Consider the following 109,600-nt stretch of genomic DNA (forward strand, 5'->3'; position numbering starts at 1 on the left):
CTTTTCTGTACCAGTTGATAAACGTATGATGCGCGATCGTATACAGCCATGTTTTGATCGAGGAATGGCCTCTGAAAGACTCCAGGCCCGCAAAAGCTTTCAGAAACGTATCCTGTGCCAGGTCTTTCGCCGTCTCAAGCTGATGGGTTCGCCTGTACAAATAGTACATAATGTCATGATAATATTCCCTGTACAGTTCTTCAATCGTCTGTTTTTTATTGGAAGCCATTTAGAAAAAAAACCACACCGTCATCCAAATCGAAAGGAGCAGGAAAGCACCATACAACGAGTAAACAAAAACCATGATATGACGGAGCTGCTGACGATCATCTGCCTTTTGTATGCCGGGAAGCGTTCTATTCTCGACTGCTGCCTCTTCAGCCTGGCCTTGAAAAAGCTGCTCATGCTCTTTCATCCAGATCACGGTTTCCTCTTCCAGTTCACCTTCTTGATAGAGCTCATACAAATCAAGAAACACCGCTTTTTTTTCTTCACTTGTCATCAAATTGTTTCACCTCATTTGTTAAGGCATCAACCAAGTATGCATCATGTTCGTTTGAGCCGAACGGCTGGATGATGACAAGCCACGCATACCGGCTCTTTTGATCCCCGTCTGAAACAATCACAAGCTTCGTCCGTTTATAATAAACCAACCCTTTTTGATAGTGTTCAGACACTTTCCGAAAAGCCTTTTCCCCGTCTGCATATGTGTAGGGGGGCTTTTCATCCGCTTTGCGAAAATATTTTCTCACCGTCAGATAAGCTCCCTCTTCATGCTTCGTCATGGTCCAGCTCGTATTTAATACAGCATCGCTTTCTTTTTTCTGAAATTCTATCAGATCCTTTTCTAACTCCACCCTTTTCAGCTGAGAAAGGTCTTGATCAAATAATGAAAGCAAGCGTTTTTCGAGCTCTTGTCCGCGATAAGGCAAGGCGCTTTCAGATGTGAACGTAATAGCCGTTAATGCACCTGTTACAGGATGGAACGCCATCTCCGTTCCGTCGCTTGTCTTCACGTTTATGGATGCCGAGTTGAGGCTGGATGGAAATAATAAATCAATATCTGTCAGCTGATAAGCTGAGACGGGTATACCCAGCTTACGATAGACCGCTTCAACACCCCGCTCGATATCCTGACCAGAAACGCGGGCTTGTTTCACGCTTTCTAAGTTGTAAACAGACGTGTCCTCGGAAAAACCTATCAGTGTTTCCTTCCTCCAAGTAAACCCCATTGTGCTTAATTCAGGATCCTGGCCTTCACGGTAAAATTCAACAGTAGCTTCGTCGTCATCACGGCTTACTTTTGCCTTGATTTGTTTGTCAAGTTCGCGGCCGTGTTCCCGCAGAAATTGCTTCGACCGCTTGATATACGCCTGATCGGACAGGATATTCCCGCTAGGCTCTTTTTGATTGTAATAATTGGTGATCACCCCCGTCCAGCCGTCAACGTACGCCTCGTAATCCTTCGTTTTAAAATGATAAACGTTGTGAAAATCCTGGTTGGTGGCTGACAAATAGATCAAGCTGTCCGTCGGAAAAAACGAGCTGACAGTCTGCTTCGCTTCTTTAACCGAAACAGGTTGAAAATTGGCATCAACCACGTCTGAAACCTCAGGGTGTGAGATTGTAAAAGCGGCATCTGCCAAATTGTAAAAAGGGTTAAGAAGTAGTGTGAAAAATACGGCGGTGCCCGCGGCTAAAACACGCTTCACCATCAAAAAAGGCTTTCTCGAGCCATTCAGCAAGTGATATGTCATAAGAAAACCGAGCATGGTCAGAAATACGTTCAGCGGAAAAAATTCGTAGCCGAGCTTTTTGATGAAGAAACCGCCGATCGTCACAATGTAAAAAATCAAAAGGAGAACGTAACGGTTTCTTTTCCAATAAAGCTGAAAAAACAAGCAGATCATCAGCCCCGGAACCCCGATGAGCAGCACCAATACAAGCAGCAATTGTTCGAGATCAGCCCCGTTTTCCTTTAAATAGACAGCAGAGCCGAACAGCGATTGGAAAAACGGCATCGTCATCACCGCAATGTCAAATGCAAAAAACAGCCCCTTGCCCCCTTTTTCTGCGAGTGTCATCATATAATGAAATGAGACAAGCAAAATATAGCCGAACAGCAAAAACTGCATAAAAGGCAGGAGCGCATCTTGTTCTTCTATGTACAGGTTTGAAAACTCAGCGGCTTTCATTTGGTGAGCCAATTCAAACGAAAGGGCGCCTACCAAAATCAGCCTGAGCGCGATGCCTGCGTAAAAAAAGAGGCGCCGCCTGCTCACTTTCGGATGAAATGACACGACATACAGAAGGGCAAGGCCTGTCAAACACCACTGAATGACAAGCATGCTCTGCCTGCTTAAAATAAAATAACGTTCAAAATGGAGCACATAATCACTGAATAGTTCAATCAATTTCCACCACAATTCCTTTACATCAAATTAAGGCCTCATCATCATAGACAAACGAAGTAGCATTATGTTTCAAAAAATCATAAAAAAATGAGACCTGTTGTCAAACAAGTCTCATTGAAGCATCAAGCAAGGGGCAACACCATAATCAAATATCGTTTTCCCTCTTTATCTTTTTCCGTTTTCAGCTGTTCAAATCCCGAACAGGCGAGCATGTTCAGCCACGCGTCCTTTTCATATGGCACCGCCGCAAACAACGCTTTATGTCCCTTTTCTTTCAAACGTTTGCCGATCGTTTCAATCACTTCTTTTGCCCGGCCTTTTTGGCGGAAATCGGGATGGACAAGAAGCGTTCCGAGCCAAGGCTTGCCGTTAGAAGGCGCCCATTCGAGATGAAAGCTCAGAGCCGCCGGCAGGCCCCTGTCTTCCCACACGAGCCATTCACCGTTATACATCGCATAAGCACTCATATAGCGTTCCAGGCTGTTTCCGTCAAGCTCTTCCTTCGCCCACCCGGGGCTTGCTTCGGCCAGCTCCTCAAAAAAGGCGAAATCGGAAGAAGAGAAAGACCTGCTATTCATGCGGCAAATATTCGTTGAAAATCGCCCGGTGAGCTGCCGGATTGCCGGCTACGATGCTGTGGTTTTCAAGAAAATTGAGCGGCTTCCCGTCAATTGTCGTATATGTTCCGCCGACTTCATCAAGCAGGATGCAGCCGGCGGCGTAATCCCAAGGAGCGAGTCTCATCGTCACATACACATCCATTCTGCCGGCTGCAACATAAGCAAGTTCCAAAGCCGCTGAACCGTATGACCGGGTCCCTCTGACGCGCTTGACAAGCGGAGATAATACGCTTGGATCGATCCGTCTGTTCTCGGTGATCCATGTCGCATTGATGGCCAGAATCGATTCTTCAAGCGGCACTTCTTTCATCTTGCCGAGCTTTGTATCATTCATGTAAGCACCTTCGCCTTGAAAAGCATGATAAAGCTCGTCGTGAGTCACATCATAAATCAAACCGATTTTGCCTTTTCCGTTTTCAAAAATGCCGATTGAAATCGCAAAATTGCGTTTTTGATGAATAAAGTTCATCGTGCCATCGATCGGATCGATGATCCAAACGATGCCATCCAAAGATGTAAGCTTGTCCCCCTGGCCTTCTTCGCCAAGAATATGATGATCCGGAAAAACCGATTGGATTTTTTCAATGAAAAAACGCTCTGTTTCCTTGTCAATGTTTGTGACAAGGTCATTTGGATTCGATTTCGTTTCGATTGTCATCTTTTCTTTCATTGACTGCTGAATTCTCTGACCAGCTTCTTTCACCCAGCTTTTCGCCAGGCGGTCGATTTCCTTCCAGTTTGTCATCACACTACCTCTTTTCTATGTATACCTGTTGATTTATTCATAGCATACTGATATTAGCCGGGAAAAATCAAGAAAAATGACAAATGATCAGGCGGCCCAGATAAAAACGAACCTCTCAAACGGTTCGTTTTTATTATGGTTTCAACCATATAATCTAATCCATTCTTTTCTGAGTCGTTCCAGTTTGCGCTTGCTCAACTCGATTTGGGTTTCATCCTTTTTTTCCATGGCTTCAAAAAGCGTTGCAAGTTCATAATCGACCTCAAGCCTCCAAACAGCGGCCCGATTGTCTTTTTCCTCTTTCAATCCTTGTTTCACAATTGGTTTCATGTGCCCTACGCCCCCTCCAGAGAAAATTGATGTCAAAGAGAATCCTTCTGGTTTTAGTCCTAAGCGTGATTTATATTAATTTCTTATTCATATCGTATGAAGTGCTCAAACATTCGCAACGTTATTCTAAAAATTGTGTGTTTACCTAACGATTCCCCAAAATCCGCGAAGCGAAACGTAATTTTTTGTTTGAAAAGCCGACTGTGATACAATATCTTTACTGATTGGACAAGGAGGAACACAATGAGCAGTCTGCGTTTTACTGAAGAGGATTTTCGTACATTTACAATAGAAGGTTTAGATGCGCGGATGAGCGTTCTGAAAGAAACCGTGCGCCCGAAACTTGAAGGGCTCGGCGATCATTTTGCGCCTGTACTGTCCGCATTGACAGGAGATGAAATGTTTGTCCACGTCGCAAAGCACGCGCGCCGCTCGGTCAATCCGCCGGACGACAGCTGGGTTGCTTTTGCAAACAATAAGCGCGGCTATAAAAAGCTGCCTCATTTCCAAATTGGTTTATGGGAAACCCACGTGTTCGTATGGTTTGCATTGATCTATGAGTCTCCTCTCAAGCAGGAATACGGCCAGCTGTTTAAAAAGCATCTGCCGGACATTGAAAGCAACATTCCAAGCCGTTTTGTCTGGTCGGCCGATCATACGAAACCGGGCGTCATAAGACAGTCTGAGATGGACGATAAAGAGCTGGAGAACCTGTTTGAACGGCTCGTCAACGTGAAGAAAGCAGAAGCGCTTTGCGGTATTCAGCTTGCAAAAGACGAAGTCCTGCAAATGAGTGAAGAGGCGTTTCTATCCGAAATCGAAGCGGCTTTTGAAAAGCTCGCCTTCCTTTACCGCCTGACGCAGAAAGTATCGGTTTAAACAAAAAGGGATGGCCTGTTGTGCCCATCCCTTTTTGTTTTGGATTTTCTCATTACATTTTAATTTTCGTATTTTCCGTTTGTTCCTTTGCTTTTTTGACTGCCTGATACGGAGAGTAATCGCTCGCTTCTTCAAACTGACTGCAGAGCTTTTTTTCCTCGGCTTTTCCCGGAACGATTTCTTTAAAGCGGCGGTAAGCACTCATTAGTACATCGCGCTCTACGCCTTTTTCATAAGCGAGCTCAACCGTCTGAAAAAACGATATGACGTCTATCGCTTCCTCTGTGCTCCAGTCTTCATTCATCGGATATTGGTATCCTTCTTCCATTTGGTTCATCTCCTTGTGCAGTTCGGCCTGACGGCTTGTTTGGCTTTAGTATTGGTTTTCTTTTTTGCGACTATCCAAAGGGACAGAGAAGCCTTAAAGATGATAAAATGTTCTTTACATTCTTTCAAGAACATAATATAATTCATTTGTTTTATGCCATCAAGCAAAAACGCAAAATAACTCAACGATTTTTGATAAAGAATAGTCTTTAAGGAAATAGCAGGTTTATCATGAAGGTGGGAAAACAATTGTTGCAGCACGAAACACCCCTATATACCGGATTAAAAAAACACGCCGGCAAAAACCCGATCCAGTTCCATATACCCGGGCACAAAAAAGGCTCCGGGATGGACCCTGAATTCAGGGCGTTTATCGGAGAAAACGCATTAAGCATAGATTTAATCAATATCGAGCCTCTCGACGATCTGCACGCACCGAAAGGAATTATCAAACAGGCGCAGGATCTGGCGGCTGAAGCATTCGGAGCCGACTACACGTTTTTTTCCGTTCAGGGAACGAGCGGCGCTATCATGACGATGGTCATGGCCGTATGCGGACCCGGAGACAAAATCATCGTGCCGAGAAATGTTCATAAATCGGTCATGTCAGCGATCGTCTTCTCAGGCGCAGTACCGATCTTCATCCATCCGGAAATTGACGATGAGTTGGGAATTTCACACGGAATCACCCCTGAATCAGCGAAAAAAGCGCTGCTTGAGCATCCTGACGCAAAGGGGCTTCTTGTCATCAACCCGACTTATTTCGGCATAGCTGCAGACTTAAGAAGCATCGTGGAGCTGGCTCATTCATTTCATATCCCTGTGCTTGTTGACGAAGCACACGGCGTTCACATCCATTTCCACGAAGATCTGCCTCTTTCTGCCATGCAGGCCGGAGCGGATATGGCGGCGACGAGCGTTCATAAGCTCGGAGGATCCCTTACACAGAGCTCGATTCTCAATATGAAAGAAGGTCTTGTTTCAAAAGAAAGAGTTCAATCGATTTTAAGCATGCTGACGACGACATCGACCTCCTATTTATTGCTCGCTTCACTTGATGTCGCAAGAAAACGCTTAGCCACAGAGGGACACGAACTGATCGAACAAACGATTAAGCTCGCTGATGAAACAAGGGATCGCATCAATGAAATCAACGGTATTTCATGCGTCGGGAGGGAAATCCTCGGCTCCAAAGCGGCTTTTAACTATGATCCGACCAAATTGATCATATCTGTGAAAGACCTCGGGCTGACCGGGCATGATGTGGAAAAATGGCTGCGCGAGTCATGTCAAATCGAAGTGGAGCTTTCTGACTTATACAACATCCTGTGCATTTTTACACCGGGAGACCGGAAAGAGGATGCGGATGCGCTGATCAAAGGCTTAGCCGACATCGCTCAGCAGGCCGCCTCTGCTGCGGAAAACAGACGCAAGCCTGAAGTGCTTCTGCCAAACATTCCAGCGCTTGCAATGACACCGCGTGACGCTTTTTATGCAAATACGGAAATTATTCCGTTTAAAAAAGCCGCCGGCAGAATCATTGCCGAATTTGTGATGGTTTATCCGCCAGGGATACCGATCTTCATTCCAGGCGAGATCATTACCGAGGATAATATCAACTACATCGAAAAGAACCTCGAAGCAGGGCTGCCTGTTCAGGGACCGGAAGATGACACCCTCCATATGATCCGCGTCATTAAAGAACAGCAAGCAATCCTGTAAAAAACAGAAAAGCATGCGGCACTGTAAATGGCCGCATGCTTTTTTCTATTCTTCCTCTCTAAGATGGCAGTTGCACTGTCCGCACGTTCCGTAAAGAATCGTCACTTTCTCATCTTCAAAATGCTGAATGGTTTCATTGCAGTCTTGACAAACGATCGTGCCCATCTTTCATTCCCCTTTTCTTTTCAAAATGGAAGCGTTTAAATTTGTTACCTTTATAATATTATGTCACATTAATATTGTCAACGGTTAATTGTATAACACATTTAAATCATTTTTGCTCTTTTTTTTAAAAAAAGGCCATTCATGTTATATATGTATTCCTGCTTAAAGCTTATGCAGAACGCTTCCCTGCTGATTCCGACTATGTACCCATTAAATCCGTTCAATCTGCAACGTCTCATAAATAAAACAGCAGTTATCAATTGTGTAACAAATGGGTAACAACGAAAGATTATTTCAATTATCATGATAAAATAGGAATTGTTTACTAATCGAACAGGAAAATCGGCTTGCATTATATAGAGAGGTGAGGAGACGTCATGTGGTTTCGAGCGATATTCACCGCCGCAATTTGTTTCCTTTTTTTGACGAGTGGATGTTCTTTATCTCACATCATGCCTGACCATGAGCAGCAGCAAAGCGCCAACCAACGCCACCTCAAGCTCATCTTTTTTTCCGATGACGAGCATATGGGGCAGGAAGTGGCTTACTATGATGCGCTTTTGGATTTAAAAAAAGAATTTCCCGAACAGGTTTCAAATATGGAAATTTCACATGAAAAAGGCCAGTGGAAAAAAGAGGTTAAAATCTTTCCAAGCTTGCTGCTTGTTCATGATAAAAAAGTACTGGTTAAAATTGAAGGAAAAATAAAAGATAAAGATAAAATTGTAAAGCTTCTTCAAAAAGAATTGAAGCATTAAAAATCCCCTGTGTATGTGCTAGGGGATTTTCTATCTTGAGCGATTGCTAAAATACATAAAAAAACCCCCTGATAGGGGGTTTTTTTATTTAATTATTTTACAACGTGAATCGGCATGCCAATGGCAACTTCTGCAGCTTCCATTGTGATTTCTCCCAATGTAGGGTGAGCATGGATTGTCATGGCGATATCTTCAGCAGTCATGCCTGCTTCGATTGCCAAGCTCAGCTCAGAAATCATGTCAGAAGCGCTTGCTCCGGCAATTTGTGCACCGATGACTAAACCGTCTTCTTTGCGTGTTACAAGTTTAAGGAAACCGTCAGTTTCGTTTAATGACAGCGCACGTCCGTTTGCAGCAAACGGGAATTTGGCTGCAGTCACTGCAAGACCTTCTTCTTTAGCCTGTGCTTCAGTGTAACCTACAGATGCAAGTTCAGGCTCAGAGAAGACGACCGCAGGAATTCCGAGATAGTCGATTTCCGCTGCTTCTCCGGCAATCGCTTCAGCAGCGATTTTACCTTCATAAGAAGCTTTATGTGCAAGCGGAGGACCTTCGATGATGTCACCGATCGCATAGATGTTCGGAATGTTTGTACGGCATTGTTTGTCCGTTTTGATGATGCCGCGGTCCGTCATTTCAACGCCTACTTGTTCAAGTCCAAGCTCGTCCGTGTTTGCAACGCGGCCGACAGTGACAAGTACGTAGTCCGCATCGATCGTTTGCTCTTCGCCTTTCACTTCGAACGTAACGGTTACGCCGTCAGCTTTTTCTTCTACGCCTTTAGCCATAGCTTTTGTATGGATTTCAACGTTGCCTTTTTTCTTCAGGTTGCGTTTAACAAGAGAGCTCATTTGCTTCTCAAAGCCTGGAAGGATTTCTTCTCCGCCTTCAAGAATGACAACTTCAGTGCCGAAGTTTGCATATGCAGTACCGAGCTCAGTTCCGATGTAGCCGCCGCCGATGACAACGAGCTTCTTAGGAATTTCTTTCAGTGCAAGCGCGCCTGTTGAATTCAGTACGCGGTCGCTATATTTGAAGTTTGGCAATTCGATAGGGCGAGAACCCGTTGCAATGATCGCATTTTTGAACGTGTATGTCTGAGCTGAATTCTCATCCATCACGCGTACAGAATTGCTGTCTACAAAGTACGCTTCGCCTTTTACGATGTCGACTTTGTTGCCTTTCAGAAGGCCTTCCACACCGCCGGTAAGCTTATTAACGACAGAGGCTTTCCATTCTTGAACTTTTGTAAAGTCAACTTTTACGTTTTCAGCAGTGATCCCCATCTCTTCAGAATGCTTTGCATTCTCATAGCGGTGGCCTGCATTGATCAGCGCTTTTGAAGGGATACATCCGACATTCAGACATACGCCTCCAAGATTGCCTTTTTCAACGATTGTTACTTTTTGTCCAAGCTGAGCAGCGCGGATGGCAGCTACATAGCCGCCAGGTCCCGCACCAATGACAAGAGTATCTGTTTCAATAGGGAAATCTCCTACTACCATTACATTACGCCTCCATTAAAATTAATTGTGGATCGTTCAGCAAACGCTTGATGTGATTTAATGCGTTTTGTGCAGTTGCGCCGTCGATCATACGGTGGTCGAAGCTTAGAGAAAGAGCCAGAACAGGTGCAGCGACGATTTCGCCGTCACGAACGACAGCTTTCTCAGCAATGCGGCCGATTCCAAGGATCGCAACTTCCGGATGGTTGATAACCGGTGTGAACCATTGCCCGCCGGCAGAGCCGATATTCGTAATTGTGCAAGAAGCGCCTTTCATTTCAGCAGGAGCAAGTTTGCCGTCGCGTGCTTTTGTCGCAAGTTCGTTGATTTCATTTGAAATCTCAAAAACAGCTTTGCGGTCCGCATTTTTAACGACCGGCACAAGCAGGCCTTTGTCAGTGTCTGCCGCAATACCGATGTTGTAGTAGTGCTTCTGAATCACTTCATCTGTATTGTCGTCAATTGATGTATTCAGGACTGGATATTTTTTCAGAGCTGATGTTAAAGCTTTTACCACGTAAGGCAGGTAAGTCAGCTTAATTCCTTGATCAGCCGCAACTTGTTTAAACTGCTTGCGGTGAGCGACAAGATTTGTCACATCGACTTCGTCCATTAGTGTAACGTGTGGAGCGGTATGTTTTGAGTTGACCATAGCTTTTGCGATGGCTTTGCGGATTCCGCTCATTTTCTCGCGTGTTTCAGGGAATTCGCCTTCAGGCACTTGAACCGCCGCTGCAGGTTTTTGTGCAGCAGGCTCTGCTTTTTCTTCAGCTTGAGCAGCCTGAGCGTTTCCGGCAGTTCCTGCGTTTAAGAAGCTGTCGATATCTTCTTTCAGAACGCGGCCATTTTTGCCCGAACCTGAAACATTCACGATATCAACGCCTTTTTCACGGGCATACTTGCGTACAGATGGCATTGCAATGACGCGCTTATTCGGATCTGCATCCGCTTGCTCGTTTGCTTCCGCTGCTTCTGCTGGTGCATCAGTTTCTTGTTTGTCAGCTTCTTCCGCTTTCGCTTCGCCTGATTCGTCGCCTTTGAATTGAAGATCTTCGTAACCTGGTGCATCAAATGTGATGATTGTCTGCCCAACGGTTGCGACTGTTCCCTCTTCAACTTTTAATTCTAATACTTTTCCTTTAACAGGTGAAGGAATTTCTACAACTGCTTTATCGTTTTGGACCTCTGCCAAAACGTCATCTTCGTTTACCTCGTCGTTTGGCTTGACGAACCATTTTACGATTTCGCCTTCGTGGATTCCTTCCCCGATATCCGGAAGTTTAAATTCAAATGCCACAGTTTTCGACCTCCTAAGATTATTACGTAGTTGATATAATGGTCAGCCTGCTTATTTAGGCTGACTGTCAGTAGACGGCTACAGTTTCTCCGACTGACTGTGGAAATGCATGAAGGGAAAAAGGCTGGTATCAGCTTTTCCCTTATTGTTCAGATCTTATTAGAATTCCAATACTTTTTTCGCAGTTTCAAGCACGTCTTTATGGTTTGGAAGCCATACGCTTTCAGCTTGAGAGAATGCGAATACCGTATCAGGAGCAGTGACGCGAAGCACCGGAGCTTCGAGGCTCAAAATCGCGCGGTCGTTGATTTCGGCAACAACGTTTGCAGCCACTCCAGCCTGTTTTTGCGCCTCTTGAACGACGATCGCGCGGCCTGTTTTTTCCACAGATGCGATGATCGTGTCGATGTCAAGCGGGCTGACTGTGCGAAGGTCGACAACCTCAGCAGATACGCCTTCTTTTTCAAGCTCTTCCGCAGCTTTTAATGACTCGTGAACCATCGCTCCGTATGTGATGATGGAAAGGTCTGTTCCTTCGCGTTTCACATCGGCTTTGCCGATTTCAATTGTGTATTCCTCTTCAGGAACTTCCTGACGGAATGAACGATAAAGTTTCATATGCTCAAGGAAGACAACCGGATCGTTATCGCGGATCGCGGAGATTAAAAGTCCTTTAGCATCGTACGGAGTTGAAGGAATGACGACTTTAAGTCCAGGCTGCTGTGCAACGAGTCCTTCCAAGCTGTCCGCGTGAAGTTCAGGCGTATGAACACCGCCGCCGAACGGAGAGCGGATTGTCACTGGTGAAGTCCAGCGGCCGCCGGAACGGTAGCGCATCCGTGCCATTTGTCCGGAAACTGAGTCCATCACTTCGTACACAAAGCCGAAAAATTGAATTTCCATTACAGGACGGAAGCCTTGTAAGCCTAAGCCGAGTGCAAGGCCGCCGATACCAGATTCAGCAAGAGGAGTGTCAAATACGCGATCCTCACCAAACTCTTTTTGCAATCCTTCAGTCGCACGGAACACGCCGCCGTTAACACCGACGTCTTCTCCGAAAACTAAGACATTTTCGTCATTTTTCAGTTCTGTGCGTAACGCATCAGTGATTGCTTGAATCATTGTCATTTGCGCCATGGCTTACTTCGACTCCTTCTCTTTATAAATTTCCTTTTGTTCTGCAAGGTTGTAAGGAAGCTCTTCATACATGATGTCGATCAGGTCGGTCACTTTTTGCTTCGGCTCTTCGTCAGCTTTTTTGATCGCCTGCTTGATTTCTTCTTTCGCTTCTTCAATTACCTTGCTTTCTTCTTCTTCAGACCAAAGGCCTTTGTTTTCCAAGAATTTGCGGAAACGGACAAGCGGATCTTTCTGCTCCCACTCATTCTCGATTTCTTTCGTACGGTATTTCGTCGGGTCGTCACCGGCCATAGTATGAGGACCGTAACGGAAGCAAAGCGTTTCGATCAGGGTAGGGCCTTCGCCGTTTACAGCGCGCTCGCGTGCTTCGCGTGTCGCAGCGTATACAGCAAGGGCATCCATGCCGTCTACTTGAACGCCGACGATACCTGCAGCCGCAGCTTTTTGTGCGATTGTTTGAGCTGCTGATTGCTTCTCAACAGGTGTAGAAATCGCATAGCGGTTGTTTTGAACAACGAAAATAGCTGGAGCTTTATACGCACCGGCAAAGTTGATGCCTTCGTAGAAGTCACCTTGGGAAGCACCGCCGTCTCCAGTATAAGTGATCGCCACAGCCTGTTTGCCGCGTTTTTTCAAGCCGAGTGCAACACCAGCCGTCTGGATGTATTGCGCACCGATAATAATTTGCGGCGACAGCGCATTGACATCATCCGGCATTTGGTTGCCGCGGAAATGTCCACGAGAGAACAAGAATGCTTGATAAAGCGGAAGTCCGTGCCAGATCAGCTGCGGAACATCACGGTAGCCCGGAAGAACAAAGTCTTCTTTTTCAAGCGCGAAATGCGTAGCAATTTGAGACGCTTCCTGACCGGCAGTCGGCGCGTAGAAGCCAAGGCGGCCTTGTCTGTTCAAAGAAATAGAACGCTGATCCAAAATGCGTGTATACACCATGCGGCGCATTAATTCTTTTAATTGATCATCAGATAGATCAGGCATTGCCGCTTCATTAACGACTTCGCCTTCTTCATTCAAAATTTGAAACGTTTCGAACTGCTTTTTAATGGCATCGAATTGCTTTTTGCTATCAACGATTGCTTTTTTCGTTTTTGCAGCCATATAAAGTCACCTCTTCCTTTCTTTTGACAGTCATAGACGTGTATCCCTTATACATACAGAATTAGGGTGTCCTAAATTGACGGGCGCAACTCATATTTATTTCTTATTAGCCGCTTTGATGGTTGTCGAAACTTTTATGTAAGGACAGCACAACGCGTTCTAAAACTGTATCATTTATAGTTTATGACAAACTAATACAACAAGTTCCACCAAGGCTAAGTTTACACCAGTCGATCATGCTCGTCAATCGATTTCATTCCTGAAATTCAATAAATGTATTCGCTTTACTGAATTTCTGTTTCAGCGCTGTTCAGACTGTTTCAAACTGTTCTAGTATAGACAGCATTCTGTATTACAATAGCAATACAGATTTTGTCGAAAAAAGAGGGCTGAATATTCAGCCCTCTTTCATCTCAAATCCCGCAGCCTTGTAAAAATCCTTTCTGGCTTTGTTGTAATCCTTTGTATACTCATTGAAATGTTTGCTTTCTTTCAGCACTTTGTCATACGATTGATTGATTTTTTTCAGCTGTGCCTCAAGGTCATCCAGTTTAAGACCTTTGTTTTTGAGCAGCTTGTACAGCTCTTTGTCAAGGCCGATTGCGTTCTGATAGGCGTCATAAAGCGAGTCGTAGGCTTTGTAGCGCTTTTCCATAAAAGAAGCAGCGTTCTCAGCTTTTTTCCTGACCTTCTGATCTTCGATTTTTTCCGCCGACGCTTTATTCGCTTCAAACTCCTGCTTTGCTTCGTCTATGCTTTCTTTCTCAGAATTCAAGTGCTTCTCGCGGTTTCCGGCTTTCTTGAGCGCTTTGTCGGAGAGCGCAGCGATTCGGTCAAAATCATCCATATTGAGCCTGATCATTTCCTCGTAAAGCTTAGATTCGGCCTTTTCCAGACTTTTAAGGGAACCCTGCTCTTGTTTAAAAGGCTCTTCCAATTCCACGATCTTCTCCAGCGAGCCGTGAAAAGACTCGACAGGATCTTTCCAGAGACAGCCTGATAGTACAAATGCTGCCGTGAAAAGAACAACGATGCCTGCTGGCACCCGCATGTTTGAAAATTTCACTTCGAACTTCCCCCAATCTCGACAAATTCCACTATAAAATGAATTCGTTTGTTTGACAACAGAAGTCTAAAGCGTATGGACAAGCCGATATCAGATCGGTATGCCGCCGCCTTCGCTTTTAGACCAAAACATTTAGGGAAAATTCCTTGAAGTTGGGCATTCGACTATACAACCGTTGGACTTTTACATAATTTATATTAGACGCCATGCCTACCAAAAAGAAAAGGCTGGCGTAAAATAACGGAGGAGGTCTTCATATGTACGGTTATTGCTGCCCTGGATACGGGTACGGCGGCGGTTATGGATACGGCTACGGCCGCACATTCGCTTTGATCGTCGTTCTCTTTATTTTGCTGATTATTGTAGGGGCCGCTTATTTAGGCTGCTAGCCCCTGATGAATCCGTCATGACCAGCCTCCTTCGGCTGGTCATTTTATCATGCACAGAGATTGCGCGAAAAGAGCAAGATCCGCTATACTTTACATAATGAATCGTTGGGAGTGAAGATGTTGATCACAATGGAAAACATTGTCCGCGACGGGCACCCCGCTTTAAGAACCGTCGCCGAAGAAGTTCAATTGCCAGCTAGCGAAGAAGAAATCAAACAGCTGAGCAACATGATCGAGTTTGTCAAAAACAGCCAGGACCCTGAAATCGCTCAAAAGTACAACCTTCGTCCTGGTGTCGGCCTAGCCGCTCCGCAAATTAATATCAATAAACGAATGATCGCAGTTCATGCCGAAAATGAAGACGGGACACTTTACAGCTATGCGCTTTTCAATCCGAAGATCGTCAGCCACTCTGTTCAAAAATGCTATTTGACAAGCGGCGAGGGCTGCCTGTCTGTCGACGAACCGATTCCCGGATATGTTCCGCGCTATGAACGGATCCGGGTCAAAGGAACGACACTTGATGGCGAAAACGTCGACATCCGCTTAAAAGGATTTCCGGCAATCGTATTCCAGCATGAAATCGATCATTTAAACGGCATTATGTTTTACGACCATATCGACAAAGAAAACCCTCTGAAACAACCCGAAAACGCAACGCCTGTCGGCAGATAATGCACATAAAAAAACGGATCAGACATGATCCGTTTTTTTATGGTTTCAAAAGCCCGAGGGCTTCTACCGCGTATTGAATGCCGTCTTCATCGACGGGCTTTGTGACAAAGTCGGCTATTTTTTTCAGCTCGGGCACAGCGTTGCCCATCGCCACTCCGGTTCCCGCAAACTCGATCATCTGCAGGTCGTTCAGACCGTCTCCAAACGCGTAAGTATCCTCTCTGTCGAACGGAAGCTTTTCAATGACTTTTTTGATTCCTTCCGCTTTCGAACCGCCAGAAGGCAGCACATCTGTGGAGCGCTCGTGCCAGCGGACGAGATCAAACTCCTGAAACCGGCTGTACCGCTCTTCCTCGTCTTGCGTACAGAACAAGAGGACCTGAAAAATGTCCCTACCTTTAAAATAGGCGCGGTCCTCTTCCGGCGGATTGACTTTTAAGCTGCCGATTCCTTCGTGGACGAACGGATGGCCGGCAGATGTAGTGCGCATCCCCTCTTCTCCCATGAAGACGAGGGGATGGCCGCAGCTGTCCGAATGCGCAAGCAGCGCTTCCAGTGACTGTTCGGCAATGGGGTTTTTATAAATGACCTCTCCTTCAAAAACGACATATTGTCCGTTATAAGAGACAAAAGAATCGATGCCCAATTCTTCAAGCACAGGCCTGACCATAAACGGCGCCCGGCCTGATGCGATGAAAACATGATGGCCTTGCGCTTTTAAATCGGAGACAGCCTGTTTCGCGGTGTCGGGAATCCGTTTATCATGATCATAAATCGTTCCGTCGATATCAAAGAAAATCAGCTTTTTATCCATGGCAGTGAATCCTTCTCCCTTAGCTAGTATGATTGATGGTTCTCCTGTACATCATACAAAAACTGCGTACGCGAGAAAACCTTTTCACTCCAAAATCAAAACAAAATCAACATGCCAATAATATCCATGTAACAATAGACGGATTCATCATATAATAGAACTAAAGAGATACGGTAGTGACCGGACAAGTCAGAGAAAGGAGGAATCCGTATGCTACGCCGACTGCGGAAAAAATTAAAAAAACAGCTGAATGGCATGATGCGCAGAAAGTCGATTGCCTAAAAGGACCTTCACTCATGTGGAAGAGTCCTTTTTTTCTCAAGCGCTTTTCTTATGAGGCAATTTCGAATATAATAGAAAGATGAGTCTAACAATCGGCAGTTAAGGAGAGATTTGGATGATCTATAAGGTATTTTATCAAGCAAGCAATGACGAAGTACCTGTTCGTGAAAAAACAGATTCAATTTTTGTGGAAGCTCAATCTGAACGTGAAGTCAGATCTAAATTAAAACAATACAACTACAATATTGAGTTTATACAGCAAGTTGAAGACGCTTTTTTAGAATATGAAAAGCAAAGCGAAAATTTTAAAGTATTGGAGTTATGAATGAATGAAATTTGTAAAAAATGATCAAACGGCTGTATTTGCCCTTGGAGGACTTGGGGAAATCGGCAAAAACACGTACGGGGTCCAGTTTCAGGACGAGATCGTGCTCATCGATGCGGGGATTAAGTTTCCGGAAGACGAGCTCCTCGGAATCGACTATGTCATCCCCGACTACACTTATTTAGTCAAAAACGAAGAAAAAATCAAAGGTCTTTTTATTACGCACGGCCACGAAGACCATATCGGCGGAATTCCGTACCTGCTCAAACAGGTGAACATTCCCGTTTACGGCGGACAGCTCGCCATCGGCCTTCTCAGAAAGAAGCTTGAAGAGCACGGTCTGCTGCGTCAAACAAAGCTTCATATCATTGAAGAAGACGATATCGTCAAATTCAGAAAAACGTCGGTTTCTTTTTTCAGGACGACCCACAGCATTCCGGACTCATACGGGATTGTCGTAAAAACACCGCAAGGAAACATCGTACATACCGGTGACTTTAAATTCGATTTTACACCGGTAGGCGAACCTGCCAACTTGACCAAGATGGCCGAAATCGGAAAAGAAGGCGTGCTTTGCCTGCTTTCTGACAGCACCAACAGTGAAATCCCTGATTTCACGATGTCAGAGCGCAAAGTCGGAGAAAGCATTGATGATATTTTCCGAAAAGTTGAAGGGCGGATCATCTTCGCAACCTTCGCGTCAAACATCCACCGCCTGCAGCAGGTGATCGAAGCAGCTGTTGCAAACGGACGGAAGGTTGCCGTATTTGGACGAAGCATGGAGTCGGCGATTGAAATCGGCCAAACGCTCGGGTATATTAAGTGTCCGAAAAATACGTTTGTTGAAGCGAATGAAATCAACAGGCTTCCTGCCGGCAAAGTGACGATTCTTTGTACCGGAAGCCAAGGTGAACCGATGGCTGCGCTATCCCGAATTGCTAACGGCACACACCGGCAAATTTCCATCATTCCCGGGGATACGGTCGTATTTTCATCATCTCCGATCCCGGGCAATACAATCAGCGTTAGTCGCACAATTAACCAGCTTTACCGGGCGGGCGCCGATGTCATCCACGGAGCTGTGACTAACATTCATACATCAGGACATGGCGGACAGGAAGAGCAAAAGCTGATGCTCCGCCTCATCAAGCCAAAGTTTTTCATGCCGATTCACGGTGAATACAGAATGCAGAAAATGCACGTCAAACTTGCGACAGACTGCGGAATTCCTGAGGAAAACTGCTTTATTATGGACAACGGCGAAGTGCTTGCTTTGACAAGCGAAGAAGCCTCAGTCGCAGGTAAAATCCCGTCAGGCAATGTCTATATTGACGGAAGCGGCATCGGCGACATCGGGAACATCGTGCTTCGCGACCGCCGGATTCTTTCTGAAGAAGGGCTTGTCATTGTCGTTGTCAGCATCAACATGAAAGAGTTCAAAGTGTCCGCAGGACCTGACTTAATTTCCAGAGGATTTGTCTACATGAGAGAATCCGGTGATTTAATCAACGATGCCCAGGACCTGATTGCAGGACACCTTAAAAAAGTGATGGAACGCAAAACGACGCAGTGGTCTGAAATTAAGAACGAGATCACAGACACGCTCGCTCCGTTCCTCTACGAAAAAACAAAACGCCGCCCGATGATCCTTCCGATTATTATGGAAGTCTAATCGCGGCTTGAACAAAAAACGGATGCACCGGTGTGCATCCGTTTTTTTATGGTTGAATCGGGATATGCCTAAACGCTTTAACATCAAACAAGCCTTCTGTCGTCATTTTAATGTCGGGGATAACAGGAAGCGCTAAAAAAGAAAGCGTCAGAAAAGGATTAAACGCTCCTGAAAATCCTGTCTCCGTTAATGCTACATGAAGAGATTTTAAGCTTTCGTTTACCGTCTCAAGCGGTTTGTCCGACAAGAGGCCGGCAATCGGCAGAGCGACGGATTGAAGCTCCTTCCCTCCTTTTGCAATGGTGAGGCCTCCCCCGATTTCTCCGAGACGTTCAACCGCTTTTAAGATGTCTTGATCATTTGTACCGACAGCGATTAAATTGTGGGAATCATGAGAAATCGTTGTCGCGATGGCGCCTTCTTTTAAACCGAAGCCCCTGACAACGCCGAGTCCGATTCCTTTAACGCCGCGATGGCGCTCAATCACTGCAATTTTCAACAGATCGCTTTCCAGATCCGGCTGAAAAAAAGCGCCGCTTTTCGGCTTGGTCAGGGACAGCTTTGTTTCAAGCTGATTGGGGATAATGTCAATGACCCTGATTTCACTCCCTTGAACGATCGGAATTTCCAGATCATCCTCATGTAAATCAGGGAGATGGACAGATTTGAGCAGAGCAGGTGCCGCTTTGCCGTCCGTCCATTCGCTTTGTTCTGCCCCGCTCCAGATCACGCCGTTGATCATCGTCTTTGAAATGCTGACGTTCTCAAAATCGCTGATGAAAAGGAGGTCTGCGTCATAACCCGGGGCAACCGCTCCCTTCGTCTTTAACCCGAAGCATTCCGCTGCATTGAGGCTGCCCATTTGATATGCGAGAAACGGGTCAAGTCCCTCTTGAATGGCAAGCTTGACCTGATGGTTAATGCTTCCTTCATCGACCAGTTCATCCAAATGCTTATCATCCGTACAGAAAAAGAAGCGTCTCGCATTTTTCTCATTAACCGCAGGCAAAACATGACGTGTATTCTTTGCCGCAGAGCCTTCTCTCAGCATGACGTACATTCCTCTTCTGACCCGTTCAAGCGCCTCTTCAGGTGTCGTGACCTCATGGTCTGTCAGCACGCCCGCCGCTCTGTAGACATTGACGAACCCAGCTGACAAGCCGGCCAGATGTCCGTCGATCCGCTTGTCCGCTTTATGGGCATCCATGAGTTTTTGCACCATATCCGGCTCTCCCGCTTCAACGGCCACATAGTCCATCACTTCCGCAAGCCCGAGCACCTCTTCGCGGCTGTAAAAAGGATGTAAATCCGCAGCGTTCAAAACCGCACCCGATTTTTCAAATGGTGCCGCAGGCACACAAGAAGGGAGCATAAAACGAATGTTCAGCCTTGTCATCTTAGCCTGCTCCAACATGAACTCAAGACCCCTCACTCCTGAGACATTCGCGATTTCATGGGGATCGGTGACAACGGTTGTTACACCGTGGGGAATCACCGCTTTGGCAAATTCGGGCGGCGTCACCATTGAAGACTCAATGTGGACATGACCGTCGATAAAGCCTGGAACGATCATTTGTCCTTCTGCGTCAATGGTATTCTCCCCCTCATAATCGCCCAAACCGACGATGGCCCCGTCTGTGATAGCTATGTCTGTCTTCAACCATTCCTGATTAAAAACATCCATGATCTTTCCGTTTTTAATTACAGTATCCGCTTTTTTGCGATGACTGGCGGCGCCAAGCCGGTGAATGAACATCTCATTGTCCAAAGATATATGTCCCCTCTCATTTTTATATGGATATGGTTCAATATCGTAGCCGAATCGTTTGAAACAGTCAATGAAAAGATCAAAAAAACCGCGGGCAGTGGGGTTCCCGCGGCTGATCGATGGCATTTTAATGTTGAAAAACTTTTTTTTCAAATCTCTCAATGTCAGGATTTGAGCCGATGACGATTAAAATATCGTCTTTTTGAATCTCTTCGGTGGCAAGCGGAGATACGATGACTTCTTTCCCCCGCTTGATCGCGACAATATTAATTCCGTATCTGGCCCGGATATCAAGATCAAGCAGCGTATTTCCGGCCAGTTTGCCGTTCGCTGCGATTTCGACAAGGCTGTGTTCATCAGAAAGTTCAAGATAATCAAGCACATTGTTGGAGACGATGTTGTGGGCGATTCTTTTTCCCATTTCACGCTCCGGATGAACGATCCGGTCCGCTCCGATTTTGGATAATACTTTTTCGTGATAATCGTTTTGAGCTTTGACGGTAATCATTTTCACACCAAGCTCTTTCAAAATCAGCGTTGTCAAAATGCTCGCTTGAATGTTCTCCCCGATCGCTACAATGACGTGGTCAAAATTGCGCAGTCCAAGGTTTTTCAGCACTGATTCGTCTGTAGTGTCTCCTATCACAGCATGTGAGGCAATTTTGGCGTATTCGTTTACGCGATCTTCATCTCTGTCGATCGCCATTACCTCAAGCCCTTCTTCACTCAATGCTTTACAAATGCTGCCGCCGAACCGGCCGAGTCCAATTACTGCAAATTCTTTTTTCATCGGTAATTCCTCCATGGGTCAATCTGAACAAATTCTATCATATGAAGTGGAATTTTTCCTCTTTTATTTTATCGTTGCGCGGCTGCAGCATCCTTGCTGAATATCGTTTTCTTCAGATGCCGCCCCTTTGTCGATCGGAAGCAGGATGTGGAATGTGCTTCCCTCGCCCAATTCGCTGTCGATTTTCATTTCTCCGTTGTGAGCGCCGATAATATTCAGGCAAATCGTCAGCCCAAGACCCGTCCCTTCTTCTTTCGTTGAGAAGAAAGGCTCCCCGAGCTTTGCCAAATCGGCTTGGGAAATGCCGCCCCCTTCGTCTTTGATGCTGATTTTCACATAGTCACCTTCAACCTCCGAGGAGATCGTGATTTTTCCACCGTCAGGCATCGCTTCTATCCCGTTTTTTATTAAATTGATGAATACCTGTTTGATTTGATTTTCATCGCCGTTTATTTCCCACTCCTCCCCGTGCTGAAACGCTTTTTCGATCTTAATGTGGGAAAGCACGGCGTTGGTCTCAAGAAGCGTTGCCACCTGCTGAAGAACCGAATTGATGTTGATCTTTTTAAATTGAACCTGGTGCGGTTTGGCCAGTACAAGCAGTTCGCCGAGCACGGAATCGATTCGTTTAATCTCTGAGAAAATAATGTCAAAGTAATCTTTCCGGTCGGGATATTCCGCTTTCATCAGCTGCAAAAATCCGTTTACCGATGTCAGCGGGTTCCTGACTTCGTGAGCGATTCCCGCGGCGAGCTGCCCGGCCATCGCCAGCTTCTGAGACTGCATAGCCAGCCGCTGATTCGACTTGAACAATTCCATCTCCGCTTTTTTCCGTTCCGTCACATCAGTCAGCGTCCCCAAGCTGCTCGTAAATTGACCGTTTTTATAATAAAGTTTATAGTGAACTTCGCCCCAGAACTTGCTTCCGTCTTTGCGATGGTAGAGCACCTCGATCCTGCCTTCAGGCTCCTTGTTCTTCAGCTGGGCGATCAGGTGATTCGAGATCCGTTCTTCATGGTCAAAGTAATCGTTGTACATCGTTCCAAGACTCTCTTCAACACTGTATCCGGTCAACGTTGTCCACGCCTGATTCAAAAATGTAATGTATCCTATCCGGTCCGTCTGAAAGACGATTTCCTGAAGGTTATCCATGATGCGGTTGGTTTCTGAAGAAAGCTCTTTATATTTCTTTTCGCTTTCCTTCAGTTTATAGACAAGCTGATTGGACTCATCGATATAAAGCGTGAGCCACCAAACGCTGATTAATGTCACCAGTGTAAACAGCAGATCAACCGTCCAATTGATTTTATTTCCCAACACCCCATAGAATAAAAAATTCCAAAACATGATAAAAGTCATTGCCAGCACGGTTGCAATGATTCGTCCTTGATATCTTTTCATACCCCCACCTGCCACTTGTATTTCTCAGTCAATTGTAACATTCTTTACACCACATTTGAGAGGATTGTTCGAAGTATTTATCGTCTCTATGGCTGAATTTTTCAGTGACGGCGGTTTTATCTTCTGCCGACGCAAGAAAAAGCCCTTCTGATGAAGGGCTTCAAATCTTATGCTTTCACTTCGTTTAAGGCAGCTTTTATTTCTTCCAAAAGCAATTCGGCCCCCTCAGGACTCAGCGTAATTTTCCCGTTTCCGTACTCGCGGTTTTCAGAAGTGATTTCACCGGTCATTAGGCACACACCGTGCGGTTTATATTTTTTCAGGACAATTTTATCTTGGTCGACAAAGAATTCGATGCTGTCCTTGATCGAAATATCCAAAGCTCTTCTCAATTCAATCGGCATCACGATCCGGCCGAGTTCGTCTACTTTTCTCACAACTCCAATTGCTTTCAAAACTTTCGCCTACTTCCTCTTTTGTTTCTATTTTTCTAAGATATTGTCTTAGCATAACGATAGACGAACGAAGACTGAAAAAGGTTTCCCTTATTGAACGTTTCTTTGACAAAAATTCGGTCATAAAAATGAATATTTTTCTCATCATGTCAATATGAGGACAGCATTTTACAGATTGGTTTCAAACTCGTCACAAACCCCCAAAAATCGCCGATCATTTGAGAAAATTTAAATGAAATTCATTTTTTCAGCACGAAGAAAATTTCGTTTTTCGGAAAAATTTTAAATAGAGATTGGGTGAAAACATGTTTCAAACAACCGAGATCGGAATTGATCTAGGCACAGCTAACATATTGGTTTACAGCAAAAACAAAGGAATCATTTTAAATGAGCCTTCCGTTGTCGCCGTGGATACGGAAACAAAGAGCGTATTGGCGGTCGGAACAGAAGCCAAAAACATGATCGGAAAGACACCGGGAAAAATCGTCGCGGTCAGACCGATGAAAGACGGAGTCATCGCCGATTATGACATGACGACAGACCTCTTGAAGCAGATTATGAAAAAAGCCGGAAAGAACATCGGCTTTACTTTCAGAAAGCCGAGCGTCGTCGTCTGCACGCCATCCGGTTCAACCGCGGTTGAACGGCGTGCGATCAGCGATGCTGTCAAAAACTGCGGAGCCAAGCAAGTCCATTTGATTGAGGAGCCTGTCGCTGCCGCCATCGGCGCAGACCTGCCTGTCGATGAACCTGTCGCAAACGTTGTCGTCGATATCGGCGGCGGCACGACAGAAGTGGCGATCATTTCATTCGGAGGCGTAGTCTCATGCCACTCGATCCGGATCGGCGGCGACCAGCTTGATGAAGACATCGTGTCATTCGTCAGAAAAAAATACAACCTGCTGATCGGTGAACGGACGGCCGAAGAAGTCAAGATTGAGATCGGCTACGCATTGATTGACCATGAGACGAAAACGATGGAAGTCAGAGGGCGCGACCTTGTCACAGGCCTGCCGAAAACGATTACCCTGGAATCAATAGAGATTCAGAAGGCGATGCGCGAATCGCTCCTTCATATTATCGAAGCCATCAGAGCGACGCTTGAAGACTGTCCTCCCGAGCTGAGCGGAGACATTGTCGACCGGGGCGTGATTTTAACCGGAGGAGGCGCGCTATTGAACGGCATCAAAGAATGGCTATCACAGGAAATCGTTGTGCCCGTGCATGTTGCTGCAAATCCGCTCGAGTCTGTCGCCATCGGAACGGGCCGCTCTCTTGAAGTGATCGATAAATTGCAAAAAGCGGCTAAATAATTTTTGTTTTCGCGTCTTTTTTCCCTGCTTCTTTCATATCGTGAGGAATGGAGAAACGATAAGGAGGAAGAACATGCTTAGAGATATGGGAAGACGCCTGGCCATCACCGTTATTTTAAGCGGTATTATTCTCGGGGGGATGAGCATCTCCCTTGCAAACATGCCAAGCTCGCCCCCCGGCCAAACGGCCAAAATCAACCGTTAAAAAAGATGCAGCCTTACCGGGCTGCGTCTTTTTTTCTTTTCAATCAAATATTTGATATGATGTTATGGACAATAAAGGAGGTTTTGCCAATGAATTCGTTTACTGATAAACTGAGCAAATATGCGAAGCTTGTAGCCGAAGTCGGTGTAAACGTTCAAAAAGGACAGAAAGTCGTTATCAACGCGTCAACAGAAGTACGCGATTTTGCACGGCTCCTCGTCAAAAGCGCCTATCAAAGAGGGGCAAAAAACGTAACGGTCCGCTGGCAGGATGATGAGGTGACAAGGCTGAAATATGAGCTGGCCCCAGCGGAAGCCTTTGAAGAATTCCCTGAGTGGGAAGCGAAAGGTCTGGAGACGCTCGCTAAGGAAGGCGCCGCTTTTATTTCCATTGTCTCTTCAAGCCCTGATCTTTTGAAAGGCATCGATTCCAAAAAAATCGCGGCCCAGCAAAAAGCCGCCGGAAAGGCGATGCATACATACAGGCAAATGATTCAATCGGATAAAGTCAGCTGGACTGTCGTCGCAGCACCTTCACCGGCCTGGGCCAAAAAAGTATTCCCTGACGCAGATGAAAAGACAGCGATGCAAAAGCTGTGGAATGAGATCTTCAAAACGACCCGCGTCGACCGTGAAGATCCTGTCCAGGCGTGGAAAGACCACGATCAAACTTTGCGCGATAAAGTAAGCGTCTTAAACGACAAGCATTACCAAGCCCTTCATTACCAAGCAAAAGGAACAGATTTGACGATCGAGCTTCCTGAGAAGCACCTGTGGGTCGGCGCCGGAAGCACTAACGAAAACGGCATCGAGTTCATGGCCAATATGCCGACAGAAGAAGTATTCACCGCTCCGAAAAAAGACGGAGTGAACGGCACTGTTTCAAGCACAAAGCCGTTAAGCTACGGCGGCAATCTGATCGACGGCTTTCAGCTGACATTTGAAAACGGACGGATCACCGATGTCAAAGCTGAACAAGGTGAAGAGATTTTAAAAGAGCTGATCGAAACGGATGAGGGTTCACACTACTTAGGCGAAATTGCGCTCGTTGCCCACGATTCGCCGATTTCCAAGTCCAATATTCTGTTTTACAACACGCTGTTTGACGAAAACGCCTCAAACCACCTCGCAATCGGCAGTGCGTACGCATTCAACATCGAAGGCGGAAAGCAGATGTCGCGCGAAGAGCTGGCGAAAGAAGGATTAAACGAAAGCATTACACATGTTGACTTCATGATCGGTTCAGGAGAAATGAATATAGACGGAATCACAGCAGACGGAAAAAGAGAGCCGATTTTCAGAAACGGCAACTGGGCGATCTAAAGCCTTCCGCACAAAAGGACCTCAGAAGTTTTCTGAGGTCCTTTTATATCATTTCCGCATGCTGCCAGCCTTTCTAACTTCCGTACATAGATGGAGCTATAAAGCCGTCCAATGCCCTGCCTCCTCATGATTTGGGCAAACTGCTTAAATGTTCATGCTTCAGCTTCCAGCTTCCTGACTCGTCCTTTACAAATACGTTTGTCGCACGGCCTGCCCCTTGAACCGGTTCACCCCTAAAAAACCCTTTCCATTCGTATGTATAAAGACAGACGGCCTGTTCGTCCGTTTCCGTGATCCAACTGATATGACTGGCGCTGTATACTTCGTTTTCGATTTGCTTCCAGGCGTTTTCAAAATAACGCTGAATTTCCTTAACGCCCGAGCACGTTTCATCCGAGAACCAGTACACAGCGTCGGGATGAAGGAGCTTTTTGACATTCTCAAACTCATGTGTGTTTGTTGCTTGAATATATTGCTCAAGAGCCTTGCGGCATGACACGGCAACCATCTCCCTTTTTATAAAAAAACCCGCTTTTTAAGGCGGGTTTTCTATCATTACGCGTAAAGTTCAGCAAGCTTGTCCTGAACCGCTTTGTCTTCCAAAAATTCATCATAGCTCATCTGTTTATCGACGATTCCGTTTGGCGTGATTTCGATGATCCGGTTGGCAATTGTTTGGACAAACTGATGGTCATGAGATGTAAACAGCATAGCGCCTTTAAAGCTGATTAAACCGTTATTCAGCGCTGTAATGGATTCGAGATCCAAATGGTTGGTCGGCTCATCAAGCATCAGCACATTGGCGCCGGACAGCATCATTTTGGACAGCATGCAGCGGACTTTCTCTCCCCCTGACAAAACGCTTGCTTTTTTCAGCACTTCTTCCCCGGAGAACAGCATCCGGCCCAAAAATCCGCGCAGGAAGCTTTCGCTTTGGTCATGCGGCGAAAATTGGCGGAGCCAGTCGACAAGGTTTAAATCGCTGTTTTCAAAATACTCGCTGTTGTCTTTCGGGAAAAACGCCTGGGATGTTGTGACGCCCCATTTAAACGATCCGCTGTCAGGCTCCATTTCCCCGGCAAGGATTTTAAAGAGCACAGTAGCGGCAAGCTCATTCCGGCCTGTAAAGGCGATTTTATCTTCTTTATTCATCATAAAGCTGACCGAGTCAAGCACCTTGACACCGTCAATCGTTTTCGACAGGTCTGTGACAACAAGCACATCGTTTCCAATTTCGCGTTCAGGTGTGAAATGTACGTACGGATACTTGCGCGATGACGGCTTAATATCGTCAAGCGTAATTTTTTCAAGCAGTTTTTTTCTTGATGTCGCCTGCTTCGATTTTGAGGCGTTGGCGCTGAATCTGGCAACGAACTCCTGGAGCTGTTTGATCTGCTCTTCTTTTTTCTTATTGGCTTCCTGATTCATTTTAAGCGCAAGCTGGCTTGATTCATACCAGAAATCATAGTTTCCGACATAAATTTGAATTTTGTTAAAATCCAGGTCGGCGATATGCGTACATACTTTATTCAAAAAGTGGCGGTCATGCGATACGACGATAACCGTATTCTCAAAATTGATTAAAAACTCTTCAAGCCACTGGATCGCCTGAATATCCAAGTGGTTGGTCGGCTCATCGAGAAGAAGGACGTCAGGCTTTCCGAACAGGGCCTGTGCAAGGAGGACCTTCACCTTTTCGGAACCGCCCAAATCCGCCATTTTCTTCGTATGCAGTTCTTCAGCAATGCCGAGGCCTTTTAACAAAATCGCAGCTTCCCCTTCGGCTTCCCAGCCGTTCAGCTCGGCGAATTCGCCCTCAAGCTCTGCGGCGCGGATTCCGTCTTCATCTGAAAAATCGGGTTTCATGTAAATCGCGTCTTTTTCCTGCATGACTTCATAAAGGCGTTTATGCCCCATGATCACGACTTTCAGCACTTCATGCTCTTCATACTCAAAGTGGTTCTGCTTCAGGACGGCAAGGCGTTCGCCCGGGCTCATATGAACCTCGCCCGTCTGAGGCTCGATTTCACCTGATAATATTTTCAAAAAAGTGGACTTTCCGGCGCCGTTTGCTCCGATCAATCCGTAGCAGTTACCCGGCGTAAACTTAATATTTACATCTTCAAACAGCTTCCGGTCCGCAAACCGCAAGCTGACATTTTGAACAGCTATCATTTAAAATCCTCCATCTATACTTCATTAAAAAGAGTATAACACGAAAATTCCGCAAGAGAAATGCTTTGCTTTTTTACGATAAAGTTTTAAAGAAAAATATATCAAAAAAACACTTGTTCACACTTTCTTTGTGACAATATGTTACAATTATTGAAGAATGGGGGAAGGAATAATGAAATTAAAAGATGATCCTGATATCATCAGGTGGATCAATTCAAGGCCGCGCCAAGCGCTTTTCGTGTCAGTGGCCATGGTGATTTCTACGATGTCTATCGGGCTTTTCAAAGGGTTTGATATGTGGACCTCGGACTTTTTGATATTTTCCTGTCTGCTGATCGGCTTCGGCCTCCTTGTGGGATGGCTGCAAAAGATATATTATAAAAAGGTGATATTTGAAGAAAACTCGGATCGTTAGACGGAGGAAGACATGAAGCTTATCACTTTGACGGAATACTGCATGTTTATTTTTTTCGCAGGGGTTTATCTTGCCGTAACCGGCTTTACAGCACGGGATGTGGGCCTTTACATCGGGATTGCCATGATTTACGTGTTCGTTCATATCGCGGCGAAACGAATGCTGTCAAAAAGGGGAAAAGAAGCCGCGGAAATCAGAATCTTATACAGCGTTCTTCTGATTATGGCCTCTGTGTTCGTTACCGTACTGTTTATCGCAGTACTGGCATCATTATCCGCATAAATCAAGCAAAAATGCCTGATTGTCCAAATGGACATCAGGCATTTTTCAGTCTGTTTTTCGGATTTCGTTGAACGGGAAAAACACAAATTGTGAAGTCCCGGCCACTCGTTTTTTATCGATCAGTCCGAGTCCGTTCCGGCTGTCCATCGATCTCTGGCGATTGTCTCCCATCACGAAATACTTGCCTTCCGGAACCTTCACAGGGCCGAAATCGCCCGTCAGTTTGACGCCGACTGCTTCCGCCTCTTTTCTGTTTTCCGAAAGATACGGCTCAGACACCTTTTTCCCGTTTATGTACAGCGTGTCGTCTTTCATTTGCACGGTATCTCCCGGCAGGCCGATCAAGCGCTTCACATAATGGACATTTTTTTCATCGCCGTCGATAATGACGATATCTCCCCGCTTAAATTCGCCTACGTATTTAACCGTTTTATAGACGAACAGCCGCTCTCCGTCGTGCAGCGTCGGATCCATTGATGTACCTTCGACTAAATACGGTTCGAATAAAAATGCCCTGATCAATAACGCCAGAACGACTGCGATAATAATGGCTTTTACCCATTCAAAGAGAGAGTTTTTATTTTGGGTGGATTTTTCTTCAGTCAAAACGCTTCCTCCTAAAAACAGTCTGTCACAGCATACATGCAAAATAAAGCTTTCCTATACTTTATCACAAGTTCCTGCCGAATACATAATTCCCGCGTTCACTTCCGGCAAAAACGGTAAAAAAGAAAGTGCCACACAGGGATTACTGTGGCACTTTCAGCACTTATTTTTCAGTTGGAACCGGCTTTTTCAAGATGCCGAGAATGAGAGCCGTCACAACCGCACCAATCAAGATACTGAGGAGATACAGCAGCGCATGGTTCGTCGTAAAGAAGAGAACGAATATTCCGCCATGCGGCGCTTGCAGTGTGACATGGAAAAATTGAGACAAACCTCCGGCAACTGCTGATCCGATGATAGAAGCAGGAATGACGCGCGCCGGATCGGCTGCCGCAAAAGGAATCGCACCTTCAGTAATAAATGACAAGCCCATCACGTAGTTGGTAATTCCGGCTTCGCGATCCCGTTTTGAAAATTTATTTTTAAAGAAAGTCGTTGCAAGGGCAATTCCAAGCGGAGGCACCATACCGCCCGCCATGATCGCTGCGTGAGGTCCAAAGTTTCCAGCTTCAATCATCGCGATACCGAATGTGAAGGCCGCTTTGTTGATCGGACCGCCCATATCAATCGCCATCATACCGCCTAAAACAATACCCATTACAACAAGGTTTCCTGTTCCAAGACCTTCAAGCCAATGTGTCATGCCATCCATAATATACTTGACAGGCGTATTGACAACATAATGCATGATGATTCCGGTCAAGAATATTCCAAACAACGGATAAAGAAGGACAGGTTTTAACCCGTCAAGCACTTGCGGCAGACCAGCGAACACTTTTTTCAATAGGACAACAATATAACCAGCCAAGAAACCGGCAATCAGTCCGCCTAAGAAACCGGCGCCGGCTTGCGTCGCCATGAAACCTCCGACCATACCAGGCGCAAACCCCGGACGATCCGCGATGCTCATCGCGATAAATCCTGCCAATACAGCGACAATTAATCCAAGTGCTTGAGTTCCGCCTATAGTATTTAATACAGCTGCAAACTCATTATAAGTGGGATCTCCCGGTTTGGTCGCGTTAATTCCCCAGAAGAATGAAACCGCAACTAAGATCCCGCCCCCGACGACGAATGGCAGCATGTTGCTGACACCGCTCATCAAGTGTTTGTAGAAACCGCCGCCTTTTCCTTTGGCAGCTCCGTCTTCAGAAGCAGATGCAGATGCACCTCCGCCTTTACCCTGATAGATAGGCGCGTCTTGTTTCAGCGCCTGCTCAATCAGCTCTTTCGGACGTCTGATTCCTGCTGTTACAGGTACTTCAATGACATGTTTGCCTTGAAAGCGATCCATTTCAACCTGCTTATCGGCGGCGACGATGATCGCAACCGCATCTTCGATTTCCTGCGCTGTCAGACCATTTTTAATACCGCTTGAACCGTTCGTTTCAACTTTGATATCAACGCCGAGCTCTTTCGCTTTTTCTTTCAAAGCATCGGCGGCCATGAACGTGTGGGCGATCCCTGTCGGACATGCTGTAACCGCAAGGATTTTTCCTTTTGCTGATGGTGCAGATGCTTCTTCGGCCTGCTCTTCTTCTTCATCATCTTTATCATGCTGATTGATGATGTCGATGATTTCGTCTTCGGATGAAGCTTCAAGCAGCTGTTTGCGAATCTCTTCCCTCATAAGCAAAGTCGACAGTCTTGACAATGCTTCCAAGTGAGTGTTATTCGCGCCGTCTGTAGCAGCGATCATGAAAACAAGATGGCTTGGCTGGCCGTCAAGGGATTCATAATCGACGCCGTCTTTTGAACGGCCGAACGCGATCGCAGGCTCTTTAACGCTTGCCGTTTTCGCATGAGGGATGGCAATGCCTTCGCCGATACCGGTGGAACTTTGTTTCTCACGGTTGATCACGGCTTCTTTGTAGCCTTCTTTATCATTCAACTTGCCCGCCTGATCCAAAACGCTGACGAGTTCTTCGATAACGTTTTCTTTCTGGCTGCTCTCAAGGTTTAACTTGATCGTATGCTTCGTTAGTAGCTCTGTTATTTTCATAACCTTTCCTCCTTTAAATCGCTTTGACTTGAACTTCCGGAAGCAGCTTGTGAACGAGCTCTTCCGTTCCCAGCTCCTCTGAAAAGGCGGTTGCGCTTCCTGACGCGACACCTAAGCGAAAAGCTTCTTTGATGTCGAGCTGTTTTTCAATGCCTGCGAGAAAGCCTGCAACCACTGAATCTCCGGCGCCGACTGAGTTCACGAGCTTTCCTTTAGGTACGTTGGCATGGTAGACGCCGTCTTTTGTAAATAAAAGTGCGCCTTCCCCAGCCATGGAAACGATCGCGTTTTCGGCCCCGCGTTCAACGAGTTTCTTACCGTAAGGCACCGCTTCTTCCGCTGAAGTGATGGTTGTTCCAAACATTTCACCGAGCTCGTGATGGTTCGGTTTCATTAAAAGCGGCTTCATTTCTGCTGCTTTTAGGAGTGCCTCACCCGAAATATCAACGACAACCCGGACATTTTGCTCTTCACACTTTTCTGCAATCTTTTCATAGGTGTCCTGCGGCAATGAAGAAGGAATGCTGCCAGCCAATACGACAATGTCCCCTTCTTTCATCGCTGAAAACTGGTCTAAAAAGGCCGCGAAATCTTCTTGGCTGATGACGGGCCCCTGCCCGTTGATTTCCGTCTCATCCCCGGTCTTCAATTTGACATTGATGCGCGTGTCTCCATTCACCTCATGAAAAGCCGTTTCAAGCTTTTCTTCTTCGAGAAATGATTTGATGTACCCCCCGGTAAAACCGCCGATAAAACCGAGAACTTTAGAAGGTACATGGTGTCTGTTCAGTACGCGTGAGACATTGATTCCTTTGCCTCCGGGATATTTCGTGTCATAGACTGAACGATTCAGCCCGCCTACGGAAAATTCTTCAACGTGAACAATATAGTCGACCGATGGGTTGAGAGTTACAGTGTATATCATGTTTTCACTACCTTTACGACAGTTTTTTCTTGATAGTTATCAAATGAATGTTTTGCAGATCCTGCTGTAATGATAGTTGCTTCGTCTAAACCGGCAAAGGCAGAAAATGAAATTTCCCCAAACTTGGAAACGTCAGCTAAAATAAATGCTTTTTTCGCCTGGTTGACAGCTTTTGTTTTCAAAAGCGCTTCTTCAGGATCCGGAGTCGTAAATCCCGCTTCTTTATGAATGCCATTGACGCCGATGAAGCTTTTGTCAAACCGGTATTGGCTGATGGCTGATAAAGCCGAACCGCCCACGATTGCTCCGGTTTTATACTTCACATACCCGCCTAATAAATAAAAAGTAATGCCTTTTTTACCTAATGCCTCAATGTGCATGACTCCATTTGTGACCACGATAATATCCATCTCCGGATCGATAAAATCGATCATTTGCAATGTGGTCGTTCCGGCATCAAGGTAGATACAATCGCCTTCTTCAAGAAGTGAGGCCGCTTCTTGAGCGATTTTTCTCTTTTCATGAAGGTTTTTGGATGATTTCTCTAGCATGTCAGGCTCTGTACGAATATCGGAAAGCCTCGATGCCCCTCCATGAACACGCTTTAAATATCCGCGGGCTTCCAGCGTCGACAAATCTCTTCTGATCGTTGACTCAGATGCGTTCGTTAAATTCATTAAGTACTGGATTTTCACGACATCATGCTTTTCAATCTCGTCAATAATCAACTGATGCCGTTCGGGAGTCAACACATTATCACCCCTTTTGGAAACGCCTTCATTTAGCTTACAATTACATTGTAAACGCTTTTTCGACATAACTCAACAAAAATCTTTCAAATTCATTCAATAACCATCAAAATCTTTCACATTTTAACATATTATCGTGATATGTACCGTTTGTAAACTGTATAAACTATAAAAATCCGCAAAAATATGTGACATTATTATTATCTATTCCTTCAAACACCATTCAGAAAAACCTCATGCTCGCCGCATGAGGTTTTACAATAATGCATCAGCCTAATGAACGTTCTAAAAATACTTGCCATAAGCCTAATAAATAAGACAACATCAGCATCATAATAAATATGACGAAAACGCCGATCCAAGCCGCCCGCTTTGAAGCGCCCGCTGCTTTTTGCAGTCCTACCGCCACCAGCACATACGCCCAGATTGTAAAAACATCAAACATCTCCAGGACGCTCAGAAGAGGCTCTTCGGCCGGAATATATCCATCAAGAGATGAGAACGAAAACGCGATCTCAGAATTCGAAGCATAATACACCAAACCGATGATGACGTCTCTGATAACAGGTACAAATGTGGCAAAGACAGACAGAGACACCATGCAGGCAAAATTGGTGTTTCCGCCGCCTATTTTAGCAATCAGCCACAATACTAAAGCGCTGAGCACGAAGAATATGACAGACTGAAAAACATTACGGGCGGCTTCTAGTCCAGGATCTATATCCAAACCAAGAAACTCACTTAGTTCCCAACAAACAAGATAAACGGAAAAGGCGGATAACGCCAGCACGATGATCATCGGCAGCCAAATTGCGGGCCTTTCTCTCATTCTTTCAAACTGACGGACAGGGCTCGTGATGATACCGAACAGTGACGGTTTTTTTACTTGAGTTGCTGTTTCTATATTGGCTTCCACTCTAAAATTCCTCCTGTAATACCTCTTTCATAACATAATGATCAATTTTTCAGCACTTTTAAGTCTATCATTAATGTAAGAAAAGTATTTTTAAATTTAGTTTAATTTTCGCATACAAAAAAACCGCCTCTAAAGGCGGTTTCAGCGTGTCGACAAACTCTCGCATTCGTTGTCAGGCCTGCTAAGTCGATGCTCATGAGTAGGAGCGGGTGTTTCAAAGTGACGCTTATCGGCTGACGACTATATGCCGCTTTACTCATACCTCAATGCATCAATCGGATGAAGGCGGGCCGCTTTATTGGCCGGGATGAGGCCAAAGATAACCCCGATCGCCATGCTGAACAGGACGCCTCCGAGGACCACCTGCCAGGAAACGAGCGGCGGCCAACCGGCAAAAAACGAAACTAGGGCGGCTCCGCCGTATCCGAGGCCGATGCCAAACACCCCGCCAATCAGCGTGATCAAAGACGATTCTATTAAAAATTGCATCAAAATCTGGCCTCTTGTTGCACCAAGCGATTTTCGAATCCCGATTTCCCTCGTCCGTTCCGTGACCGACACCAGCATAATATTCATGACGCCGATCCCGCCAACGAGTAAAGATATGCCTGCAATTGAGCCGATGAACATCGTCATAATTGTTGTAATCTGGCTGATCCCGGCCGCTATGGCCTCCATGTTCATCACTTCGTACGAGTCCGTGGTGCCGTGATTGTTGTTGACGGCCGCGGCAGCCTGCTTTCCGACGGCTTGCAGATGGTCGGCAGATTCAGCTTGAACGGAGACAGAGTCATAGTCGCTGATGCCGAAGGACGATTTTAACATTGAAAACGGAACATACATCTCATTCATCCCCAACGCAAGCAGCCCGGCTTCTTCTTTTAATACGCCGATGATTTCAACGGGCTGGCCATTGATCCATACGACGCGGCCGAGAGGCGACTGCTGAGAAAAAAGTTCCTCCGCAAGTTTCGGCGAAACGACGGCGACCCTGCTTCCGGCATTGTAATCCTCTTCTGAAAACTCTCTTCCCTTTTCGACTTCCATCGAGTTGATGCTGATATATCCGTCATTAATGCCGTTTACAGCGGCATCCGTTTTTTCATCCCGGAAACGGACATTCATAGACTCGGTAGTTTTCGCAACGACATGCTTCACGCCTTCGAGTGACTTTAAACTTCTGATGTCTTCTTCGGTGAAGCCGGCGTCTAAATAGGCGTTGGGATTGGACGTCAATTCTTCATTGCTGGGCTGATAATAGATTTCGACCGTGTTGCCGGGCCCGCTGATCGTCTGCTTGAGCATTTGCTCTCCTCCTTGCCCCGCTGCAACAACGACAATAACAGAGCCTACACCGATAATGATTCCGAGCATTGTTAAAATCGAGCGCAGTTTATGGGAAAGGATGGAACTTAACGCCATTCTCAAGTTTTCGATGAGATTCATTGCACCGTCCCCCTCCGCTCTGTTTCCGGCGAGACGATCACACCGTCCCTCACCATGATGATCCGGCTTGTATAATCTGCAATCTCCGGTTCGTGGGTGACGAGCACCACCGTCGTTCCTTCCTCATTCAATTCGGTGAATTGCTCCATGATATCCCGGCTTGTTTTCGTATCGAGCGCTCCGGTCGGTTCATCGGCCAATATCAGCTTCGGTTCATTGACGATCGCTCTTGCGATGGCTACACGCTGTTTTTGGCCGCCGGAAAGCTCGTTCGGCAAATGGCGCATTCTGTCCTTGAGCCCGACTTTTTCAAGCGCCCGTTCGGCCCGCTCCCGCCGCTCTTTTCTTGGAATGCCGGAGTAGATCATCGGAAGCTCCACATTCTTTATGGCATTCAGTCTCGGCAGAAGCTGAAACTGCTGAAAAACAAAACCGATTAAACGGTTTCTGACGCCGGCAAGCTCCCTTTCACCATATGATGAAATATCCTCGCCGTCCAGCCTGTAAATACCCGATGTCGGGCGGTCAAGACAGCCGATAATGTTCATGATTGTCGATTTTCCGGAACCGGAAGGCCCCATGATGGACAGATATTCACCCGGCTCAATTTTCATATTGATCTCCCTGAGAACATCAATGGTTTCCCCTCCGATTTGGTAGCTTTTTTTCACGCGGGAAAGCTCAATCATTGAAGCTTCACTTCCGTTCCGCTTTTCATGTCCTCGGCCGGGTTTGCGATAACCCGGTCCTTGTTCGTCAGACCGCCGGTAATTTCAACGACGCCATCTGCTTTCTCGCCGGTTTTGACATTGATCCTTTTCGCCTTTCCGTCTCTGACGACATACACGTATGATTGATCATCATCCTGCTTGACGGCATCTTCAGGAAGAGCCTGAATGGTTCTTTTGTCCGTCTGGATTTTGAGAATCATATTGAAGCCGGGCTTTGCTTTAGGACGCTCCCCTTTTATTTTGACTTCAAACGGATATTGAACAGCTTGTTCCTTTCCTCCCGCAGCACCTGCAGACGCCTCTTCTTCGGGAACCAATCCGACTTGAGAGATTCTGCCCCGCCACTCTTTATTTTGGATGACATCCGATGTGATGGTCACGTTCTGTCCCTTTTTCACTTTCAATGTGTCATACTCTGACAACACACCTTTAACGACAAGCTTGTCCTCGTTACCTATATGTATAACCGGCTTTTGAATATCCGATTGCTTTAAGGCGGCTTGTTTATCAGCGGTGATCACTGTCCCGTCAATGCCGCTTTTTACTTGCAGCGCTGCAGATTTTTTCGCGAGCGTTTCCTTTTGCAGGTCGGCTTGTTTCAGCTCAAGCTGAAGCGATTTTTCTTCCATTTCAAGCTGGGACCGTTCGTCATCCATTTGCCTTTTGGCTTTTTCCGCTCCCAGCTCAGCCTTCAGCTCGTCTTCCTTGCTTTTTAGACTGCTGATTTTTCGCTTTACCTGTTCAAGCTGGAGTTCCTTCGATTGAATGGATAAAGCATTCTGTTCTTTTTCCAGGCGAATTTCTTCGTTCGTATAGGTGAAAAGCACATCTCCTTTTTTCACCTTGTCGCCTTCTTTTACTTTGATGTCGGCAATTTTCCCTTTTTCGGGTTCAAAATATTCGTATTGTTCGTTGGCAAACTTTAGGGCGCCCGGAACCATGACTTCAGAAGAAATCTCTTTCTCTTCCAATTTGACGGTTTGGACCGCTGTTTCAGCCCCTCCGCCCGTTTGCACCGAGCGGTAGAGGTTGAGTCCGATAAAAAGCGCAGCAGCCCCAACAATGATAATGCCGATCCATATTTTTTTCATTTACATTGCTCCTTCAAATGTATCGAAGAAATTCCTCGCGATTCCGCCTGTTAAAGCGAGCAAAATGGAGATCACAAATAAAATGATCACACCGGTCCAAGCCGCTTTTTTGGAGATGCCCCCAACCTTTTGGAGACCCAGTGCAACCAGTGCGAGCGACCAGATGGTGAAAATATCAAATACACCTAATACCGATTTGAGCGGCTCGTCTGCCGGGATGATGCTGCTTAAAGACGTGATGGCGATCGTGGGATCAATATTTGAATAATAGATCACAAGCCCGCCTATGAATTGCCCGATAGCCGCAATAAAATATGTAAAAACAGACAGCGAAAACATGTGAACAAAATTGGTTGTTCCTCTTCCGATTTTGACAATCAGCCAATAGATTAAAGCGCTGATCAGCAAGGCAATCACAAAGCCGATGATCCCGCCGATGATCCCGCCGATGATCCCGATTCTCTTCATAGTGGCTTCAAATGTTTCATCATCTCCCGGCATTTCCGACAAATCGGTAGATAACACCGTTTTTTCGCTGAGCATATACGCGCCGGTAACCGACAATAATAAAACAATAACAAGCGGAAACCAGACAGCCGGCTTTTCTCTCATTCTCTCAAACTGTTCTCCGGGATGGGTAATCAATCCGAACAATGACGGATTTTTTACTTTTTCAGTTTCTAAATGCGTTTCCATATGTATCCCCCTTAAAAAATGAATTACCAGTTTATACGCAGAATCATCTAAAATGTTTCACCTCTGTTTTCTCAAAAAAACGCCCCGGCCGCATTTCAGAATATGCGGCCGCGGACGGTTTCAGAATATGCGGCCGCGGACGGTTTCAGTTTAGTTTCGCTGAAACATTTGATACTGCGCTTTCACCAGCTCATAATACATTCCACGTTTTTCGATTAATTCCTGGTGATTTCCTTCCTCTATTTTCCGGCCGTGGTCAAGAACCAGGATTTTATCCGCATCCCTTATCGTTGAAAGCCTGTGAGCGATCATAATAGCCGTTCTGCCATGGAGCAGGGTTTTCAATGCAGCCTGAATCTTGACTTCCGTTTCTGTGTCAATACTTGCGGTTGCTTCATCAAGGATCAGAATGCGAGGGTCTGCCAGGAGCGCCCTCGCGAATGAAATGAGCTGCCGCTCACCTGCCGATAATACATTGCCGCGTTCTTCCACTTCTGTGGCGTATCCATTCGGAAGCGCTGAAATAAACGAATCGGCCCCGACAGCTTTTGCTGCTTCGATCACTTCTTCATCGGCGGCATTCGGACGGCCAAAACGAATATTTTCCATAATCGTTCCGGAAAAAATAAACGTATCCTGCAGCACGATGCTGATTTGCGAACGAAGATCGGAAAGCGAGATATCGGTAATCGGTATTCCGTCCACTTTGACAGTCCCGCCTGTTGCATCGTAAAACCTGCTGATCAGATTCGCGATCGTCGTCTTCCCTGATCCTGTATGTCCGACAAGCGCGAGCGATGTTCCCGCCGGCACCTCAAATGAAATGCTGTGCAGCGCCTTGCGATTCCCGTCATAAGAAAATTCCACCTGTTCAAATTCGATCCGGCCTTTTAATTCTTTAATTTTGACCGCATCTTCCTTGTCTGCCACACTCGGTTTTTCATCCAGAAATTCAAATATCCTCTCTGACGAAGCCATCCCCATCAACAGCTGGTTGTAGACTTGGCCGAGCCTTGAAATCGGCTCCCAGAACATTCCGAGATAGAAGGCGAATGAGACAAATACACCGATCGTAATCGTTTCATTGATGATTAAGCTTGTGCCGTACCAGATTAAAATGGCCGTCCCGACGGCGTTTGTCATTTCTACAAGCGGGCGGAATGTCGCATTTTTTTTCGTCGCTCCCCGCCAGGCTTCAAAGTTCTCGCTGTTGACGCCTTCAAAATACATCATATTCTCTTTTTCCTGCGTAAATGCCTGAGTGACCCGGATGCCTTGAATGCTTTCATTCAAATGGGAATTCAGTTTGGACTGCTTTAAGCGCACCTTTTGCCAGGATCGTCGGATTTTCCTTCTGAGATTGGTTGAAATGAAGAACATAACAGGCAGCGTCACCATGATGGCGATGGTCAGCTCAGGACTGAGCGAAAACAGAATGACGATAATACCGAAGAGGAGCAGGATATCCATCAATAAATTGATGACTCCGCTCGTAAATAATTCCTGCAGAGAATTGATGTCATTCATGATCCGGACAAGGATGGAACCTGCCGAACGCTCATCGAAAAAGCGATGCGACAGCCGCTGAACATGCGTAAATAAATGCTGTCTGAGATCATAAATGACATGCTGGCCAAGCTTGTTCATCCAGCGGATTCTCAACACATTGCTAACATAATTGACAAGATATAATCCACTGATGACGGAGATCAGAATCGCAAGAAGATTCATATCCCGGCCTGCGATTGCTTTGTCGAGCGCATAGACGCCGATCAAAATCGGCACCGTCAGCCGGATCGCCGCCGAGATCATGACCGTTAAAAAGGAGAGCGGCAGCAGATTTTTTCGGTAAGGCTTTAAATATTTGAGCAGCCTCCACATCTGCGCCCAGTTAAAAGGCTTTTCAATGATTTGGTCTGAAGTATAAAAAAACCGATTCATCAATGTTTGTTTTTTCGCCTGATTTTCCATAGCAAGAGCCTCCTATCCTGCAAAATGCGGCTCATTCAACACATTTTGATCTTTATACTGCAAATCAAAAATCCGTTTGTATAAACCGTTTTCTTCCAATAATTGTTCGTGTGTTCCCCTTTCCTTAACAACACCTTTATCGAGCACAAGAATTTCGTCGGCATGCTTTAAGGATGAGATTCTGTGAGCGATGATGAACGTCGTCCGATCCCGCATCACTTCCCGCAATGCAAGCTGAATACGGTGCTCCGTTTCCATGTCAACGGCACTCGTCGAATCATCGAGGATGAGAATGCCCGGGTTCAGACAAATCGCCCTCGCAATCGCGATTCGCTGTTTTTGGCCACCGGACAGTCCGAGCCCCCTCTCGCCGAGCATCGTATCGTATTGGTTCGGAAGCTCCATGATAAAATCGTGCGCCTGGGCTCTTTTCGCGCTTTCGATGATCTCTTCCATTGATGCATCAGGATTTCCATAAGATATGTTTGATCTGATCGTTGATGAAAATAAAAACGATTCCTGCGGGACGACGCCGATATTGGAGCGCAGCATTTTTAATGAGTAGTGTTCAAGCGGCTTGCCGTCGATCATGATCCGGCCGGATGTCGGCTCATAAAAGCGGCTCAGCAGTTGAATGATACTGCTCTTTCCTGACCCCGTCGCACCGATTAACCCGATCGTTTTGCCGCGCTCGGCTTGAAAAGACACTCCATGCAGTGCTTCAGCGTTTTCTTTTGTATATTGAAGGGAAACATCGCTGAATACGACATCGCCGTTCAGTCTGCCGTTTTTCACCGCATGTCCGCTGTCGGTGATTTCCTCTTTGGCATCAAGAATTTCCAGCAGCCGCTCTCCTGATGCTTTCGCTTGTGAAAACAGGTTGATGACATAACCGAGGTTCATGATCGGCCACATTAAGTAATTGACAAGACTGAAAAAAGCGACAAGCTCCCCCGGTTTTAAGCTGTTTTGCATCACGAGCCAGCCGCCGAACGACAACAGGGCAACGAGGCAAATATTGCCGATAAACTCCATCAGCGGAAAGAATTTAGACATGATAAACGAAGCGTTTAAGTTTTTATTTCGAAAATGGTCATTTGAATGAGTAAAGTTTTGAATCTCAAAATCTTCTTTTGATAAAGATTTAACGGTATTCATGCCGCTGATATTTTCCTGAACTTTCGTATTTAAACGGGCGAAAGATTTTCTTATGTTCCGAAAAGCCGGATGCACTTTTTTATCAAACCTGTAGACAACCGCTCCTAAAAACGGCAGAGAAGCAATCGTTACCAGAGTCAGCGGCACAGAATAAGAAAACATGACAGACAGACTGAAGGTGACAAGCAGGATAAAGCGAATCGCCTCAGCAAAACCGAAAGATAAAAAGAATCTGATGCCTTCGACGTCAGCCGTAAGCCTCGACATTAAATCTCCCGTTTTAGCGCTGTCATAATACTTGAACGGCAGACGCTGCAACTTCGCATACAGCTCTTTTCTTAACCGGTAGACCGAGCGGATTCCGAACATATCTCCAAGATACTGATGAAAAAAAGTAGCTGCGCCCTTCGCCGCCATGACAGCGATGAACCCGAGGCTGATCCATATGACCAAACCGTACCTTCCGCCGAGAATCACTTCATCAATTGTCATTTGCAGAATAATCGGGTAAACAACAGTGATCGCCGTCATCAGAAGCATCGACACAAGCGACCACAAGAACATTCTTTTATAAGGCCAATAAAAATCTTTTAGTTTTTTAAGGGACTCCATTTGCACCAGCACCTTTCCAATTCATGTAAAACAAGGACACATCATCTAATATATCGGTTTGCGAAATAAAATTCCACCGATTTTACAAAATTCAGACTTATTATGGAGTTTTCCTCCTTCTTCCGCTTGAAATAAATCCTTTTTAAAATGTGACAGTCAATAAAAAATAGTTTCTTGTTGGCAAAGGAAATTTTTTGATGAATGAAGGAAGATGATGTAAAATAATAGAAAATGTTATCAAATTATGAATGACGGAGTTGATTGCAATGGCGAAAAGAGAGGCTTTAAAAAAACAGCTTCTCCTCTTAGGTGAATTGGAACAAAAAATCTGGAAGGACTTCCGGAAAGAACGCGAAGGGATTTACGCAAGGTTAGGAGAACTTGACAGACAAATCCAGCGACATAGACGTTCCACTAAAGAGTATTATGCAGCACATTGCGTAGACATTATTAAACAGCAAAAAGGAAAAATTGTAACGACAAAAGAACTGAAAATGAAACTGAAAGAAAGAACCAATTTTAACGTTCACCGTATTAGTGAGCTTTATGACTTGATTCAAAAATTAGAACCAAACATTTCGAAAGAACGGCGCGGCTGTTTTATTTATCTGGAAAACGGTTCGAAAAAAAACGTCGGTCGGTAACAGGCTCTATGCCTGAACCGACCGACGTTCTCAACCTCCGCTGACCGGGGGAATAAGAGCAACCGTATCTCCAGACTTAACCTCACTGTTTCCTCTTCTGTACACTTCGTTGACAGCGATCATCGCTCGGTCCGTCCCCTGAAGATTGTAAGTTTCTTTTAAAAACTGTCTGATGTCGTCTGTTGTCGTTTTTTCTTCATTTATATCAACGCTCTGCGCACCCGCTTGTTCGGCAAGCTGGGCAAACAGTAAAATTTTAATCAAAGGTCAGCACCTCTTTTTCTGTCGGAAGCCGCTGCTTCCAAATCTGGTTTCCCTTCCGGGTATTCAGTTGTCTCAAGCTGGTCGCCGATCCAAGTCTCGCCGTCCTCCCAATGTTCTTTTTTCCAAATCGGCACAATTTGCTTTATCCTTTCGATCGCATATTCGTTCGCTTCATATGCCGCTTTCCGGTGAGGTGACGACACCGCGATCACCACGGCCGCGTCGGAGATGTCCAGCCTGCCGATGCGATGGGTAATCGCTGCAGCTGTACCAGGCCATTTTTCATTGATTTCTTTCCCGATCTGAGCAAGCATGCTGACCGCCATTGGAACATATGCTTCATATTCGAGATAGAGTGTCTTTTTTCCATTTGTCCATTCTCTCACTGTTCCAATAAACGTCGTGATGGCACCGGCTTCCCTTTTTTCAACTTTTTTGACGATATCTTCGATGACAATCGGCTCTTTTGTTATAACAAATCGTTCAGACAAACGCCTTCCTCCTTTAGATGATTCAGAATAAAAGCCACGGCGCTCGGGTCTTCAATATGAAAGGATGGAACATCCGTTTTCGGCTCGCTCTTTTGATAAATGACGGCGATGATGCCGTCCAATTCCTCCAAGAGCTGACAGTCCGCTTCGTTTCTGACCATGACAACTTTTTGATATGGCGCATGTTTAAATCCTTCGATGAGAAGACACTGAACCGCTAAAACTCCATAAGCGGCAATCAGTTGATCAAGCGTCCACTCGCCGCGCGCCCTCAGCTGAAAAACGCCTGCTCCTTCGACGCCGGACGCAGCCGCTCCAGCCCGAAAAAAGCGGTCGGAATCCTTTCCCTCGGCGAAAACATCCGGTTCTCCTCCATGTCCGTGGTGTTTCAGGCAGCCAATCTTGACTCCGAGCTGACCGAGCTTTTCCGCTAGTTTTTCAACGAACGTCGTTTTGCCGCTGTTTTGGTACCCTACGATCTGGAGGATTGGAAAATGTGCGGCCACAGCTCTTCACTTCCGTTCTCATCCCGGTATAACAGAACATGCACTCTTGCCCCGGCCTCATAGCCTCTCGTTCCGCCCGGCAAAACCATCAGCGCATTGGCATCTGCCAGCGACGTGACGGCGCTTGATTTATCCAGGCCGACAGGCTCCGCATGAAGCGCCCCGTCTTTAATGGATACAAACGAGCGGACAAATCTTGTAAACGGATTAGGCTTTGGAAAATCCTTGCTTAAAACCGCTTCTGCACATAAAGAATACGGCTTTTGATGATGCAGCCAGGTGTGGAGGGACGGCTTGACAAACAGCTCAAATCCAACGAAGCAGGCTGACGGGTTCCCGGAGAGCCCAAACAGCAATTTGCCGTTTAATTGAGCAACAGTCGTTACACTTCCCGGACGCATGGCCACTTTATTAAACAGGACCTCGGCCCCGAGCTTTTCGTAAATTGCCGGCAGAAAATCAAAGTCCCCTACGGACACCCCTCCGGTCGTAATCAGAAAATCCACCTTGTCCAAAGCTTTTTCCACCGCTGCAAAGCTTTCGTCAAATCGATCAGAAATCTTCCCTAAATAAAGGGGGGTTCCGCCTGCTTCTTCAACCTGGGCGGCCACCATGCCTGCATTGCTGTTGCGGATTTTTCCGGGAACGAGGGGATCGCTGACATTCAGGAGCTCCGTTCCGGTGGCAATGATGCCTACCACAGGCTTTTTGACTGCAGGTACCGCTGCATATCCGAATGTTGCAAGCAAAGCGACGACACCCGGTGTGATCCGGGTTCCTTTCTTCACAAGCACTGATCCTTTTCTCGCATCTTCTCCGGTTTTTGAAATATTTTCTCCCGGCTCCAATGAGCGTTTTAACACCATATAGTTTTTACCGTCTTCTGAGTAGGTTTTCGTCAGCTCAAGCATGACTACCGCATCAGCGCCCTCCGGAATCTGCGCTCCGGTCATAATTCTGACAGCTTGAAAAGGACCGAGCGTTTTACCTGACACGGCTCCGGCTCCAATGTGATCAACCACCTCGAATTGCAGCGGATTTTCCCGTGAAGCACCGGCGGTATCGCAAGCTCGGACAGCAAAGCCGTCGTACGGCGAACGGTCAAAAGCGGGCACGTCGTGATCAGCCTTTACATCTTCGGCTAAAAATCTATGGAGACTCTCCTCAAGGTGGATCCACTCTGTATCTCCCTGCTTCCAGTGCCGAGAGACACGCGCAGCGGCTTCAAAAACTGGAATGGGCGTTCTTTTTTCAATCATTAAAAAAACCTCCTGTTGTTACATTCCGATGACTCTCGCCAATATGGAGTTGGCTTCTTTTATATCATTTGTGCCGTGAACAAGGGCTCTTCCATCGTTAAATATGACGATTCTGAATGTCTCGTATTGTACATGCAGCAAATAATCATTCGCATCCACTTTTCCGATGCCCGAAAGTTTTTTCATGAGTTCCTCTTTAGGCAGCCGTTTTAACATATCGCTGCGAATTTGGACGGTCTCTCTTCCGCACAGAACGTCGGCTTTTTTTTGGCTCATGTTGCTGAGGAAAGGAAAAACCGGCGTTTCTCCGCACGAAGGACATGTCTCATTGCGGCCGATCTCCATTCGGAAGTGGGTGTTCGCCCATAAATCAAACGTGACAAAAGCGGTTTCAAGCGTATCTTGGTTGTCCGTTAAGATTTTTAGAATTTCAGCTTGCTGATAAGCCGACACCATTTGAACGGCCGGCGAAATAATCCCCGACGTGTCGCATGTAGCCCCGCCAATCGGAACATCTTCAAACAGGCAGGCAAGGCACGGCGTTTTTTTAGGAATAATCGTCATATACATGCCCTGACTGCTGACACAAGCGCCATAAACCCACGGAGTGCCCGTCTCTTGGGCAAGGTCATTGATGATCATGCGGGTCTCAAAGTTATCCGTTGCATCGATGACAGCATCCGCTTCTTTGATCAGCGGTCTGAGTGTTTCCACGGTGCCGTCGGCAACATATGTACGAAGCTCAACATCGCGATTGATCTGGGAAAGACGTTCTTTTGCGGCTGCCGCTTTCGGAAGCCTTTCCTCAGCGTCTTTCTCTGTATAGAGCTGCTGCCTTTGCAGGTTGCTCCATTCCACATAATCGCGGTCTATAATAGACAGTGTACCGATGCCTGCGCGCACAAGCCCCTCGGCAGCCGACGTGCCGAGCGCCCCGGCTCCGACGATCAAAACATGGCTCTGCCTGATTCTGTCCTGACCCGCCTGTCCGATGTTTTGATATCTGATTTGTCTTGAATACCGTTCATGCATCAGGATGATCCCCTTTACTTCCTTTTCTATATCATATCATTTTTCCGTCCGCTGTTTTTTGAAAAACACTTTCCGAAAAACCCTTGCAATCTATAATAAAATATTTCATCCCGGAAAGAACGGTTCTATTTTATCTAAATCCGACTTTTTATTGACATTTATAAATTCCCACGGCTCTGCCCCGACCCTATCAGCTTCAATATACTTGACGCGGATGCGGTCGAGGAAACTGCTGATCTTCAGCTCGTTCTGCTGAAGCTGTTCGAGGAGGACGGATTTCACCCTTCTGCTGTAGACAGCAACAAGCGGCTGCGCCCTTCCGTCTGCGACCGGCACGACGGCGTCATCCGCCGGGGTCATCTGCTGTTTTAAAGCCGATATGGTCTCCTGCCGGACAAGCGGGGTATCACAGGCCGAAAAAATATAGCATTCCCCTTCCGCCCGAACCATGGCTGTGTACATACCTGCAAGCGGCCCTCTCCCACTGAACGGTTCGATATCTTCCAGCACCGCTTTTTCCCCGAATTCTTTAAACCGCTCCGTCAGCCCCGGACGGCTCAATATCAGGACATCGCCTCCCAGCGCACGTTTGCACCATTGATAAAGCGGCTTGCCTTGCCAGCGGGCAAACGCTTTCGGTTCCCCAAAACGGCGTGAAAGGCCCCCCGATAATATGACATGTATTTCTTTCATGCAGCTCAACCTTCCTTCGCGTGTTTCTGCCTGCGAACATCATAGCAAAATTTTAGAAATCCGAACAAGTCTGTAAAATCTCTTTTTCAAAAGGCATGCCGTGTTTCATTTATGCATATTGTAGTTGTAACATTAATAGGGGGCTGGTCACCATGAAAAAAACAACGGGTTCGCTGCCTTATTTTCATGATTTATCACAGGAAAACCTTTTTTTAAAAGCGGAGCTGGCAAGGTCACATCAATTGATCCACGAGCTTGAAGCAAGCTATTTTCATCAAAAAAATCATAAGCTCAGCCAGGAAAACGCAGCGCTGAAGCAGCAGCTTCAGCAGCTGTCAATCGAACTGGAGCGGATTTCGGCAAACAAGGAAGACGAGTCGGCCGAAACGCTCAACCGGATAAAAAGCGAACTGCTGGGTAAAATCGTTGTTCTTCAGGAGCTCCTTCAAAAAGAAACCTATGCAAGAAAACAAGAGATAGAAGAAAAGCACCGCCTTCATTTAACAAATGTAAAAGCCGAAGAAGAGAAAAAAAGCTTACATAGCCAAATAGAATATGAAAAGCTTCATGCGGAAAAAGAAAAAACGCTGAGGGAAAAAAAGGAGCATGAGCTCGAAAACGCTGCACACGAAAATGCCCGCCTGAAAGACGAACTTCATGCTAAAGGTCTTCAGCTCAAACAAATCGAAACAGATGTTGCGGTATTAAAAGAGCGGGTGACAGAAACGAAAAACCGCCTTTTGGAGGCTGAAAAAACAAAAGAAGCGCTGTTTTACGAAACGATTTTATCCTATAAAAGGCAGCTCGATGAAAGTGATAAGTGGATCGCTTCTCATTTTGCCGATATTGATACATCTCAGCAGACGGAGAAGGCGCTTGAACAAAACGAAGAGCTTTTTGAACGGTCAGAGCAGATCGAGGCGGTACTTCAAACAGTTACGGAGCAAGTCGATCAGCTCCAACAGCAATTGAGCGTCATCAAACAAAATGACATGAAAATGGATCAGAAAATAACTGAATGGAAAAAGCAGACGAAAGAAGAAACAACCCCGCAAAAATGGGTCTATCAAATTAAACGCAAAGACAAAGAAACAAAACCTTTAAATTGAATACCACTTTAAGGAATAATTTGGATTTTATAAAAAACCGCTTGAGTCGATTGTCTCAAGCAGTTGATTAGGGCGGCGGCGTATATAGCGGCCGCCTTGGTGTTCCTCAAAATGGAAACGCTATCTGGAAAAGCAAGGGTTTGACTATTGCTGCTCTGTCTCGGTAGAAATCTCACCCTCTAATATATATTGACCGCGGTATGGTTTTTTGACTTCCGGGTACATTTTAATCAGGCTTTGCATAAAGGTTGTCATATTAGGGATCTCAAGTCCGCTCTCTTTTTCGATTTCTTTTTGAAGTTCGGAGCTTTTGATGGCCGCATTATGGCGTTTTAATGTTTTAATCGCCGCTTCACGCAGTTTTGCAGCTTTTGAGCCTGGACGTGCTGTACCCCTTCTGCGCCTTGTCGTTCCATCTGGAATTCCGGCAGGCAGTGAGGAGGTTTGCGGAGAAGTCTGCTGCTGGTTCTTTTGAGATGCTTGCGGCTGCTGCTGTTGTTGCTGATAGCTCTTCATCTCCTGCGCAGCTAATTCAGCTAAAACAGGGAGAGATTCCGTTTTACGCTCCGGGCGAAAATCTTTTTTTGTATCATTAAAGCTGGATGGACGATCCAATTCACGCAGCTTTGCATATATATTATCCCGCTCAATTTGATACTCCCTAATCACCTTAACCTCAGCCTCATTCAGCTGCTCCAATCTTAAACGCAATGCTTCCCTCTCGTTAAACATACCGTTTATACCCTCCTATCAGAATAAATAAACCTTCCAATAAAAATATTAGATTACCAAACTAATTTTATCAACTATTTTTTCGTTTTTCTACTGTTGCTTTCCGTTAAGAAAATAGAACTAAATTTCCGGAAAACTTGAAGCCTGAGGAGTTTTCGAAGCATTTCGGCCTACTCTAAACTCATTGTCGAAAAATGGTAAATAATGAAGGAACATAGAAAATTACTTTTCAACGAAACATAATTTAGGAATAGACTCTACTGTTTAATCGTGATGGAAAGTGTGAAATATCAATGATTAATCCGGCTTATAAATCCAGAATATTCAAAATTGCCAGATTTCACTTGTCGAATTCGCAGTTTGTTGTGTACAGGGAAAGTCAGAAATACTCCTGAAACAAAAACAGGACATAAGACTCATCAAGTAAAATAAACAGTGTCTAATGATCCATTTGTCGAAAGGGGCGGATAGAGGAAATTTTTTTGCTTTTTTTGCAATGAGGAGCCGAATAAACAAAAAACCCCATGAAAACGGGGCTTTTCATCTTTATTCAGCAGACTGTTCTGTTTCGGCAAGAACACGGTTTACACGTTTTTCGAGCATTTTCATCCCGCTTCCTCCAGCTTGAAAATGGCGAAGCTGGCCTGTTTTATCAAAAACGTAATAAGCCGGAACATATTCGTTTTCGAAAGCGTCAGTCAGCTTATGGTCGCTGTCAACAAAAACAGGCTGAGTAATATCATGTTCAGCGGCAACCTCTTTGATTTTATTCAAGTCTAAATCGTCTTCTGAACGCGGCATATGCACGGCCACCACGTTTAGTTTATCGCTGTAGCGGTCGCGGAACTCATTGACTTGCGGCATCGCCTCTTTGCACAAGTGGCAGCTGATCGACCAAAAATGAATTAATGTCGGCTTTTCTCCGATAAGCTGCTCTTTTGTCACTTCTCCGTTTAACCACTCTTTTGCGCCGGTCAGTTCCGGCATCGGCTGGCGTAATTTCATGATTTTTCCTCCATTGTCATTTTTGTCGATTAAAAAGGTCTAACAAATGTTAGACCTTTCCAATCTGATTTCTAATTTGAGAATAAAAATTAAAGAGTTGCTTGACCCGGTTTCCAGTTTGCAGGGCAAAGACCGCCTGTTTGCAGCGCTTGAAGCACGCGCAATGTTTCGTCTACATCACGGCCGATGTTGTTATGGAACACTGTTTGATATTGAAGTTCGCCTTCCGGATTAATGATGAACAATCCGCGAAGCGCCACACCTTCTTCTTCAATCAGTACGCCGTATTCACGGGATACTTCATGGTTTGTGTCGGCAGCAAGCGGGTATTTCAGCTGGCCGAGACCATTTTCTTTGCGGTCTGTGTTAATCCATGCCAAGTGAGTGTGGATGGTGTCAGTTGAAACGCCGATTACTTCTGCATCAAGGTCTTCAAACTCGTCATAGCGGTCAGACATTGCTGTAATTTCTGTCGGGCACACGAAAGTAAAGTCCATAGGATAGAAGAATAGAACCGTCCACTTATCATTCTTCATGTTTTCTTCAAGGCTTACTTTTCCAAATTCTTTGTTTGCAAGAACCGCTTCCATTTCAAAGCGCGGCGCTTGTTTACCTACCATGCGTTCTGCCATTTTATGTATCCCTCCAATTGTGATTTTTGGGTTCTGCTACCCATATCAAAATGAGAATTTAAATATTAAATTCTCATTTAGTTAATAACATCACATACATAATTCATTATAATACTTACCATATTTTTAGTCAATATTAATTGATAATAAATTTAAATTAGCGGTTGTTCTTTTTTTAAGCCTTTAAAAAAAGTGTAACATGCCTCCGGATGATGAAACAACCGTTTAACACCCGACAGCCGTTTTTTTGGAAAAACAAGTTAAAACCGAAGCTGGAACTTCGGTTTTATGTTTATTACTGAAGTTTTTGCTCAACCTGCTGACAGATTTCATCGGCAGTTAAACCAGTCGCCTGAATGACAGATGCTCCGGTCATCGTATCTGAAATCCCGAGCATGTCAGTGTCCAGACCAGTGACAACACAGCAGTCGCAGCCTTTTGCATCGTCTTCGGTTTTCATCGTTACAACCTCATACCCTTTTTCCTTCAAAGCAGCCTCGACATCAGAAAGAGATTGTTCGATTCCGATTTTTTTCGACATGAAGAAACACCTCCACCAATTAAGATGCCACGTTTGCTGATTTTTTATACCAGCCGCTTGTTCTAATTGGCTTTGGAAGAGAAATAAGCCGTCATAACGCGGACTGCCGTCTCAAGCGCTTCCTCTTTCGGCTGCAGTTTGGCATGGTGGAGTCCGTAAGGTGAATCGACGCCGAGCCAAAACATGAAGCCCGGATACTTTTTCAGCATATAGCCGAAGTCCTCTCCTGTCATCGCTTCTTTTGAACGGATGACCTCTGCAAGGCCGTTTTCAGAAACGAACTTCATAAAGTCTTCAACTAAACCGCTTGAATTATAGACCTGATAATATGCTGCCGGATAGCTGACTTTACCGATGCATTGATAAGCCGTTTCCAGGCCGCTCACCATCGCCTCGATCCTTTTCTTCACCTGTTCCATTGATCCCGGGGACAGCGTCCTGATCGTCCCTTCAAGCCTTGCTTGCTGAGCGATAATGTTTTGTGCTGATCCGCCTGTAATCGTCCCGATGGTAATGACAGCACTGTCCAGCGGATCGACATTCCTGGCTACGATCGACTGCATTTGCGTAACGAGCGAACTGGCGGCGACCACCATATCTTCTGCAAGGTGGGGATATGCGGCATGCCCGCCCTTTCCTTCAAGTTCGATTACAAGCTCTGACGTATTGGCAAAGAGCAGCCCGCTTTTCGTTCCGATCGTTCCGACCGGGAGCTCAGGCGCGATGTGCAGCGCTGTGATCATGCTCGGCTCCCACTTTTTAAACAAATCGCTTTCAAGCATCGGTTCAGCGCCGCCCGGCCCTTCTTCAGCAGGCTGGAACAAAAACAACAGATCTTGTTTAACCGGGTTGCGGACGAAATGATCGATGATGCCGAGGGCAATCGTCATATGAAAATCATGCCCGCACGCATGCATCCGGTTCTGATGTATGGAAGAAAAAGAATATCCGGTATCTTCCCGAATCGAGAGCCCGTCCATATCCGCCCTGTAAGCCAAAATCTGTTCAGGGGCTGTCCCTTTAACCTTTACAAACAGTCCGGTTCTCCACTTTTCGATTTCAATCCGGTCTTCCGGATGCTTTAGTAAGTGGTTCAAAAGATAAGCCTGTGTCTTATATTCCTGAAAACCGAGTTCAGGAATTTGGTGCAGATCTCTGCGAATCGCTGCTAATTCGTCCAATTTCATCTTTCTAACCTCCCCGGCGATACGAAAATGCGTGGATTGTCACATCCACGCACTTTTCGCCGCCGCTTCTTAAAGCTGACGCAATTCCTGTTTGATTTCTGTTTTGCCTTTTGTTTTTTCATCGATGTCTTTGATTTTTTTCGCAGGCGTTCCGGCAACTACTGTGTAAGGTGCCACATCTTCCACAACGATTGCGCCGGCAGCAACGACGGCTCCTTTTCCGACAGTCACACCTTCAAGTACGACGGCGTTTGCACCGATGACGACATCGTCTTCAATAACGACAGGTTTTGCTGAAGGGGGCTCAATGACACCGGCAAGCACGGAACCCGCTCCAATGTGGCAGTTTTTGCCGACGGTAGCTCGTCCGCCCAGCACGACATTCATATCGATCATCGTTCCTTCGCCGATTACAGAGCCGATGTTGATGGAAGCTCCCATCATGATAACGGCGTTGTCGCCGATTTCCACTTGATCGCGGATGATCGCACCCGGCTCGATTCGCGCTTTAATATTTTTCAAATCGAGCGTTGGGATCGCCGAATTGCGGCGGTCGTTTTCGACAACATAGTCTTCAATTTTACCTTTGTTTGCTTCGAGCACAGCTTGAATCTCCGCCCATTCACCGAATACTACCCCAGTATGCCCTGTAATAAAAGGCTTGGCTGAAGCGCCGAAGTCAATTCCTTCAAGGTCGCCTTTCACATACACTTTAACAGGTGTTGATTTCTTACTATTTTGAATAAATGAGATAATCTCATTTGCATCCATCATTTTCATTATGTAAGTCCTCCTTCTCTTTTTCTCCTCATTACTGTATCAAAGGAAAGATTTAAAAACAAGAAAAAAAGGAAAGGGGGCGTCCCGTTTCCTTTTTTAGCAAATGTCATGCCGGCACTTCACATTTCTTTGCAAAATCCCTGCCGAATTGAAGCAGCATGTCTTCTTCTTCATCTTCCGGATTCATTTCGATTTTGACGGACGGAAGCACCGTGTCTCCGCCAAGCTCTTTGATTTTGTCCTCAAGTATGTCGACGGCACCGCAAAAATGCTCGTAAGAAGTATCTCCGGACCCGAAAACGGCAAACATCTTATCTGTGAAATCCATCCCTTCCATATCATCGTAAATATCCAAAAACTCATCCGGGAGATCCCCGTCGCCCCATGTATAAGCGCCAAATATCATATACTGATAATCGTTAAAGAGCGCCGCATCTACATCCATCGCTTCATGGCGGTCAACTTCGGCCCCGCCCTCAAGAAGGCCTTTCTCGATTAAATCGGCCATTGCTTCTGTATTTCCAGACATGCTTGCATAAACCAGCAAAACTTTCCCCATCGTTATTCCTCCTATAAAACGCTATAAAATCAGTGGGCTGCAGCAGGCTGTTCATAAGGCCTGACAAATTTGCATTCATAAAGACCCGCGCAAAAGAAGTTCTCCTTTTGATTGGCGACTCTGAATCCATGCCCTTTAATCGTGTCAAACCATTTCAGCTCTCTTTCAAAGAAATCAAGCCGGTAGATTCTTGAAAATCCGTCTCGGTCTTGAGCCGACGTGACATAGATGATTCCGTTGTCTTCGGACACATCCAGGAATGATTCTTCATTCTCAACAAGGCCCTGGCTGATTTGTATTTCATCATTCGTGTGGATGTTGACCAAATTGACGGCACCGTGATTTCCTTTTTTAGATCCCATCGCACAAACCAGCCATTCGCCTTCAAATGCGATCATCGAGGCGGTCATGCGGCCGGTTTCTTTTTTGATCAAAAAAGCCGATTCTGCTGCCAAATCGTATGCCCAAACACCACCGTGCACTTCATGAATCTGCGTTCCGATGTAAAGGCGCTCCTCATGGAGGCACAGAGAGCGGATAACGGGCGGATGACTCAAAGCGGAAAACGGCTTGACGATTTTCCATGAGACGCCGAAATCCTCTGATATGTAAATGCAATGCTTCCCATGGGCACAAACAAAGCCGTCCGTTGTCCCTGTGATCGACCAAATCGTAGCGTTTGTCGGAAAGCTTGAGATTGACCAGGTTGCTCCTTGGTCAGACGATCTGATAATCGTTCCCCTCTCCCCTGCGCCGAATAAATAATCGCCGATATAGGTGATGGAACATATTTTGCTTTTTAATTGAAAGAGCTTTGTCCAGCCTTGCTCAAGTGAATAGTGAAAAATCCCTTCCCGCTTGATGGCGACAAAGTAACCGGAATGCTTTGCCGAAGCGACGGCCGTCGCACCTTTATGAAACATGGGTCTCAGCCTGCCGCTTTTCGTGTTCTGCCCATCTTATAAAACCTTCGGCAAATTCCTTGCAGCACTCGGCATCTTCATCCGTTTCGGGGGCAAGTTCTATTTTCAAGGTCTCTCGATAAAGGTCGGCGCCGGTTCGTTCTAGCATGCTGTAAAACGTGTTGACCGCTTCGCAAAAGCGGGGGTATGCATAGTCGCCGGATCCGAAGCATGCCGCTTTCTTTCCTTTAAGGTCAAGCGAAGAGACCTCGTCGTAAAACGATTCCGCTTCATAAGGAAGATCCCCGTCTCCCCATGTGTAGGTGCCGATTAAAAGAAGATCGTATTCAGCCAATGAATCGGCATCGACATCATCCATTTCCTGAATTGCGACATCAAAACCGTTCTCCTTCAATGTATCTTTGATGATCATCGCGATATCCTCCGTGTTGCCGGACATGCTGGCATATGCAATTAATGCTTTAGACAACAGAATCACCTCTGAAATTGATAATGATTTTCATTATTATATAGATACACTTTAAATGATAATGATTATCAATGTCAATAAATCGCACAAAAAAAGCAGCCCTCTTTTTTGAGTCCTGCCTTTCTGATGTTTATTCAGTTGCCGTACATTCTTTCACAACCTCTACAAACGCCTGTACTTGCTTCAGTTGGAAAGCCGGCTCATAACCGAGCAGCCACGTATCTCTGCCGATTGCTTTTCCTTTAGCGTCAAGCAGCGGGATTTGATGAACATGGCTCCCGCTTCCGTGAAGCGTCACAGATGGAAGGATCGCATAGCCGATTCCGTGGAAAGCCATCTGTTTGCATGTTTCAATTTGGTCGACAATAATGGTCTGCTTTGGCGACGTTTTAAACTTTTGATGCCACCAGTGCTGAATTTCCTGATAGTACGAACTGTCGCTTTTGAACTGGATGAACGGCCGTTCCGTTTTGGCAATGTCCTCAATGTTACGGATCTCTGTATCGACAAGGTACAATTCGTCCCGCATCAAGTAATGCTTCGGTCCTTTCCATTCCGGGTTTCCTCTGATAATGCCGACATGAACATGGTCTTCGTAGAGGCTTTTCAGCATTTCGCTGCTCCATCCGGTCACGAGCGAAATTTTCACGTTTGGATATTGTTTGACATAGGTTTTCAGAACGTTGGGAAGCCAATGCTGCCCAATGATCGAAGCGGCCGCCAATTTGAGCGTACCGTGAATCTCGCCCTCCAACTCATCGATATTCTCTCTCACTTTTTCCTGTTCCAATGTCACATCTTTTGCGAACTGGATGATTTTTTCTCCGGCAGACGTAACCGTCAGCCCTTTTTGCGATCTCAAAAAAATTTTCGTTCCCCATGATTTCTCAATGGTCTGCAGGCGTTGGGACAAAGCCGGCTGGGAAACAAACAGGCGTTCAGCCGCTTTCCGCATATTTAATTCTTCCGCCAGAACGACAAGCATGTGGAGCTCTTGAAGCTGCATGGACATTCCTCATTCCAATAAGTTTTTCTTATCATACATTTAATCAAACGGCTGTTTTTTAATCAAGCGGAAAGTCAGGCTTCGGAGAATGTGCGGAGGGTTTGGTGGAGCGCTGCAAATAAAAAATAGGCCGCTGCCGCGCCTATTTATTCAACGTTCTCAAATGCTTATTCAGCTGTTTTAACACGACACGCCTTGTAAATATGCCTTCGAAAACCTGCTCTTCATTTTCGACACATACAAACGCGTTGTTGATGACCAGTCCGAATCCTTTTAAGATCGGGTCGTCAATTTTCAAGCGTGGGATGTCTGTCAGCATGACTTCTTCAACATGAATCTTGTCAAGCTTCTCAAATTCGATTCGTTCCAAGCCGAAGATTTTATCCATGATCATATTCGTTCCGATTAATCCGTGCAAACGGAAAGAAGCATCAAGTACAGGGATCGCGGTATATCCGGTTTTCGTCAACACGAGAAGGGCATGTTCCAGATTATTTCCGACTTGAACATGGGCTACTTTATCAGCATCGATCATAAACTGACCTACTGTCGTTTCAAGAAGTTCATCTGATTGCATACTAATCATGATTTTTCGACTCCTTTTCAGCTTTAATCCATCAACGCATATTTTCCCTATACTACAATAATATAAACGATATCAATATTTGTCGAAAACTTTCCTTTCTTCCAAGGTCAGTTTATCATTCCATATCCTTTTAGGAAACAAAAAAGATACTCTAATGAGTATCAATTGATATAATCTGACCTAATTTTCAGACCGGACACGGTCGTATAAGGTAACCAGTTTTTTATATGTCAGGCTATCCACATTTTTTGTACCCGTTTCTATATCATTGATCTCACTGCTTAGTAGCTCTACGGCATACTCATGGTCCAAAAGTACGTTCAGCAACAGTTTTCTCTCTTCTTCTGAAAAGCGTTCCATTCTTAACCAGCCCCCTAATTGATTTAGCTAGAGTCAGAAACAATATGTTCTCTCTAGTTTCTATAGGGCTAGAATATGAAATTGCAATTCAAACGTCAACCGCACATTTCGACATCTGTTCGATTTTCTTTCAAACAATTATTTTGTGTACCGGTTTGCATAGCTTGAAGCTGTATAGGAGTCAGGTTTAATTTTGGCACAGATTCCCATGGAGGTGATCCGGCCCGTCATTTCCTGGATTAAATCCTTTGTCATTCCTTTTTTTCCGATATCCAAATGAACTTCAAGGGTTAAATCTGCTCCCTCGTCTGTAAACGGAAGAAGCAGATCCATAATTTCATTAAAGTAATCATTTAAAAGATATGCGGCAATCTCTTGGCTGTAAGCTGTTTCAAGCGATATTTTCTCCCTGAGGCTATGTATCGGTCTGTTGACAACCGTGTTTTTCAGACAGCCCCACGCTCCTTTGCCCTTGCGGTGCAAATGGATAGCCGTGATAAACTTTGTGCAGTTCTGATGTATTTGCGAGTCTGTTCCGACGGACAGCAGATAGCTTGCCCGCGGATCTTGGCGTATGAACGCCTTCAGTCTCCCGATCACTTCAGGAAATGTCATTTGATCTTCAGAAAGATTATAAAAAAGAAAAGAATCAGCCATTGGAATGCCCCTTTTCATTTTTGATCTGCACCGAAGATGGAACGATTCGTCTGTCTGCTATCCTTTTTTGGTCGGTATATTTTTCAAGCTGAACCCGCAGCTGTCACATCTGTAAATTACATTCTGATTGGACTGGGCTGTCAGCACTTGATCCATATGCTCGGTTGTTTTGCAATTCGGACAAATAACGCTTGGAAAAGCTTTCATGCCATATCCTCCTATTGCTGAAGCAGTTCAAAGATTTCGATTGAAATCATATCGATGTTGTCAAACGGAAATGTGGTAGGCTTATCGCCTTTTTGATAAACTGTCAGCTCAAATGTTTGGTTTTTTTCAAAATATTTTACGCTGCAAATTTTTTCTCCGTTTACTTCAAAATTGCGCTGCGTCGGTTCTCCGGCAGCCTCCGCAGTCTCCTGCAGGCTCTGCAGTCTCGTGATGATACCCATTAATTGTGACATTCTAAAAAAGACTCCTTTCAAAAAAACAACTTCAGGATCAACAAGTATTAATTATAATACAAGTTCTACACGCATCATACCACAAAGTATCAGCCGATGACATTTTTCCTTTCTGATCATGAAAAAGAAAAACCGCTTTTCATAGTTTGAGTTTTCTTTTTTCATGTCATACATGAAAAATATTTTTTTGACTGCAGAGGAGCCTTTTTAACCACCAATTTAGATTTATGGGGCAACAGGATTGTCTTATTCCTGTCCCACACCTAAAGCCCAAAAATCCCGCAGCCATTTGCAATGCAGGATTCCACGCAAATAAAAAACTTGGCGGGGGCAGCGCCAAGTTTTTTAAAACCTTGATCTGATAGAGGGGTTGGGGAACAGAGAGGTTCATCTCTCTATAATTAAATGATAATGATTATCAGTATCATTGTCAATGAATTTTTTAAAAATTCTTTTTCTAGCTGAAAAGTTCGGCCAATGTCCAGTTAACATCGATGACAAACAGCGGGAATACAGCGTGGTCTTCTTTCTTGTTATCCGCAAAATTCGAGTTTGTTTCTTTCTCATCCGGTTGTTCGGCCATCATGTCTTCTCCAGCCGGTTTTGTATCAGATTGGCCGATAGCCGTTACTTTGAAGCTGCCGCCGATATTCTTTAGCGTCACCGTCTGATAATTTTTTTGATATGAAACAGGACCGCGGTCTTGATCTCCAACACATTCGTATACGGTATAGCTTCCGTCTTTCACCGCCACTTTTGTGTTTTCATCATAGCTGAAGAAAGGGATTGCAACTTCCGGCGCGTCTGTCCCGTAAAAAATCCACCCCGCTTGTTCGGGGAAGGCGTTCGCCTCCACGTACTTCGCTGCCATGGCGTGTTCCATATAAGGTTCCAAGAGGGATATCATGTCTTTTTTCGTTCTTTCCTTTTCGGTCAGCTGAAAATGGACGTCGGATACGGATTGAAGGGTCTCAAATAACGACGCTCTTGTCGGTTTTTCTCCGGCTTCGGCAAAATCCGCACAGAGGAATACAAAAGCCGCAGTCAATAGTCCGCACAGTAAGGATGACCAAACGTTCTTCATATGATCCGCCCCTTTTTTAGCATATATATTCACATTTTCCTTTATATACGCAAAACAAACCTCTCGGGATTCATTTTTTCGAAAAGAAAAAGCGGCGAAAGGCCGCCGCTTAAATTAATCCGTCTTGTTCGTATAAATATGAGTAGGACAGGTCAATGAACAGATACAATTCTTCATCCATCGGATAGGAAAATGTTCTGATCATTTCCCCCGTTTCGATATCGCTGTACAAATCGCTGAAAAACCCTTTTCTCATCGTTCTCATCCTCATGATATTCTCGAGAAAATAAGGGCGCCAGCTCCAGTTTTTGCCGATGTACTCAGGCTGAAATATCCATGCTCCATCATGTTTAAACACGTTTTTCGTCAGCTGAATCCCGTCTTCATCGCACATGTAAATTCTAAAGCTGCAATCGGTCAGTTCTTTTCCGAGATTGAAGAGAAACTCATCGTCTGACTGAGCTGTTTTCTTTAGCGATGTGACAAGCTGATGAATCCGTTTGTAAAACTGCTCAGAGTGGTCGTACAAAATGGTTAGCTTCTTCTTCTCATGTGTGATAAATTGGTGAAACTCGGCATGCAGCCGGTCCTTTAATACATTCCGTTCGATAAATTCATCCTTCGGCACTTCAAGATACTGCCCCTGAAAATACCGGCCTCCGTTTCTCCATGCGTATTGCAGCTGAAAGCTCGCCTCAATATCCTCGTAAAGCAATGCGGCGCCGATTTTTCTGGCAAGGAGTGATATGCTGTAAAGCACATATTCATAGGATGGCGAAGGAGAAGACAGCTTGAGCGGCTGAAGGTCGATCTTTAACAGATCAGGGGAAAGAAGAGCGATTCTGTCGAGGTTGCTGCTTTCCTTTCCGATATTATCAACAGCGACTTTAATTCCGTATGTACGGTAATAGGTCAGCAAATGATGCAGCTGTTCAATATCCCCTTCAAACTTTTGCTCCGTGATTTCGATAACGAAACGGTTGAGCTCGAGCCCTTTATCCTGATATTCCATCAACAGGTCGAGGAACGATTCACCGTGATCCATCATCAGCACATTTGCATCTTGATTGACGAAGATGAGCAGGTCGCGCCCGCTCTCCAAAAAATGATCAAGCGCCTGGCGAATCACCTTGAGATCAACCTCTTTCTTGTATTCTTCAGGAATTGTCGGATCAGAAAAAAACGGCCCGAGACTCTTCACTTCAGATTCTACCTTGATACGCCCCAGCACTTCATAGCCGATCACCTTTTGTTCTTCAGCACTGAAGATCGGCTGATAGTATGGAATAACATCTTCAATGTTCGTTAAAATATCGAGTGGATCCAACATGGCATATCACCTGCTTCTAATCTTTGTCTGATTATACCATACTGGCCCGCACCTTTGAATTTGAAATCTTAAAACGGACGGGGATTCAGCCATTGGCCGCCGTCCATCGTCACACACTCCCCGTTGACATATCCCGCCTGTTCAGAAAGCAAAAATGCGGCGAGTCCCGCGATTTCTTCAGGAGTTCCCAGCCTGTTGAGCGGAACGCTTTTGATTGTCGCGTGCGCGGCTTCTTCCGATTCAAACAATTTTTCGGCACCGCCCGTCCTCTCGATCGGACCGGGCGCGATGGCATTGCATCTGATCCCGTATGCACTTCCCCACTCGACGGCAAGCGTCCTCGTCAGCGACAGGACACCTGCTTTTGCCGCCGCGGAATGAACGACACCGGCACCCGCGCCCCATGCATATGTCGCGACCATATTTAAAATCTGGCCGCGTTTTTTTTCCTTGATCCAGTAGCGGCCGGCTGCCTGGCTGCAATAAAATGTGCCGTTCAGCACGATATCGATGACCGCCTTCCAGCCGTTGACCGACAGTTTTTCAGCAGGGCAGATAAAGTTCCCTGCGGCATTGTTAACCAAAGCGTCGATCGTACCAAAGCGTCCTGCCGTCTCTGTGATCATCTGTTCCACATCTTCAACAGACCTGACATCCATCCGGCATATAGCCACCTGCCCCGTAAATGTTTCAATTTCTTCTTTGGCCGCTTCAAGCGTTTCTTGCGTTCTGCCTGTAATCATCACATTCCAGCCTTCTTCGACTTGCTTTTTGGCGATCGCTTTTCCCATTCCGCTCGACCCGCCGGTCACGATTACAACTTTTCTGTCCATATCCATCCCCCTTGTTTATGAATGAGTATTCATTCAATTCATAGTTTATCATATAAGTTAAAAAAAATTAACAAAACACGCGGACTGTCCTAAAATGGCTTTTCTGGATGATATAATGTAGAGATTCTATTAAAGGTTGGTTGCTTATGAAAAATCCGTCCAGAAGACAATTTTTAAAAGGCTTCTTAGGCCTTGCTGCAGCAGGGCTCTTTACCGCTGCCGGCGGCTTGGGCTATGCGCGCTATCTCGAGCCGCACATGCTTGAAACAAACTTGATTCCCATTCGGCATCGTCTCATTCCTAAAGGGTTTGACCAGTTTCGGATCGTTCAGTTCAGCGACACCCACTTAAGCGAATACTTTACAGCAGACGAGCTTTCAAATGTTGTCAGCCAAGTGAACGCCCTTTCCCCGGACCTTATCGTATTCAGCGGGGATTTAATAGATAAACCGCATCGCTACCGGGAACACGAGCATGCTGTCAACGCCTTAAAAAAGCTTTCAGCCCCCTATGGAAAGCTTGCCATATTCGGAAACCATGATCACGGCGGCTATGGAACAAAAGTCTATCAGACGCTCATGGCATCGGCCGGTTTTCAGGTGCTGCGAAACGACTTCATGAAGCTTGAATTGATAGACGGAAGCGTAATAGAGATCGCGTCACTCGATGATTTGATGCTCGGCAGCCCCGACTATGAAGGCATCCTGTCAAAACTGAGTAAAAAAGCCTTCTCGATTTTGCTCGTCCATGAGCCAGACGCTGCTTTAACGGTAAAACAATACCCCGTCAATTTGCAAATATCCGGACACACCCACGGCGGACAAATTCAGATTCCCGTATTTGGTCCTTTAATCACGCCTCCGTACGGAGAAATTTATACGGAAGGGATGTATGAAACAGCTGGAATGAAAATCTATGTCAATCGAGGAATCGGCACGACCAGGCTGCCGCTCCGCTTTTTGTCAAAGCCTGAAATCACCGTGTTCCAGCTTGAATCCACTTAATCCTTAACCGGCCTTTTGGCTCAAAATGAAAGGCATCTGCATACATTAAGTAAAAGCATTCCCGCTCATTTCATCCAATCCTCATTAAAAAAACGAAACTTCCCCAGCCTCTTTCCGTCTATATATTAGCAGCGGAAAAGGCTCTCTTTTCGTTTTGAAAAGGAGATGTGCTGATTATTGCTGATGTACCAAGTAAAATCTGGAGAAACTCTGGAAAGCATCGCCGCCGATTTCAGAATGACCCGGCAGGCTTTGCTGCAGGCGAATCCGGGCTTAAACGGCGGCCAAGTGTCCGCAGGCCAATCGATTATCATTCCCGGCATTAGAAACCCGGACACAATCCCTTACCGGATTGTCGTGTCTCTCAGCGGGAGAACGCTCAGATTATATGAGCAAAACAGACTTGTAAAAACATATCCGATTGCCGTCGGAAAAATCCTCACACAGACGCCGAGAGGCGAATTTGTCATTGTCAACCGGCAGCCAAATCCGGGCGGCCCGTTCGGCGCCTACTGGCTGAGCCTCTCAAAACAGCACTACGGCATCCATGGCACGAATAACCCGGCGTCAATTGGCAAAGCTGTTTCAAGGGGATGTATCCGCATGCACAATCAGGATGTTCTGGAACTTGCTTCTATCGTACCCAACGGAACCCGAGTGTCCATTACACCTTAGACCAGTACATTTCCAGACAAATGCAATTTGAACAATACAACATCTTGTATTAAGATATAATGGGACCTTTAGGGTAAGGAGCGTATATATGGATCTTTTTAAAAATCGTAATTTCGTCCGACTTTTTTTCGCAGCTTTCGCTTCTCAAATGGGAACGACAGTCGGAAACATGGCTTTCGCTTTTTTCTTGCTCGACCGGTTCAGCAGCCAGCCGGCCTACACGACAATCGCCGAGCTGATGTATTCCTTGCCGACGGTTTTTGTATTCTTTATCGTCGGGGTGGTCGCTGACCGTTTTGACCGCAAGAAAGTCGCGGAAAACTGTGATTGGATCAGAGCGGGATTGACTGTCGTTCTTTTCTTTGTACTGTATCTTCAGATCATACCGCTTGTGTTTTTAGTTCTATTTATCAGAAGCGCGGTTACAAAATTTTTCTACCCGGCCGAAGCAAGTTTGGTCCAGGCCATTTTAAGAAAGGATCAGTATGCAAAGGCAGCCGGACTGAACCAGATGCTTTTCAGCCTGTTTCTATTGTTCGGCGTAGGAATTGGAGCTTTTATGTACAAGACGATCGGCCTGCATGGTGCTATCGCTCTTGATTTTGTGAGCTTTATCGTATCCGGCTTTTTAATCCGTTCCTGCGATATTCCGCTAGAAGCGCGGCAGCCGAACGGGCAAAAAGGCTGGAAAAACATGACCGTCAAAGATTCGATGCACGATTTTAAGGAAGGCATCGTTTATATATTAAAAAATAAATTGCTTGCCTCTCTCGTATTCGGATATTTTATCTTCGGACTTGTCAGCGGGGGACTTTCGGTTCTGCCGATGTTTAAAATGAAGTATGAGCTGTCCCCTGACAGTTATGAGTGGCACACATCCCTCTTTACAATCGTACTGGGTATCGGACTTTTGACAGGGATTGCCGTCGCCGCTCTGCTTGAAAAAAAAGTGAAGCCGGCATACATGATGTCAGTCCCGATTTTTATTGCGGGTGCCTTTATCATTTTGCTTGGCTTTACAGATCAATTGCCCGTATATTACTCGGCTGCGTTTCTTGCCGGGATATGCATCGGACCGATCAACACAGCGCTTGGCGGCTGGATTCCCAAAATCGTCCACCCAAGGCTGATGGGAAGAGTCAGCGGGTGGACCGATCCGCTGACAATGATGGCGCAATCCTCAGCGCTTGGCGTGATCGCTGTTTTATTCCCGGGAATCATCGCCGATGTGGATTATATATATTACGGTTTGGCGGGAATTATTCTGCTGGCGGCGATGTACTATTTTATCGTCCTGCCTAAATTAAGCGCCGAGAACGCGGAAATCGACGTTCAAGCGGCGCTGAAGAGACAAAAAAATACAAAAGCAAAAATGAACTCTGTTTTATAAAGATGAAAACGCGCGATTCCTTAAAAAATCGCGCGTTTTTTCTATGAGATATTTGCATTTTCTGTTCTATTTCGTATAATTTAGACATAAGCCTTGCAACTTTAGGAGGTGATCTAGAAACGAATGGATAGGAGAGAAAAAATGGACGACCATAATCATACGAAAGAATTAAAACCGACAGTTGAAAACCTTTCAAAAGCGATTTATACAGTTAATCGCCATGCAAAAACCGCGACTAATCCCAAATACCTGTATCTTCTGAAAAAGAAAGCTTTGCAAAAGCTGCTTAATGAAGGAAAGGGTAAAAAGGTAGGCCTTCACTTTTCGAAAAATCCAAGATTCAGCCAGCAGCAGTCAGATGTGCTGATTTCTCTCGGAGACTACTTTTTTCACATGCCTCCAACAAAAGAAGACTTCGCAAGCCTTCCACACTTAGGTACATTAAATCATTCGTATCGGAACCCTAAAGCTCATATGTCCTTGAATATAGCGAAACAGCTTCTTCAAAACTACACGGGAATTAAGGAAAAACCGCTCGTCACAAACCGGAAGCGCCCTGCCTCAAAGCCCGTCTTCAAGAAGCTTGGCGAAAGCTATTTTTAATAAAAAAAGCCTCAAAAAGAGGCTTTTTTTAGTTCTTGAAAATATATTTATCAAGCTTTTCGATCAGTTCGTTGAGCTCTGGCTTGCTGATTTGTTCGTCAGCTCCGACTTGTTCCCCTTTATGGCGAAGATCGTCTGTAATCAAAGAAGAGAAAATCAAGATCGGCAGCTCCGAACTCAGCGGGTTATCTTTTAACAGCTTTGTGAGCCGGTGTCCATCCATCTGCGGCATTTCAATATCCGTGATCATGAGATCGACTTTTTCGTGAAGGGCTGTGCCGTCTTCCATCAATTGAAGCACATGTTCGTAAGCCTCTTTTCCGTTTTCAAAAGACACGATGTTGTTATACCCTGCTTCATTCAGCTTTTCCACCAAAAGCCGCAAGAGGAGCGGAGAGTCTTCGACAATCATCAGCTTTTTGTCAGTCCGTCTCTGATCAAATTTTTCATCTTTCATTTGATAAGGGTCCGTACCTGACTCAGACTCAAGATCAAAAATGATTTTTTCGTAATCAGGCAGGAAAATCATTGTGCCGTCGAGCTTAATGATGCCGGTAAGGTGACGGTCCATTCCTTGATTTAAAGCGGTCGGCTTCTCGATTTCTTCCCACGACACCCGGTGAATCTGCGAAACCGATCCAGTGTGAAAGACGATTTTCCGCTTGTTGAATTCCGTCACAATGTATTTTTCTTGATGCTCGTCCTCACCGTGTTCGACGCCGAAGAAAGAGAATAAATCAATGACGGGAAGAATTTCCCCGCGCAATGTGATCATGCCCTCCATATGCTTGTGCGAATGAGGCACTTTCGTAATGTCAACCGGCTGAATGATTTCTCTGACTTTCATGACATTTATGCCGAAAATGTTGAGACCAACTTCGAACTTCACGATTTCTAATTCATTGGTTCCCGAACTTAATAAAATTTCCTGTTGGTTTGAAGACACTGATATCCCTCTCTATCCTACTTTGTGTTTACTTTTTATATCGGCGTCTTTTGTTAAAAGTTGATGCTCTGGGTTAAGCTTTTGCCTTAACATTTTGATGAATGATCAGGCCGATCGCTGCCAATAACACTAAAGATCCGAAAGCCATTCTGCTGGCCATGTTCCCTAAATCCCTGAACAGCAAAGTAATCGATCCGTACAGGACCGGACCGAAAATGGAAGAGATTTTCCCCGACAAAGCAAACAATCCGAAAAATTCGCCTCTTTTATGCTCGGGCGTCAGTTCGATAATCAGTGTCCTTGATGCGACCCATGTGCCTCCAAGCGAGATACCGAAAAGGCTTCCCGCAATCCAAAACAAGACTGTTGACGTCGTGCATGCTCCAATCGTCAAAGCGGTGATCATAATGGCGGCGACAAGACTGACTGCGTGTTTAGCGCCGATCTTTTTTGTTACAAAGCCGAGCAAAAATGAACCGATGATGCTTGAGACCGTTGAAACAAGGTAAAGTAATACAAATTGACCGGTCGTAAAACCGATGACCGTTTTTGAATAAACCGCCATCATGGCTATTGCTGTAGCAAGCGCATCATTCAGGAAAAAGTAGGCGATCATGAACAAGAAGACCGGTTTGTACAGGCGAATGTCCTTGAACGTCTGCACGATTTCCCTGTATCCGCTGAAAAACGATTTTTTTTCTTTCGGTTCCGGTTTTCTTTTCTCTTTCGTGAAGAGCAAATACGGAAGTGAAAAAAGTAAAAACAAGAGAGCCGACGGGATGAAAGCACGGTGAAAATCCTGGTTCCCGACCAGAAGGTAAACCGTTAAGCCGGCCAAAGTACCGATATATCCGATCGCAATCCCGAATCCTGATAAGAGAGGAATTTCTTCTTTTGTACCCAAATCAGCCAAAATCGTATCATAAAACACCAAGCTTGAATGATAGAAAAACTTTGCGGTCACAAACATGACAACAACAAGGATCAAAGATAACGGAAGCCCGTATATGTCCTTCTGAAACGAAGCGCCCGCAAAAACCCCCATTAAGATGGTGCACAAAACACAAATCATCGTAAACAGACCGATGTATTTTTTCTTTCTGCCCGTCCGGTCAATCAACACCCCGAATAAAGGCGTGAAAATGACGAGCAGGAAGCTTGCGGCTGCGTTCGAATAGGAGATAAAAGTGCTTGCCACCTGATTCATGCTGGCGTTTTCGCCGACTGCCTCCTGCAAATAATAAGGAAAAAAGATCGTCACAATGTTTGATGAAAAAATCGTGTTTGCAAAATCGTATAACGCCCAAGATAGAATCGGCAACGTCAAAAAGAGCTTGATTCCCGTTCTTTGCGCCCGCTTTACAGCTTGTTCACGTTCCGGCTGAGTATCCATCTGGATTGATGCCTCCTTATTTTTATTCCTGCCGTGAAACATTTTCCTGAACAAGACAGCACGCATTCATGCTGAAAGCGTGCTGTCTTTTACCCGTTATTTTTTTACGACAATGGTTCCTGCCAACATATCATGAAGCGCCTGGCGCCTTTCTGTGAAAAAGGCCATAATGTAGCCGACCAATAAAATCGGAGAAAGAAAGCTTTTGGCCAGAAACCTTCCGGCCGCACGGCCGAAAGAGATTCTTCCGCCTTCTGCTTTCGCCACCTGAACGTTCATGATTTTCTTGCCGAGCGTCCCTTGCCATTTGGATGATTCCATCAGCGTGTAATAAAGAAAATAAACAATAAAAGTAATACTTCCAACGATCGCTATGGTTTTGAACATGCTGATGATAAACGTAAAGATTTCCTGATCGCTCAAATACTCGGGATCAGTCTCCATCATGAGCATGATATCCGAATTTCCCAACATCAACGCCGCTGTTAAAACGTACGTGAAAATATATGCGGGAATCCCGAGAATCAATCCGTCGAGCAGGGAAGCTACAAAACGCGCGCCGATTCCGGCATACTCGCTCCTTTCAGGAGCAGTTTCGTGTTTGTCTAATTCCAATTCCAATGTGCTTTTCCTCCTAACATCTTGACTTCTATATACTACTAAGATTCGCTGAATATTATCAATACGTATCACGTTTTTTTAAAGTTAAATTAATGTACGGCTCACAAGTTTTTCATTGACTTTGACATTTATCGTGTTACAATGGTCAAGGATTTTTCAGGAAAGGTGTTTATGATGGGAACAATTGTAACGATTAAAAATCATGAAATGACCATTTTAGAAGGGGTCAGCCGTGCTGTTTACACAGAAATGCTCAAGGATGCTTCAGACAGTGAAGAACAAATATATATTTCGTGGAAAGAAGATGTTGACTTCGATTACGGCTACTAAACGAAATATAACGTAAGACAATCGTTTGATTGTCTTATTTTTCTATCTGCTGCCATCCGCATGTCCGCATACCTTGCATTGTTTTGCATATACTTGTTACGAGTTTTTATAAAATTGATTGATTAAAAGATGACAATTGGTCTGATGATGGTAAAATAAGATAAACCATAACATTTTTAAGGTGATGCTAAATGGAACATTTGCTTAATCCAAATGTAAAAGAAATCGAAATCTCAGGGATCCGCAAGTTCTCAAACCTTGTATCCCAGTACGAAAACGTAATCTCTTTAACAATCGGCCAGCCTGATTTCTTCACCCCCCACCATGTCAAACAGGCCGCCAAAAAAGCGATAGATGAGAATCAAACATCTTACACTCACAACGCCGGATATCCCGAACTGAGGCAGGCTGTACAGCTTTATATGAAGAAAAAAGCCGATTTAAATTATGAAGCGGAAAGCGAGATCATTGTGACGACCGGAGCCAGCCAGGCCATCGATTCGGCATTCCGCACGATTTTATCACCTGGCGATGAAGTCATTCTTCCGGGGCCGGTATACCCCGGATACGAGCCGATCATCAAAATGTGCGGAGCGTCTCCATTGATCATTGACACCACGTCTCACGGCTTTAAGCTGACAGCAAAATTGATCGAGGAAGCGCTGACGCCGAAGACAAAATGTGTTGTTCTTCCTTATCCGTCAAATCCGACGGGAATGACGCTGTCCGAAGAAGAGCTGAAGGACATCGCCTCCCTTTTAAAAGGTCGAAACGTCTTTGTGCTTTCGGATGAAATATACAGCGAACTCACTTTTGACAGACCGCACCACTCCATCGCGTCTGTACTAAGGGACCAGACGATCGTCATCGGCGGACTTTCCAAATCCCACAGCATGACAGGCTGGAGAATCGGATTTTTGTTCGCGCCGAAGGAAATCGCCAAACATATTTTAAAAGTCCATCAATACAACGTATCATGCGCTTCATCGATCTCTCAAAAAGCAGCTCTGGAAGCCGTCACCAACGGGTTTGATGATGCGCTGATCATGCGCGAGCAATATAAAAAACGGCTTGACTACGTGTACGACAGACTTGTGACAATGGGCCTCGATGTGATTAAACCGTCGGGAGCATTCTACATTTTCCCGTCCATCAAATCATTTGGAATGTCTTCCTTTGATTTCTGCATGTCGCTTCTTGAGGAAGAGGGGCTTGCGATCGTGCCGGGCAGCTCGTTTTCTGAATACGGGGAAGGCTATGTGAGGATCTCTTACGCATATTCTCCTGATACGCTAAGGGAAGGTCTTGACCGGCTGGAGTCCTTTGTTTTCAATAAGAGGCAATCGATACAGACTACGTAAACAACGGCTTTTACGCCGTTGTTTTTTATTTTGGAAATGAAATCTTAAATGTCGTGCCTTTTTCTGCTTTGCTGTCGACTTCGATTGTTCCGTTGTGATTTTCGATGATATTGAAGGTGACCATCAAACCGAGGCCTGTTCCTTTTTCCTTCGTCGTCAAAAACGGCTCGCCGATTCGCTTCATGACATGTTCAGGTATTCCTTCTCCTTCGTCCTCCACCTCGACGATGACCGAATCTTCGGTTTCTCTGACGGTCAAATGGACCGTACCGCCGTTCGGCATGGATTCGACGGCGTTTTTGATCAGGTTGATAAACACTTGCTTTAATTGATTTTGATCCCCTTTAATATAGATATTGTCCGGGAGGATCGTATTGATCAAAATGCCGTTTAAGTTGGCCTGCGTTTCTAAAAGGGCCGTCACTTCGCGGATCAGCCTGATCAGATCTAGCTTTTCTTTCAATGCGTTTTGCTGCGGCTTTGCCAGCATGAGAAGCTCGCTCAAGATCAGTTCGATTCTGCTTAATTCGGAAAAGATAATATTAAAATAATGTTCATTTTCTTCCATCGTGGGCTTCATCAGCTGTAAAAACCCTTTAATCGCGGTGAGCGGATTGCGGATTTCGTGGGCGATCCCGGCTGCAAGCTGTCCGGCGATCGACAGTTTTTCCGAACGGACCATCAGCTCCTCGGTCTGCTTGCGTTCAGAAATATCCCTTAAAATCACCTGAACGGCCGTTTCCCCGAAAAATGTCGTAGGGATGCAAACCATTTCTGTATAGATGAGCCTTTTTTCAAATGTATACCACGTCTGCTTTATGATTTCAGATTCGGATTTTCGGTCTGTAATCCGTTCCAGCCTCGCTTTGACATCTTCGTGGTCGCACGGGTGCAGATGTTCATAAATATCTTTGCCGATTAAATCCTCATACGTTTTTGCTTCAAACAGACGAATGCCTGATTCATTCATAAAGACCCATCTACCTTTATGAATAACGGCTATCGTATCGATTGAGTTTTGAATCAAGAGCTGATAGCGCTCCCTGCTTTTTTGCAAAATGGTCTGGAATTTCTTCCTCGATGAAATGTCAATGAGCAGGAGCAGCTCCGCTTTCTGGTTTTGATAAATGGTCGGCGCCGCCTTGACTTCGAGGTGAATCTGCGTGCCGTCGAGCTTATGCCAAGTTTGCTCGATCATTCCGACATCAAGTCCCTGCTGCATCCGCTTGATACGGTTTTTGACGATGTCATGGTACTCTTTCTCGATAAAATCGTAGGAATACTTTCCGATAATTTGCCGTTTGTGCTCGGCTCCGAGCAGGTTGACCATGGCGTCATTGACGTAGACTATTTCCCCTTGAACGCTGATGCACAGAGGGTTTGGCAAGCCTTCCACCATGGCTTCGAATTCCTCTTTTGCCGGCAGCCTGGCAGCTTCTTCCGGTGTGTCTTCCTCTTTTATGGAGCTGCTTTTCTTAGAGGGACGGTCTTCAAACACTTTCATTTTGAGTACAATCTCGCGTTCTTTTTCTCCAACATGGGTCGTCACGAAATCGATCGATGCTTCGATCCAGATCATCGTGTAGTCTTTTTTCACAAATCTGAAGGTGCAAGGCAGCAAATGATGCTCATTGTAAAAATAGCTTTCTACCAGAAAAAGATCGTCTTCGTGTAAATAGTCCTTCAAATACGTACCGATCAGTTCATTCTGCTCGTAACTTAAGAGCTCTTTGCAATTTGCAGATATGTATATAAAACGGCCGTTAGCTGACAGGACTGCCTGTAAATTCATATGTGGCTTATATTGCTCAAAACGTTTTGTTTTTTGTTCCATCATATCCCTCCTTTATACCCTATTCATGACCAGCATTCATTAAAACTATTTTGCTTAAAAGGATTCGCTAAAATGCGAGAAATCTCCTTCAAAACTTCTAGCATTCGTCAAATTTTGATAACAAAAAAAGAACCCGGAAAAAATCCGTGTTCTTTTTTGTCTAATCCTTGCTGTATTTTTTTTGCAGATCGACATAGGCTTTGACGATTTTGGCGGCGATGTTTTTGTTGATTCCGCCTTTATCAGTGGTCATAGACGGAACAACAACGCTGAAAGCAACCTCAGGATTTTTCGAAGGATAGTAACCGGCAAAGGTTAGGTTGTAACTCATCGTTCCCCACCAGCTTCTGTTCGTGCCGTAGTAAGGCGCCTGTGCTGTTCCGGTTTTGCCTGATACATCAAGTGAACCGAATGTCCCGGCTGCTGTTCCACCAAGCTGAGTGACCCGTTTCAAACCGGTTTTCACGATTTCAATATCGCTTTGGGAGTTGTTGATTTTATTGAGCACATTGGCCGAACGCTCTTCAATGACAGATCCGAGCTTTTCGCTTTCGGGTTGGTGAATACTTTTCACGACTCTCGGCTGCACTCTGTAACCGTCGTTGGCAATCGCGGACATATATTGAGCGAGCTGCAAAGGCGTATATGTGTCAAACTGCCCGATTGCTTCATCGAGAAGGAGACCCCCGACTATTTTTGGGTTTGTCTGCATCCCGGCCGACTCCTGCGGCAAGTCGATGCCTGTTTTTACCCCAAGGCCAAATTGATTGAAGTAATATCTCATTTTATTTAAGTCCTCTAGGTTCGCTGGAAGCGGGCCGTTCGGTACATACGTAATTCCTGCAATCCTCATGGCCACATGAAACATATAAACGTTTGAACTTTTTTGAAGCGCTTTGACTTCATTAGCCCATCCAATTGTGTCGGTATAGGAACCTTTTATAACAGGCCCTGCGAAAGTCAGCTTTCCGTTATCCAAATACATCTGCCCATGCGGCATGCCGTCCTGATAACCGGCCAGCACGGTCGCACCTTTGACGGCTGATCCCATTTCATACTGGGTCGTAAACGCGCCGATTGAATAGTCGGTGATTTTGCCGTCGATGATTCGCTTTCCGGCCATGGACAGGATGTCTCCGTTATTCGGATCCATCATGACGACGAACGCTCTGTCCAGCATGTAGTTTGAGCCGCGGAATTTATTAAGCTCCTCTTCGATAGCCTCTTCGACTTTCTTTTGGAGCTCCATGTCGAAGGTGAGCTGCAGATCGTACCCGCGTCTTCCTTCATCAACCGTTTCCTGGCTGATAACCTTGCCTGAGCGGTTTTCTGTATATTGCACTTTCGCTTTTTTCGGATTTAAATATTCTTCATATTGATACTCGAGATAACTTTTTCCCACTCTGTCATTCCGGGCATATCCCCTTGTCAGGTAGAAGTCTTCCCGGTCCTTGATGAGCCCTTGCTCAGGCGTTGTGACGCCTCCGAAAATGGAGTAGAGCGTTTTTTCATAAGGATATTTCCTGGTCCAGTCCATGATGACGTCAACGCCGGGAAGCTCTTCAAGATGCTCGGAAACGCGTGAGACTTCCTCATACGTTAAATCGTTGGCCGGCATCTGTTTTGAAGCCTTCTCATCAAGGAGCTGCGCATCGTTTTTCCCCTCGGTTTTCGGGCTCATCGCTTTGACGATCTGCGGCTCATACGCATAGCCGCCTGAAAACCTTCTGAAAATCGCGGCGACTTTAAGCTCGTCTTTGTCCTTTTCCAGCGCTTTGATCTCTTCCGCCGGAACGCGGTCTACCTGCAGCTTGTATGTTTGATCAGACTTGAGGGTTTTCTCGCCGTCTTTCAGAAGTGCAGCAGCTTTTTTCGGATGTCTGGCAAGCCAGTAATCTTTCAAATCTCTTTCTTTCAGAAACGATGGATCGATATCGATCAATTCTGCGAGTTTTTTGGCTGTGCTGATTTTTTCCTCCGTTTTTGTGCTTGTCATCATCGTATATGTGATCGCGGGAACGCTTTGGTTGTCGACAACCACCCGCCCGTATCTGTCATACATTTTACCCCGCGGCGCCGGGTATGACGCAATTTTCGCCTCGGTTTTCGAAGCTTCCTGCTCATACGCTTCCCCATTGACGATTTGCACGAGGCCCAGCTTGACGATCAGCGCAGCGAACAAAGTGAACACCGCAAAGAAGTACAGGTTGATCCGCCATAAACGCGAACGCCTGCTCTTTTTGATTTCAGCCGGATCATGTTGAGATTCTGTCACTGAAACTCTCTCTCCTCTCACAATATTCAATTTTTACATTAATTAACTGAGATATATTGTAACACTTTTGTAATGGTTGTTACAATCTAAAGTTTTTAAAAAAGCTGTCAATCTCTTTTTATATTAAAATTTAACTAACACATTTAAATTTTACCACGTTTATGACAAGACGCGTAAAAGAGCGATCTGGTTGCATATTGGCAGCAAAGGGTTTTTCTTTTTTTATGTCAAAATTAACAATAATACCTTGTCAAAGGGAATATATGGATCTATTATTTCAAAAAAGCCGTGTTATGATTCTAGTGTACGAAACAACAACAACTACAACATTTAGGAGGATTACTGTTTATGAAAAAAGCTTTTCTTTTATCAGCAGCAGCTGCAGCAACGCTCTTCACATTCAGCGGCGTTCAACACGCTGACGCTAAAGAGCAGCAGCAAGTACAAGTCAAAACCGTTCATTCCATAAATGTAACTGATCTCGCAGGCAAACTGAATATCCAAAACATGAACCAGCTTTCTAAAGCTGACCAGGAAAAAATTCAGTCCCTGCTTCATTCTTATAAGAAACAAGCCACTCAACAGCCTAAAGCTTCTGCACCCAAGTCTTCTGCACCTAAAGCTTCAAAGCCTGAAAGCACGCAGACTCAAAAACAGGAAGCTTCAAAGCCTGCGGCTTCAAAAGAGCAGACTTCACAGCAAAAGCAAAATACAGCGCCTTCATCTTCTTCTGTAAGCGCGTATGAAAAAGAAGTTGTTGAGCTGACGAATGCGGAAAGAAAGAAACAAGGGCTAAAACCTCTTACTTTGGATGAAAAACTGAGCAAGGTTGCCCGCACGAAATCTCAAGATATGAAAGATAACAATTACTTTGATCACAACAGCCCGACTTACGGTTCTCCATTTGACATGATGAAGAAATTCGGCATCACATACCGCACTGCCGGAGAAAACATCGCGAAAGGCCAAAAAACGCCTCAGGAAGTTGTCAAAGCTTGGATGAACAGTGAAGGCCACAGAAAAAACATTATGAACCCTAACTTCACGCATATCGGTGTTGGATATGTGAAAGACGGCAACTACTGGACTCAGCAGTTCATCGGAAAATAAGAACCAGCAAAAAACCACTTGCATTGAGCAAGTGGTTTTTTTCGTTATTTATATTCTGTCCAAAGCTTGTACACACTTTGGGTGCCGCTGTTTTCTTCGCCTTTTTCCACAAGGGTGTCGTAAAGGCTTTTCGCAAGCTCGAGCCCCGGCATTTTCTCGCCCATCAACTCCGCTTCTTCTAGCGCGATGCCCATGTCTTTAACAAAGTGTTTGACGTAAAAGCCCGGTTCAAAGTCGCCTTTCAGCATTCTAGGCGCGAGATTTGAGAGGGACCAGCTTCCCGCAGCGCCGGTCGTAATGCTTTTTAACACATTGTCGGGATCGAGTCCGGATTTTTTGGCGTAGGCCATCGCTTCTGCGACACCGATCATACCTGCAGCAATCGCAATCTGGTTGCACATTTTCGTATGCTGCCCGCTTCCGGCCGGCCCCTGATATTGGATATTTTCACCCATGATCGAAAAGATCGGGTAGCATTCATCAAAGGCTTTCCGTTCTCCTCCGACCATAATGGCGAGCGTGCCGTTTCTCGCGCCGACGTCCCCGCCTGAAACCGGAGCATCTAAAGTGTAAAGTCCTCTCTCTTTTGCAGCATCCTCGATTTGTTTGGCGAGAGAAGGCTTGGAAGTCGTCATATCGATGAGGTAAGAACCTGTTTTGGCATTTTCAATAATGCCTTCGCTTCCAAAGTAAACTTCTTCAACGTCTTTTGGGTAGCCGACCATTGTGATGATCACATCAGACGACTGCGCCAGTGCTTTGACGGATGATTTCCATTCCGCCCCTTTTTCCACGAGGCTGTCCGCTTTCTGTTTTGTTCTCGTATAGGCGCTGACGGGATAGCCTGCAGCCAAAATATGCGAGGCCATGCTGTTTCCCATTACACCGAGTCCGATAAATCCGATTGTTTTTTTCATGATGTCATCCCCCTTAAATCGCTTTTACCATTCCGCCGTCTATCAGCAGTGTCTGTCCAGTCATATATGTATTGCATTCTGATAAAAGAAAGCTTGCATACTGTGCAAAGTCGTCAGGTTTTCCGTAGGAGCCGAGCGGAATCTCTTTCTCATAGCTTTCCTTCACCTGCTGCTCGGAAAGGCCCGTTTTCTCGGCTTTCAGCCGGTCAAGCTCTGCCACGCGGTCTGTCGCGATTCTTCCCGGGGCGAGCGTGTTGATCAAAATGCGATGTTCGGCCAACTCTTCAGCAATGGATTTTGTCAGACCGACGATTCCCATTCGAAACGTATTGGAAAGCAGCAGCCCCGGAATCGGTTGCTTGACTGATGATGAAGCGATATTAACGATGCGTCCTCCATCCTTTTTTAGATATGGAAAAGCTTCGCGGATTAAACGGACATAGCTGAGCAGATGCAATTCAAATGACGAAGTCCAGTCAGCGTCTGTCAGATCCAGCAGGCTGCCGCCCTTCGGTCCTCCGACATTGTTGACAAGCATATCGATCGTTCCAAATGTGTCAGCGGTCTTTTGAACGAGCGCTTTGATCCCGTCGGCGTCTGCAAGATCGCATACTTGATAAGAGATGGCTCCGCCGCCGAGTCCGCTCAGCTCTTCCGCTGCTTTTTTCAAGTCCGCTTCGTGTCTCCCGGACAGCATGACATTTGCCCCTTCTGTCGCAAGGGCTTTTGCGATCGCATTGCCGAGTCCTTTGCTGCTTGCTGCCACAAGCGCCGTTTTGCCATTCATCTTTAAATCCACAATCATCACTCCCTTCATACTTATAGTGTAACACGTATATTCTGAAAATTGGGATTGTGAGCGTTGAAAAAGGGGAAGTCCCTCTTTCAACAAGAGGGACTTCTTTATTACACGTTAAACTTATTGATCGCATTTAATAATTCTTGGTTGGCCTCGCTCAGCGCTCCAGCAGATTTGGCGATACTTTCCAGCGCTGTCAGCTGCTCGTTTGTCGAAGCGCTGACCTCTTCCGCAGCCGCTGCAGACTGCTGGGAAATGGCTGAAATGCTCTGGATCGAATCGGACATTTTTTGCTGTTCTCCGCTCATATCAGAGATTTCAGAGTAAATGTGGTCAATTGAGTTGACGAGCGCCTGCATTTCTGCAGTAATTTTGCTGAGCGCTTCTCCTGTCTCGTGAATCATTCCATTTTGTTCTTCATTCATCTTGCTTGCTTCCGTCATCGCTGAAACGGCTTCTTTCGTTTCCAGCTGAATCTGCTTGACCGTTTCGCTGATATGCTGTGAAGAGACCGCCGATTGTTCGGCAAGCTTTCTCACCTCTTCTGCAACTACCGCAAAACCGCGTCCGCTTTCGCCGGCACGGGCTGCTTCAATGCTGGCGTTCAGAGCAAGCAGGTTTGTTTGATCAGAGATCGCCGAGATGGCTGTAACAACGTCTTCGATGTTTTTCGTTTTTTCTTCAAGCTGCAAAAGCATATGTTCCACTTTCTTCGTCTCCGAGTTGGCTTCATTTGATTTTGCAAGCAGCTGCCCGAGAGCATCGATTCCTGTATAGCTTGCATCTTCTGATGTTCTCGAAAGCTTCTTGATGCTGTCGGCATGATGTTCAATTTCTTTAATTTTGACAGACAGCCGTTCGGATTGTTCATTTACATTTTCGATCTCTGCCGCTTGTTCTGTCGCACCTGTCGCCACTTCTTCGATTGCTTTGGCAATCTCATCGCTCGCAGAAACCGTTTCTTTTGAAACAGCGCTTAATTGATCGGTCGTTTTCGATACTTTTCCGGACGAGGTTCCGACTTGCACAATCATTTCTTTCATGTTTTCGACCATCTTGTTGAAGTCTTTTGTTAATATACCGATTTCGTCTTTTGAGGCAGCTGCTGTCTGGACCGTCAAATCACCGCCCGCGACAGCCTTTGTTTTGGCAATCAGCTGCTTAATCGGGCCTGTGATCGTTTTGGCAAGGAAATAGCTTAAAATGATCGCCGCTGCCAAAGCAATGATTGAAACGATCATGACCATTTTGTTCATTTCCTGTGCGACCCACATCAGCTTCGCCGTGTCGAATTGCGTACCGACTTTCCAGCCCGTACCACCGACGGTCTGATAAGCGATCACAGTATCTTTGCCTACTTTGATTCCGTCTTTGGATGACGGGATGTCCCGATATGTTTTGTCTTTCGATATATCGTCACCTTGTTTTGACGGGTGGGCAAGCATTGTCCCGTTTTGGTCCAAAATAAATGCGTAGCCGTCATATGGCATCTTTTGATTTTCGATAATTTTGTTTAATGAATTCAATGAAATATCTAAGCTGATGACGCCTAATACTTTATTGTCGACAACGACTGCTTTAGCCGCTGCGACCATCATCTCTCCAGACACGACATCTTGATACGGCTCTGTCCAGATCACTTGATCAGACGTTTTGGCAGCCGATGTGTACCAGGGCCGGGTCGTCGGGTCAAAATCTTTATCAAATTCGGCTTTCGGGTATATCCATATATCTTTTTTTGAAGTCGCTATATACGCATTGGTGACAAATTCGTTTTTATCCTTGATTTGCTTTAATTCGTCGTTGATCAGTCTGCCCAATAATTTATTTTGATCATCTTCTAAAAATGACTGCGCCATTCGACTGTCGCTCATACGATTTAAAGCGATTTCATAGTTTTCTAATTGAAGCTCGATATTACCTTTGATCGAGTTAAGCAGACTTGAAGTCGATTCTTTTGCTTGATCTTCAAGCATCGATTTCAACAAATGTGTTGTGGAAAACTGTAGGACGATAACCGTCAAAATCAGCAGGATGGCAACAAATCCGGCAATTTTGACATGCAGTTTTTTAAACAAATGAAACCCTACTTTACATGCACCTTCATATTCTTTTTATCGGCCAAAATTTCGCAAAATTAAGATAGCCTGCTAAAATAACGGTATAATGAAGGAAATATCAAAAGGAGTGATGGGCGATCTATAAACAGTTTTACGTCGATAACGGCATTTCTTATCAGCAGGTGGACATCCGCAATTACAACAACAAAGATATTCCCGATTTGATTGCACTCCAAAGAGAATGCTTTCCGCCTCCGTTTCCGGAAGACCTTTTGTGGAATGAAAAGCAGCTCCATTCCCATATTGAACGATTTCCCGATGGTGCACTTTGCGCGGTTTCCGAAGGCCGAATCATCGGTTCGATGACGGCGCTCATGACTGATTTTGATCCGCATCATCCTCACCACAGCTGGGACGAAGTGACAGACAACGGGTATATCGGCACACATCAAAACGATGGAAACTCCCTTTATGTCGTCGATATTTCCGTGTCCCCTCACTATCGAAAACTCGGCATCGGAAAGCGGCTGATGCAGTCCATGTATGAACTGACGGTTTTTAAAGGGCTCAAGCGGCTCATTGGCGGCGGACGGATTCCCCATTATCACAAGTCGGCTGAAGAAATGACGCCCGAACAGTATGTTCAAGCTGTATTGGACGGGGAAAAGCGCGATCCCGTGCTCTCATTCCTGCTCCAGTGCGGACGATCGCCGGTTTGCGTGATTCCCGGCTACATTGAAGATGAGGAATCGCTTCATTATGCGGTCTTAATGGAGTGGAAAAACCCTTTTTTAACATCTCAAAACAAAAAACAGAGCTTTTCCGGCTAAAGCTCTGTTATGTGAAATATTCGATTTTTGCTTCGGGAAAATAGTTATCAATATACGTTTCAAGGGCGCTGCGAAGCTCTGCTTCTTCATCCTTCTGGTATATATATTTGCCAATCCCGTATCTGCCCCATTTATAGCGCCGTTTTTCTTCATCCAGTTCGAGCTTTGTCTTTGGATAGTTTTTTTCAATGACTCTTTTTGCCGGCTTCGTGAATCTGTGCTGGATCATTTCAAAGGTAATGTCGCGCCTAGCATGCTGCGGCAGCGCACGATCGAGCTTTTCGAGCAGCACTCTGTAGCCTTCCTGCCAGCCGTCATGAATATAAATCGGAGCGATGATAAAACCAAGCGGATAGCCTGCTTCCGCTACTTTCACGGCGGCTTCGATCCGTTTATCCAAAGGGGATGTGCCGGGTTCAAAACTTTTGATGACATAATCGGCATTTACGCTGAAGCGGAAACGCGTTTTTCCGTTGTGCTTGGCATCAAGCAAATGGTCGACATGATGGAATTTTGTCACGAAACGCAATTTACCGTGGTCGGATTGACCGAAATGCTCAATTGCACGCTTTAATGTGTGTGTCAAATGATCAATCCCGACAATATCAGATGTGCAAGAAGCTTCAAACCGCGTATCCTCGGGAGCGCGTTCTTTCATATACTGGTCCGCCTGATCAAGTATTTCCTCCACATTGACGTACGTTCTGATATACGGCTTGCTGCCCATTGTCGTCTGCAGATAGCAGTAATGGCAGTGACCCATACACCCTGTTGCAAACGGAATCGCGTATTCTGCGGACGGTTTTGATGAATCGAATTTCAATGTTTTTCTGACGCCGATGACCAAAGTGGATTTCGCATTTCTGTATTTTTGCAGGTGGCCTTCCCCCGGGATATTCCTCACCTGATTGTGTGAAGTCGTTTCCCTGATCTCAAGCCCCATGTTTGAAAATTTATCCCTCAGCTCTTTTCCCAGCGGGTATTCCAGCGCTCTCGGTTCAATATAGACGAGCTGGGGAACAAACGGTTTTACCATTGGAAACAGACACATCCTTTGCTTATTTCCGTTACTTTTTGCATTTAGAGGATGTGATATACCGGTAATATTTTCATACCCCGTCAAATAACTCACGGTAAAGCCGTTCCGCCTCTTCATATGAAGAAAAAACTGCATCATCTTCGGCAAAGGCGTGATATGTATCATACATAAACAATGCCAGTTCACCTTCGTGAAGCGGGTGATCAACGACTTCAGCTTCCTTTATATGCGCGACATTGGCGGCATGCGGGTTCCGGTAAATGACATAGACCTCATCACCCGGTTTGAATGGCTGCCTGGGCATATCAAAATCCCCCTTTCTAACTATTGGTCACATGTATTATTTCCGCCGCAGCCGAGATCATTCAGATCAACAAAAAAACCCGGACGGGCATTGGTTATGCCTGTCCGGATTTTCAATCGCTTATGCCATATTGAAGGTTTCTTTTACGAATTGTACAACCTCTTCTGTTGTGCTCATGGACAGAATTTGCTCTTTGAACGATTCCGTCTCTTTTTTAGAAAGCTTGCTGATTTGCGTTCTTGCCGGCAGGATTGACGTCGCGCTCATTGAGAACTCGTCCAGTCCAAGACCGAGCAGGATCGGGATCGCGATTTCATCTCCCGCCATTTCGCCGCACATGCCGACCCATTTTCCTTCTTTATGGGCCGCTTCAATGACAAGCGTGATCAGGCGGAGAATCGCAGGATTGTACGGCTGGTAAAGGTAAGATACCCGCTCATTCATCCGGTCAGCAGCCATCGTATATTGAATCAGGTCATTCGTTCCGATGCTGAAGAAATCCACTTCTTTAGCGAATTGATCAGCGATCACAGCTGTTGAAGGGATTTCAACCATCATACCGACTTCAATGTCTTCGGAAACTTGTTGACCTTCAGCTTTCAGCTTTTCTTTTTCTTCTAAAAGAATTGCTTTCGCTTCTTTAAATTCGTTTACAGTCGCGATCATAGGGAACATAATTTTTAAGTTTCCATATGTACTTGCCCGAAGCAGCGCACGAAGCTGCGTTCTGAAAATCTCTTGCTCATCAAGGCAAAGACGGATCGCTCTGTATCCCAAGAAAGGGTTCATTTCTTTTGGCAGTTCTAAATATGGAAGCTCTTTGTCTCCGCCGATATCAAGAGTACGAACGACAACTGATTTGCCTTCCATACGCTCAAGAACGGTTTTATAGGCATCAAATTGCTCCTCTTCAGTCGGAAGCTGGTCTCTGCCCATGTAAAGGAATTCAGTCCGGTAAAGGCCGACTGCTTCTCCTCCATTTTCCAGAACGCCTTTTACATCATCAGGTGTACCGATATTAGCGGCAAGTTCCACATGATGTCCGTCATTCGTTACAGTCGGTTCATTGACAAGCTTCGCCCATTCGGCTTTTTGCGCCAGGAAGGCTTGATGCTTTTCTTCGTATTCGCTGATTGTTTCCTGGGCAGGATCAACGATGACATCGCCATTGATACCGTCAACGATCACTGTTACGCCGTTTTGAATGCCTTTTGTTGCCGCTTTTGTGCCGACAACGGCCGGAATTTCAAGCGAGCGCGCCATGATGGCTGAGTGGGACGTCCGTCCGCCGATATCTGTTGTAAACCCTTTAACAAAGTTGCGGTTTAGTTGCGCTGTATCAGACGGTGTCAAGTCTTCGGCTACGATGATGACCTCTTCGGAAATCAGACTCGGGTTCGGAATTTCAACGCCGAGAAGATGCCCTGTGACACGCTTGGTGACATCGCGGATGTCTGCGGCGCGTTCTTTCATATATTCGTTATCCATCGACTCGAACATTGTGACGAACATGTCGGCCGTTTCTTTTAAAGCGAATTCCGCGTTGACGGAGTCCGATTTGATTTTGTCTTTAATCGGGTTTAACAGTTCCGGATCGCTTAATACTAACAAATGTGCAGAAAAGATTTCCGCTTTATCTTCTCCAAGCTCTTTCAATGCATGGTTTTTAATGATTTCAAGCTCTTTTTTAGAACGCTCGATGGCGTCTTCAAAACGATTTACTTCCGCATCAGAATCAGAGATGTTTTTCTTTTCAACCGTTAGATCAGGCTCCTCAAGCCGATATGCTTTGGCGATCGCAATACCGGCTGAAGCGCCTATTCCTTTTAGTTCAAGCATTATTCGCCTAAACCTTCGCTTTTCATTGTTTCTTCAAGTGCGGAAAGAGCATCATTTTCATCAGCGCCGGAAGCAGAAATCGTAATTTCAGCACCTTTAGCAATACCTAGTGACATAACACCCATAATTGATTTAAGGTTGACGGTTTTTCCGTTATATTCCAAATTAATATCTGCATCATATTTGCTTGCTGTTTGTACAAGAACAGTCGCTGGACGAGCGTGGATTCCAGAATCTGCAGTTACTTTAAACGTTTTTTGTGCCATTTTTTATCAATCTCCTTTTAATTTAAAGCTTTTAGTACATTCACAATATTATATCATACAGCCGTACATGTCATCTGACAAGTACGGCCATTTTGTGAATTTATTTTTCAACGCGGACGATATCGTCCTGTGTCAGGCTGACATTGCCTTCTGCCTTTAAGCTCACGCTTTCGCCTTCTTGAAGGTTCGTGAACACGATCGGCGTCATCAGGGAAGGTACGCTGTCCTTCACTTTTTCAATGTCGACTTCAAGCAGTTTCTGGCCCGGCTCAACCCGGTCACCTTCAGAAACAAATGCAGTGAAGCCTTCACCTTTCAGGCTGACCGTATCGATTCCAAAGTGGATCAGAATTTCTCTGCCGCCGTCAGACTGCAGACCGATCGCATGCTTTGTCGGGAACACGTTCAGCACTTTCCCTCTTACAGGTGACACAACTGTGCCTTCTGCAGGAAGAATCGCGAATCCGTCGCCCATCATTTTTCCGGAGAATACTTGATCCGGAACATCTGTAATCGGATGAAGCTCACCAGCAAGCGGTGAAACGAATACTTCTTCACCTGATTCATTTTGAAGAGGCTCGACCATGACTTCTTCGATTTGCTGCTCTACTTCCTCGGCAGCGTTTGGTGCTTTTTCAGGACGCGGCGTGCGGCCTGACATAATGTCTTGCATTTGCGATTTTAAATTGTCGGATCTTGGTCCGAAAATCGCTTGGATGTTATTGCCGACTTCCAGCACGCCGGATGCGCCGAGTTTTTTCAAGCGCTCTTTGTCAACTTTCTTCTGATCGTTGACTGTGACGCGAAGTCTTGTGATACAAGCGTCAAGGTGTTTGATGTTTTCTTGGTCACCCATCGCCTCTAGAATTTGATAAGGAAGATCTCCTGCTGCTTCTTTGCCTTCATCAGCGGATTCTGCAGCTGCATCTTCGCGTCCAGGCGTTTTCAAGTTGAACTTGCGGATGGCAAATCTGAATCCGAAGTAGTAGACGACAGCCAGGACTAAACCGACAGGAATGACAAGCCACCAAGCTGTACGGTTCGGCAGAATTCCGAACAGGAAGTAGTCGATCAAACCGCCGGAGAATGTCATCCCGATCTTAACATTTAAAATGTCCATCATCATGAATGACAGGCCGGCAAACACACAGTGAATCGCAAACAGAATCGGAGCGACGAACAAGAATGAGAATTCGATCGGCTCAGTGATCCCTGTTAAGAATGATGTCAATGCTGCTGAACCCATAATACCGGCAACAAGCTTTTTGTTCTGCGGTTTTGCCTCATGATAAATAGCGAGCGCTGCCGCAGGAAGACCGAACATCATGAACGGATACTTACCGGTCATAAATGTACCCGCTGTCAAATCGACGCCGTCTTTGATTTGCGCCATGAAAATTCTTTGGTCACCGCGGACAATTTCTCCCGCCTGATTCGTATAGCTGAAGAACTCGTACCAGAACGGCGAGTAGAAAATATGGTGCAGACCGAACGGGATGAGGGCCCGCTCAATCATTCCGAAAATGAGAGCTGCGACCGCTTCATTTGCTGCAAGCAAGTTTGTCGAAAAGCTGTTCAGCGCGCCTTGGATCGGCGGCCAGATAAACAGCATGACGAGTCCCAGCAGCAATGCACAAATCGATGTAATGATCGGAACAAAGCGCTTTCCGGCAAAGAATCCTAAATACTGCGGAAGCTCGATTGTGTAGAATCGGTTGTACATGGCAGCGGCCAGGACACCGACAATAATACCCCCGAATACCCCCGTTGCCAATGTCGGTATGCCGAGCATTGTCGTGTATTCCGGATGGTTTTGAGTAAAGAACTGTGCTCTTTCAACTGCGTCGCTTGGAATCGAACCGTTTTGAAGAAGCACTGCACTCATCGTGACATTCATAACAAGATATCCGATAATAGCGGCGATTCCGGCAACACCGTCGCCGTTAGCCAAACCGATGGCAACCCCGACTGCGAAAAGGAGCGCCAAGTTGGTGAACACGACGTCACCTGAACTTTCCATCACTTTCGCAACAAGCTGAACGGTGCTGTTCGTTAAGAATGGTGCGACTTTTGTCATCTGCGGATTTTGCATGGCATTACCAAGCGCGAGCAGAATCCCTGCAGCCGGCAGGATCGCAACAGGAAGCATCAGCGCCCGTCCAATTTTTTGCAGAACGCCAAATAGCGATTTAAACATGTTTTAACCCCCTCTAAGGATAGTTTGACCTTACAGCAAAAATTCATGACAACTTCGTTCAAAAGACTGCTTTTTCATCCAAATAAACCGTTTACATTTCGCCTTTAGAACGACAAAAAAGGCATGGGTGAAAGCGGGTACACTAAGAAACAAAAGACAGCGTCTTCATTTCTTCCCTTTTTTCACTCATGCCTGATCGAATCAGTAACACGTTATAAAGGCGTTATGAAATTTTATTAGTTAAACGGTACAAATGCAATGTCAAATAAACGGCTTCTGCCTCATGAACCGGTTTCTTGAGCGCTTGCTGCAAGATCTTGATCATCTTCCAAGCAGTATTGTAACACAGCGGATATTCCGTTTTCAACAATAACATTAATTTTTCCGGCTCCTGAATCGGCTCGTCCCGTTTAATCCTGTCGATCGTAAAGCGCAAGTGCCTGATCAGCCGCAAATAGTTCACACTTTCCCTGTTGACCTGCATCTGGAACGAATCCTCGATGACCTGGACAAGCCTGGAGATCAGTTGGGAATGCTGATTGACTTCAGAAAGCGGGCGGTTCGTCATCGCACTGTGGATATGAAGTGCGATAAACCCGATTTCGCCTTCAGGCAGCTGAATGTCTGATTTTTCATTTATCATATCGACGGCTTCTTTGGCGACTTCGTATTCCTTCGGATAAAGCGATTCCGTCTCAAGCAAAAACGGATTCTTCATATCAAATCCCTTTTCTAAGCGCTTAACCGCAAATGCGATATGGTCCGTCAACGCGACATGAATGTGTTCGTTCAGCGGCTGGCCGATTTTTTGCGCGATATGGTAGATAACATCATTGGCGATATCAACCATTTTTTCATCGACATAAGTGAGGAGCTTCTTATACTGCGATTGTTCCTTATCATTTTCCAAGATAAACATTTTTTCATAGTTCTCATGTTCGATAAGATCTCCGCGCTTTTTGCCAAAACCGATTCCTTTGCCAATCAAGACAACTTCTCTGTAATCATCATGGAGAGCGATTAAAACGTTGTTGTTGAGTACCTTTTCAACGGTAAAGGATCTGTTCACGATCCTCAGCTCCTTTTTGTCATCAATCTCTCATATCGTACAAAACTCATGAAAGCGCGTCAATTTATTTTGACCTTTTTGATGAAAAATGTCGAAATTTGATCACTGTCTGGAAAATGATTGATGTTTTGATTACATTACACAGTCGCCCTTTTGATCAGCTTGTATGGAACGGTCTGTTTTTCCGGGCCGGCACCGCCGATTCTTTTTCGCAAAAGGCGAAACGCATGCTTCCCCATTTCCTTTATATTAATTTTGATCGTTGAAATGCCCAGCACTTCACTGATTGGCTGGTTGTCACAGCTTAAAATGGCGAGGCTTCCGGGAATATCCACCTGATGACGCTGCGCTTCAAGAAACATACCAGCTGTTACTTGGTCGTTGGCGATAAAAACAGCTGTCGGCTTCTCCTCCATCTCTCTCCATTCAGAGAACAGCTTTTGCCCGTCGGTTATCGTCAGCGACCGCTCGAATACCCATTCTTCCCGGTAAGGCTCCCCGATCGCGGCCAAAGCTTCCTTGTATGCCTCAAGGCGAAAATGGCTGTTCATGCCATTTTTCCTTGCCAAACCAATGGCGATTTTTGTGTGCCCCTTTTCAATCAAAAAATCCAGTCCTAACCGGAAAGCATCTTTGTGCGGAATGCTGACCGTTGAAAAATACCGTTCGCTTGAGTCCTGGCACAGAATGAACGGACCGGTCTCATGCCAGTCCAAAAGCGCTTCATCAGACATCGCTTTTGAACAGAAAATCAGGCCGTCCACCTGTCTTTGTTTCAGCTGCTCCAATGCAAAAATTTCTTTTTCCAATTGATAATTTGTTTGATAAAGCGAAAAGTGAACGCCTTCCTTTGCAGCTTCTTCAGCGATTCCTTCCAGCAGCTCGCCGAAATAAGGGAGGCCGATGGTCGGCAGCACAACACCTATCATATTTGAAAAGCCTTTGGATAAATGAACGGCATGCATATTCCTTGCATATTCGAGACGTTCAATCGTCTCAAGAACTTTTTGGCGTTTTTCTTCTTTGACATACGGATGGCCGTTGAGAACCCTTGAAACAGTCGTGATGGAAACCCCTGCGGTTTCAGCTATTTCCCTGATATTTGCCATTCGTTTCCCTTCTTTCTTTCAAATCTTTTCATACATGCCGGATCATTTCGCGTCATAAAGAAATTATATCGCTTGGAGACGTGGATTTTGATCGTTTTCGAAATTTTTTTCGGGGTTCTATAAATATGAAGAAAACAGTGAAGAAGATGTACGGAGAAAAAAACCGGCTGATATGAAAATATTTCACAATCAGCCGATACACGAAATATTTTTATCTAAACCATGCTTTTCCAAGGTTATTCATGAAATTGTGATCATTGAAAGGAACGTTTGCGCTTCCGAAATCCGTCGTGTTCAATGCGTTTCTTGCGGCGGGCGTCAAATCTTCCCATCCGATGAGAGGCTGGGTTCCGCCCTTTGCGCTGTCCACATATAAACTGTGGTTAATCGGTGCTTGAGGAGCATCATAGCGGATTTTCGGATGATCACCTTCCATGATCTTGTTGTTTGGAGCTGTTTTTTGAAATTTACCGTGCTGAGAATAAGCGATGGAAAACACTTTTGGATTTTGATTTGCCGGGTTATCGATCCATACGACGATTCCTTCCCAGTCATGTCGATGGCCGAATGCATTAAAAGGCAGAGGTGAATCTTTAGGAAAATACCATGCGTACATAATCGCCCATACTCCATTGTACCATGCAGAGCGGGAGTACACTTGTCCCACGCTTTTGCTGCAGTGTCCTTCGGGCGCTCCGGTAGGCTCCAGGCCTCCGCTTGTATTGCCTTGTGCGTCAACTGCGGGAAAAGGCACGCAGCCGCTTGCGACCTTTAAATAAGGCTGAAAACGTTTGGCCGCTTTTTGAGAAACCGTCACAGGGGTTACTTCACTGAAGCCTTGCACTTTGTCATGATCAATCACTTTCGCGTCAGCTGCCGGTACGATACTGACAAAAGCAAATATCGACAAAAACAGTACATATCCTAATGTTTTCACTCTTTGCTAGCTTCCTTTCATAGATAATGGACTTCAAATCATTAGAGAAGTTTTTTAACGCTTATTTGTGTGGGGGTGAATCCGCAATCATTGCGGGGACTGAAATATCTGGATGAGAGATGAAATTGTCTGCGGCAGATTTAATTTGTCAGCGTTTGTCCCATTTAATCCCTCCCTTCTTTTGAGCTTAGTATACAAATTTTTCACATGAGAATAATGATGCAATCCGATTATCTTTTGATCAATCTAAATCCCCATAATAAAAACAAAAAGGCGCTGTAGATTCATTCATCAAACGATCATCAGAAGACTTTTTCAACGTCAATCATATTAAGCGGCTAGGCAAAATTCCTGAAAACCCTGACATCAGGGTTTTTTATTAATTTAGGGCTTGATATGGAAAGCGTTTCATAATTTAGAATGAAGGCAGCACCGGTGCTGAACACGTTTTCATTCCAGAAAGGGGAAGAAAAATGGGTATCTTCATTCTGATTCTATTATGTATCGTTATCGTACTGTCTTCAAAAGCAGCGATGAAACCGCTTAAAGAAAAACACGAGATCAAACCATTCCGTTCCTTTGACGATTTTTTCATTTCAAAGGATTGACGCGGGTAATAAGACAAACGATTCACGTCAGCATAAAAAAGAACCCGCGCGCGGGCGCGGGTTCCGTTTTTTATGAAATGACAGTCAGCTCTTTTGGATACTTTGTCAGCGCTTCTGCTCCATCGGCAGTGACAAGTACATCATCCTCGATGCGCACCCCTCCGATTTCCGGCACATAGATGCCGGGTTCAATCGTGTATACCATACCTTGTTTTAAAAGCTCATCATTGTTATGGCTCATGGACGGGTATTCATGAGGCGAAATCCCGAGCCCATGCCCGAGACGGTGAGGAAAGTAATCGCCATAGCCCGCTTTTTCGATGATGCCGCGCGCTTTTAAATCAAGATCGCCGATTCTGACACCGGGCTTACTCATCTTAAGCGCCTCTGTTTCGGCCTGAAGCACCGTATCATATATTTCTTTTTGTTTTTCACTCACATTTTGATACACGAGCGTTCTTGTAATATCAGAGCAGTATCCGTCAATGATCACGCCTAAATCAAAGAGGACGAAATCGCCCGGCTTAAGCGTGCGGCTGCCCGGGTTTCCGTGCGGCTGTCCTGACTTTTCTCCGAAAAGGACCATTGTGGAAAACGACATCCCCTGGACTCCTTTTTTCTTCAGCTCATACTCGATTTTAGCGACGACATCGATTTCCGCTATCCCCTCTTTTAATGCGGCGGCTCCTGCTTCGACTCCGTAATCGGCAAGCTTGGCCGCTTCACGGAGGATGCTGATTTCTTTTTCGTCTTTGATGACGCGGATTTGGTTCAGCCTTTCTTCCGCAGAGACAAGCTCCGCACCGCTTGTGACCGCCTGCAGCATTTCGGCGCGCGACAGAGCAAGCGTTTCTTTTTCAACCGCCACTTTTGAACATTGGCTGTTTCGCTTTTGAAGCGCTGAAGATATGAGTTCCCAAGGGTTTTGATGATCCCCGTATCCGATGATCTCATACGCCCAGCCGGCTGCTCTCGCCTGACCGGCCTCCATTTGCGGACAAACAAAAAACGGCTCTTCATCTTGAAAAATAAAAACGCCCATCAGCCGTTCGTGCGGTTCTGTATAAAAGCCGGTAAGATAAAATACGTTTTCTTTTGAATGAATAAAAGCCGAAGATATGTTTTTTTCTTTCAGCCAGGAAGAGATTTGTTTAATTCTTTCCATGCTCCTTTTCACTCCTTGAGACAGTTTCCGTACCATACATTTAACATGTAAAAGCATCACATCCATTGTATCAGTTTTTCCCGTCTCTTGCTCACCGCTTATGTATTGTGGGGATGCCACCCGCTTCGATTATTGCCGCCTCTTCCTCAAACAGCCCTCTGATGTGAAAAAACGGCTGCCGTTAGCATGCAGCCGTTTCTTTATTTAGGATTTCAGCAGCCTGAGACCGTTTAAAATAACAAGCAGCGTGCTGCCTTCATGTCCGATGACACCGAGTGGCAGATCAAGAATTTGAAGAAAGTTGCTGCAGATTAAAAGACAGATCACACCAAGAGAGAAAATCACGTTTTGTTTAATGATCGTATTCATTTTCCGGGAGAGCCGAATCATTTTGGTCAGTCCTGTCAATTCGTTTTTCATTAAAACAACATCCGCTGTTTCCAGTGCGACATCTGTGCCTCCCCCCATTGCGATCCCCACATCAGCGGCGGCAAGGGCCGGTGCATCATTGATTCCGTCTCCCACCATAACGATTGTTCCGTATGTTTTTTTCAGCTTTTGCGCTTCCTCTACTTTTCTGTCAGGAAGGCATTCTGAAACGACGATTTTCAAGCCCGCTTCTCGTGCGATGGCCGCTGCGGTTTCAGGCTGGTCCCCGGTCAGCATTGCCGTCTGAACACCAAGCGCATTCAGCTCTTCGATCACCGCTTTAGCTTCCGGTCTGATTTGGTCTTTTAATGCAAAACACCCCGCGATTTTTTCGCCTTTTTTCACGAACACAATTGTTTTTCCCTGCTTGGCAAGCTCCTGAACAGCCGTCGTGAGAAATTGCCCGGCTGCCTCTTCCCCGACAAATCCGGCTTTGCCGATCAGCCATGTCTCTCCATTATATCGAGCCTGAACGCCAAACCCTGACGTCTCCTCGATCGACACATTTGCGGGAAGCTCGATACCTTTTGCTTCTGCATACTCGACAATCGCTTTGGCAAGCGGATGGCCTGACTGCTTCTCAATCGCAGCAGCAGCCTCCAAGCATTCGCGCTCCTCGATATCAGCAGCTAAAAGCATATCTTCCACGCCGGGCTTTCCGTTCGTAATCGTTCCCGTTTTATCCAATGCAACGATTTTGCTGTTGCCGAGTTTTTCAAGAAAAACACTGCCTTTGACAAGCAGGCCGTTTCTTGCGCCATTCGAGATCAAAGACAGCGCGGCAGGCATGATTGAAGCGACAAGGGCACACGGCGAAGCGACGACCATGAACACCATCGCTCTGTAAAATGTCTCGCTCCAGCTCCAGCCAAGCAGAAAATGTGGCAGAAAGAGCAGCAGTCCGACAGCAAGCAAAACCCCTTTAACATAAATATTTTCAAACCGCTCAATAAACGCCTGTGACGGCGAAACACTGTTTTGTGCAGACTCAACGAGCCGAATGATCTTTTTGAACAACGAATCTTCATTTGTCTTTGTGACACGGACGGTGAGCGATCCGCTCAAATTGACTGTACCCGCAAAAACCGCGTCTCCGAGGGTTTTTTCCGCGGGGATTGATTCACCCGTTAGTGCCGATTCGTCGATACTCGTTCTTCCCGATTCGATCTCCCCGTCTGCCGCAATGCGTTCCCCGGGTTTAATAAGAATGAGGTCGCCCGCTTGAAGATCGGCCGCCGCCACGGTTCTTGTTCTTTCTTCTTCGAGCAAAACGGCTTCCTCCGGCTCCAATTTCATCAGAGATGTCAAATCGCGTTTGCTTTTATTTAATGTATACGTTTCAAGCGCCCCGCTGAGAGAAAAGATAAAAATTAACACGGCCCCTTCAGCCCAGTAGCCGATCAGCGCTGACCCGACCGCCGCAAAAATCATCAGAAGTTCAACATTCAGCGTTTTTTCCGCCAACGTTTCTTGTATGCCTTCTTTCGCTTTGGCAAAGCCGCCGATACAAAAAGCTAAAATAAACAGAACAACGGACAATGTTTTATTGCCGGACAACAGCCAGCCTGCAAGAATCAACAAACCCGACAAAAGCGCAGCAATCAATTCCCCGTGCTGCCTCCAATTTTCAAAATGAAACGTGTGACGGTTCTGCTGCGATTGTTTCCCGATCTCTAATTGCATCTCCAATATCCTCCCTAATTGAGAATGTAATTCATCGTCAATTTCCTTCTTAAAAAACAAATTGCCGCCTCATCGGCAGCATAAACATGGAGTATTTTATTTATATAAAGGGTATGACTGCTTCTTGTCCATTGAACACACCCTTTTCTATTTCTCATTATAGCACGGCTTTCTACGTTTTCAAATAATAATTATTATAATTTCTTCATGATATTAATTATCATTTAGATTTCAAAAAAAAGCTGAACCCCCGGCTCAGCTTTTCCCTGCCCATTCTTTCATTTGTTCCACAGTAATGGGTCCGACAACCGATTTCTCCAGCTCTCCTTTTTCGTTAAAGAAAAATGTTGTTGGAATCGTCATGACATTGTAGGCTTTCATCATTTCGCCCTTTTTGTCAAAAACGATCGGAAATGTCAGCTTGTTTGCTTTAATAAACTGTTTCACCTTCTGTTCGTTTTTTTCGGCATTCAGCAGATTCACGGTCACGAGCTTTACTCCGGATTGCTTGCTTTCATAGTAGGATTGGAATCGCGGAAGCTCTTCACGGCACGGCGGACACCAGGTCGTCCAAAAATGAACGATCGTCTTTTGGCCTTCGGCGGGAATGACGACGCGCTGCCCCTCCACCGTGTTCATCTGCATGACTGCCGGAGAAGCATGTTTTGCAGAGGCCTGCGGCTGAAATACGAAGGCTCCGAAAAAAAGCAACAGGATGAGCGGATAAATAAGACTGATTCTTCGCATATGAACTCCCCTTCTTTTTAGTATTAGCTTCCCCGCAAAAACCAAAACTATGAAGAGGGTCAATCAGCGGCTTTCAATTCTCGGAGATCGGGATTTGTTTGTCAAAAAAAGCGTGACGCCCAGCTCTTTGCAAATCGTCACATAATGCAGCGCCGTCAGCAAAATCATTCCGGTATTCATCGCTAGGATGATCCCCGTCATCTGCAATGTCTGCATGGATCCGAGAACATACATCATCAAAAACGACAAAACACTGGCCCATACATTATGATAAAAGGCATCTTTGGCCAACCCCATTCCGATTAAACAGGCCTGAAACGGCATGGCAAAAAAGTGAAATAAAAAATACGGCCACAGCATTTTCAGGTAAAACGACGCCTTAACCGAATCGAAAAATAAGTGGGTCAGCGGCTCTGCAAAGTGATACATCACCATAACGGACGGTATGCCGTAAAACAGCGTGATGAAGATCGCCTGTTTAATCCGTTTGATCACTCTTTCGTATTGTCCGTAAGCGTAGCTTTCGGAAATGCTCGGGATCATGACGACCATCAGTGAATGGGCGATGAAAGCCGGAAAAAAGCCGATTGTCATCGCCACCCCCGAAAGCATGCCGAACTGGTCGATGGCCGATGTTCTCGATACGCCAGCGGCAAGCAGCGTCCCCTTCACCAAAAAAGGTTCAACTGCGTTTGTCACAGCGTGAAAAACGCGCAGCCCTGTCGTCGGGATCGAAACAGTGAGCAGGCGCTTTAAAACATCATTTCTCCGCAGGTGGATCTGCTGCCCTTTTTGAGCGGCGCGCCTGACCAAAACAAACTGAGAAAACAGATAAACAAACACGACCACTTCACTTGCAACAAGGACAAACAACGAGATCAGAAGAGAAGTATCCAATTCAAAGGAATACCATTGAAAAAATAAAAACAAGCCGATGAGCTGAAAGATTTTTTTCAGGGCATTCGCCGTTGCGATTTTACCCATTTGCTGAACGCCCATGAAGTAGCCTCTCGCGATCGACGTAAAGGCAACCGTAGGGATCATCCCGATCACAAGCCCTCTGATCAGAGGGTGGTAAGAATCAAAAACCGGAATAAATGGAAGAATGATCACTGCAGCTGCCGTGGAAAAAACCGTGCAGACCGCAGTCATCCGCAATGCATGTTTCAGCATGCTTTCGTGCAGCTTCGGGGTGGACTCGGCGATAAACTTCGATATCGATACAGGCAGCTCAAGGCTCGCAATCACCACAACTAAAAAAATGGAAGGCAAAACACTCATGTAGAGCCCCATGCCATGCTCGCCAAGCTCCCGTGCAAGAATCATGTTGATGACAAATTCAAGACATTCTGCAAAAAAAGCAGCTAGCGAAAGAAGAACAATTCCTTTTACAAAACGGTTCATGAGGTCTCTCCTTGTCTCACGGGTTTATCCCATCATATGAGACAAGTCTAAAAATTATTTTCTTTTTCATTGAAAATTGATTTTCATAAAGTATCAAAAACAAATTTTTTCTTGGGGGGTGAAAAGTGAGAAAGAATTGCATATAAAAAGCAGTCAAGGCGGATGGCCCTGACTGCTTTTTAGATCGCAAAGACATGATTGCCGATGCGCTTCACGACTTTTCTTGTTTTAATCCAGTCATCAGAAGCGATGTCGGGATTATAGAAAAATAAAGCGTCTGTTTCTTTTTTATTTTGATCTACCGCTTCTTCCACAGCTTCAACTGATTCGCGGTCTGCTTTTTTCTCGATGCTGCCGTTTAGAACGGGCTCAAAAGCGTTTCTTTGATAGATCACGCTTTTTACGCTGTCAGGAAATCGGCCGTCTTCCACCCGGTTCAGGACGACATTGGCAACAGCCACTTTTCCTTCAAATGACTCGCCTTTCGCTTCGGCATGTACAAGCCTTGATAAAAGATCTTTTTCTTTATGTGAAAGATCCGTCGTCTCTTCATCAGCTTCTTCTTTTTCCTGCTCCTCTTCAGCCGGCAGATGCGCGGCTTCAATGAAGCTTTTTTCATCTGTTAATTGAAAAGCAGGATTTTCTTCCTGTTTAAGGCTTTCCATCAGCCGTTCCATTTCCTGTTTATCTTTTTTCGAGAACAACATGACAGCTTGAGCATGTTCGATTCTTGCTGCCGGCAGCATGCAGATTAAAAACGCAGCTAGCGCAGCAAATTTCGATTTCATTTCCTTCCTCCTTGTCAAATCTTCATCGAAAAAAACATATGTTTTACACTAACAAGACGAATCGCTGATTTCATTGCCAAAATGTTGGCATCCCTTCCATCAAACTGTCCGGTTGTCACATTATTGCAGACGGCCGGACGATTTCATGCAGAGAATACCAAAATCTCCAGAAACATATGGCTTCACACAAATAAAAAAAGCTTTCTCAGCCGGTCTGAGAAAGCCTTTTTCAGCTTCTTGCCTCTTTCATATATTGAAATATAATATCTCCGCCATGCTGGGCAATGCCGCGAAAATGCTTAAAATCTTCCTGCTTTGTTAAGATGGCTCTGAAAGAAAGAAAATCTTCTTTTTTTACGTGGAGTTCATGAATGCTCCCTGACCTTAATTGCTCGATCTGATCGATGGCATTTTGCTCTGTCACCTGTTCTCTCCCCTTTTCTCTCATCATCTTTAACTAATTAACTATAACATTAAGTCACACCGGGTACAACAATAGTGATGCCGCTTCCCAAATTGCTTTACTTCTCCAAGAAAATATTGCAAAATACTTTCAATAGGTTAATTTACTTTAAAGGAGAGGAAGTCACTTGAAAATTGCAAAAGTCGGGAACGTCATCGAATTTAAAAACGGACTCACCGGAATCGTAGAGAAAGTAAACGAAAACTCTGTGATCGTCGATGTTACGATTATGGAAAACTACAGAGACTTGGAACTGGACTCCTTAACCGTCGTCAATCATAAAAACTATAAAATTATTAAAGATTCCCTGCATTAATCAGCCGCCCTTTACAGCACATATTCACGATTTCCACGCAGCTTTATTTCCACAAGTTTTTCTGCAAAAGGAAAAACCGTCTGCCACCCGGGTCCGGCGGTTTTTTTCCTCTGTTCCCTGCATCGTCCCGAAGAAGTTTGTGAAGCATCGCGCCGCGCCGTAATCGATGCCGCTTTTTGATTGAACAGCTGAAAAAACCGGCGACCGTGCGGAATGAAATGAAATACCCGACCGCTTTCCGGCTCCTTAAAACATTATTTTAAAATAGATCTCCGTATCAGTACATTTTCAATTTCATGATCAGTTTAGGAAGACATTATCGTCCAAGCGTGCTTTTTCTTGGATTAAATCCTAAGTTTTTATCGATTCTATTGTCATTCAAGTAAATGCTGTAAGTCCCTGGTGCCAGCTCTTCCATGTCTTCAATATCCTGCACCACTTGATTATAAATGCGTTCACTTGGCCTTGTATGTGCTTTTTTCATATATAAATTTATATTGATATCACATGATTTTGGGGTGATTTCTTCATCTTCTAATTTTTCCTGCCAGTCTTGTTTGCTTCTTTTCGGGTTTTCTAAATATGCTGAATAAAGGTCATCCTTCCAATCAGCAGTTAAAGAAACAGCATAATAAGGCGTCTGATATCCCTTACCGCTTGTGTTATCAACGGCTGCCTGCGTTTTGCCTACAATCGGCTCTTCTTCTGTTAGCTTCTCTAAATAGTAATCTAGCGCGGCAAATTCGTCTTCAAAAGCCAATGCGTATATCGCGCTTGTAATCGAGTCTTTCACGTCCAACTCCGATGAACGGATCGCGTCAGTCTGCACCTCTTTCTTGTCCAAATCAATTTTAATTTTTGCACTTGTGTAGAAATGCAATTTTCCGACCGATTCAGCATACACAGTAACAAATCCATGCCCTCCGACAATGTTATGGACTTTTACCTTTGTTCTATATTGATCCAAGAAATAATCTTTTACGGTTTTTTCAACCTCATCTCGATGCGCTTCCGCGATCTCAGCGGTTTCTTTCTGATAACCCCTGCTCTGAATATGAAAATCTTGTCCTGTGTAATCTTGGACGCTAATGTCAGACTCCTCTCTGTTCTGACATCCGCCTATAAATAAAAGTAAACCAATTCCAAGCGCTGCTGCTTTTTTATATTTCAAAACTGTATCCTCCAGTTCATACTGCAATAACCTTATACGTTTTTATTGAATCACGTTCCATGTTTGCTAATTATTAGGCACGCTTCATTATAAATCATTTGAAGTGTATTTTTGGTATTATGCATAAAAAATAAGACAATAGAACTAATAAAATTTGTGTCATTCTCGCTTTTTGAGTTCTTTAGTTCTAGGTAAAAGTTCTTTCCAAAAAGAATAGACGTGCAATGATGCACGCCTAATCAACATGAATATCTTTTTATTATTGTGAACTTGTGCGTTTTTGAAAGTGGTTTCCCGATAACCAACTATCATATTAAAGCTTTAATCCCTATAATCTTAAAATGAATTCACCTTTCGTTTATTACACTTCACACCAAACTCCGTAACAAATTATAATAAAGTGTTTTACAGCCTATTTCATCATGCTCGTTGTCTTCCCATCTTAAAAATGCCCAAAACTGTAATTTATCCATTTTTAAAGGAAACTTATGATTGATATACTCTTCTTCACAGTCCTTAATATGTGGAAAGTCAGCAAGTACCTCTGTACAAGCTACGCTCAGCATTTCTATTTCATCGTCTGTCGGTTCCCCGTTAAAATAGCCTTTCCAGTATAACGTTTCATTTTCTAACTTGACTGCGAGTCCCCTTAATTTGTATGGAATTGCCCCCAATAAAGCGTAATGGCAACTGATGATTAAATTATTCAATGCCGAATCCATATTTTCAATATTCACCTCAGTATATTAAGCTTTTTCTAAAGTATACCCTTCCTCACAAGATTGAGCTGAGCTAAATCGTTCCGGCTATTCATGGGAACGTTGTAGAAGTAAGGAAAAAGGTTCACTCATTTTAAAAGGGTTCTTTAATATCCGCAATCTTTTCTTTTATGGCGTACCCAAAACATCTATGACGGACTAATATCGACATCCTCATTAGGGAAATATCACGACAGGTTCATCAAAAATTAATATAGATTTCTCAGGGATCTGAGTTTAACGGGCACCGTTTATTTGGCTCCTCAGTCATTCGCTAACTTTCTCGTAAATCTCTTCGAAAATCTCTTTTTCCACCGGGTAAAGCTCACCCTTCATGCCTGTAACGATGTAATGCTTTACGGTAGGTTTAAAACAAATACTAGAAATGATATCACAACATTATTTATTATCAGGGGTAATAAAACTGATTAGTTAAACAAACGTGAGATAAAAATAGAAAAAAGCCCGCTCAATCGAGTCGGACCTTTTATTAATAATCGCAAATTTTATCTTTACATTCGGGCTTTCTTTCAGCATCGACTGTGAAGGACCCTACTTCGTCATTTGACTTATCATAAATACCCCATATTTTCTTTTGCTTATCACCATTTAGATACCCTTTAATATCAATTCCGCCCATTGGGTTCACTTCGTAGTCATCAGAATAATCAATTGACTTAATGTCCTCATAATTCGTTTTAATAAAGTCTGTCATTCTTTCCTTAGCCAAATTATAAAGCTCTTCTTTCTCTCTGTTATCATTTTGTTGCTTCATAAATATTCCTCCAAATGTTATAATGACCAGAGCAAGAAGGATAATTATGTATTTTTTCATAAAACCATCCTTTCCTCATAACATTTTACATAGTTTGCGGGGTTATGTACATGAATAAAAAGAGCGATATTCCTAATTTAACAGATAAGGATTATTATTTTCTTAGCCAAAACACATATAGTAGCAATAAAATGAAAGAAGCTTTCAAGGATAGAACACCTATAGAGAGTAAATCAAATAAGGCTTATTACGTTGATAAAATTAAAAGGGACTCTGACACCGGACTCGACGCGTATGTATTTGTTCAAGCGAAGAAAAAGGACGGTAAATGGGTTAAACCTGACACACCAAAAAACGTCGTCGTAGCCTTCGCGGGAACAGATCCTAAGAACCAATTCTTCCAAGATGTTATTGACGCTGACGGCGGGAACGTTGTAATGGGAATTGACCCGAAAAAGAAGGAACACTACATAGTCGAAAAAGATGCGAAAGATACTTCTAAAACACTCGGAAAATATAACGGAACTCCGACACAAGACTCGATGCTTAGCACCGGTAACTACAAGTTAATTACGAAAACGTCCCAAATCGGGCAAGCTGACAATCTGGTGCGGGAAGTTAAACAAAAGTATAAAGGCACCTCGACGGTCATTTCAACAACCGGACATTCTCTCGGCGGCGCAGAGGCTGAATACAGTGCGGTCAACAATAATGTCTATGCCGTAGCGTTTAACAGCCCTTCAATCGTCCACCTACACTCTGCGGAGCAGCAAAAAAAAATTAATAACGGTGAATATGACCGATCCATAAAATCGATTATCAACCCGGATGATATGGTCGGGGCCGGCTGGTGGAACGAGTATGACCGGCACAACGGTACGACAATTTATACGAAGGACCCTGAATTATCAAATGCGGTGCGCGAGGCGAGAATGCAGGGCGATGTATTCCAACAAATCGGGCAAAACGCTGGGTATTTCTTTCAGACCGCAATCTTAGGAATGCCTGATACGCATTGGGTCGGAAGTAATAACTTCACCTTCGACGAAAACGGCAACGTTCAAAATATAGAGGGCGATGAGCTCATTTATGACAAAAATTTAAAAGCGATGCTCCCACCGGAAGTTGCATCCGGAAGTGGCGCAATTAAAGTAACACCCGCCGTTGCCAAACAGCTCGCGCAAAAAGTAAATGCGATGATCAACGATCTGCGGACGATGAAACGCGAAGCCGAAAACGCTTATCAGGAACACGACGCCGAAATCAACGACCTGAAACACGATACCTACCGTCAAGTCGGCCACGGTTTATACGACAAGCTGACACTCGAAGATGTAAACAATACGCTGAAAAACCTGGCGCAGTCGTTTGACAAAAAAGGCAATCCGCTCTTTTACGATGTTCATGCCGAAAAAGCGTACATCGCCTCATTACAAAATACGATTTCAGATTTAGAAGACATCAGCAGGCACCTTGCTCAGATCGCAAAAGATTTTAAATCAAAAGATAAAATGCTGGCAAACTGGCTTAAGCTTTAGGAGATGACATAATGGAAAATTTCAATAAACTAGCCTCACTCAACAACTTAAACGGTGATCAAGAAGATACGCTCCTCATACGGCGCAATCAGCTTCAAATGCTGAAAACGGGCATGAGGGTATCAGCCGCAACGAAGCTTGAAGGCATTAAAACGACACTAAGACCGAAGTTTAAGATAGACGATATACAAAAAGAAATGAACAGCGTCTATTCATCGCTTCTCTACAGCTTTGAAGGAAAAGCGCAAGAGGCGCTTGCTCAACGAATCAGCCAAAGCGCCCAGCAGCTTATTAACACGGAGCAGGACGGAGAAAGTTTTGTGAATGGATTTAAGACGAGATGAAGGCGCCTTAATTGGCGTCTTATTTTTATTTAAATCTAACAACATTCTCTTTTCTGTTTTCACCACACTAATCGTCTTCGGTCTTCACCTCAAATAACTCCTCGACTTCAACCCGAGTCTTCACGTTATGGGCAAAGACATGCCAATCGGTAGCTGTTTTATTGTCTCCTTGTTGACACATATTCCTTTATGGTACGTTTGAGCTTTTTCACCCTAGGATTTATTTGACGATATGGTTCTGCTGAGTTCCGGTTAACTATCGCATAACCAGCGTTTTTCAATCCATTGACTGTCTCGAACCTGCGTTCATATAAGCTATCGTTCGAAAGACGCTTTAAGCTTGATCTTTTCGTTTGGCGGAAGCCGCAAAGGTCCAAAAGAGGTGATGTATACTCCGCTGACGTATTTCTTTGCATAGCTTTATAAACGCTTGTCTAAAATCAAAAAGATATCATACCATAACAACAACAAAATCACCTTTATCAATAATTTTTTATTGTAAAACGATAAATAATGTGTTAAATTCAAATCGACAAAATAAGTGAGGTGCTCTTTATGAAACGTGGATCAACACTCTTTTTAAAGATGGCTGTTATTCTTATTGGAATCCCAGTTCTTGCTTTGTGCATATTTTTCGTGCCGAAGATAGCGAATTTTGCAGCTGATTTGTATCCAGATATTTCTTATCTGAAATATCTCGTTTATATCGATTTGTATGCAGCGGCGATACCTTTTTACTTTGCTCTGTATCAAGCCTTTAAACTTTTAAGCTATATTGACCACAATAAAGCTTTCTCGAAATTGTCTGTACGGGCTTTAAAGAATATAAAATACTGTGCAATCACCATCAGTATTTTATTAGCGGCAGGCATGCCGCTCTTCTATCTCATCGCGGAGATGGACGACGCTCCTGGCATCATACTAATCGGACTGGTCCTTATTTTTGCTTCAATGGTTATCGCCGTCTTTGCTGCTGTTCTCCAAAGGCTATTGCAAGAAGCGATTGATATAAAATCAGAAAATGATTTAACAGTCTGAGGTGAAAACAATGGCAATTATTATCAATATTGACGTGATGCTTGCTAAAAGAAAAATGAGCGTAACGGAACTTTCTGAGAGGGTTGGAATCACAATGGCGAATCTTTCTATATTAAAAAACGGAAAGGCAAAGGCTATTCGATTATCAACTTTAGAGGCGATTTGCAAGGCTTTAGAATGTCAACCCGGAGATATTTTGGAATACCGAAGTGATGAAGACACCCATGATTAAAAATTTAGCCTATTCGGCGGTGATCTTATGCGCATACCCGTAAATCTGTTTAGCTGCAATACTAAGCTGGCCTCGCATATATTCAGAAAAAAACTTCGGAGGCACACATGATGAGAGCACTAAATCAACTCGTTCGTTTTGGTTGGGAGCAGTCCTTGTCATGTTTATTTCCTGTCGTTATTTTTGCCTCTTTGGCAATTACACAAATCATCCCTCTTCCCTTCCTGCCGCGGTATGACTGGCTGCTCATCATCTGCCTTCTCATGCAGTGGTGGATGGTGTATTCCGGGCTTGAAACAAGGGATGAACTAAAGGTGATCACATTGTTCCACCTTATTGGACTAGCTCTTGAACTTTTCAAGGTGCAAATGGGCTCCTGGTCTTATCCAGAGGAAGGTTACTCCAAAATCTTTGGAGTGCCTTTATATAGCGGCTTTATGTATGCAAGTGTCGCCAGTTATCTTTGCCAGGCGTGGAGGAGGCTTAAGGTTGAACTGGTTAAGTGGCCGCCGTTTTTCGTCGTTGTACCTCTTGCCGCTGCGATTTATTTGAATTTTTTCCTCCATCATTATTGGATTGACGTCCGCTTTTGGTTATCTGGACTTGTAGTAATTGTCTTTTGGAAATCATGGGTCATATACGAGGTTAATGGAATTCGTTACCGTATGCCGCTCGCACTTTCTTTTGTGCTCATCGGATTTTTTATATGGATAGCCGAAAATATCGCAACGTTTTTTGGAGCCTGGACATATCCAAACCAAACCAGCGCGTGGAGTCTCGTTCATCTAGGAAAAGTGAGTTCATGGCTCTTACTAGTGATTGTCAGCTTTCTAATCGTGGCCACATTAAAACTGGTTAAGGAGAAAGATTCCACTAGAGTGGATGCCGGTCAATTTTTATAACTTATTTTAAAGGGTATCAAAGAGCTATGGGACCTGTTGCAGACATCAATAAAAAATTTTCTTTAAGCTGATCATTCACATATCGAATTACTCCTTTAGTAGGTCATAAGACTTGATCACCAAGATTCATTTTCCTGGAGAAAACGTTGAATCCTCCGTCCTCTTACGTATCCTATTAGTTGGAGATCGTTGGCGAATGGATTACGAAATAAAAGGATATGATATTACAGTGGTATACGATTATAAGGAATAACCGGACGGTCTTTATGGCCGGTGAGACAACTGCGATTATCCGCTATTCAAGAGCCCGGTGAAGGACGAAATTTACCTTCGGATGCTGCAAATGTGGCATAAATAAGAGCATATAGAATTCAGGCGCCTTAACAGGCGTCTTTTTGTATTGCTTTAATTGCGGTATGCCGAAAATTTTTTCATTTTTCAACCTATTATCTCCCTAAGTATAGTAATATATTTACAAAAAGGAAATAAAAAGGGAGAGGTGAAAGTGAAACAGTTAATACCCTCGTCAAAAGTCGGAGTGAAAATCCACGAATGGTATAAAATGATAAGAGAGTTTAGTGTACCGGATGCAGAGGCTTTAAAAGAAGAAGTAGAGAAAGAAATTAATCAAATGGAAGAGGATCAGGACTTACTCCTTTACTATCAGTTGATGTGTTTTAGACATCAATTAATGTTAGAATATTTAGAACCTACTAACAAAAGAAAACAAGGACAATCAATACACGAATTGTTGGCCCAAATCGAGGAGCCTCGAAGAGATTTAAATGGCCTCCTTAGTTACTACTCATTTTTCTTTAGGGGCATGTATGAATTCGAGAAAAAACAGTACATCAAAGCGATAGAGTTTTATCGAAATGCAGAAAAGCAGCTATCTATCATTACTGATGTTATAGAACAAGCCGAGTTTCACTTTAAAATGGCTGAAGCGTACTACATCATGAAACAGACGCATGTGTCCATGTATCATATATTAAGAGCCTTTAAAATATATAATAATCACGAACTCTACAAAGTCCGTAAAATCCAATGTTTATTTGTAATCGCGGGTAACTATGACGATTTAATGTGCCACGACAAAGCCTTACCCCACCTGGAAAACGCACTCGAATTAGCGATAGAGATTAACAATAAAAGACTTATTAGTTCTGCCTATTTCAATATAGCCGATTGTCATGAATGTATGGGGGACATTGATACAGCGGTTGAATATGCTGAAAAAGCCGTAGAGATTAACCTAAAAGAAGAATATAACAACCTACCACAATCATTGTATTACTTCACTCAACTTCTTTTTAAGCAGAAAAACTACGAGCGCGCAATCGAGATATTTCGTATTGGCAAACAAACGGCTCGAAAATTCAATGATACCCTATTCACTTCCCTATTTGAATATCTTGAGGCCTTATATATCTATTCTGTGAATAAAGAAGAGATTTTAGAGGTATTTAAATACTTGGAGGAGAATAAAATATTTGCATACATAGAAGAGCTTTCGCTTGAAGTCTCCAACCAATACCTTGAAAGAAAAGACCACAGAAACTCAATCGAGTTCCTTCAAAAAATGATGTATGCGCAAACACAAATTAAAAAAGGGGAGTGTTTATATGAGTATTAAAAAGCTCGTTATTCCCATTTTAGCCGCCGCGATATTAACGATGGGCATTAGCGTTGTTTCAGCAACCGACCAATCTGACGGCGTATATCAAATCGCTACCCGCAAGCAAACGTAAGAAACGCCCCGCATTGGGGCGCTTTTTCATGTCTACAGTTTCTTAACGTTAAACATCGTAATAAACTTCTTATCAGCTGTCGATAAAATACGGTAAGATTATCGTATACCATTCCGACTCAGTGCCAACCTTCCTTTACAAATACTTCAACGCTCCTCCCGTCTATAACGATCGATTGCTTCTTTCGTAAGCTCTCCAACATCTTCACGTTACATATTTGTGTGTAAACGTCAGAATGAGACATGCTCTTGACACTATGTTTTAATCGCCGCTCTTCGTCTCTCCTGTATATACCTCCCATCCCCTCCTCAAAGTCAGAATAACTAAATTTTTATGTTTAAAGAAAAAAACAGAAAACATCTTTTTAACAGGAGGACAAAGCTATATTTTTTCACGAATTAATGAACAAACAAGACTAAAAACAGATAAATACCGAACGCTAGAGCATTCGCAGTTAACGACGAACTGACAAGCGGAGACGTTAACGAGGCGAGTGACGACGAAGTTTCCTCCTCTTTACCCTTCAATTAACAATTCGAATCGTATTTCATATACCCGGACTAGCATTCGACCAATACGCTGTAATTGTTCGTGGAAATTTCGAACAAAAAAGACGCGTAACAATACGCGTCTCGGTCACACAGCGATGCACCTCTTACCGATTATCAATCGTCTCCGGATACAGATCATGATTCATCATCCGATACTCGGCCATTTTTTCATACTTTGTACCGGGCTTGCCGTAGTTTGTGTACGGGTCGATCGAGATTCCGCCTCTCGGGGTGAATTTGCCCCAGACTTCGATGTAGCGCGGATCCATCAGCTCAATTAAATCGTTCATGATGATGTTCATGCAGTCTTCGTGATGGAATCCGTTGTTAAAATCTCGTCATATCAACGCTCTCACATCCGGTCACACAAAACGGTCACACTGCGGTCACACTTTCGCGACTAAATCGTCCAATTTTCCGACTAATTCCGCCTGCATCGAAGGCAAAACATGACTGTACGTTCCGAGCGTCGTTTTGATATGTGCGTGGCCTAAACGCTCCTGAACAATCTTCGGACTGATTCCGATACTGATTAAATACGTCGCGTGAGTATGTCGCAAATTCTTCGGAGGGATTTTCGGGAGCTCAAGCTGCGCAATTAACCGAGTAAATGCCCGTCGATAGTTATTCGGATGTACCCACTTACCGTGCTTCGTACACACTACGAGATCATAGTCGATGTAGTCCTCGCCGAGAATTTCTTTTTCGCGCTGGACCATTTTCTTGTGTTCGATTAAGTATTCGATAAAGAATTTCGGTAAATGGACGGTCCTGAAGCCCGCCGCAGTTTTGACCTCGGGAACTAATCCGTAATTACCTTCGTCGTCTATCTTAGCGAGAGTTTGTCGAATTGTTAAATAACCCTTTTCGAAGTCTATATCGGACCACCGCAATCCGAGAACCTCCCCCATTCGCATGCCTGTAATAACGGATAATACCATTCCGATAAAGTAACGAGTTAGTGACACGATACGGTTGCGAGCATCCAAAAACGCTTGTACATTCGACTCGTTCCATACTTTAGAAATGCGATTTTCGGGAGGAAGGTTTACATCGTCAAGGATGGCGAGGTCGAACGCTCCTTTTCGGGAAGCTTTCTTTAAGACTTCGGCGACAACACCGAAAGCTGTCCGGATGGTTGCCGGAGCAAGTTTCCGTTCATTGTGAAGTCGATTAATATAATGCTGCAAGACTTCCTCAGTGATGTCTTTAATTTTAAACGTTCCTAGATATGGAAGTATGTTGTAATCAAGCTGCTCGCGGTAATTGACGATTGTACTTGATCGAAGTCTAACCTTTTTCGATTCAAACCATTTTTCAGCGAAGGTACTAAACACGCTTTTATTAGGGTTATGAGAATTTTTTTCCTTATCCACCTCTATTATGACCTGCTTTAAAACCTCTTTCGCCTCTCGTAGACTCGACATTCCTTGCCTTCTTTTTTGAATTCTAGCACCAGTTATCGGGTGAACCCCGCCAGAATATACAAAATAATATTTTCCGGTTTTCTCGTCTTTCTTAATCACTGTCATTATCCTCACTCCAATTGAGCGAAAGATTAATGCTAGTTGTGATGTCCTCTATTATATCACTATGACCCCTTTTTAGGGAGTCACACGTCCTCCACTGCAACCCAAACGATCTCCTTAAACGGAATGTCAACGCCGTCAATCCGCAAGGTTCCGCCGATTGGGTCAACGGTTTCGATTACTCCGCACACCATTTCCGTCGTCCAATTCCGCCAGTAACGGATCTCGCAATCCTGGCCGGTCCTGTAAGCGTATTGTATTTTCGATTCAAAGTCCGACCACTGCTCCGGATCAATCGACGGCTTCCGCTCATATGCGTGATCGATTTCGGATTTAAGTTTCCGGATACTCGCGATATGCTCCGGCAAGAATATCGACGTCCACTTCATCGTTCCTCTATCGCGTAATGTCATACGATCGTCCTCCTTCGGTACTATTCGGTTGTCATGACGAAAGTATAACACGAACACACGTTCTTATCAATTGATTTTTCGTTTATCACATTTTGTGATAATCAAATCTATTCCGCTTCAAGGAACGTTTCAAACTCCGCCAATAGTCCACGATTTTCACGGGCTTTTACCGTCCATGCGGCTTGTCGGAAGCTAGCGTATAGGTAGTCGTCAAAGCGTCTAATTTTCTGCTGTTTTCGTTTCAGAATCGCTGCATGCCACGCTTCAACGAATGACTGCGGATGTTCTTCGAGTACTAGCGCCGGATCTACGCTTGCCTTAGCCCGCAGTAAGATTCCGTAGTATTTATAAATTTCGTCTGCGTCGAAGTAGCGCGCCATTGCGGAGTAGATTTCGTTTGGTAACGCGTTTTTAAGACCGCAGGCCGGCACCGTATCTATTACGTGATTTTTTGAAAGATTAATAGAATGCGATGGTTCATTCGTAATTTTAGGCGCTTCATCCGTTGGCTCCTTAGGCTTTTCGGCATCCCCACGCGTGGTCATTGTCGACTGGTCAACCGGAAGAATGACGATGATATTGGCGCCGTGTCCGCCGTTTATTTTCCGTGTTGTCGCGACCTTTTGGATGATCGAAAGTGATGCGAGTTTGTTGACGGCACGACGCGCAGTCTTGACGGACTTACCGATTATGTCCGCGAGTGTTTCCGCTTTGAGATGCGCTGCGCCGGCGAACTTGACCGCATAGCGAGCGATCGTCTTCAGCGTCAGCCGGTCCGTGTCGTTTAATTCGTATGTATTGCGTTTGATATGTTCGTAGACAGCAGCGTTGAGTTCGGCCGTCGAAGCGAACGTTTGGTGTTCCGCTAGATAATGCACATTTATTGCCCCTTTACGTAATATCGTAACGTTATTTTATATTACGAAATTACGTAATGTCAACATATTTTTCTTTACCATATTACGAAATTGCTGTATACTATACTAAACTAATTAATAATGCTGATATAGTGAGGTGTGCGGATTGCTTTATGTTAAAACTGATCGAATAGATGAAATATTGAAAGAGCGAGGGTGGTCGAGAAGTAAATTAGCTCAAGAGGCAAATGTGAGGCCTGCAAGTGTGAGTGAATTGTGCAGCAACAGCCGTTCGACTATAAATCGTTTGACTCTGTTCAAAATCATGAAGACACTAAACATCACAAATGTGTCTGACATATTAGAAATCCGAGAATGAGGTTACGAGGAAACAAAAAACACCCCCTCCTTAAACGGACGGGGCTTTGTCTTACCTATTCAAGCTTTAGTTTACGATTAAACTGTACAAGTCCTTCACCAGAAACCGCCGATCTGCGAACTAGATCAAGCTGCAAATCAACTGTTTTGATGTCTTCGGCCGCAATATCTTTTATTCTCCAATAAGACACGGAAGTATAATTTGTATTGCGACCCTCCATGGCGAGATTGTCACTCTCGTGAAAATAAATTATATCTGATGATCCGACCGTTTCGCTGGAATTGATTTTTAAAGAATATACAGCCGGGGAAGCGATATATGTGTCGTCTGAATTATTTATAAAAGACGACTTAATTCCTATAGCATCCTTCGTCACGAAAAGCTCTTCTAGTTTTATTTCAATCCCATCAACGGATGCTTGATAATCAATCGGATATGTATCTTTTTCTTTTGGCTCTTCTTTTTGTAATTCAGCAACATCATTGTCTACAGTTGTTATATCCTCATCTGAGGCTTCTACACTAACCTTTTTACCGCCAGCTTGGCATGCCGATAATATAAAAAGAACACTCACTAAACACCCCACAAATAGCTTATACTTCATTTTTATACCCCCCTCTATTAAACTTGATTATACTTTGAAAGCAGGCACCTACGCAATAATACGCAGGCGCCCGCCAAAAAGTTCCGTTGCCTATTCGCCTTTTGTCCGCGCTTTCTTCGTCACGTCGTTATTTTTCCAGTACGCCCACAGCGAAGTAACGCCCATGAACACGAGCGAAATAAATTGCTGCACGCCTTCCTCATCGACCGGAATCGGACTGTGCCCCGTCATCGTAAGCGTCTGGTTAACTAGTGCCAGCGCAAGTAGTACGAACCGGGCGACTGTGCCCGCGGTAATATTTTCGATTGTCTTTACGTTCATAATATCGTCTCCCTTTTCGATTAGTTTACGGAATAGCCGGCTTTTTTCAGCGCAGCAGCGAGTTTAGCTTTCGTATTAGGTCCGTAAATTCCGTCCTGGCTCAATCCATACATCGACTGGAACCGTTTGACTGCGTTCGCCGTTTTCGGACCGTAATAGCCGTCGATTCCGTTGTTCTTTGCGCCTTTGTCCGGGTAGAAGTAAACGGCAGCAAGCGCGGTCTGAACTTGAGTTACCTTCGTCCCTTTCGTCAGTGGGCTCGTTACTTTAAGGACTCCGCCCGGCAGTGTGAACGTCTTTTTAGAAGATCCGGATTGTTTCGGGGCCGCAGCCGGTTTAGACGTCCCTGTAAGCTTCAGCACCTGACCAACGAAAATTTTATTCGGATCCTTGATGTTGTTCCAGCTCTGAAGATTCGCCACGCTTACTCCATTCGCTTTAGCAATAGCGGAAAGTGTGTCGCCTTTCTTAACGGTATAAGTCGTGCCGGATGGTTTAGACGCTTGACCGCCGAGAGCTTTCAATTCCGCAGCGATAGCCGCTTTCACCGCTTCCCAACGTCCCTCATCGAGTACACGGTGCGGGCAGTATTTTCCGCTCCAATCCTGGTGTTTCTTAACGCGATCAACGCCCCAACCGCGCTCTTTTAAAAGCTGAGCGATGAATTTAATCGCAAGTTTTTCGGCCGCTTTATACTTAGCGCCGCCTGACTTCGAATAGCAAACCTCGACACCGATAGACGAACGGTTGCCCGGTCCGTTTCCGTCTCCGCAATGCCAGGCGTTCCGGTTAGTCGGAATCCCCTGAACGACCTCTTTATCGTCGACTGCGAAATGGTAGCTCGTTGAACTGCCGTTCCGGTTCATGTACGCAATCTCATTCGCTGCTGGAGCGTCGTTCGCCGTATTGTGGAACGTGATATACTTTGCGTTCATTGAATACGGACACTTGAGCGAATGTTTGCTTGACGCGACTAGATTTTTTCGGACTGAAATCGTCATTTAATCGTCTCCCTTTTCGTTAATTTTGCGCATATAAATAGCCCGCCGGACTCTCACCGAACGGGCTCATAAAAATAGCGCAATCCCCGAGATCGCCAACCCGACGACCGTGAGAATTACGCCCCATAACCATTTCGTATTTGCTTTCATGTCGGAGATATCCGCTTGGCTTTCTTTGGCGAGTACCAACGCTTCATCCGCCTTTTCATGCGCTCGATCTGCCGTATGTTTTACTTCGTTGAAATAGTCGACCTTCGTATCGATTCGTACTAACCATTCGCGAATGTCGGCTATTTTATCGTTCATTTCGTTGTTCGATGATTCGCCCAATGACTACGCCTCCTGTTCGCTATTAGTTACGTTCTCGTCTTCGCTTGGCGGCGAATCAGGATCGTAAGGATCTCCGGTAATTTCCTCGTATTGTTCCGGCGTAATCCGTCCGGCAGCCACAA

The 109,600-nt window shown here is 45.0% G+C and carries 120 protein-coding genes and 3 pseudogenes (1 of these 123 running past the window's edge); 32 read left to right on the forward strand and 91 right to left on the reverse strand.

Annotation, left to right across the window (positions count from 1 at the left end; translation table 11 throughout):
• From ACH97_RS08520 to ACH97_RS08545, 6 genes are all read right to left on the reverse strand, one after another.
• A protein-coding gene (locus ACH97_RS08520) for a sigma-70 family RNA polymerase sigma factor (RefSeq protein ID WP_048350114.1) crosses the window boundary here: on the reverse strand, nucleotides 1-229 show its 5' end (the start). The gene continues 287 nt to the left of window position 1, outside the view; the window shows 229 of its 516 coding nt (coding positions 1-229); the start codon lies at nucleotides 227-229; its stop codon lies beyond the left edge, outside the window.
• Nucleotides 230-502 carry a hypothetical protein gene (locus tag ACH97_RS08525; RefSeq protein ID WP_020451257.1) on the reverse strand — a complete coding sequence of 91 codons (273 nt, stop codon included), beginning with the start codon at nucleotides 500-502 and terminating at the stop codon, nucleotides 230-232. It abuts the gene before it with no gap.
• Nucleotides 492-2,414, reverse strand: a complete 1,923-nt coding sequence (locus ACH97_RS08530; RefSeq protein ID WP_048350113.1) for a hypothetical protein — start codon at nucleotides 2,412-2,414, stop codon at nucleotides 492-494. The genes ACH97_RS08525 and ACH97_RS08530 overlap by 11 nt, the downstream gene beginning before the upstream one ends.
• A 122-nt stretch (nucleotides 2,415-2,536) precedes the next feature.
• Complete coding sequence (locus ACH97_RS08535) at nucleotides 2,537-2,992, reverse strand: GNAT family N-acetyltransferase (protein ID WP_048350112.1); 456 nt, start codon at nucleotides 2,990-2,992, stop codon at nucleotides 2,537-2,539.
• Nucleotides 2,985-3,779: an inositol monophosphatase family protein gene (locus ACH97_RS08540; RefSeq protein ID WP_020451254.1), complete on the reverse strand. Its 795-nt coding sequence runs from the start codon at nucleotides 3,777-3,779 to the stop codon at nucleotides 2,985-2,987. The genes ACH97_RS08535 and ACH97_RS08540 overlap by 8 nt, the downstream gene beginning before the upstream one ends.
• Nucleotides 3,780-3,920: 141 nt before the next feature.
• The gene (locus ACH97_RS08545) at nucleotides 3,921-4,109 is read right to left on the reverse strand and encodes a hypothetical protein (protein WP_020451253.1); all 189 of its coding nucleotides are present in this window, start codon (nucleotides 4,107-4,109) and stop codon (nucleotides 3,921-3,923) included.
• Nucleotides 4,110-4,352: 243 nt separating this feature from the next.
• Between ACH97_RS08545 and ACH97_RS08550 the strand changes: the two genes are divergently transcribed.
• Nucleotides 4,353-4,988, forward strand: coding sequence for a YktB family protein (locus tag ACH97_RS08550; protein WP_050820754.1), 636 nt, complete (start codon nucleotides 4,353-4,355; stop codon nucleotides 4,986-4,988).
• A 52-nt stretch (nucleotides 4,989-5,040) separates the two neighbouring features.
• Here the strand turns inward: ACH97_RS08550 and ACH97_RS08555 are convergent, their stop codons facing one another.
• Nucleotides 5,041-5,316 (reverse strand): UPF0223 family protein, encoded by a 276-nt coding sequence (locus tag ACH97_RS08555; RefSeq protein ID WP_020451251.1) that lies wholly within the window; start codon nucleotides 5,314-5,316, stop codon nucleotides 5,041-5,043.
• 248 nt (nucleotides 5,317-5,564) lie between these two features.
• Here ACH97_RS08555 and ACH97_RS08565 point away from each other — a divergent pair, with 248 nt between their 5' ends.
• On the forward strand, nucleotides 5,565-7,037 hold the full coding sequence (locus tag ACH97_RS08565; RefSeq protein WP_095290397.1) for an aminotransferase class I/II-fold pyridoxal phosphate-dependent enzyme: 1,473 nt from the start codon (nucleotides 5,565-5,567) through the stop codon (nucleotides 7,035-7,037).
• A gap of 45 nt (nucleotides 7,038-7,082) precedes the next feature.
• Here ACH97_RS08565 and ACH97_RS22800 read toward each other — a convergent pair whose 3' ends face one another.
• A complete protein-coding gene (locus tag ACH97_RS22800; RefSeq protein ID WP_020451249.1) occupies nucleotides 7,083-7,202 on the reverse strand; it encodes a GapA-binding peptide SR1P in 120 nt (39 codons plus the stop codon).
• A gap of 377 nt (nucleotides 7,203-7,579) precedes the next feature.
• On the opposite strand from ACH97_RS22800, the gene ACH97_RS08570 reads away from it, so the two are divergent.
• Complete coding sequence (locus tag ACH97_RS08570) at nucleotides 7,580-7,960, forward strand: hypothetical protein (protein WP_020451248.1); 381 nt, start codon at nucleotides 7,580-7,582, stop codon at nucleotides 7,958-7,960.
• A 92-nt stretch (nucleotides 7,961-8,052) separates the two neighbouring features.
• Here the strand turns inward: ACH97_RS08570 and lpdA are convergent, their stop codons facing one another.
• From lpdA to ACH97_RS08595, 5 genes are all read right to left on the reverse strand, one after another.
• The gene (gene lpdA / locus ACH97_RS08575; RefSeq protein ID WP_020451247.1) at nucleotides 8,053-9,465 is read right to left on the reverse strand and encodes a dihydrolipoyl dehydrogenase; all 1,413 of its coding nucleotides are present in this window, start codon (nucleotides 9,463-9,465) and stop codon (nucleotides 8,053-8,055) included.
• A gap of 4 nt (nucleotides 9,466-9,469) precedes the next feature.
• Nucleotides 9,470-10,762: a dihydrolipoamide acetyltransferase family protein gene (locus ACH97_RS08580; protein ID WP_020451246.1), complete on the reverse strand. Its 1,293-nt coding sequence runs from the start codon at nucleotides 10,760-10,762 to the stop codon at nucleotides 9,470-9,472.
• 159 nt (nucleotides 10,763-10,921) lie between these two features.
• Nucleotides 10,922-11,899: a pyruvate dehydrogenase complex E1 component subunit beta gene (gene pdhB / locus ACH97_RS08585; RefSeq protein WP_020451245.1), complete on the reverse strand. Its 978-nt coding sequence runs from the start codon at nucleotides 11,897-11,899 to the stop codon at nucleotides 10,922-10,924.
• A 3-nt stretch (nucleotides 11,900-11,902) separates the two neighbouring features.
• Nucleotides 11,903-13,018 (reverse strand): pyruvate dehydrogenase (acetyl-transferring) E1 component subunit alpha, encoded by a 1,116-nt coding sequence (gene pdhA / locus ACH97_RS08590; protein ID WP_020451244.1) that lies wholly within the window; start codon nucleotides 13,016-13,018, stop codon nucleotides 11,903-11,905.
• A 397-nt stretch (nucleotides 13,019-13,415) separates the two neighbouring features.
• The gene (locus ACH97_RS08595; RefSeq protein ID WP_020451243.1) at nucleotides 13,416-14,084 is read right to left on the reverse strand and encodes a YkyA family protein; all 669 of its coding nucleotides are present in this window, start codon (nucleotides 14,082-14,084) and stop codon (nucleotides 13,416-13,418) included.
• A 257-nt stretch (nucleotides 14,085-14,341) separates the two neighbouring features.
• On the opposite strand from ACH97_RS08595, the gene ACH97_RS22805 reads away from it, so the two are divergent.
• The gene (locus ACH97_RS22805; RefSeq protein ID WP_003181399.1) at nucleotides 14,342-14,473 is read left to right on the forward strand and encodes a YjcZ family sporulation protein; all 132 of its coding nucleotides are present in this window, start codon (nucleotides 14,342-14,344) and stop codon (nucleotides 14,471-14,473) included.
• A gap of 120 nt (nucleotides 14,474-14,593) precedes the next feature.
• Nucleotides 14,594-15,148 (forward strand): peptide deformylase, encoded by a 555-nt coding sequence (gene def, locus ACH97_RS08600; RefSeq protein ID WP_025811364.1) that lies wholly within the window; start codon nucleotides 14,594-14,596, stop codon nucleotides 15,146-15,148.
• Between the two features lie 37 nt (nucleotides 15,149-15,185).
• Here the strand turns inward: def and ACH97_RS08605 are convergent, their stop codons facing one another.
• A complete protein-coding gene (locus ACH97_RS08605) occupies nucleotides 15,186-15,962 on the reverse strand; it encodes a Cof-type HAD-IIB family hydrolase (protein ID WP_020451241.1) in 777 nt (258 codons plus the stop codon).
• A gap of 397 nt (nucleotides 15,963-16,359) precedes the next feature.
• On the opposite strand from ACH97_RS08605, the gene ACH97_RS08615 reads away from it, so the two are divergent.
• Nucleotides 16,360-16,569, forward strand: a complete 210-nt coding sequence (locus ACH97_RS08615; RefSeq protein ID WP_020451240.1) for a DNA-dependent RNA polymerase subunit epsilon — start codon at nucleotides 16,360-16,362, stop codon at nucleotides 16,567-16,569.
• A gap of 4 nt (nucleotides 16,570-16,573) precedes the next feature.
• A complete protein-coding gene (gene rnjA, locus ACH97_RS08620) occupies nucleotides 16,574-18,241 on the forward strand; it encodes a ribonuclease J1 (protein WP_020451239.1) in 1,668 nt (555 codons plus the stop codon).
• Nucleotides 18,242-18,287: 46 nt separating this feature from the next.
• Here rnjA and ade read toward each other — a convergent pair whose 3' ends face one another.
• From ade to ACH97_RS08640, 4 genes are all read right to left on the reverse strand, one after another.
• Nucleotides 18,288-20,009, reverse strand: coding sequence for an adenine deaminase (ade, locus tag ACH97_RS08625; RefSeq protein ID WP_020451238.1), 1,722 nt, complete (start codon nucleotides 20,007-20,009; stop codon nucleotides 18,288-18,290).
• A gap of 127 nt (nucleotides 20,010-20,136) precedes the next feature.
• Nucleotides 20,137-20,799, reverse strand: coding sequence for a potassium channel family protein (locus ACH97_RS08630; RefSeq protein WP_020451237.1), 663 nt, complete (start codon nucleotides 20,797-20,799; stop codon nucleotides 20,137-20,139).
• A 63-nt stretch (nucleotides 20,800-20,862) separates the two neighbouring features.
• Nucleotides 20,863-22,200 (reverse strand): ATP-binding protein, encoded by a 1,338-nt coding sequence (locus tag ACH97_RS08635; protein WP_020451236.1) that lies wholly within the window; start codon nucleotides 22,198-22,200, stop codon nucleotides 20,863-20,865.
• A 167-nt stretch (nucleotides 22,201-22,367) separates the two neighbouring features.
• Entirely contained in the window at nucleotides 22,368-22,655 is a 288-nt protein-coding gene (locus tag ACH97_RS08640) for an AbrB/MazE/SpoVT family DNA-binding domain-containing protein (protein WP_020451235.1), read from the reverse strand.
• A 305-nt stretch (nucleotides 22,656-22,960) separates the two neighbouring features.
• Between ACH97_RS08640 and mreBH the strand changes: the two genes are divergently transcribed.
• The 3 genes from mreBH (at nucleotide 22,961) to ACH97_RS08650 (ending at nucleotide 25,495) form a co-directional block, all read left to right on the forward strand.
• Nucleotides 22,961-23,968, forward strand: coding sequence for a rod-share determining protein MreBH (mreBH, locus tag ACH97_RS08645; protein ID WP_020451234.1), 1,008 nt, complete (start codon nucleotides 22,961-22,963; stop codon nucleotides 23,966-23,968).
• 73 nt (nucleotides 23,969-24,041) lie between these two features.
• The gene (locus ACH97_RS23405; protein ID WP_003181378.1) at nucleotides 24,042-24,173 is read left to right on the forward strand and encodes a protein YkpC; all 132 of its coding nucleotides are present in this window, start codon (nucleotides 24,042-24,044) and stop codon (nucleotides 24,171-24,173) included.
• An 89-nt stretch (nucleotides 24,174-24,262) separates the two neighbouring features.
• Entirely contained in the window at nucleotides 24,263-25,495 is a 1,233-nt protein-coding gene (locus ACH97_RS08650; RefSeq protein ID WP_020451233.1) for an aminopeptidase, read from the forward strand.
• A 124-nt stretch (nucleotides 25,496-25,619) separates the two neighbouring features.
• Here the strand turns inward: ACH97_RS08650 and ACH97_RS08655 are convergent, their stop codons facing one another.
• The gene (locus ACH97_RS08655) at nucleotides 25,620-25,994 is read right to left on the reverse strand and encodes a YybH family protein (protein ID WP_020451232.1); all 375 of its coding nucleotides are present in this window, start codon (nucleotides 25,992-25,994) and stop codon (nucleotides 25,620-25,622) included.
• 56 nt (nucleotides 25,995-26,050) lie between these two features.
• Nucleotides 26,051-27,670 (reverse strand): ABC-F family ATP-binding cassette domain-containing protein, encoded by a 1,620-nt coding sequence (locus ACH97_RS08660; protein ID WP_020451231.1) that lies wholly within the window; start codon nucleotides 27,668-27,670, stop codon nucleotides 26,051-26,053.
• Between the two features lie 172 nt (nucleotides 27,671-27,842).
• Here ACH97_RS08660 and ACH97_RS08665 point away from each other — a divergent pair, with 172 nt between their 5' ends.
• Both ACH97_RS08665 and ACH97_RS08670 read left to right on the forward strand, forming a co-directional pair.
• Nucleotides 27,843-28,085, forward strand: a complete 243-nt coding sequence (locus ACH97_RS08665) for a hypothetical protein (protein ID WP_020451230.1) — start codon at nucleotides 27,843-27,845, stop codon at nucleotides 28,083-28,085.
• A gap of 12 nt (nucleotides 28,086-28,097) precedes the next feature.
• Nucleotides 28,098-28,367 carry a hypothetical protein gene (locus ACH97_RS08670; RefSeq protein WP_020451229.1) on the forward strand — a complete coding sequence of 90 codons (270 nt, stop codon included), beginning with the start codon at nucleotides 28,098-28,100 and terminating at the stop codon, nucleotides 28,365-28,367.
• 45 nt (nucleotides 28,368-28,412) lie between these two features.
• Here ACH97_RS08670 and lepB read toward each other — a convergent pair whose 3' ends face one another.
• The 11 genes from lepB to ACH97_RS08725 form a co-directional block, all read right to left on the reverse strand.
• Nucleotides 28,413-28,973 (reverse strand): signal peptidase I, encoded by a 561-nt coding sequence (gene lepB, locus ACH97_RS08675; protein ID WP_020451228.1) that lies wholly within the window; start codon nucleotides 28,971-28,973, stop codon nucleotides 28,413-28,415.
• A gap of 163 nt (nucleotides 28,974-29,136) precedes the next feature.
• Nucleotides 29,137-31,035, reverse strand: coding sequence for a PTS fructose transporter subunit IIABC (locus tag ACH97_RS08680; RefSeq protein WP_020451227.1), 1,899 nt, complete (start codon nucleotides 31,033-31,035; stop codon nucleotides 29,137-29,139).
• Nucleotides 31,036-31,048: 13 nt separating this feature from the next.
• Nucleotides 31,049-31,960, reverse strand: a complete 912-nt coding sequence (gene pfkB, locus ACH97_RS08685) for a 1-phosphofructokinase (RefSeq protein WP_020451226.1) — start codon at nucleotides 31,958-31,960, stop codon at nucleotides 31,049-31,051.
• Complete coding sequence (locus ACH97_RS08690) at nucleotides 31,957-32,712, reverse strand: DeoR/GlpR family DNA-binding transcription regulator (RefSeq protein WP_020451225.1); 756 nt, start codon at nucleotides 32,710-32,712, stop codon at nucleotides 31,957-31,959. Before ACH97_RS08690 ends, pfkB begins: the two co-directional genes overlap by 4 nt.
• Before the next feature lie 265 nt (nucleotides 32,713-32,977).
• A complete protein-coding gene (yknW, locus tag ACH97_RS08695) occupies nucleotides 32,978-33,625 on the reverse strand; it encodes a YknW family membrane protein (RefSeq protein ID WP_020451224.1) in 648 nt (215 codons plus the stop codon).
• Nucleotides 33,626-33,877: 252 nt separating this feature from the next.
• Nucleotides 33,878-35,071, reverse strand: a complete 1,194-nt coding sequence (locus ACH97_RS08700; protein ID WP_048350518.1) for an ABC transporter permease — start codon at nucleotides 35,069-35,071, stop codon at nucleotides 33,878-33,880.
• A complete protein-coding gene (locus ACH97_RS08705; RefSeq protein ID WP_020451222.1) occupies nucleotides 35,068-35,760 on the reverse strand; it encodes an ABC transporter ATP-binding protein in 693 nt (230 codons plus the stop codon). The genes ACH97_RS08700 and ACH97_RS08705 overlap by 4 nt, the downstream gene beginning before the upstream one ends.
• Entirely contained in the window at nucleotides 35,757-36,893 is a 1,137-nt protein-coding gene (locus ACH97_RS08710) for an efflux RND transporter periplasmic adaptor subunit (protein ID WP_048350517.1), read from the reverse strand. Before ACH97_RS08710 ends, ACH97_RS08705 begins: the two co-directional genes overlap by 4 nt.
• Nucleotides 36,894-37,589 carry a YknW family membrane protein gene (gene yknW / locus ACH97_RS08715; protein ID WP_020451220.1) on the reverse strand — a complete coding sequence of 232 codons (696 nt, stop codon included), beginning with the start codon at nucleotides 37,587-37,589 and terminating at the stop codon, nucleotides 36,894-36,896.
• Nucleotides 37,590-37,739: 150 nt separating this feature from the next.
• Nucleotides 37,740-39,560, reverse strand: coding sequence for an ABC transporter ATP-binding protein (locus ACH97_RS08720; protein ID WP_023857281.1), 1,821 nt, complete (start codon nucleotides 39,558-39,560; stop codon nucleotides 37,740-37,742).
• 12 nt (nucleotides 39,561-39,572) lie between these two features.
• Nucleotides 39,573-41,330, reverse strand: coding sequence for an ABC transporter ATP-binding protein (locus ACH97_RS08725; protein ID WP_023857282.1), 1,758 nt, complete (start codon nucleotides 41,328-41,330; stop codon nucleotides 39,573-39,575).
• A gap of 266 nt (nucleotides 41,331-41,596) precedes the next feature.
• On the opposite strand from ACH97_RS08725, the gene ACH97_RS08730 reads away from it, so the two are divergent.
• Entirely contained in the window at nucleotides 41,597-41,974 is a 378-nt protein-coding gene (locus ACH97_RS08730) for a Rok-like winged helix domain-containing protein (RefSeq protein WP_020451217.1), read from the forward strand.
• Between the two features lie 30 nt (nucleotides 41,975-42,004).
• Here the strand turns inward: ACH97_RS08730 and moaD are convergent, their stop codons facing one another.
• The 6 genes from moaD to mobA form a co-directional block, all read right to left on the reverse strand.
• Nucleotides 42,005-42,238 carry a molybdopterin converting factor subunit 1 gene (gene moaD, locus ACH97_RS08735; protein ID WP_020451216.1) on the reverse strand — a complete coding sequence of 78 codons (234 nt, stop codon included), beginning with the start codon at nucleotides 42,236-42,238 and terminating at the stop codon, nucleotides 42,005-42,007.
• Nucleotides 42,235-42,729 carry a molybdenum cofactor biosynthesis protein MoaE gene (locus ACH97_RS08740; RefSeq protein WP_020451215.1) on the reverse strand — a complete coding sequence of 165 codons (495 nt, stop codon included), beginning with the start codon at nucleotides 42,727-42,729 and terminating at the stop codon, nucleotides 42,235-42,237. Before ACH97_RS08740 ends, moaD begins: the two co-directional genes overlap by 4 nt.
• The gene (mobB, locus tag ACH97_RS08745) at nucleotides 42,708-43,235 is read right to left on the reverse strand and encodes a molybdopterin-guanine dinucleotide biosynthesis protein B (RefSeq protein ID WP_020451214.1); all 528 of its coding nucleotides are present in this window, start codon (nucleotides 43,233-43,235) and stop codon (nucleotides 42,708-42,710) included. Before mobB ends, ACH97_RS08740 begins: the two co-directional genes overlap by 22 nt.
• The gene (locus tag ACH97_RS08750; RefSeq protein ID WP_020451213.1) at nucleotides 43,202-44,494 is read right to left on the reverse strand and encodes a molybdopterin molybdotransferase MoeA; all 1,293 of its coding nucleotides are present in this window, start codon (nucleotides 44,492-44,494) and stop codon (nucleotides 43,202-43,204) included. The genes mobB and ACH97_RS08750 overlap by 34 nt, the downstream gene beginning before the upstream one ends.
• 18 nt (nucleotides 44,495-44,512) lie before the next feature.
• A complete protein-coding gene (locus tag ACH97_RS08755) occupies nucleotides 44,513-45,526 on the reverse strand; it encodes a molybdopterin-synthase adenylyltransferase MoeB (protein ID WP_020451212.1) in 1,014 nt (337 codons plus the stop codon).
• Between the two features lie 105 nt (nucleotides 45,527-45,631).
• A complete protein-coding gene (gene mobA / locus ACH97_RS08760; protein WP_020451211.1) occupies nucleotides 45,632-46,219 on the reverse strand; it encodes a molybdenum cofactor guanylyltransferase in 588 nt (195 codons plus the stop codon).
• Between the two features lie 152 nt (nucleotides 46,220-46,371).
• On the opposite strand from mobA, the gene ACH97_RS08765 reads away from it, so the two are divergent.
• Nucleotides 46,372-47,328 (forward strand): coiled-coil domain-containing protein, encoded by a 957-nt coding sequence (locus ACH97_RS08765; RefSeq protein ID WP_020451210.1) that lies wholly within the window; start codon nucleotides 46,372-46,374, stop codon nucleotides 47,326-47,328.
• Between the two features lie 144 nt (nucleotides 47,329-47,472).
• On the opposite strand, the gene rok is transcribed toward ACH97_RS08765, so the two are convergent.
• The 18 genes from rok to fadH all read right to left on the reverse strand — a co-directional run bounded on the left by rok (nucleotide 47,473) and on the right by fadH (nucleotide 60,473).
• Complete coding sequence (rok, locus tag ACH97_RS08770; protein ID WP_020451209.1) at nucleotides 47,473-48,060, reverse strand: transcriptional regulator Rok; 588 nt, start codon at nucleotides 48,058-48,060, stop codon at nucleotides 47,473-47,475.
• A gap of 546 nt (nucleotides 48,061-48,606) precedes the next feature.
• Nucleotides 48,607-49,065 (reverse strand): redoxin domain-containing protein, encoded by a 459-nt coding sequence (locus ACH97_RS08775; RefSeq protein WP_020451208.1) that lies wholly within the window; start codon nucleotides 49,063-49,065, stop codon nucleotides 48,607-48,609.
• A gap of 89 nt (nucleotides 49,066-49,154) precedes the next feature.
• Entirely contained in the window at nucleotides 49,155-49,697 is a 543-nt protein-coding gene (ahpA, locus tag ACH97_RS08780) for a biofilm-specific peroxidase AhpA (RefSeq protein ID WP_020451207.1), read from the reverse strand.
• A 295-nt stretch (nucleotides 49,698-49,992) separates the two neighbouring features.
• Complete coding sequence (locus ACH97_RS08785; RefSeq protein ID WP_003181323.1) at nucleotides 49,993-50,238, reverse strand: YkuS family protein; 246 nt, start codon at nucleotides 50,236-50,238, stop codon at nucleotides 49,993-49,995.
• 62 nt (nucleotides 50,239-50,300) lie between these two features.
• Nucleotides 50,301-51,425 (reverse strand): N-acetyldiaminopimelate deacetylase, encoded by a 1,125-nt coding sequence (locus ACH97_RS08790; RefSeq protein WP_020451206.1) that lies wholly within the window; start codon nucleotides 51,423-51,425, stop codon nucleotides 50,301-50,303.
• 69 nt (nucleotides 51,426-51,494) lie between these two features.
• A complete protein-coding gene (gene dapD, locus ACH97_RS08795) occupies nucleotides 51,495-52,205 on the reverse strand; it encodes a 2,3,4,5-tetrahydropyridine-2,6-dicarboxylate N-acetyltransferase (RefSeq protein WP_020451205.1) in 711 nt (236 codons plus the stop codon).
• A 106-nt stretch (nucleotides 52,206-52,311) separates the two neighbouring features.
• Nucleotides 52,312-52,764 (reverse strand): flavodoxin, encoded by a 453-nt coding sequence (locus ACH97_RS08800; RefSeq protein WP_020451204.1) that lies wholly within the window; start codon nucleotides 52,762-52,764, stop codon nucleotides 52,312-52,314.
• Nucleotides 52,765-52,793: 29 nt separating this feature from the next.
• Nucleotides 52,794-53,687 carry a WD40/YVTN/BNR-like repeat-containing protein gene (locus ACH97_RS08805; RefSeq protein WP_020451203.1) on the reverse strand — a complete coding sequence of 298 codons (894 nt, stop codon included), beginning with the start codon at nucleotides 53,685-53,687 and terminating at the stop codon, nucleotides 52,794-52,796.
• Nucleotides 53,677-54,156, reverse strand: coding sequence for a flavodoxin (locus ACH97_RS08810; RefSeq protein WP_020451202.1), 480 nt, complete (start codon nucleotides 54,154-54,156; stop codon nucleotides 53,677-53,679). Before ACH97_RS08810 ends, ACH97_RS08805 begins: the two co-directional genes overlap by 11 nt.
• A 130-nt stretch (nucleotides 54,157-54,286) precedes the next feature.
• Nucleotides 54,287-55,162 carry a LysR family transcriptional regulator gene (locus tag ACH97_RS08815; RefSeq protein WP_025811363.1) on the reverse strand — a complete coding sequence of 292 codons (876 nt, stop codon included), beginning with the start codon at nucleotides 55,160-55,162 and terminating at the stop codon, nucleotides 54,287-54,289.
• Between the two features lie 142 nt (nucleotides 55,163-55,304).
• Nucleotides 55,305-55,748 (reverse strand): cyclic-di-AMP-binding protein CbpB, encoded by a 444-nt coding sequence (gene cbpB, locus ACH97_RS08820; protein ID WP_020451200.1) that lies wholly within the window; start codon nucleotides 55,746-55,748, stop codon nucleotides 55,305-55,307.
• A gap of 180 nt (nucleotides 55,749-55,928) precedes the next feature.
• Nucleotides 55,929-56,108, reverse strand: a complete 180-nt coding sequence (gene abbA, locus ACH97_RS08825) for an antirepressor AbbA (RefSeq protein ID WP_003181305.1) — start codon at nucleotides 56,106-56,108, stop codon at nucleotides 55,929-55,931.
• A gap of 138 nt (nucleotides 56,109-56,246) precedes the next feature.
• Entirely contained in the window at nucleotides 56,247-56,765 is a 519-nt protein-coding gene (locus tag ACH97_RS08830; RefSeq protein WP_020451199.1) for a ribonuclease H-like YkuK family protein, read from the reverse strand.
• Nucleotides 56,766-56,822: 57 nt separating this feature from the next.
• On the reverse strand, nucleotides 56,823-56,972 hold the full coding sequence (locus tag ACH97_RS23735) for a hypothetical protein (protein ID WP_020451198.1): 150 nt from the start codon (nucleotides 56,970-56,972) through the stop codon (nucleotides 56,823-56,825).
• Between the two features lie 11 nt (nucleotides 56,973-56,983).
• Nucleotides 56,984-57,226, reverse strand: a complete 243-nt coding sequence (locus ACH97_RS08835) for a YkuJ family protein (RefSeq protein WP_003181299.1) — start codon at nucleotides 57,224-57,226, stop codon at nucleotides 56,984-56,986.
• 457 nt (nucleotides 57,227-57,683) lie between these two features.
• Entirely contained in the window at nucleotides 57,684-58,310 is a 627-nt protein-coding gene (locus tag ACH97_RS08840; RefSeq protein WP_020451197.1) for a DUF3993 domain-containing protein, read from the reverse strand.
• 109 nt (nucleotides 58,311-58,419) lie between these two features.
• Nucleotides 58,420-59,640: an EAL domain-containing protein gene (locus tag ACH97_RS08845; RefSeq protein WP_020451196.1), complete on the reverse strand. Its 1,221-nt coding sequence runs from the start codon at nucleotides 59,638-59,640 to the stop codon at nucleotides 58,420-58,422.
• 68 nt (nucleotides 59,641-59,708) lie between these two features.
• On the reverse strand, nucleotides 59,709-60,473 hold the full coding sequence (gene fadH, locus ACH97_RS08850) for a 2,4-dienoyl-CoA reductase (protein WP_020451195.1): 765 nt from the start codon (nucleotides 60,471-60,473) through the stop codon (nucleotides 59,709-59,711).
• Between the two features lie 146 nt (nucleotides 60,474-60,619).
• Here fadH and ACH97_RS08855 point away from each other — a divergent pair, with 146 nt between their 5' ends.
• The 4 genes from ACH97_RS08855 (at nucleotide 60,620) to ACH97_RS08870 (ending at nucleotide 64,145) form a co-directional block, all read left to right on the forward strand.
• Nucleotides 60,620-61,477 carry a metallophosphoesterase gene (locus tag ACH97_RS08855; RefSeq protein WP_020451194.1) on the forward strand — a complete coding sequence of 286 codons (858 nt, stop codon included), beginning with the start codon at nucleotides 60,620-60,622 and terminating at the stop codon, nucleotides 61,475-61,477.
• Between the two features lie 177 nt (nucleotides 61,478-61,654).
• On the forward strand, nucleotides 61,655-62,152 hold the full coding sequence (locus ACH97_RS08860) for a L,D-transpeptidase family protein (RefSeq protein WP_020451193.1): 498 nt from the start codon (nucleotides 61,655-61,657) through the stop codon (nucleotides 62,150-62,152).
• A gap of 88 nt (nucleotides 62,153-62,240) precedes the next feature.
• Nucleotides 62,241-63,542, forward strand: coding sequence for an MFS transporter (locus ACH97_RS08865; RefSeq protein ID WP_020451192.1), 1,302 nt, complete (start codon nucleotides 62,241-62,243; stop codon nucleotides 63,540-63,542).
• A 141-nt stretch (nucleotides 63,543-63,683) separates the two neighbouring features.
• Complete coding sequence (locus ACH97_RS08870; RefSeq protein WP_020451191.1) at nucleotides 63,684-64,145, forward strand: YkyB family protein; 462 nt, start codon at nucleotides 63,684-63,686, stop codon at nucleotides 64,143-64,145.
• A 28-nt stretch (nucleotides 64,146-64,173) separates the two neighbouring features.
• Here the strand turns inward: ACH97_RS08870 and ACH97_RS08875 are convergent, their stop codons facing one another.
• The 3 genes from ACH97_RS08875 to ACH97_RS08885 all read right to left on the reverse strand — a co-directional run bounded on the left by ACH97_RS08875 (nucleotide 64,174) and on the right by ACH97_RS08885 (nucleotide 67,105).
• On the reverse strand, nucleotides 64,174-65,091 hold the full coding sequence (locus ACH97_RS08875) for a chemotaxis protein (protein WP_020451190.1): 918 nt from the start codon (nucleotides 65,089-65,091) through the stop codon (nucleotides 64,174-64,176).
• A gap of 73 nt (nucleotides 65,092-65,164) precedes the next feature.
• Nucleotides 65,165-66,484, reverse strand: a complete 1,320-nt coding sequence (locus ACH97_RS08880; protein ID WP_048350548.1) for an MFS transporter — start codon at nucleotides 66,482-66,484, stop codon at nucleotides 65,165-65,167.
• A gap of 96 nt (nucleotides 66,485-66,580) precedes the next feature.
• Nucleotides 66,581-67,105: an RDD family protein gene (locus ACH97_RS08885; RefSeq protein WP_020451188.1), complete on the reverse strand. Its 525-nt coding sequence runs from the start codon at nucleotides 67,103-67,105 to the stop codon at nucleotides 66,581-66,583.
• A gap of 171 nt (nucleotides 67,106-67,276) precedes the next feature.
• Here ACH97_RS08885 and ACH97_RS23740 point away from each other — a divergent pair, with 171 nt between their 5' ends.
• Nucleotides 67,277-67,435 carry a hypothetical protein gene (locus ACH97_RS23740; RefSeq protein ID WP_165583461.1) on the forward strand — a complete coding sequence of 53 codons (159 nt, stop codon included), beginning with the start codon at nucleotides 67,277-67,279 and terminating at the stop codon, nucleotides 67,433-67,435.
• Nucleotides 67,436-67,626: 191 nt separating this feature from the next.
• A pseudogene (locus ACH97_RS08890) lies at nucleotides 67,627-68,807 on the forward strand (aminotransferase A); the annotation flags it as partial.
• 14 nt (nucleotides 68,808-68,821) lie between these two features.
• On the opposite strand, the gene ACH97_RS08895 reads toward ACH97_RS08890, so the two are convergent.
• Nucleotides 68,822-70,630 (reverse strand): PAS domain-containing protein, encoded by a 1,809-nt coding sequence (locus tag ACH97_RS08895; RefSeq protein ID WP_020451185.1) that lies wholly within the window; start codon nucleotides 70,628-70,630, stop codon nucleotides 68,822-68,824.
• Between the two features lie 160 nt (nucleotides 70,631-70,790).
• The gene (locus ACH97_RS08900) at nucleotides 70,791-72,905 is read right to left on the reverse strand and encodes a peptidoglycan D,D-transpeptidase FtsI family protein (protein WP_020451184.1); all 2,115 of its coding nucleotides are present in this window, start codon (nucleotides 72,903-72,905) and stop codon (nucleotides 70,791-70,793) included.
• 348 nt (nucleotides 72,906-73,253) lie between these two features.
• Between ACH97_RS08900 and ACH97_RS08905 the strand changes: the two genes are divergently transcribed.
• Nucleotides 73,254-74,015 (forward strand): CAP domain-containing protein, encoded by a 762-nt coding sequence (locus ACH97_RS08905; RefSeq protein WP_020451183.1) that lies wholly within the window; start codon nucleotides 73,254-73,256, stop codon nucleotides 74,013-74,015.
• Nucleotides 74,016-74,059: 44 nt separating this feature from the next.
• Here ACH97_RS08905 and ACH97_RS08910 read toward each other — a convergent pair whose 3' ends face one another.
• From ACH97_RS08910 to ACH97_RS24435, 4 genes and pseudogenes are all read right to left on the reverse strand, one after another.
• Nucleotides 74,060-74,932: an NAD(P)-dependent oxidoreductase gene (locus ACH97_RS08910; protein ID WP_020451182.1), complete on the reverse strand. Its 873-nt coding sequence runs from the start codon at nucleotides 74,930-74,932 to the stop codon at nucleotides 74,060-74,062.
• A 13-nt stretch (nucleotides 74,933-74,945) separates the two neighbouring features.
• Nucleotides 74,946-75,731: an SDR family oxidoreductase gene (locus ACH97_RS08915; RefSeq protein WP_041817195.1), complete on the reverse strand. Its 786-nt coding sequence runs from the start codon at nucleotides 75,729-75,731 to the stop codon at nucleotides 74,946-74,948.
• Nucleotides 75,732-75,838: 107 nt separating this feature from the next.
• Nucleotides 75,839-76,786, reverse strand: a complete 948-nt coding sequence (locus tag ACH97_RS24430; protein WP_391509467.1) for a methyl-accepting chemotaxis protein — start codon at nucleotides 76,784-76,786, stop codon at nucleotides 75,839-75,841.
• Nucleotides 76,781-77,707: pseudogene (locus tag ACH97_RS24435) on the reverse strand (HAMP domain-containing protein); the annotation flags it as partial. The pseudogene ACH97_RS24435 and the gene ACH97_RS24430, both read right to left, overlap by 6 nt.
• A 266-nt stretch (nucleotides 77,708-77,973) precedes the next feature.
• On the opposite strand from ACH97_RS24435, the gene ACH97_RS08925 reads away from it, so the two are divergent.
• Entirely contained in the window at nucleotides 77,974-78,621 is a 648-nt protein-coding gene (locus ACH97_RS08925) for a GNAT family N-acetyltransferase (RefSeq protein WP_020451179.1), read from the forward strand.
• A gap of 7 nt (nucleotides 78,622-78,628) precedes the next feature.
• Here ACH97_RS08925 and splB read toward each other — a convergent pair whose 3' ends face one another.
• The 8 genes from splB to ACH97_RS08965 all read right to left on the reverse strand — a co-directional run bounded on the left by splB (nucleotide 78,629) and on the right by ACH97_RS08965 (nucleotide 87,381).
• On the reverse strand, nucleotides 78,629-79,657 hold the full coding sequence (splB, locus tag ACH97_RS08930; protein ID WP_023857297.1) for a spore photoproduct lyase: 1,029 nt from the start codon (nucleotides 79,655-79,657) through the stop codon (nucleotides 78,629-78,631).
• A 73-nt stretch (nucleotides 79,658-79,730) separates the two neighbouring features.
• A complete protein-coding gene (locus ACH97_RS08935; RefSeq protein ID WP_023857298.1) occupies nucleotides 79,731-79,964 on the reverse strand; it encodes a transcriptional regulator SplA domain-containing protein in 234 nt (77 codons plus the stop codon).
• Nucleotides 79,965-80,084: 120 nt separating this feature from the next.
• A complete protein-coding gene (gene ptsP / locus ACH97_RS08940) occupies nucleotides 80,085-81,803 on the reverse strand; it encodes a phosphoenolpyruvate--protein phosphotransferase (protein WP_020451177.1) in 1,719 nt (572 codons plus the stop codon).
• Nucleotides 81,803-82,069, reverse strand: a complete 267-nt coding sequence (locus tag ACH97_RS08945) for a phosphocarrier protein HPr (RefSeq protein WP_003181247.1) — start codon at nucleotides 82,067-82,069, stop codon at nucleotides 81,803-81,805. Before ACH97_RS08945 ends, ptsP begins: the two co-directional genes overlap by 1 nt.
• Before the next feature lie 100 nt (nucleotides 82,070-82,169).
• Nucleotides 82,170-84,266 (reverse strand): glucose-specific PTS transporter subunit IIBC, encoded by a 2,097-nt coding sequence (gene ptsG, locus ACH97_RS08950; protein WP_020451176.1) that lies wholly within the window; start codon nucleotides 84,264-84,266, stop codon nucleotides 82,170-82,172.
• Nucleotides 84,267-84,489: 223 nt separating this feature from the next.
• The gene (gene glcT, locus ACH97_RS08955; RefSeq protein ID WP_003181243.1) at nucleotides 84,490-85,335 is read right to left on the reverse strand and encodes a glucose PTS transporter transcription antiterminator GlcT; all 846 of its coding nucleotides are present in this window, start codon (nucleotides 85,333-85,335) and stop codon (nucleotides 84,490-84,492) included.
• A gap of 137 nt (nucleotides 85,336-85,472) precedes the next feature.
• Nucleotides 85,473-86,444, reverse strand: coding sequence for a LacI family DNA-binding transcriptional regulator (locus tag ACH97_RS08960; RefSeq protein ID WP_020451175.1), 972 nt, complete (start codon nucleotides 86,442-86,444; stop codon nucleotides 85,473-85,475).
• A 211-nt stretch (nucleotides 86,445-86,655) separates the two neighbouring features.
• Nucleotides 86,656-87,381, reverse strand: a complete 726-nt coding sequence (locus tag ACH97_RS08965; protein WP_020451174.1) for an NPP1 family protein — start codon at nucleotides 87,379-87,381, stop codon at nucleotides 86,656-86,658.
• 473 nt (nucleotides 87,382-87,854) lie between these two features.
• Here ACH97_RS08965 and ACH97_RS24210 point away from each other — a divergent pair, with 473 nt between their 5' ends.
• Nucleotides 87,855-87,989 carry a hypothetical protein gene (locus ACH97_RS24210; RefSeq protein WP_003181237.1) on the forward strand — a complete coding sequence of 45 codons (135 nt, stop codon included), beginning with the start codon at nucleotides 87,855-87,857 and terminating at the stop codon, nucleotides 87,987-87,989.
• A 70-nt stretch (nucleotides 87,990-88,059) separates the two neighbouring features.
• Here the strand turns inward: ACH97_RS24210 and ACH97_RS08970 are convergent, their stop codons facing one another.
• The 6 genes from ACH97_RS08970 to ACH97_RS08995 all read right to left on the reverse strand — a co-directional run bounded on the left by ACH97_RS08970 (nucleotide 88,060) and on the right by ACH97_RS08995 (nucleotide 94,653).
• Nucleotides 88,060-89,154: a M24 family metallopeptidase gene (locus ACH97_RS08970; protein ID WP_023857301.1), complete on the reverse strand. Its 1,095-nt coding sequence runs from the start codon at nucleotides 89,152-89,154 to the stop codon at nucleotides 88,060-88,062.
• Nucleotides 89,155-89,358: 204 nt separating this feature from the next.
• Complete coding sequence (locus ACH97_RS08975; RefSeq protein WP_020451172.1) at nucleotides 89,359-91,266, reverse strand: heavy metal translocating P-type ATPase; 1,908 nt, start codon at nucleotides 91,264-91,266, stop codon at nucleotides 89,359-89,361.
• 255 nt (nucleotides 91,267-91,521) lie between these two features.
• Nucleotides 91,522-92,013 (reverse strand): endospore biogenesis thiol-disulfide oxidoreductase StoA, encoded by a 492-nt coding sequence (gene stoA, locus ACH97_RS08980; protein ID WP_020451171.1) that lies wholly within the window; start codon nucleotides 92,011-92,013, stop codon nucleotides 91,522-91,524.
• 63 nt (nucleotides 92,014-92,076) lie between these two features.
• Nucleotides 92,077-93,417: a polysaccharide biosynthesis protein gene (locus ACH97_RS08985; RefSeq protein WP_020451170.1), complete on the reverse strand. Its 1,341-nt coding sequence runs from the start codon at nucleotides 93,415-93,417 to the stop codon at nucleotides 92,077-92,079.
• A 179-nt stretch (nucleotides 93,418-93,596) separates the two neighbouring features.
• Nucleotides 93,597-94,205, reverse strand: coding sequence for a cell wall hydrolase (locus ACH97_RS08990; protein WP_020451169.1), 609 nt, complete (start codon nucleotides 94,203-94,205; stop codon nucleotides 93,597-93,599).
• A 229-nt stretch (nucleotides 94,206-94,434) separates the two neighbouring features.
• Nucleotides 94,435-94,653: a hypothetical protein gene (locus tag ACH97_RS08995; protein ID WP_371268714.1), complete on the reverse strand. Its 219-nt coding sequence runs from the start codon at nucleotides 94,651-94,653 to the stop codon at nucleotides 94,435-94,437.
• Between the two features lie 142 nt (nucleotides 94,654-94,795).
• Here ACH97_RS08995 and ACH97_RS09000 point away from each other — a divergent pair, with 142 nt between their 5' ends.
• Complete coding sequence (locus ACH97_RS09000; protein WP_003181225.1) at nucleotides 94,796-94,984, forward strand: YkvS family protein; 189 nt, start codon at nucleotides 94,796-94,798, stop codon at nucleotides 94,982-94,984.
• Nucleotides 94,985-95,300: 316 nt separating this feature from the next.
• Here the strand turns inward: ACH97_RS09000 and ACH97_RS09005 are convergent, their stop codons facing one another.
• From ACH97_RS09005 to ACH97_RS09015, 3 genes are all read right to left on the reverse strand, one after another.
• The gene (locus ACH97_RS09005) at nucleotides 95,301-96,155 is read right to left on the reverse strand and encodes a DUF1672 family protein (protein WP_020451167.1); all 855 of its coding nucleotides are present in this window, start codon (nucleotides 96,153-96,155) and stop codon (nucleotides 95,301-95,303) included.
• Nucleotides 96,156-96,523: 368 nt separating this feature from the next.
• Nucleotides 96,524-96,877: a MafI2 family immunity protein gene (locus ACH97_RS09010; RefSeq protein WP_020451166.1), complete on the reverse strand. Its 354-nt coding sequence runs from the start codon at nucleotides 96,875-96,877 to the stop codon at nucleotides 96,524-96,526.
• Between the two features lie 526 nt (nucleotides 96,878-97,403).
• On the reverse strand, nucleotides 97,404-97,748 hold the full coding sequence (locus tag ACH97_RS09015) for a DUF1433 domain-containing protein (protein WP_023857304.1): 345 nt from the start codon (nucleotides 97,746-97,748) through the stop codon (nucleotides 97,404-97,406).
• 50 nt (nucleotides 97,749-97,798) lie between these two features.
• Between ACH97_RS09015 and ACH97_RS09020 the strand changes: the two genes are divergently transcribed.
• From ACH97_RS09020 to ACH97_RS09040, 5 genes are all read left to right on the forward strand, one after another.
• Nucleotides 97,799-99,226, forward strand: coding sequence for a phage hydrolase (locus tag ACH97_RS09020; RefSeq protein WP_020451164.1), 1,428 nt, complete (start codon nucleotides 97,799-97,801; stop codon nucleotides 99,224-99,226).
• Between the two features lie 11 nt (nucleotides 99,227-99,237).
• Nucleotides 99,238-99,570 (forward strand): hypothetical protein, encoded by a 333-nt coding sequence (locus ACH97_RS09025; protein ID WP_020451163.1) that lies wholly within the window; start codon nucleotides 99,238-99,240, stop codon nucleotides 99,568-99,570.
• A gap of 555 nt (nucleotides 99,571-100,125) precedes the next feature.
• Nucleotides 100,126-100,608, forward strand: coding sequence for a DUF2975 domain-containing protein (locus ACH97_RS09030; RefSeq protein ID WP_020451162.1), 483 nt, complete (start codon nucleotides 100,126-100,128; stop codon nucleotides 100,606-100,608).
• A gap of 10 nt (nucleotides 100,609-100,618) precedes the next feature.
• Nucleotides 100,619-100,840 (forward strand): helix-turn-helix domain-containing protein, encoded by a 222-nt coding sequence (locus tag ACH97_RS09035; RefSeq protein ID WP_020451161.1) that lies wholly within the window; start codon nucleotides 100,619-100,621, stop codon nucleotides 100,838-100,840.
• 110 nt (nucleotides 100,841-100,950) lie between these two features.
• Nucleotides 100,951-101,742 carry a DUF817 domain-containing protein gene (locus ACH97_RS09040; protein WP_023857306.1) on the forward strand — a complete coding sequence of 264 codons (792 nt, stop codon included), beginning with the start codon at nucleotides 100,951-100,953 and terminating at the stop codon, nucleotides 101,740-101,742.
• Nucleotides 101,743-102,037: 295 nt separating this feature from the next.
• Here ACH97_RS09040 and ACH97_RS23410 read toward each other — a convergent pair whose 3' ends face one another.
• Nucleotides 102,038-102,184, reverse strand: coding sequence for a hypothetical protein (locus ACH97_RS23410; RefSeq protein WP_020451158.1), 147 nt, complete (start codon nucleotides 102,182-102,184; stop codon nucleotides 102,038-102,040).
• A 63-nt stretch (nucleotides 102,185-102,247) separates the two neighbouring features.
• Here ACH97_RS23410 and ACH97_RS09045 point away from each other — a divergent pair, with 63 nt between their 5' ends.
• Both ACH97_RS09045 and ACH97_RS24215 read left to right on the forward strand, forming a co-directional pair.
• Nucleotides 102,248-103,378 (forward strand): response regulator aspartate phosphatase, encoded by a 1,131-nt coding sequence (locus ACH97_RS09045; RefSeq protein ID WP_020451157.1) that lies wholly within the window; start codon nucleotides 102,248-102,250, stop codon nucleotides 103,376-103,378.
• On the forward strand, nucleotides 103,368-103,493 hold the full coding sequence (locus ACH97_RS24215) for a hypothetical protein (protein WP_023857307.1): 126 nt from the start codon (nucleotides 103,368-103,370) through the stop codon (nucleotides 103,491-103,493). Before ACH97_RS09045 ends, ACH97_RS24215 begins: the two co-directional genes overlap by 11 nt.
• A gap of 655 nt (nucleotides 103,494-104,148) precedes the next feature.
• Here ACH97_RS24215 and ACH97_RS09055 read toward each other — a convergent pair.
• From ACH97_RS09055 to ACH97_RS09070, 4 genes and pseudogenes are all read right to left on the reverse strand, one after another.
• A pseudogene (locus ACH97_RS09055) lies at nucleotides 104,149-104,373 on the reverse strand (7-cyano-7-deazaguanine reductase); the annotation flags it as partial.
• Between the two features lie 57 nt (nucleotides 104,374-104,430).
• Entirely contained in the window at nucleotides 104,431-105,576 is a 1,146-nt protein-coding gene (locus ACH97_RS09060; RefSeq protein WP_048350807.1) for a site-specific integrase, read from the reverse strand.
• Nucleotides 105,577-105,656: 80 nt separating this feature from the next.
• Nucleotides 105,657-105,986: a YolD-like family protein gene (locus tag ACH97_RS09065; protein WP_048350808.1), complete on the reverse strand. Its 330-nt coding sequence runs from the start codon at nucleotides 105,984-105,986 to the stop codon at nucleotides 105,657-105,659.
• Between the two features lie 107 nt (nucleotides 105,987-106,093).
• The gene (locus ACH97_RS09070) at nucleotides 106,094-106,864 is read right to left on the reverse strand and encodes a helix-turn-helix domain-containing protein (RefSeq protein ID WP_057957829.1); all 771 of its coding nucleotides are present in this window, start codon (nucleotides 106,862-106,864) and stop codon (nucleotides 106,094-106,096) included.
• Nucleotides 106,865-107,000: 136 nt separating this feature from the next.
• Here ACH97_RS09070 and ACH97_RS22815 point away from each other — a divergent pair, with 136 nt between their 5' ends.
• The gene (locus ACH97_RS22815; RefSeq protein ID WP_241494246.1) at nucleotides 107,001-107,222 is read left to right on the forward strand and encodes a helix-turn-helix domain-containing protein; all 222 of its coding nucleotides are present in this window, start codon (nucleotides 107,001-107,003) and stop codon (nucleotides 107,220-107,222) included.
• Nucleotides 107,223-107,277: 55 nt separating this feature from the next.
• On the opposite strand, the gene ACH97_RS09075 is transcribed toward ACH97_RS22815, so the two are convergent.
• The 5 genes from ACH97_RS09075 to ACH97_RS24440 form a co-directional block, all read right to left on the reverse strand.
• Entirely contained in the window at nucleotides 107,278-107,826 is a 549-nt protein-coding gene (locus ACH97_RS09075; protein ID WP_048350779.1) for a hypothetical protein, read from the reverse strand.
• 90 nt (nucleotides 107,827-107,916) lie between these two features.
• Nucleotides 107,917-108,147: a phage holin gene (locus tag ACH97_RS09080; protein WP_048350778.1), complete on the reverse strand. Its 231-nt coding sequence runs from the start codon at nucleotides 108,145-108,147 to the stop codon at nucleotides 107,917-107,919.
• A gap of 20 nt (nucleotides 108,148-108,167) precedes the next feature.
• Nucleotides 108,168-109,148: an N-acetylmuramoyl-L-alanine amidase gene (locus ACH97_RS09085; protein WP_048350777.1), complete on the reverse strand. Its 981-nt coding sequence runs from the start codon at nucleotides 109,146-109,148 to the stop codon at nucleotides 108,168-108,170.
• A gap of 66 nt (nucleotides 109,149-109,214) precedes the next feature.
• Nucleotides 109,215-109,478 carry a hemolysin XhlA family protein gene (locus tag ACH97_RS09090; protein WP_048350776.1) on the reverse strand — a complete coding sequence of 88 codons (264 nt, stop codon included), beginning with the start codon at nucleotides 109,476-109,478 and terminating at the stop codon, nucleotides 109,215-109,217.
• Nucleotides 109,479-109,481: 3 nt separating this feature from the next.
• Nucleotides 109,482-109,598, reverse strand: coding sequence for an XkdX family protein (locus tag ACH97_RS24440; protein WP_241494236.1), 117 nt, complete (start codon nucleotides 109,596-109,598; stop codon nucleotides 109,482-109,484).
• Nucleotides 109,599-109,600 lie beyond the last annotated feature (2 nt).

Source organism: Bacillus paralicheniformis (genome assembly GCF_001042485.2).
Lineage (GTDB): Bacteria > Bacillota > Bacilli > Bacillales > Bacillaceae > Bacillus > Bacillus paralicheniformis.

What these genes read in the sequence shown, in the direction of transcription:
- ACH97_RS08765 (WP_020451210.1), top strand. Translation starts at nt 46,372, where the DNA reads ATGAAAAAAACAACGGGTTCGCTGCCTTATTTTCATGATTTATCACAG.
- ACH97_RS08805 (WP_020451203.1), bottom strand. Translation starts at nt 53,687, where the DNA reads ATGTTTCATAAAGGTGCGACGGCCGTCGCTTCGGCAAAGCATTCCGGT.
- ACH97_RS08800 (WP_020451204.1), bottom strand. Translation starts at nt 52,764, where the DNA reads ATGGGGAAAGTTTTGCTGGTTTATGCAAGCATGTCTGGAAATACAGAA.
- ACH97_RS08985 (WP_020451170.1), bottom strand. Translation starts at nt 93,417, where the DNA reads ATGAACCGTTTTGTAAAAGGAATTGTTCTTCTTTCGCTAGCTGCTTTT.
- ACH97_RS08995 (WP_371268714.1), bottom strand. Translation starts at nt 94,653, where the DNA reads ATGAGAGAAAAGGGGAGAGAACAGGTGACAGAGCAAAATGCCATCGAT.
- ACH97_RS23735 (WP_020451198.1), bottom strand. Translation starts at nt 56,972, where the DNA reads ATGAAAGCTTTTCCAAGCGTTATTTGTCCGAATTGCAAAACAACCGAG.
- ACH97_RS09040 (WP_023857306.1), top strand. Translation starts at nt 100,951, where the DNA reads ATGAGAGCACTAAATCAACTCGTTCGTTTTGGTTGGGAGCAGTCCTTG.
- ACH97_RS08755 (WP_020451212.1), bottom strand. Translation starts at nt 45,526, where the DNA reads ATGCATGAACGGTATTCAAGACAAATCAGATATCAAAACATCGGACAG.
- ACH97_RS08970 (WP_023857301.1), bottom strand. Translation starts at nt 89,154, where the DNA reads ATGGAAAGAATTAAACAAATCTCTTCCTGGCTGAAAGAAAAAAACATA.
- ACH97_RS08845 (WP_020451196.1), bottom strand. Translation starts at nt 59,640, where the DNA reads ATGTTGGATCCACTCGATATTTTAACGAACATTGAAGATGTTATTCCA.
- ACH97_RS08535 (WP_048350112.1), bottom strand. Translation starts at nt 2,992, where the DNA reads ATGAATAGCAGGTCTTTCTCTTCTTCCGATTTCGCCTTTTTTGAGGAG.
- ACH97_RS08775 (WP_020451208.1), bottom strand. Translation starts at nt 49,065, where the DNA reads ATGAAATTACGCCAGCCGATGCCGGAACTGACCGGCGCAAAAGAGTGG.
- ACH97_RS08880 (WP_048350548.1), bottom strand. Translation starts at nt 66,484, where the DNA reads ATGGATACTCAGCCGGAACGTGAACAAGCTGTAAAGCGGGCGCAAAGA.
- ACH97_RS08870 (WP_020451191.1), top strand. Translation starts at nt 63,684, where the DNA reads ATGGACGACCATAATCATACGAAAGAATTAAAACCGACAGTTGAAAAC.
- ACH97_RS08615 (WP_020451240.1), top strand. Translation starts at nt 16,360, where the DNA reads ATGATCTATAAGGTATTTTATCAAGCAAGCAATGACGAAGTACCTGTT.
- ACH97_RS08525 (WP_020451257.1), bottom strand. Translation starts at nt 502, where the DNA reads ATGACAAGTGAAGAAAAAAAAGCGGTGTTTCTTGATTTGTATGAGCTC.
- splB (WP_023857297.1), bottom strand. Translation starts at nt 79,657, where the DNA reads ATGGTAAAACCGTTTGTTCCCCAGCTCGTCTATATTGAACCGAGAGCG.
- ACH97_RS08680 (WP_020451227.1), bottom strand. Translation starts at nt 31,035, where the DNA reads ATGAAAATAACAGAGCTACTAACGAAGCATACGATCAAGTTAAACCTT.
- yknW (WP_020451220.1), bottom strand. Translation starts at nt 37,589, where the DNA reads ATGGAAACGCATTTAGAAACTGAAAAAGTAAAAAATCCGTCATTGTTC.
- ACH97_RS08635 (WP_020451236.1), bottom strand. Translation starts at nt 22,200, where the DNA reads ATGAAAAGATATCAAGGACGAATCATTGCAACCGTGCTGGCAATGACT.
- rok (WP_020451209.1), bottom strand. Translation starts at nt 48,060, where the DNA reads ATGTTTAACGAGAGGGAAGCATTGCGTTTAAGATTGGAGCAGCTGAAT.
- ACH97_RS08785 (WP_003181323.1), bottom strand. Translation starts at nt 50,238, where the DNA reads ATGTCGAAAAAAATCGGAATCGAACAATCTCTTTCTGATGTCGAGGCT.
- ACH97_RS08710 (WP_048350517.1), bottom strand. Translation starts at nt 36,893, where the DNA reads ATGAAAAAAATATGGATCGGCATTATCATTGTTGGGGCTGCTGCGCTT.
- ACH97_RS08750 (WP_020451213.1), bottom strand. Translation starts at nt 44,494, where the DNA reads ATGATTGAAAAAAGAACGCCCATTCCAGTTTTTGAAGCCGCTGCGCGT.
- fadH (WP_020451195.1), bottom strand. Translation starts at nt 60,473, where the DNA reads ATGGACAGAAAAGTTGTAATCGTGACCGGCGGGTCGAGCGGAATGGGA.
- pdhB (WP_020451245.1), bottom strand. Translation starts at nt 11,899, where the DNA reads ATGGCGCAAATGACAATGATTCAAGCAATCACTGATGCGTTACGCACA.
- ACH97_RS09085 (WP_048350777.1), bottom strand. Translation starts at nt 109,148, where the DNA reads ATGACGATTTCAGTCCGAAAAAATCTAGTCGCGTCAAGCAAACATTCG.
- ACH97_RS08700 (WP_048350518.1), bottom strand. Translation starts at nt 35,071, where the DNA reads ATGAATCTCATCGAAAACTTGAGAATGGCGTTAAGTTCCATCCTTTCC.
- ACH97_RS09030 (WP_020451162.1), top strand. Translation starts at nt 100,126, where the DNA reads ATGAAACGTGGATCAACACTCTTTTTAAAGATGGCTGTTATTCTTATT.
- lpdA (WP_020451247.1), bottom strand. Translation starts at nt 9,465, where the DNA reads ATGGTAGTAGGAGATTTCCCTATTGAAACAGATACTCTTGTCATTGGT.
- ACH97_RS09060 (WP_048350807.1), bottom strand. Translation starts at nt 105,576, where the DNA reads ATGACAGTGATTAAGAAAGACGAGAAAACCGGAAAATATTATTTTGTA.
- ACH97_RS08665 (WP_020451230.1), top strand. Translation starts at nt 27,843, where the DNA reads ATGAAATTAAAAGATGATCCTGATATCATCAGGTGGATCAATTCAAGG.
- stoA (WP_020451171.1), bottom strand. Translation starts at nt 92,013, where the DNA reads ATGCGAAGAATCAGTCTTATTTATCCGCTCATCCTGTTGCTTTTTTTC.
- ACH97_RS08605 (WP_020451241.1), bottom strand. Translation starts at nt 15,962, where the DNA reads ATGGATAAAAAGCTGATTTTCTTTGATATCGACGGAACGATTTATGAT.
- ACH97_RS22805 (WP_003181399.1), top strand. Translation starts at nt 14,342, where the DNA reads ATGTACGGTTATTGCTGCCCTGGATACGGGTACGGCGGCGGTTATGGA.
- ACH97_RS08960 (WP_020451175.1), bottom strand. Translation starts at nt 86,444, where the DNA reads ATGGCAAATATCAGGGAAATAGCTGAAACCGCAGGGGTTTCCATCACG.
- ACH97_RS09080 (WP_048350778.1), bottom strand. Translation starts at nt 108,147, where the DNA reads ATGAACGTAAAGACAATCGAAAATATTACCGCGGGCACAGTCGCCCGG.
- ACH97_RS22800 (WP_020451249.1), bottom strand. Translation starts at nt 7,202, where the DNA reads ATGGGCACGATCGTTTGTCAAGACTGCAATGAAACCATTCAGCATTTT.
- ACH97_RS08865 (WP_020451192.1), top strand. Translation starts at nt 62,241, where the DNA reads ATGGATCTTTTTAAAAATCGTAATTTCGTCCGACTTTTTTTCGCAGCT.
- ACH97_RS08895 (WP_020451185.1), bottom strand. Translation starts at nt 70,630, where the DNA reads ATGGAACAAAAAACAAAACGTTTTGAGCAATATAAGCCACATATGAAT.
- ACH97_RS24430 (WP_391509467.1), bottom strand. Translation starts at nt 76,786, where the DNA reads ATGGTCGAAAACATGAAAGAAATGATTGTGCAAGTCGGAACCTCGTCC.
- ACH97_RS09025 (WP_020451163.1), top strand. Translation starts at nt 99,238, where the DNA reads ATGGAAAATTTCAATAAACTAGCCTCACTCAACAACTTAAACGGTGAT.
- rnjA (WP_020451239.1), top strand. Translation starts at nt 16,574, where the DNA reads ATGAAATTTGTAAAAAATGATCAAACGGCTGTATTTGCCCTTGGAGGA.
- ACH97_RS08935 (WP_023857298.1), bottom strand. Translation starts at nt 79,964, where the DNA reads ATGCCCAGGCAGCCATTCAAACCGGGTGATGAGGTCTATGTCATTTAC.
- ACH97_RS08630 (WP_020451237.1), bottom strand. Translation starts at nt 20,799, where the DNA reads ATGAAAAAAGAATTTGCAGTAATTGGACTCGGCCGGTTCGGCGGCAGC.
- pfkB (WP_020451226.1), bottom strand. Translation starts at nt 31,960, where the DNA reads ATGATATACACTGTAACTCTCAACCCATCGGTCGACTATATTGTTCAC.
- ACH97_RS09065 (WP_048350808.1), bottom strand. Translation starts at nt 105,986, where the DNA reads ATGACATTACGCGATAGAGGAACGATGAAGTGGACGTCGATATTCTTG.
- ACH97_RS08835 (WP_003181299.1), bottom strand. Translation starts at nt 57,226, where the DNA reads ATGTCACAATTAATGGGTATCATCACGAGACTGCAGAGCCTGCAGGAG.
- ACH97_RS09015 (WP_023857304.1), bottom strand. Translation starts at nt 97,748, where the DNA reads ATGAAAAAATACATAATTATCCTTCTTGCTCTGGTCATTATAACATTT.
- mobA (WP_020451211.1), bottom strand. Translation starts at nt 46,219, where the DNA reads ATGAAAGAAATACATGTCATATTATCGGGGGGCCTTTCACGCCGTTTT.
- ACH97_RS08855 (WP_020451194.1), top strand. Translation starts at nt 60,620, where the DNA reads ATGAAAAATCCGTCCAGAAGACAATTTTTAAAAGGCTTCTTAGGCCTT.
- ptsG (WP_020451176.1), bottom strand. Translation starts at nt 84,266, where the DNA reads ATGTTTAAATCGCTATTTGGCGTTCTGCAAAAAATTGGACGGGCGCTG.
- ptsP (WP_020451177.1), bottom strand. Translation starts at nt 81,803, where the DNA reads ATGCTTGAACTAAAAGGAATAGGCGCTTCAGCCGGTATTGCGATCGCC.
- ACH97_RS08975 (WP_020451172.1), bottom strand. Translation starts at nt 91,266, where the DNA reads ATGCAATTAGAGATCGGGAAACAATCGCAGCAGAACCGTCACACGTTT.
- ACH97_RS08730 (WP_020451217.1), top strand. Translation starts at nt 41,597, where the DNA reads ATGGCGAAAAGAGAGGCTTTAAAAAAACAGCTTCTCCTCTTAGGTGAA.
- ACH97_RS08670 (WP_020451229.1), top strand. Translation starts at nt 28,098, where the DNA reads ATGAAGCTTATCACTTTGACGGAATACTGCATGTTTATTTTTTTCGCA.
- ACH97_RS08990 (WP_020451169.1), bottom strand. Translation starts at nt 94,205, where the DNA reads ATGAAATCGAAATTTGCTGCGCTAGCTGCGTTTTTAATCTGCATGCTG.
- pdhA (WP_020451244.1), bottom strand. Translation starts at nt 13,018, where the DNA reads ATGGCTGCAAAAACGAAAAAAGCAATCGTTGATAGCAAAAAGCAATTC.
- ACH97_RS08540 (WP_020451254.1), bottom strand. Translation starts at nt 3,779, where the DNA reads ATGACAAACTGGAAGGAAATCGACCGCCTGGCGAAAAGCTGGGTGAAA.
- ACH97_RS08705 (WP_020451222.1), bottom strand. Translation starts at nt 35,760, where the DNA reads ATGATTGAGCTTTCCCGCGTGAAAAAAAGCTACCAAATCGGAGGGGAA.
- ahpA (WP_020451207.1), bottom strand. Translation starts at nt 49,697, where the DNA reads ATGGCAGAACGCATGGTAGGTAAACAAGCGCCGCGCTTTGAAATGGAA.
- ACH97_RS23740 (WP_165583461.1), top strand. Translation starts at nt 67,277, where the DNA reads ATGATGGGAACAATTGTAACGATTAAAAATCATGAAATGACCATTTTA.
- mreBH (WP_020451234.1), top strand. Translation starts at nt 22,961, where the DNA reads ATGTTTCAAACAACCGAGATCGGAATTGATCTAGGCACAGCTAACATA.
- ACH97_RS08790 (WP_020451206.1), bottom strand. Translation starts at nt 51,425, where the DNA reads ATGAAATTGGACGAATTAGCAGCGATTCGCAGAGATCTGCACCAAATT.
- ACH97_RS09035 (WP_020451161.1), top strand. Translation starts at nt 100,619, where the DNA reads ATGGCAATTATTATCAATATTGACGTGATGCTTGCTAAAAGAAAAATG.
- ACH97_RS08555 (WP_020451251.1), bottom strand. Translation starts at nt 5,316, where the DNA reads ATGGAAGAAGGATACCAATATCCGATGAATGAAGACTGGAGCACAGAG.
- ACH97_RS09020 (WP_020451164.1), top strand. Translation starts at nt 97,799, where the DNA reads ATGAATAAAAAGAGCGATATTCCTAATTTAACAGATAAGGATTATTAT.
- ACH97_RS08570 (WP_020451248.1), top strand. Translation starts at nt 7,580, where the DNA reads ATGTGGTTTCGAGCGATATTCACCGCCGCAATTTGTTTCCTTTTTTTG.
- ACH97_RS09075 (WP_048350779.1), bottom strand. Translation starts at nt 107,826, where the DNA reads ATGAAGTATAAGCTATTTGTGGGGTGTTTAGTGAGTGTTCTTTTTATA.
- dapD (WP_020451205.1), bottom strand. Translation starts at nt 52,205, where the DNA reads ATGAAAATGATGGATGCAAATGAGATTATCTCATTTATTCAAAATAGT.
- ACH97_RS08720 (WP_023857281.1), bottom strand. Translation starts at nt 39,560, where the DNA reads ATGGAAAATCAGGCGAAAAAACAAACATTGATGAATCGGTTTTTTTAT.
- cbpB (WP_020451200.1), bottom strand. Translation starts at nt 55,748, where the DNA reads ATGATTAGTATGCAATCAGATGAACTTCTTGAAACGACAGTAGGTCAG.
- abbA (WP_003181305.1), bottom strand. Translation starts at nt 56,108, where the DNA reads ATGGAACGCTTTTCAGAAGAAGAGAGAAAACTGTTGCTGAACGTACTT.
- ACH97_RS23405 (WP_003181378.1), top strand. Translation starts at nt 24,042, where the DNA reads ATGCTTAGAGATATGGGAAGACGCCTGGCCATCACCGTTATTTTAAGC.
- ACH97_RS08815 (WP_025811363.1), bottom strand. Translation starts at nt 55,162, where the DNA reads ATGCAGCTTCAAGAGCTCCACATGCTTGTCGTTCTGGCGGAAGAATTA.
- ACH97_RS08545 (WP_020451253.1), bottom strand. Translation starts at nt 4,109, where the DNA reads ATGAAACCAATTGTGAAACAAGGATTGAAAGAGGAAAAAGACAATCGG.
- ACH97_RS08725 (WP_023857282.1), bottom strand. Translation starts at nt 41,330, where the DNA reads ATGGAGTCCCTTAAAAAACTAAAAGATTTTTATTGGCCTTATAAAAGA.
- ACH97_RS24215 (WP_023857307.1), top strand. Translation starts at nt 103,368, where the DNA reads ATGAGTATTAAAAAGCTCGTTATTCCCATTTTAGCCGCCGCGATATTA.
- ACH97_RS08830 (WP_020451199.1), bottom strand. Translation starts at nt 56,765, where the DNA reads ATGGCTGATTCTTTTCTTTTTTATAATCTTTCTGAAGATCAAATGACA.
- ACH97_RS24210 (WP_003181237.1), top strand. Translation starts at nt 87,855, where the DNA reads ATGGGTATCTTCATTCTGATTCTATTATGTATCGTTATCGTACTGTCT.
- ACH97_RS08905 (WP_020451183.1), top strand. Translation starts at nt 73,254, where the DNA reads ATGAAAAAAGCTTTTCTTTTATCAGCAGCAGCTGCAGCAACGCTCTTC.
- ACH97_RS08840 (WP_020451197.1), bottom strand. Translation starts at nt 58,310, where the DNA reads ATGAAGAACGTTTGGTCATCCTTACTGTGCGGACTATTGACTGCGGCT.
- ACH97_RS08650 (WP_020451233.1), top strand. Translation starts at nt 24,263, where the DNA reads ATGAATTCGTTTACTGATAAACTGAGCAAATATGCGAAGCTTGTAGCC.
- ACH97_RS08945 (WP_003181247.1), bottom strand. Translation starts at nt 82,069, where the DNA reads ATGGCACAAAAAACGTTTAAAGTAACTGCAGATTCTGGAATCCACGCT.
- ACH97_RS08660 (WP_020451231.1), bottom strand. Translation starts at nt 27,670, where the DNA reads ATGATAGCTGTTCAAAATGTCAGCTTGCGGTTTGCGGACCGGAAGCTG.
- ACH97_RS08550 (WP_050820754.1), top strand. Translation starts at nt 4,353, where the DNA reads ATGAGCAGTCTGCGTTTTACTGAAGAGGATTTTCGTACATTTACAATA.
- ACH97_RS08910 (WP_020451182.1), bottom strand. Translation starts at nt 74,932, where the DNA reads ATGAAAAAAACAATCGGATTTATCGGACTCGGTGTAATGGGAAACAGC.
- ACH97_RS09010 (WP_020451166.1), bottom strand. Translation starts at nt 96,877, where the DNA reads ATGGATTCGGCATTGAATAATTTAATCATCAGTTGCCATTACGCTTTA.